General features: G+C 45.5%; 113 protein-coding genes (1 of these 113 running past the window's edge). 62 read left to right on the top strand and 51 right to left on the bottom strand.

All coding sequences use genetic code 11. From position 1 onward, the window contains the following. Positions 1-128, top strand: the end of a protein-coding gene (locus B4F66_RS11335) for a hypothetical protein (RefSeq protein ID WP_292738266.1). Its footprint begins 445 nt before the window's first position; the window shows 128 of its 573 coding nt (coding positions 446-573); its start codon lies off the left edge, out of view; it ends in the stop codon at positions 126-128. Between the two features lie 69 nt (positions 129-197). Here B4F66_RS11335 and B4F66_RS11330 read toward each other — a convergent pair whose 3' ends face one another. Beyond that, positions 198-1,097 (bottom strand): mechanosensitive ion channel family protein, encoded by a 900-nt coding sequence (locus tag B4F66_RS11330; RefSeq protein ID WP_292353858.1) that lies wholly within the window; start codon positions 1,095-1,097, stop codon positions 198-200. A gap of 207 nt (positions 1,098-1,304) precedes the next feature. On the opposite strand from B4F66_RS11330, the gene B4F66_RS11325 reads away from it, so the two are divergent. Continuing rightward, the gene (locus tag B4F66_RS11325) at positions 1,305-1,709 is read left to right on the top strand and encodes a phosphate-starvation-inducible PsiE family protein (protein ID WP_292353860.1); all 405 of its coding nucleotides are present in this window, start codon (positions 1,305-1,307) and stop codon (positions 1,707-1,709) included. 14 nt (positions 1,710-1,723) lie between these two features. Here the strand turns inward: B4F66_RS11325 and B4F66_RS11320 are convergent, their stop codons facing one another. Genes B4F66_RS11320 through B4F66_RS11310 form a run of 3 tightly spaced genes read right to left on the bottom strand, consistent with a single transcriptional unit; the run spans position 1,724 to position 4,061 of the window. Then, positions 1,724-2,059 carry a DUF3325 domain-containing protein gene (locus tag B4F66_RS11320; protein WP_292353862.1) on the bottom strand — a complete coding sequence of 112 codons (336 nt, stop codon included), beginning with the start codon at positions 2,057-2,059 and terminating at the stop codon, positions 1,724-1,726. Then, a complete protein-coding gene (locus B4F66_RS11315; RefSeq protein WP_292353864.1) occupies positions 2,052-3,752 on the bottom strand; it encodes a PepSY-associated TM helix domain-containing protein in 1,701 nt (566 codons plus the stop codon). Before B4F66_RS11315 ends, B4F66_RS11320 begins: the two co-directional genes overlap by 8 nt. A gap of 3 nt (positions 3,753-3,755) precedes the next feature. Then, positions 3,756-4,061, bottom strand: a complete 306-nt coding sequence (locus B4F66_RS11310) for an iron uptake protein (protein WP_292353866.1) — start codon at positions 4,059-4,061, stop codon at positions 3,756-3,758. A 266-nt stretch (positions 4,062-4,327) separates the two neighbouring features. Between B4F66_RS11310 and B4F66_RS11305 the strand changes: the two genes are divergently transcribed. The 5 genes from B4F66_RS11305 to B4F66_RS11285 all read left to right on the top strand — a co-directional run bounded on the left by B4F66_RS11305 (position 4,328) and on the right by B4F66_RS11285 (position 8,923). Next, positions 4,328-5,260 carry an aldo/keto reductase gene (locus B4F66_RS11305; protein ID WP_292353868.1) on the top strand — a complete coding sequence of 311 codons (933 nt, stop codon included), beginning with the start codon at positions 4,328-4,330 and terminating at the stop codon, positions 5,258-5,260. Next, positions 5,257-5,928, top strand: coding sequence for a DUF6064 family protein (locus tag B4F66_RS11300; protein WP_292353871.1), 672 nt, complete (start codon positions 5,257-5,259; stop codon positions 5,926-5,928). Before B4F66_RS11305 ends, B4F66_RS11300 begins: the two co-directional genes overlap by 4 nt. A 16-nt stretch (positions 5,929-5,944) precedes the next feature. Further along, positions 5,945-6,415: a GNAT family N-acetyltransferase gene (locus B4F66_RS11295; protein ID WP_292353873.1), complete on the top strand. Its 471-nt coding sequence runs from the start codon at positions 5,945-5,947 to the stop codon at positions 6,413-6,415. A 409-nt stretch (positions 6,416-6,824) separates the two neighbouring features. Then, a complete protein-coding gene (locus B4F66_RS11290) occupies positions 6,825-8,006 on the top strand; it encodes a hypothetical protein (protein WP_292353875.1) in 1,182 nt (393 codons plus the stop codon). Next, positions 7,997-8,923, top strand: a complete 927-nt coding sequence (locus B4F66_RS11285) for an EamA family transporter (RefSeq protein WP_292353877.1) — start codon at positions 7,997-7,999, stop codon at positions 8,921-8,923. The genes B4F66_RS11290 and B4F66_RS11285 overlap by 10 nt, the downstream gene beginning before the upstream one ends. A gap of 164 nt (positions 8,924-9,087) precedes the next feature. Here B4F66_RS11285 and B4F66_RS11280 read toward each other — a convergent pair whose 3' ends face one another. Continuing rightward, positions 9,088-10,035: a PRC-barrel domain-containing protein gene (locus B4F66_RS11280; RefSeq protein WP_292353879.1), complete on the bottom strand. Its 948-nt coding sequence runs from the start codon at positions 10,033-10,035 to the stop codon at positions 9,088-9,090. A gap of 352 nt (positions 10,036-10,387) precedes the next feature. Between B4F66_RS11280 and trhA the strand changes: the two genes are divergently transcribed. The 9 genes from trhA (at position 10,388) to B4F66_RS11235 (ending at position 20,516) form a co-directional block, all read left to right on the top strand. After that, the gene (gene trhA, locus B4F66_RS11275) at positions 10,388-11,044 is read left to right on the top strand and encodes a PAQR family membrane homeostasis protein TrhA (RefSeq protein WP_292353881.1); all 657 of its coding nucleotides are present in this window, start codon (positions 10,388-10,390) and stop codon (positions 11,042-11,044) included. Positions 11,045-11,269: 225 nt separating this feature from the next. Further along, entirely contained in the window at positions 11,270-13,000 is a 1,731-nt protein-coding gene (locus tag B4F66_RS11270) for a DUF4153 domain-containing protein (protein WP_292353883.1), read from the top strand. 248 nt (positions 13,001-13,248) lie between these two features. Continuing rightward, entirely contained in the window at positions 13,249-14,151 is a 903-nt protein-coding gene (locus tag B4F66_RS11265) for a lipid kinase (protein ID WP_292353885.1), read from the top strand. 1 nt (position 14,152) lies between these two features. After that, positions 14,153-14,587: a hypothetical protein gene (locus B4F66_RS11260; RefSeq protein ID WP_292353886.1), complete on the top strand. Its 435-nt coding sequence runs from the start codon at positions 14,153-14,155 to the stop codon at positions 14,585-14,587. A gap of 367 nt (positions 14,588-14,954) precedes the next feature. Then, positions 14,955-15,314: a DoxX family protein gene (locus B4F66_RS11255; protein ID WP_292353888.1), complete on the top strand. Its 360-nt coding sequence runs from the start codon at positions 14,955-14,957 to the stop codon at positions 15,312-15,314. Between the two features lie 102 nt (positions 15,315-15,416). Continuing rightward, the gene (locus B4F66_RS11250) at positions 15,417-16,187 is read left to right on the top strand and encodes a M90 family metallopeptidase (RefSeq protein WP_292353890.1); all 771 of its coding nucleotides are present in this window, start codon (positions 15,417-15,419) and stop codon (positions 16,185-16,187) included. A 396-nt stretch (positions 16,188-16,583) separates the two neighbouring features. Further along, positions 16,584-17,570 carry a GGDEF domain-containing protein gene (locus B4F66_RS11245; RefSeq protein ID WP_292353892.1) on the top strand — a complete coding sequence of 329 codons (987 nt, stop codon included), beginning with the start codon at positions 16,584-16,586 and terminating at the stop codon, positions 17,568-17,570. Positions 17,571-17,771: 201 nt separating this feature from the next. Then, on the top strand, positions 17,772-19,772 hold the full coding sequence (locus tag B4F66_RS11240) for a primary-amine oxidase (RefSeq protein WP_292353894.1): 2,001 nt from the start codon (positions 17,772-17,774) through the stop codon (positions 19,770-19,772). A 9-nt stretch (positions 19,773-19,781) separates the two neighbouring features. Continuing rightward, on the top strand, positions 19,782-20,516 hold the full coding sequence (locus B4F66_RS11235) for a cytochrome c oxidase assembly protein (protein WP_292353896.1): 735 nt from the start codon (positions 19,782-19,784) through the stop codon (positions 20,514-20,516). Here the strand turns inward: B4F66_RS11235 and B4F66_RS11230 are convergent. The 6 genes from B4F66_RS11230 to B4F66_RS11205 all read right to left on the bottom strand — a co-directional run bounded on the left by B4F66_RS11230 (position 20,472) and on the right by B4F66_RS11205 (position 26,740). Next, positions 20,472-21,428: a helix-turn-helix domain-containing protein gene (locus tag B4F66_RS11230; protein ID WP_292353898.1), complete on the bottom strand. Its 957-nt coding sequence runs from the start codon at positions 21,426-21,428 to the stop codon at positions 20,472-20,474. The genes B4F66_RS11235 and B4F66_RS11230 overlap by 45 nt on opposite strands. 299 nt (positions 21,429-21,727) lie before the next feature. Next, positions 21,728-22,456 carry a copper resistance protein B gene (locus tag B4F66_RS11225; protein ID WP_292353899.1) on the bottom strand — a complete coding sequence of 243 codons (729 nt, stop codon included), beginning with the start codon at positions 22,454-22,456 and terminating at the stop codon, positions 21,728-21,730. Next, complete coding sequence (locus tag B4F66_RS11220) at positions 22,443-22,862, bottom strand: multicopper oxidase domain-containing protein (protein WP_292353901.1); 420 nt, start codon at positions 22,860-22,862, stop codon at positions 22,443-22,445. The genes B4F66_RS11225 and B4F66_RS11220 overlap by 14 nt, the downstream gene beginning before the upstream one ends. Positions 22,863-22,919: 57 nt before the next feature. Further along, the gene (locus tag B4F66_RS11215) at positions 22,920-24,140 is read right to left on the bottom strand and encodes a copper resistance system multicopper oxidase (RefSeq protein ID WP_292353903.1); all 1,221 of its coding nucleotides are present in this window, start codon (positions 24,138-24,140) and stop codon (positions 22,920-22,922) included. Positions 24,141-24,200: 60 nt separating this feature from the next. Beyond that, positions 24,201-24,551: a hypothetical protein gene (locus tag B4F66_RS11210; RefSeq protein ID WP_292353905.1), complete on the bottom strand. Its 351-nt coding sequence runs from the start codon at positions 24,549-24,551 to the stop codon at positions 24,201-24,203. A 257-nt stretch (positions 24,552-24,808) separates the two neighbouring features. Continuing rightward, positions 24,809-26,740, bottom strand: a complete 1,932-nt coding sequence (locus B4F66_RS11205) for a TonB-dependent receptor (protein WP_292353907.1) — start codon at positions 26,738-26,740, stop codon at positions 24,809-24,811. A gap of 307 nt (positions 26,741-27,047) precedes the next feature. On the opposite strand from B4F66_RS11205, the gene B4F66_RS11200 reads away from it, so the two are divergent. From B4F66_RS11200 to B4F66_RS11160, 9 genes are all read left to right on the top strand, one after another. Next, positions 27,048-28,136 (top strand): peptidoglycan DD-metalloendopeptidase family protein, encoded by a 1,089-nt coding sequence (locus tag B4F66_RS11200; protein ID WP_292411241.1) that lies wholly within the window; start codon positions 27,048-27,050, stop codon positions 28,134-28,136. Positions 28,137-28,399: 263 nt separating this feature from the next. Further along, positions 28,400-29,578 carry an SIR2 family protein gene (locus tag B4F66_RS11195; RefSeq protein WP_292353911.1) on the top strand — a complete coding sequence of 393 codons (1,179 nt, stop codon included), beginning with the start codon at positions 28,400-28,402 and terminating at the stop codon, positions 29,576-29,578. Beyond that, positions 29,575-30,354: a helicase HerA domain-containing protein gene (locus B4F66_RS11190; protein WP_292353913.1), complete on the top strand. Its 780-nt coding sequence runs from the start codon at positions 29,575-29,577 to the stop codon at positions 30,352-30,354. The genes B4F66_RS11195 and B4F66_RS11190 overlap by 4 nt, the downstream gene beginning before the upstream one ends. Positions 30,355-30,552: 198 nt before the next feature. Further along, positions 30,553-31,425 (top strand): ATP-binding protein, encoded by an 873-nt coding sequence (locus B4F66_RS11185; protein WP_292411242.1) that lies wholly within the window; start codon positions 30,553-30,555, stop codon positions 31,423-31,425. A gap of 197 nt (positions 31,426-31,622) precedes the next feature. Continuing rightward, entirely contained in the window at positions 31,623-32,327 is a 705-nt protein-coding gene (locus B4F66_RS11180) for an NYN domain-containing protein (protein WP_292353917.1), read from the top strand. Between the two features lie 64 nt (positions 32,328-32,391). Next, complete coding sequence (locus B4F66_RS11175; RefSeq protein ID WP_292353919.1) at positions 32,392-32,781, top strand: antibiotic biosynthesis monooxygenase; 390 nt, start codon at positions 32,392-32,394, stop codon at positions 32,779-32,781. 6 nt (positions 32,782-32,787) lie between these two features. Beyond that, complete coding sequence (locus B4F66_RS11170) at positions 32,788-32,967, top strand: hypothetical protein (RefSeq protein WP_526022916.1); 180 nt, start codon at positions 32,788-32,790, stop codon at positions 32,965-32,967. Between the two features lie 86 nt (positions 32,968-33,053). Beyond that, complete coding sequence (locus B4F66_RS11165) at positions 33,054-33,563, top strand: DUF6653 family protein (RefSeq protein WP_292353923.1); 510 nt, start codon at positions 33,054-33,056, stop codon at positions 33,561-33,563. 657 nt (positions 33,564-34,220) lie between these two features. Beyond that, a complete protein-coding gene (locus B4F66_RS11160; protein ID WP_292353925.1) occupies positions 34,221-35,090 on the top strand; it encodes a phosphoribulokinase in 870 nt (289 codons plus the stop codon). 84 nt (positions 35,091-35,174) lie between these two features. Here B4F66_RS11160 and B4F66_RS11155 read toward each other — a convergent pair whose 3' ends face one another. From B4F66_RS11155 to B4F66_RS11145, 3 genes are read right to left on the bottom strand one after another with little or no spacing between them, the layout of a single operon-like run. Next, complete coding sequence (locus tag B4F66_RS11155) at positions 35,175-36,104, bottom strand: 5-oxoprolinase subunit C family protein (protein ID WP_292353927.1); 930 nt, start codon at positions 36,102-36,104, stop codon at positions 35,175-35,177. Then, complete coding sequence (gene pxpB, locus B4F66_RS11150; RefSeq protein WP_292353929.1) at positions 36,101-36,793, bottom strand: 5-oxoprolinase subunit PxpB; 693 nt, start codon at positions 36,791-36,793, stop codon at positions 36,101-36,103. Before pxpB ends, B4F66_RS11155 begins: the two co-directional genes overlap by 4 nt. Beyond that, positions 36,793-37,566, bottom strand: a complete 774-nt coding sequence (locus B4F66_RS11145) for a 5-oxoprolinase subunit PxpA (RefSeq protein WP_292353932.1) — start codon at positions 37,564-37,566, stop codon at positions 36,793-36,795. The genes pxpB and B4F66_RS11145 overlap by 1 nt, the downstream gene beginning before the upstream one ends. A gap of 363 nt (positions 37,567-37,929) precedes the next feature. Here B4F66_RS11145 and B4F66_RS11140 point away from each other — a divergent pair, with 363 nt between their 5' ends. Together B4F66_RS11140 and B4F66_RS11135 are read left to right on the top strand one after the other, a co-directional pair. Then, a complete protein-coding gene (locus B4F66_RS11140) occupies positions 37,930-38,502 on the top strand; it encodes a hypothetical protein (protein ID WP_292353934.1) in 573 nt (190 codons plus the stop codon). 29 nt (positions 38,503-38,531) lie between these two features. Further along, positions 38,532-39,074, top strand: a complete 543-nt coding sequence (locus tag B4F66_RS11135) for a cytochrome b (RefSeq protein ID WP_292353936.1) — start codon at positions 38,532-38,534, stop codon at positions 39,072-39,074. Between the two features lie 70 nt (positions 39,075-39,144). On the opposite strand, the gene B4F66_RS11130 is transcribed toward B4F66_RS11135, so the two are convergent. The 7 genes from B4F66_RS11130 to B4F66_RS11100 all read right to left on the bottom strand — a co-directional run bounded on the left by B4F66_RS11130 (position 39,145) and on the right by B4F66_RS11100 (position 46,808). Next, entirely contained in the window at positions 39,145-40,137 is a 993-nt protein-coding gene (locus tag B4F66_RS11130) for an alpha/beta fold hydrolase (RefSeq protein ID WP_292353938.1), read from the bottom strand. 71 nt (positions 40,138-40,208) lie between these two features. Beyond that, positions 40,209-40,667 (bottom strand): DUF4112 domain-containing protein, encoded by a 459-nt coding sequence (locus B4F66_RS11125; protein ID WP_292411245.1) that lies wholly within the window; start codon positions 40,665-40,667, stop codon positions 40,209-40,211. Positions 40,668-40,753: 86 nt separating this feature from the next. Continuing rightward, entirely contained in the window at positions 40,754-40,891 is a 138-nt protein-coding gene (locus tag B4F66_RS11120) for a hypothetical protein (protein ID WP_292353942.1), read from the bottom strand. Between the two features lie 160 nt (positions 40,892-41,051). After that, complete coding sequence (locus B4F66_RS11115) at positions 41,052-41,381, bottom strand: DUF3240 family protein (RefSeq protein ID WP_292353944.1); 330 nt, start codon at positions 41,379-41,381, stop codon at positions 41,052-41,054. Continuing rightward, on the bottom strand, positions 41,378-44,464 hold the full coding sequence (locus tag B4F66_RS11110; RefSeq protein WP_292353946.1) for an efflux RND transporter permease subunit: 3,087 nt from the start codon (positions 44,462-44,464) through the stop codon (positions 41,378-41,380). The genes B4F66_RS11115 and B4F66_RS11110 overlap by 4 nt, the downstream gene beginning before the upstream one ends. Next, positions 44,464-45,477 carry an efflux RND transporter periplasmic adaptor subunit gene (locus B4F66_RS11105; RefSeq protein ID WP_292353948.1) on the bottom strand — a complete coding sequence of 338 codons (1,014 nt, stop codon included), beginning with the start codon at positions 45,475-45,477 and terminating at the stop codon, positions 44,464-44,466. Before B4F66_RS11105 ends, B4F66_RS11110 begins: the two co-directional genes overlap by 1 nt. 74 nt (positions 45,478-45,551) lie before the next feature. Further along, a complete protein-coding gene (locus tag B4F66_RS11100; protein WP_292353950.1) occupies positions 45,552-46,808 on the bottom strand; it encodes a TolC family protein in 1,257 nt (418 codons plus the stop codon). A 156-nt stretch (positions 46,809-46,964) separates the two neighbouring features. Between B4F66_RS11100 and B4F66_RS11095 the strand changes: the two genes are divergently transcribed. Together B4F66_RS11095 and B4F66_RS11090 are read left to right on the top strand one after the other, a co-directional pair. After that, positions 46,965-47,648, top strand: a complete 684-nt coding sequence (locus B4F66_RS11095) for a response regulator transcription factor (RefSeq protein WP_292353953.1) — start codon at positions 46,965-46,967, stop codon at positions 47,646-47,648. Positions 47,649-47,734: 86 nt separating this feature from the next. Continuing rightward, a complete protein-coding gene (locus B4F66_RS11090) occupies positions 47,735-48,919 on the top strand; it encodes a sensor histidine kinase (protein ID WP_292353954.1) in 1,185 nt (394 codons plus the stop codon). Between the two features lie 58 nt (positions 48,920-48,977). On the opposite strand, the gene B4F66_RS11085 is transcribed toward B4F66_RS11090, so the two are convergent. Continuing rightward, the gene (locus B4F66_RS11085; RefSeq protein WP_292353956.1) at positions 48,978-49,664 is read right to left on the bottom strand and encodes a VIT1/CCC1 transporter family protein; all 687 of its coding nucleotides are present in this window, start codon (positions 49,662-49,664) and stop codon (positions 48,978-48,980) included. Positions 49,665-49,885: 221 nt separating this feature from the next. Here B4F66_RS11085 and B4F66_RS11080 point away from each other — a divergent pair, with 221 nt between their 5' ends. The 8 genes from B4F66_RS11080 (at position 49,886) to recD (ending at position 62,288) form a co-directional block, all read left to right on the top strand. After that, positions 49,886-50,584 carry a class I SAM-dependent methyltransferase gene (locus B4F66_RS11080; protein WP_292411558.1) on the top strand — a complete coding sequence of 233 codons (699 nt, stop codon included), beginning with the start codon at positions 49,886-49,888 and terminating at the stop codon, positions 50,582-50,584. Next, positions 50,578-51,363 carry a lipopolysaccharide kinase InaA family protein gene (locus B4F66_RS11075; protein WP_292353960.1) on the top strand — a complete coding sequence of 262 codons (786 nt, stop codon included), beginning with the start codon at positions 50,578-50,580 and terminating at the stop codon, positions 51,361-51,363. The genes B4F66_RS11080 and B4F66_RS11075 overlap by 7 nt, the downstream gene beginning before the upstream one ends. Positions 51,364-51,654: 291 nt before the next feature. Then, a complete protein-coding gene (gene blaOXA, locus B4F66_RS11070; RefSeq protein ID WP_292353962.1) occupies positions 51,655-52,455 on the top strand; it encodes a class D beta-lactamase in 801 nt (266 codons plus the stop codon). A 71-nt stretch (positions 52,456-52,526) separates the two neighbouring features. Beyond that, positions 52,527-53,129: an HD domain-containing protein gene (locus B4F66_RS11065; RefSeq protein WP_292411556.1), complete on the top strand. Its 603-nt coding sequence runs from the start codon at positions 52,527-52,529 to the stop codon at positions 53,127-53,129. A gap of 65 nt (positions 53,130-53,194) precedes the next feature. Then, on the top strand, positions 53,195-53,782 hold the full coding sequence (locus tag B4F66_RS11060; protein WP_526022915.1) for a DUF2238 domain-containing protein: 588 nt from the start codon (positions 53,195-53,197) through the stop codon (positions 53,780-53,782). A gap of 90 nt (positions 53,783-53,872) precedes the next feature. Then, positions 53,873-57,076 (top strand): exodeoxyribonuclease V subunit gamma, encoded by a 3,204-nt coding sequence (gene recC / locus B4F66_RS11055; protein WP_292353968.1) that lies wholly within the window; start codon positions 53,873-53,875, stop codon positions 57,074-57,076. Further along, positions 57,073-60,549, top strand: coding sequence for an exodeoxyribonuclease V subunit beta (gene recB, locus B4F66_RS11050; protein ID WP_292353970.1), 3,477 nt, complete (start codon positions 57,073-57,075; stop codon positions 60,547-60,549). The genes recC and recB overlap by 4 nt, the downstream gene beginning before the upstream one ends. Then, positions 60,546-62,288 (top strand): exodeoxyribonuclease V subunit alpha, encoded by a 1,743-nt coding sequence (gene recD, locus B4F66_RS11045; protein WP_292353972.1) that lies wholly within the window; start codon positions 60,546-60,548, stop codon positions 62,286-62,288. Before recB ends, recD begins: the two co-directional genes overlap by 4 nt. 8 nt (positions 62,289-62,296) lie before the next feature. Here the strand turns inward: recD and B4F66_RS11040 are convergent, their stop codons facing one another. Continuing rightward, positions 62,297-62,734, bottom strand: a complete 438-nt coding sequence (locus tag B4F66_RS11040) for a Z-ring associated ZapG family protein (RefSeq protein ID WP_292353974.1) — start codon at positions 62,732-62,734, stop codon at positions 62,297-62,299. A 198-nt stretch (positions 62,735-62,932) separates the two neighbouring features. Here B4F66_RS11040 and B4F66_RS11035 point away from each other — a divergent pair, with 198 nt between their 5' ends. Then, on the top strand, positions 62,933-64,393 hold the full coding sequence (locus B4F66_RS11035) for a helicase HerA-like C-terminal domain-containing protein (RefSeq protein ID WP_292353976.1): 1,461 nt from the start codon (positions 62,933-62,935) through the stop codon (positions 64,391-64,393). Between the two features lie 8 nt (positions 64,394-64,401). Here the strand turns inward: B4F66_RS11035 and B4F66_RS11030 are convergent, their stop codons facing one another. Further along, positions 64,402-65,160 carry a lipopolysaccharide kinase InaA family protein gene (locus tag B4F66_RS11030; RefSeq protein ID WP_292353978.1) on the bottom strand — a complete coding sequence of 253 codons (759 nt, stop codon included), beginning with the start codon at positions 65,158-65,160 and terminating at the stop codon, positions 64,402-64,404. 259 nt (positions 65,161-65,419) lie between these two features. Here B4F66_RS11030 and ubiK point away from each other — a divergent pair, with 259 nt between their 5' ends. The 8 genes from ubiK (at position 65,420) to B4F66_RS10990 (ending at position 71,425) form a co-directional block, all read left to right on the top strand. Beyond that, complete coding sequence (gene ubiK, locus B4F66_RS11025; protein ID WP_292353981.1) at positions 65,420-65,668, top strand: ubiquinone biosynthesis accessory factor UbiK; 249 nt, start codon at positions 65,420-65,422, stop codon at positions 65,666-65,668. A gap of 37 nt (positions 65,669-65,705) precedes the next feature. Next, positions 65,706-66,458 (top strand): hypothetical protein, encoded by a 753-nt coding sequence (locus B4F66_RS11020; RefSeq protein ID WP_292353983.1) that lies wholly within the window; start codon positions 65,706-65,708, stop codon positions 66,456-66,458. A 46-nt stretch (positions 66,459-66,504) separates the two neighbouring features. Further along, positions 66,505-66,819, top strand: a complete 315-nt coding sequence (gene ppnP, locus B4F66_RS11015) for a pyrimidine/purine nucleoside phosphorylase (protein ID WP_136552894.1) — start codon at positions 66,505-66,507, stop codon at positions 66,817-66,819. 183 nt (positions 66,820-67,002) lie between these two features. Then, entirely contained in the window at positions 67,003-67,851 is an 849-nt protein-coding gene (gene phnC, locus B4F66_RS11010) for a phosphonate ABC transporter ATP-binding protein (RefSeq protein ID WP_292353987.1), read from the top strand. Further along, positions 67,851-68,720, top strand: coding sequence for a phosphate/phosphite/phosphonate ABC transporter substrate-binding protein (gene phnD, locus B4F66_RS11005; RefSeq protein WP_292353989.1), 870 nt, complete (start codon positions 67,851-67,853; stop codon positions 68,718-68,720). The genes phnC and phnD overlap by 1 nt, the downstream gene beginning before the upstream one ends. Before the next feature lie 9 nt (positions 68,721-68,729). After that, entirely contained in the window at positions 68,730-69,536 is an 807-nt protein-coding gene (phnE, locus tag B4F66_RS11000; RefSeq protein WP_292353991.1) for a phosphonate ABC transporter, permease protein PhnE, read from the top strand. 9 nt (positions 69,537-69,545) lie between these two features. After that, positions 69,546-70,562, top strand: coding sequence for a phosphonate dehydrogenase (locus B4F66_RS10995; RefSeq protein ID WP_292353993.1), 1,017 nt, complete (start codon positions 69,546-69,548; stop codon positions 70,560-70,562). Beyond that, complete coding sequence (locus B4F66_RS10990) at positions 70,550-71,425, top strand: LysR family transcriptional regulator (protein WP_292353994.1); 876 nt, start codon at positions 70,550-70,552, stop codon at positions 71,423-71,425. Before B4F66_RS10995 ends, B4F66_RS10990 begins: the two co-directional genes overlap by 13 nt. Before the next feature lie 7 nt (positions 71,426-71,432). Here B4F66_RS10990 and B4F66_RS10985 read toward each other — a convergent pair whose 3' ends face one another. Beyond that, positions 71,433-72,596 (bottom strand): DUF481 domain-containing protein, encoded by a 1,164-nt coding sequence (locus B4F66_RS10985; RefSeq protein WP_292353996.1) that lies wholly within the window; start codon positions 72,594-72,596, stop codon positions 71,433-71,435. 363 nt (positions 72,597-72,959) lie between these two features. On the opposite strand from B4F66_RS10985, the gene B4F66_RS10980 reads away from it, so the two are divergent. From B4F66_RS10980 to B4F66_RS10960, 5 genes are all read left to right on the top strand, one after another. After that, a complete protein-coding gene (locus B4F66_RS10980) occupies positions 72,960-74,660 on the top strand; it encodes a methyl-accepting chemotaxis protein (protein ID WP_292353998.1) in 1,701 nt (566 codons plus the stop codon). A gap of 229 nt (positions 74,661-74,889) precedes the next feature. Continuing rightward, positions 74,890-77,016: a TonB-dependent siderophore receptor gene (locus tag B4F66_RS10975; RefSeq protein ID WP_292353999.1), complete on the top strand. Its 2,127-nt coding sequence runs from the start codon at positions 74,890-74,892 to the stop codon at positions 77,014-77,016. A gap of 163 nt (positions 77,017-77,179) precedes the next feature. Further along, complete coding sequence (locus B4F66_RS10970; RefSeq protein ID WP_292354001.1) at positions 77,180-78,682, top strand: YifB family Mg chelatase-like AAA ATPase; 1,503 nt, start codon at positions 77,180-77,182, stop codon at positions 78,680-78,682. A 6-nt stretch (positions 78,683-78,688) separates the two neighbouring features. Next, positions 78,689-80,701 (top strand): DNA helicase Rep, encoded by a 2,013-nt coding sequence (gene rep / locus B4F66_RS10965; protein WP_292354003.1) that lies wholly within the window; start codon positions 78,689-78,691, stop codon positions 80,699-80,701. Between the two features lie 47 nt (positions 80,702-80,748). Next, entirely contained in the window at positions 80,749-81,486 is a 738-nt protein-coding gene (locus B4F66_RS10960; RefSeq protein WP_292354005.1) for a YcnI family copper-binding membrane protein, read from the top strand. Between the two features lie 62 nt (positions 81,487-81,548). Here the strand turns inward: B4F66_RS10960 and B4F66_RS10955 are convergent, their stop codons facing one another. Next, a complete protein-coding gene (locus B4F66_RS10955) occupies positions 81,549-81,767 on the bottom strand; it encodes a hypothetical protein (protein WP_292354007.1) in 219 nt (72 codons plus the stop codon). A 654-nt stretch (positions 81,768-82,421) separates the two neighbouring features. On the opposite strand from B4F66_RS10955, the gene B4F66_RS10950 reads away from it, so the two are divergent. The 4 genes from B4F66_RS10950 (at position 82,422) to B4F66_RS10935 (ending at position 86,004) form a co-directional block, all read left to right on the top strand. Beyond that, positions 82,422-83,783: an MBL fold metallo-hydrolase RNA specificity domain-containing protein gene (locus B4F66_RS10950; protein ID WP_292354009.1), complete on the top strand. Its 1,362-nt coding sequence runs from the start codon at positions 82,422-82,424 to the stop codon at positions 83,781-83,783. 445 nt (positions 83,784-84,228) lie between these two features. Continuing rightward, a complete protein-coding gene (locus tag B4F66_RS10945) occupies positions 84,229-84,825 on the top strand; it encodes a hypothetical protein (RefSeq protein ID WP_292354011.1) in 597 nt (198 codons plus the stop codon). A 99-nt stretch (positions 84,826-84,924) separates the two neighbouring features. Further along, positions 84,925-85,563, top strand: a complete 639-nt coding sequence (locus tag B4F66_RS10940; RefSeq protein ID WP_292354012.1) for a hypothetical protein — start codon at positions 84,925-84,927, stop codon at positions 85,561-85,563. 90 nt (positions 85,564-85,653) lie between these two features. Then, entirely contained in the window at positions 85,654-86,004 is a 351-nt protein-coding gene (locus B4F66_RS10935) for a DUF2200 domain-containing protein (RefSeq protein ID WP_292354014.1), read from the top strand. 29 nt (positions 86,005-86,033) lie between these two features. Here the strand turns inward: B4F66_RS10935 and B4F66_RS10930 are convergent, their stop codons facing one another. From B4F66_RS10930 to B4F66_RS10810, 25 genes are all read right to left on the bottom strand, one after another. Then, positions 86,034-87,308 (bottom strand): MFS transporter, encoded by a 1,275-nt coding sequence (locus B4F66_RS10930; protein ID WP_292354016.1) that lies wholly within the window; start codon positions 87,306-87,308, stop codon positions 86,034-86,036. 285 nt (positions 87,309-87,593) lie between these two features. Further along, the gene (locus B4F66_RS10925; RefSeq protein WP_292354018.1) at positions 87,594-90,005 is read right to left on the bottom strand and encodes a TonB-dependent siderophore receptor; all 2,412 of its coding nucleotides are present in this window, start codon (positions 90,003-90,005) and stop codon (positions 87,594-87,596) included. A gap of 118 nt (positions 90,006-90,123) precedes the next feature. Further along, positions 90,124-91,098, bottom strand: a complete 975-nt coding sequence (locus tag B4F66_RS10920) for a FecR family protein (RefSeq protein WP_292354020.1) — start codon at positions 91,096-91,098, stop codon at positions 90,124-90,126. 1 nt (position 91,099) lies between these two features. After that, complete coding sequence (locus tag B4F66_RS10915) at positions 91,100-91,654, bottom strand: sigma-70 family RNA polymerase sigma factor (protein ID WP_292354021.1); 555 nt, start codon at positions 91,652-91,654, stop codon at positions 91,100-91,102. A gap of 186 nt (positions 91,655-91,840) precedes the next feature. After that, the gene (locus B4F66_RS10910) at positions 91,841-92,107 is read right to left on the bottom strand and encodes a hypothetical protein (protein ID WP_292354023.1); all 267 of its coding nucleotides are present in this window, start codon (positions 92,105-92,107) and stop codon (positions 91,841-91,843) included. Between the two features lie 59 nt (positions 92,108-92,166). Further along, complete coding sequence (locus B4F66_RS10905) at positions 92,167-92,640, bottom strand: YaiI/YqxD family protein (RefSeq protein WP_292354025.1); 474 nt, start codon at positions 92,638-92,640, stop codon at positions 92,167-92,169. Position 92,641: 1 nt separating this feature from the next. Next, the gene (locus B4F66_RS10900) at positions 92,642-92,959 is read right to left on the bottom strand and encodes a Na+/H+ antiporter subunit G (protein ID WP_292354027.1); all 318 of its coding nucleotides are present in this window, start codon (positions 92,957-92,959) and stop codon (positions 92,642-92,644) included. 8 nt (positions 92,960-92,967) lie between these two features. Then, the gene (locus B4F66_RS10895) at positions 92,968-93,237 is read right to left on the bottom strand and encodes a K+/H+ antiporter subunit F (RefSeq protein ID WP_292354030.1); all 270 of its coding nucleotides are present in this window, start codon (positions 93,235-93,237) and stop codon (positions 92,968-92,970) included. Beyond that, a complete protein-coding gene (locus B4F66_RS10890; protein WP_292354032.1) occupies positions 93,231-93,728 on the bottom strand; it encodes a Na+/H+ antiporter subunit E in 498 nt (165 codons plus the stop codon). Before B4F66_RS10890 ends, B4F66_RS10895 begins: the two co-directional genes overlap by 7 nt. After that, positions 93,725-95,254 (bottom strand): monovalent cation/H+ antiporter subunit D, encoded by a 1,530-nt coding sequence (locus tag B4F66_RS10885; RefSeq protein ID WP_292354034.1) that lies wholly within the window; start codon positions 95,252-95,254, stop codon positions 93,725-93,727. Before B4F66_RS10885 ends, B4F66_RS10890 begins: the two co-directional genes overlap by 4 nt. After that, positions 95,251-95,643 (bottom strand): Na+/H+ antiporter subunit C, encoded by a 393-nt coding sequence (locus tag B4F66_RS10880; RefSeq protein ID WP_292354036.1) that lies wholly within the window; start codon positions 95,641-95,643, stop codon positions 95,251-95,253. Before B4F66_RS10880 ends, B4F66_RS10885 begins: the two co-directional genes overlap by 4 nt. Then, positions 95,643-98,462 carry a monovalent cation/H+ antiporter subunit A gene (locus B4F66_RS10875; RefSeq protein WP_292354038.1) on the bottom strand — a complete coding sequence of 940 codons (2,820 nt, stop codon included), beginning with the start codon at positions 98,460-98,462 and terminating at the stop codon, positions 95,643-95,645. The genes B4F66_RS10880 and B4F66_RS10875 overlap by 1 nt, the downstream gene beginning before the upstream one ends. A 142-nt stretch (positions 98,463-98,604) precedes the next feature. Beyond that, on the bottom strand, positions 98,605-99,096 hold the full coding sequence (locus tag B4F66_RS10870; RefSeq protein ID WP_292354040.1) for a c-type cytochrome: 492 nt from the start codon (positions 99,094-99,096) through the stop codon (positions 98,605-98,607). Positions 99,097-99,154: 58 nt separating this feature from the next. Beyond that, the gene (locus B4F66_RS10865; protein WP_292354042.1) at positions 99,155-100,159 is read right to left on the bottom strand and encodes a zinc-binding alcohol dehydrogenase family protein; all 1,005 of its coding nucleotides are present in this window, start codon (positions 100,157-100,159) and stop codon (positions 99,155-99,157) included. Between the two features lie 2 nt (positions 100,160-100,161). After that, positions 100,162-100,596, bottom strand: a complete 435-nt coding sequence (locus B4F66_RS10860; protein WP_292354044.1) for a DUF1841 family protein — start codon at positions 100,594-100,596, stop codon at positions 100,162-100,164. Further along, positions 100,596-101,246, bottom strand: coding sequence for an endonuclease III (gene nth / locus B4F66_RS10855; protein WP_292354045.1), 651 nt, complete (start codon positions 101,244-101,246; stop codon positions 100,596-100,598). The genes B4F66_RS10860 and nth overlap by 1 nt, the downstream gene beginning before the upstream one ends. Before the next feature lie 2 nt (positions 101,247-101,248). Continuing rightward, complete coding sequence (gene rsxE, locus B4F66_RS10850; protein ID WP_292354047.1) at positions 101,249-101,938, bottom strand: electron transport complex subunit E; 690 nt, start codon at positions 101,936-101,938, stop codon at positions 101,249-101,251. Continuing rightward, positions 101,935-102,573 (bottom strand): electron transport complex subunit RsxG, encoded by a 639-nt coding sequence (gene rsxG / locus B4F66_RS10845; RefSeq protein ID WP_292354049.1) that lies wholly within the window; start codon positions 102,571-102,573, stop codon positions 101,935-101,937. The genes rsxE and rsxG overlap by 4 nt, the downstream gene beginning before the upstream one ends. Further along, positions 102,570-103,601: an electron transport complex subunit RsxD gene (rsxD, locus tag B4F66_RS10840; protein ID WP_292354051.1), complete on the bottom strand. Its 1,032-nt coding sequence runs from the start codon at positions 103,599-103,601 to the stop codon at positions 102,570-102,572. The genes rsxG and rsxD overlap by 4 nt, the downstream gene beginning before the upstream one ends. Continuing rightward, entirely contained in the window at positions 103,601-105,130 is a 1,530-nt protein-coding gene (gene rsxC, locus B4F66_RS10835) for an electron transport complex subunit RsxC (RefSeq protein ID WP_292354053.1), read from the bottom strand. Before rsxC ends, rsxD begins: the two co-directional genes overlap by 1 nt. Then, the gene (rsxB, locus tag B4F66_RS10830; protein ID WP_292354055.1) at positions 105,127-105,687 is read right to left on the bottom strand and encodes an electron transport complex subunit RsxB; all 561 of its coding nucleotides are present in this window, start codon (positions 105,685-105,687) and stop codon (positions 105,127-105,129) included. Before rsxB ends, rsxC begins: the two co-directional genes overlap by 4 nt. A gap of 3 nt (positions 105,688-105,690) precedes the next feature. After that, positions 105,691-106,272, bottom strand: coding sequence for an electron transport complex subunit RsxA (rsxA, locus tag B4F66_RS10825; RefSeq protein ID WP_226072788.1), 582 nt, complete (start codon positions 106,270-106,272; stop codon positions 105,691-105,693). Positions 106,273-106,549: 277 nt separating this feature from the next. After that, positions 106,550-107,617, bottom strand: a complete 1,068-nt coding sequence (locus B4F66_RS10820) for a 3-deoxy-7-phosphoheptulonate synthase (protein ID WP_292354059.1) — start codon at positions 107,615-107,617, stop codon at positions 106,550-106,552. A 108-nt stretch (positions 107,618-107,725) separates the two neighbouring features. Then, positions 107,726-109,198 carry a sodium:proton antiporter NhaD gene (gene nhaD, locus B4F66_RS10815; RefSeq protein ID WP_292354061.1) on the bottom strand — a complete coding sequence of 491 codons (1,473 nt, stop codon included), beginning with the start codon at positions 109,196-109,198 and terminating at the stop codon, positions 107,726-107,728. Positions 109,199-109,265: 67 nt separating this feature from the next. Continuing rightward, positions 109,266-109,736 carry a low molecular weight protein-tyrosine-phosphatase gene (locus tag B4F66_RS10810; RefSeq protein ID WP_292354064.1) on the bottom strand — a complete coding sequence of 157 codons (471 nt, stop codon included), beginning with the start codon at positions 109,734-109,736 and terminating at the stop codon, positions 109,266-109,268. A 172-nt stretch (positions 109,737-109,908) separates the two neighbouring features. On the opposite strand from B4F66_RS10810, the gene B4F66_RS10805 reads away from it, so the two are divergent. From B4F66_RS10805 to B4F66_RS10775, 7 genes are all read left to right on the top strand, one after another. Then, positions 109,909-110,997: a tyrosine-type recombinase/integrase gene (locus B4F66_RS10805; RefSeq protein WP_292354066.1), complete on the top strand. Its 1,089-nt coding sequence runs from the start codon at positions 109,909-109,911 to the stop codon at positions 110,995-110,997. Beyond that, positions 110,985-111,782: a DUF6387 family protein gene (locus B4F66_RS10800; RefSeq protein WP_292354067.1), complete on the top strand. Its 798-nt coding sequence runs from the start codon at positions 110,985-110,987 to the stop codon at positions 111,780-111,782. The genes B4F66_RS10805 and B4F66_RS10800 overlap by 13 nt, the downstream gene beginning before the upstream one ends. 145 nt (positions 111,783-111,927) lie before the next feature. After that, the gene (locus B4F66_RS10795) at positions 111,928-112,131 is read left to right on the top strand and encodes a helix-turn-helix domain-containing protein (protein ID WP_292354070.1); all 204 of its coding nucleotides are present in this window, start codon (positions 111,928-111,930) and stop codon (positions 112,129-112,131) included. Next, entirely contained in the window at positions 112,131-112,886 is a 756-nt protein-coding gene (locus tag B4F66_RS10790) for a Rha family transcriptional regulator (RefSeq protein WP_292354072.1), read from the top strand. The genes B4F66_RS10795 and B4F66_RS10790 overlap by 1 nt, the downstream gene beginning before the upstream one ends. A gap of 16 nt (positions 112,887-112,902) precedes the next feature. Further along, positions 112,903-113,679, top strand: a complete 777-nt coding sequence (locus tag B4F66_RS10785; protein ID WP_292354074.1) for a YagK/YfjJ domain-containing protein — start codon at positions 112,903-112,905, stop codon at positions 113,677-113,679. A 452-nt stretch (positions 113,680-114,131) separates the two neighbouring features. Further along, entirely contained in the window at positions 114,132-114,479 is a 348-nt protein-coding gene (locus B4F66_RS10780) for a hypothetical protein (RefSeq protein WP_292354076.1), read from the top strand. A 166-nt stretch (positions 114,480-114,645) separates the two neighbouring features. Then, complete coding sequence (locus tag B4F66_RS10775; RefSeq protein ID WP_292354078.1) at positions 114,646-115,323, top strand: nuclease-related domain-containing protein; 678 nt, start codon at positions 114,646-114,648, stop codon at positions 115,321-115,323. The last annotated feature ends 20 nt before the right edge of the window (positions 115,324-115,343 follow it).

Raw genomic sequence — 115,343 nt, 5'->3', positions numbered from 1 at the left:
TTGTACCCTATCCTAAACCCTACAGTTTCTGGCATAACTCCAATCATATGCTTGGTCAGTGGCTTAGTGAGCTGGGCACTGATATTCATGGCTGGCCATTATTCTCAAACTGGCAGCTCCAACCCTGATTGAGAATTCGTATAACGTTGTTTCAAAGCCTTAGATGAAAAACTTTTGGTCGAGTGACCACTAAATGTTTATTTTTCGATGGTTACGGCCAGTTTTCCCGAGCGAATATGTAAATCACGTTGCGGGAATGGAATTTCGATATCTTTTGCCCGAAGCTGGGTTTCGATTTCCCATAAAAATAACGCTTTGGTACGAGCCGGTCGGCTCATTAACTCATTCCCAACCCATATCACTAATTCAAAATTCAGACTGCTATCGCCAAACTCAGTTAACCAAACCTCAGCAAGTTTGCCCGGATCACCCGTTATCGCCCCCGGAACATGAGAGGCGGCCTCAAGTGCTGCTTCACGAACCAGTTCTTTATCAACACCATAAGCGACACCAAATGGAACATGGATTCGGCGCAGTTTCTCGCTAAAACTCCAGTTGGTGACCTGTCCATTAATAAACTCCGAATTTGGCACCAGAATATCGATATTATCGCGCGTAGTGATGCGGGTATAACGCAGGCCAATTTCCTGAACAATGCCGGTAGTGGCGTTGGATATTTCGATAAAATCACCGACTTTCAGCGACTTTTCTAGGATCAGGATGATGCCTGAAATAAAGTTACTGACAATATTTTGCAGACCAAAACCAATACCGACGCCTATTGCACCACCGATAAAAGCCAGACCGGTCAGATTAAACCCAATATAAGATAGGCCAACTAATGTGGCACTGATCCAGATGAAGTAACGAAACAGTCTGCTGATGAGATAAAAAGTAGAATCATCGATATGCCGATAGGACTTCCCCAGCGTCATGCGTTGCAGGATTTTCTCGACTTTGGCTGATGCCCACCAGGCAACAAAGACAATCAATACAAATCCAAGCATATTCGAAATGGTGATACCGGAATCCGATCCCATTATGGGCGTTGTCATCCAACGAATAAAAATATCCCAGTAATAATCAAATTCATTCATAAAGCAATTTCTCAAGTGATGTAGCTTTCATTCTGTTTCAATCACTTTCGTATGTCGAGGCCAATGATTTCAGTTAGCTTTCCACAATGGTGAATTTTGACCCACAGTCCAGACACATTCGAAATTTTCGGAATAGCAGACAATAAGCTTTACAAATTTGGCTGCTAGGCTACTATCCGCTCTGAAAAATTTATTGAGATAGTCTACATGTCAGAAAAAATTAAAACGGTAGTGAATCAAGGATTGGCAATTGCCCAGGATATCGGGCTGATCATTGTGGCTATCGCCACCCTGGTCGCTGTGGGAATTGAAATCAATTTCATGGTTGAAAACGGTACAGTACTGCTGACAGATTTATTGTTGTTGTTTATCTATCTGGAAGTGTTGACCATGGTCGCGGTCTATTACAAATCAGGTGAGTTACCTATCAAGTTTCCGTTATACATCGCGATTGTCGCGCTGGCACGGTACCTGATTCTGGATATGAAAAACATTGATACCTGGCGGATTCTTGGGATAACCGTGGCAATTCTCTTGTTAGGCTTATCCATCATTGTGATTCATTACTGCAAAACAAATCTGTTTGAGAAAGACGCCAGAGATGAGAACTAACATTCACTACGTCTTTAGTTAAGTTCACTACGATTAAATAGCCAGAGTATCGGCTTAAGCCAATGCTGACGCCAGGTAAGGATGGTCGCAATGCCTTTTGCCGCTAAACTTAACAACATTACCCAGACTAAAACGGCCATCGTTGGATGATCGGCAGCAAGACACAAAAGCAATGCCACCACCAGACTGGAATAACCCAAAATACGCAGGCTAAGTTGTTCGGAACGTGAGGGGAGACTGGTTTCGATACCGGTAACCTGCCGCCAATGATTTGGCAGGCTGAGTGAAAGCGAGGCCATGCCCAACATAGTGGCAAAAATAGCAGCTATCCAACAAACGATCTCAACCACGGCTAGCCTCCAGGTTTTGTGCAGAAAATTCAATGGCCTTATGCACAGCAACATTTTCACGCCTTTTCAGAAATCTGGCGGCATAAATCGCAATCGCACTGCTGACCAGCAAGCTTAAATCCACCCCAGCTACCGGCCAATAATGAAATGCAGTTTTCAAAAGATGATCGCCAGTAGTAATCCAGTTAAGAATCACCGCAGCAACGGCAAGCACAGCAAATAAAATGCTCTGTTCACGCCAGGCAGGTGAAATACGCATATGACGAACGGCAGAGCTGCGCCAGAAAGCATGCAGTAACATCACGCCCCAGCTTCCCCAGAACACCACCTGTTCCCAGTAACCTTTGCCAACCATTTCGGCTGGTAGTAACCGGTTAGCCACTAACATACTTACCGTGGCCACTAACATGCCAGTCACGGTCGTTACCGCTAAAGCATCAACCACCTGACTACCAGAGCTACCCTGCAGCGTATGCTGGCGTTTACGTTTTTCAACGAAGAAGATAAAACCGGTAGCAATGCAGATGGCGCCAACCAGACCACCAAACACATACAGCCAACGCAGAAACCAATGTTCAAAATGCTGTAAATGCAAACCGGTTAGAAATTCTTCAGTTTCTGCAATAGCGGAGCGGGGAGGTTCTTCACGGATTAATTCGCCCGTAATGCCATTGAAATGCATGCCTTCACCAACCAGTGCCACCCGATCACTGCCAGCTCGATAAATGCTCACATAACTGTTGGCATCATCCACATGATTAATCTGCAAAAAGCCTACTTCACCTGGCATATCCTTTTCAGCCCAACGCTGTTTAGCCTTGGCAACCATCGCATCAATGGAAGCCATCTCTGTGGGAACGCCGGCACGATCATGCGGCAGACCGGTTTCATTGGCCTCAACCATTTCGTGATATTTATGTAACGGTTCGAGCTGGGTATGTGTTACCGGAAAGAAGAAGAAACTGGCAAAAATCAGCAAACCGGTAAAGGTGAAGAAGAAATGAAACGGCAACGCCACCATGCCGGTAAGGTTATGTAAATCCAGTACGCTGCGTTGGGTTTGTTTGGTGGGGCGGAAAGTGAAGAACTCACGAAACCGTTTACGGTGAATAATGACGCCACTAACCAGTGCCGCCATCATAATAAATGCGGCGATACCGACGATATAAATCCCAATTCGATTCCAGTTCCAGTTCAGGCTGAAATGCATTGGATAGAAAAATTTGCTACCTATTTTTAACTGATCATCAGGCAGGGCTTTACCGGTACGTGGATCAATGGTGATATTGCCATGAATATGATTGTGGCCTTCCGGATCCAAAGGTTGTGGCACCCGAAAACCAACACCCATAATTAATACCGGATCACGATGCGTGGTGTAGGCCCAGAACTCATCAGCAGGTAATTCGGTGCGAGGCGTCATTGGCCCCTGACTTGTATCATGCAACAGGGGCATGTTGGTGTTGTAGTCTTCTTCATTGGGTTCAACCGAACGCAGAATGGGCAACAACATCTCATCAAATGATGGCATTACCTGTGGTTCAAATCGGGTTTCCGGAATCGACCAGCGATCAATCTCGCGATCAAAAACCGACAGGCTTCCAAAAAAGAAGACCACCATCAGAATAAAGCCTAAGGTCAGGCCAAACCACGTATGCAGCCAAGCCATTGCCTGTCGAAAGCTACTGAACATGGATTAAATTCCTTGTAAAAATGACTGTTGCACAACACTGGCCAGTAGGGTCATAGCCACACCACCGCCAAACAGGATTAGCCACAACCAGATTAATTTATCGGTGGCCATGCCCCACAAAAACAAACTCAAATAGACCAGCAAACCCAGCATCAGCATGCCCATCTCAGCATCATGAAACTCCACACCAAGTGGAATTAACGCCGCGATAACGATGGCAATCAAACCCCAGGTGAACAGGTAGCCACCTACAAGACTGGCAAAAATCCGACTGGCAATTGGCCAGGCAGGAGATGAAAAATTTGGCATGAAAACGGACCTGTTTGAAAAACGAAAAAGCATAACCAAGAGTAAGCAAAACCAATGCTCGTAAACGCTAATGCTAAATGATAATAATTAACATTCACATTGTATAGCGTATAGGGGCGTATTTCAAAGTAGAAAATGCGTCTAAAAATGACAAACCCATTAAATTGTCAGTGAGCTATTTGTACTGGTATGGTTTGATTAAATATTGAGCAGCAACCATTACATGCTGGCAAAGTGCTGAAATGAAATCACAAGGAGCGCTGACCATGACCAATCGCTTCACCCGCAGACAAAGTCTCAAGTTGATCGGTGCCGGTCTTGCCATGACTATGCTGCCATCGATGTCGAGCTTTGCGGCAAGCAATGAACTGCTTCAGAAATCTTATTCTGGTAACAAAAAGCTACCGGTCATCGGTATGGGAACCTGGCGAACGTTCAATGTCGGCACCGATCCAAAGTTGCTTGATGCCCGAACCGAAGTGGTAAAAACATTTTTCGAGCTTGGTGGTGGCTTGATTGATTCCTCACCCATGTATGGTTCTGCCCCGGATGTCATGGGCTATGCATTGCAACAGTTGGGTATTCCAGACAGCCTTTTTTCAGCAGAAAAAGTCTGGAGTCCTGCGGGCGGTTCAGCGCGTGAGCAGGTTGCTGATCTGCAAGCACGTTGGACTGTCGAGCAATTTGATTTAGTGCAGATACACAACCTGACAGACTGGCGCGAGCATCTGGCAGCACTGCGGGAAATGAAAGCCGAAGGCAAAATCGGCCATATTGGTATTACCACCTCACACGGCCGTCGCCACCAGGAGTTCGAGCAGATCATGGCTAACGAGGATATCGACTTCATCCAGCTGACATACAATATTGCTCAGCGAGAAGCGGAAAACCGTCTGCTACCACTAGCAGAAGAAAAGGGTATTGCTGTTATCGCCAATCGACCCTTTGATGGCGGTAGTCTGATTAAAGGCATGAAACGTCGCGATGAACCACTGCCGGAATGGGCTGAGGCAGAATGCGGCTGCACGACCTGGGCAGATTTTCTGTTGAAATTTATCGTCAGTCATCCGGCGATTACCTGTGCCATTCCCGCGACCACAAAAGTCGAGCATCTGCGAGAAAATATGCATGCGGGTACGAGTCCTATGCCTTCGGCCAGCACCCGGCAAAAGATGGCAGATTATATCGAGTCGTTATGAACACCTGGTCCAGCTACACGCTGCAGGATTTTATTCCCTTTACTGCTGATATCTATTTCCGCCTTCTTGAACGCATGAGTGAAACCTTCTGGCCGTTGCATCTACTGACGTTGGCTTTAGGCGTTGCAGCAGTTTGGTTGGCACTCACCAACCGCGCTCGCCTTGCCAGTGCTCTTATCGCAACTGTTTGGGGCTTTGTCGGCTTTGCCTTCTTTATTCAACGTTATGCTGAACTCAACTGGGCTGGTGGTTATATTGGTTACTGCTTTCTTGGTCAAGCAACCCTGTTGTTATTGCTAGCGCTGATTGGAGTTGCTTTAGACAGCAATCCACGCAAAAGACCAGCTACTTTTATCGGTGTAGTCATCGCCCTTGTTGGATTAATTGGTTTGCCGTTTATCGCACCTTACACTGGCGGGTCCTGGTTCCAGGCAGAAGTATTTGGTATCCATGCCGATCCAACTGCCATAACAACGCTGGGGTTGGTATTGATTATGTTCAGATGTTGGGCCTTGTGGCTTATTGCTATTATTCCAGTACTCTGGTTGCTTGTCTCGGGCTTAACTTTATTGGTTCTAGACGCAACCGCGGCCATTGTTCTGTTTGCCTTATTGGCAATAGGACTAATCGGCCTGGTTTGGAAGAGTGTTGAGTACAGATCTGCTTAAACAGGAACAAAAAAATATGAAGCTCGAGTTTAAATGGTCTCGATTGGAGTTTTTTGCCGCGCTTGAGCTTTACCAGATCATCATGGCTCGCGAATCCGTTTTTGTTGTCGAACAACACTGTCCCTATCAGGAAACAGATGAGTTGGATCCTTATGCATGGCATCTATCTGCTTTGGTAAATGGTGAACTGGCAGCCTATGCCAGAGTGGTTGATCCGGGGATTAATAACAGCCAGCCTTCGATTGGCCGGGTAATGACCCTGAAAAAATTCAGGGGACAAAAGATTGGCCGTGCTCTGATGGAGGAAGCCATAAATTTCACTGAGCGAAAATATCCAGGCAATGACATCAAAATCTCAGCACAGGTTTATCTGCAAAAATTCTATGAGTCGCTTGGATTTCACTCTTCCGGGGAGCCTTATGATGAAGATGGCATACCGCATATTGAGATGATTAAGTCGAGCCAGACACTTTTCGTAAAGTCATAGACAGGAGTAAAGTCAGCCGTCTGGCCAGAAGGAAGTTTTATATCTTTATGTAGGGATCTGTCAGTGGCTGATCCTTGAAACCATGCCAAAGCAGATGTAACTCTGGTCAAGAAAGGTAGAGAACAACAAGTCTAAAATTTAGGATGTAACTGGTTTTCTTGAATTTAGACAAGCAAATAAAATGGGCTAATGCTCTTTTATAGATCTGTCGCAAAATATGGACAGATTTATCTTTGGAGATTTTTCAACTTGCCAAATGCTTTGAATATTTTCATGGATTCTCTATGGCTTTGATTTTGCCTGTCTGGTGGTGGGAGTCGCTCAGCCCTAAACCCTAATATTACTAGTAAAGAGTTTGGTAGTATCAGGTTTGTGTATTTTCCGCAAACATAGAACAGGAGGTTTGATAATGTCGGACGATGATTACCTGGCCTGGTACTACTTTAACGAAAATCGTTGGCATGGGCCCGTAAGTATTAACAAACTCAAATCATTATATTTTGGAAAAGAAATATTTGAGTCAACCAAGGTGGTTAAGCACTCTGATATCACTGATTTATCCAAGGATAAGGTAAAAGAAAGTGATTCGTTAGTCAGAGACCTTGAGCAATGTGAATTCTATCAGGACACAATTGCCAAATTGAATCTGCTTTACAATGAGGATGTTGCGGTCAGAGACTGGTCATCCAATAGTGCCATAGTCCCCATTCTGGGGTATGCCGTACTGGTTTTCTTTCTGATGTACGTTGTAATTACCACGCTGCCGGAGAGTTTCCTACATTTCGAACTGTCTGCCTCAAGAATTGTTTATTTACTGTCTTTGAGTGTGTACATTGGATTTTGGTTAGCTTATTTCTCATCCAGCAAAAAACTGAGATTCCTCAATGTCGCCACGCTCAGAAGAATACTGACGGCCTCCAGCCTGCAGTGGAAAGGCGAAGAGGGGAATGCAGGCGTTGTGGATGATCCCTTTTCTGTTAAGCACCAGCTTGAAGAATCCTATCGCGAGAAGGCGCGTGCTGCGATGACGGTAATCGCTATTATGATTGCTGGCAGTCTGATTCTTCTTGTACAGACTAACCAGTACCTGGTATCAAGAGCGGACTTCCTGACTTTACCTTTCATTTGGGAAAGCACCTTTTTGGCCTTGTCGGCCTTGTCATCATTTATCGCTTTCATTTCCTTTTTGTTATCAGTGGATGCACTGGACTCTATGTTCAACCGTTACCTGACAGATAGAATCGAACTGAAAATGGTTAGAAAATTCTATAGGTTCACTCTGAACCCTAAGTATATGGGGCTCATATTTCTAATATTAGGTATTACCTCTTTTGCAGCAATACATAATGGGTTGATTGCTTCTATTATGCTGTGGATTACTATGTCGATCGGCTATTATCACTGGTTCCCCTACCATGCCACTCTGGATGATCTTTCCTCAGAAGATTACGCTGAAAATAACCACGGCCTGGGAATGAGAATTCTGTATTCGGGTTTTGCCAGAGAGAGACTCAGGCTAATTATTAGAATTCCATTTTTTGGGGTGTTAACACCCTGCTTAATTTATGCGTACCTGGTTCTATGGAACTAACAGATATTTTTTCAAATTGGCCTAGTTATACTTTGCCCGTTATGAGCGCAGTTTTGTGGGCGTTGTCCGCACCAATTGTTAATCTAGGTTTAGATAAAATTCCCCCAAGGCTAGGCAGTCATGGCGTTCTGTTGGGCTTGTTTGTTGCCTTGAGTTCCGCTGCGTTGTGCCTTGCCATTTGGGCTTGGCTGAGCGGCGCAGTGATAAATTTAAATTGGCGTCTGGCAGCAGCTGGGGTGTTCACTTTTCCCGTGGCCACTGGCATGTACTACATTACGGCGGTTGCTTTTAAAGGCCAAGCTGAGGTAGCAGCCCAATTCGCAAAACTCAAACCACTGATCTCGATTATCTTTGCAGCGGTCTTTGTAGGTGAGGCGCTGAACGCCGAGATGGTGTTTCCGATTGTGCTGATAGCTGCGGGTATAAACATTTTTATTGTCACCGCAATACGCGGAAAAATTACCATGCAGGCGGTGTTTTTGGGAGCACTTACCGCGATGGCCTGGTCTGTAGGTGAAACCTTCATGATTCTGGGCCTGACCGGCGGTTCTCCTCTGACTGATAATTTCGTATCTTTAGTGTTTGGTGCCTTAGCTATAGTGCCGGTTATGCTGGTTTTTAGTAAAAAGTTGTATATTGAAAGACACTCCCTGGGGGGGGGATGGCTGTTGGCTTTTGCAGTGCATGGCATCATTAGTTTCTGTTTAGCTTATGCGTTATTTTTCGCGGCGCTGGAGTCGGTAGGAATGTTAAAGACAGTAGTTATTAATGCCTTTTGGCCAGTGCTGGCACTGCTTTTTACCTATGTTATTAATCGGGTCCGAAGAGTGAAATACATGGTTCCCTACTATGCATGGTTAGCCGGAATTCTGCTTTGCAGTGGTAGCGCCGTGCAAATATGGAACATGGCAACTTAAAAGGCATACCTGATTAATATGCTCGAACCTGATAGTTCAGATCGGCCAGCTTGATTCCAGGTATCATCATGCCCCAAAAAAAAGCCCGATGAAACATGCGTTCCACCGGGCGAATTATGATCATCAGTTGGCTAAGAGGACAAAAAAGCCAATCAGATTATCAATTATTGACGTAATGCAGTGCTGATGGCTGCATCACCTTCCAGTTCAATATAGTCTTCTGAACCGTAATCATTCATCTCTTTAAGCTGAGACTGTGTTGCTTTAACGTGCAATTCATCATTTGTGCGAGTGAACTTTTCAAGCGGTATCAAAATGGTTTTGCCACCTACGCCGAGCAAACCACCAACTGTAACAACGGCATGAACGTTTTGGTTATCAGGGCTCATAACGATTTTTTCAATACCGCCGATATCTTCGCCATCACTGGTAATGACGTCCATGCCATTCAATTCATTGGCTGACATATCGTACAGTCCACCTCTGTTAGCTGGTGTGCCTGCACCGGTTGGGCCATGAGGTTGTTCATTCATTTCAACATCATTGTTTCTATCCATTTGGCCTTTCATCTCAACATCAGTGTCGGTTTCGATTTCTGTATTACCGATTTCTTCTTCCTCTTCTTCTTCCTCGGTTACATTACTTTGATGCTCGGATAATGGACGATCAGTTTTTGCTGGATCAGCTCTATTGCCTGCGCTAGGGCCTTCATCATCTAGAGTATGGTTAAATTCGGACTCATCGGCATTTTGACCATCAGATGATTTTTGCTTCTGCTGATCAGCTTTATTGCCCGCACTGGGACCTTCAGCATCGATGGTTTCGTTAAACTCTTCTTCATTGGCATTTGGGCTATCAGTAGATTGTTGCATCTCTTTATCAGCGCTATTACCTGCTCTGGGCACATCAGCATCAATGGTTTTATTAAACTCATCTTCGTGATTCGGCATTGCTGGATGCGTTGAAGATGATTCATTCTGTTGCATCTCGCCTTGTTTACTCGCATCCGATCCATCGATAGTTTTCGAGTAATCATCTGCTGCAATGGCCCCTGAGCTGAAAATCGCGGTAAGGGCGCTGGCTATTAATGTTTTACGAAAAATAGAATTCATAAAAAGTACTCCTATTCGTACTATGAGCGTTTTAAATCTTCGATCCAATCCGGCGGATTGATATCAGACTTGCCATAGTGTGAAGAGAGTATTGGCTACATTGAAAGCAGTGTCTGTGCGTTGTCGAACCAAGGGAAGTGAGTTGTAAAATGTAGATATGCCCCCGAAGATTGCCGCAAACAAAGCTTTGCTATACACCGATGAATTTGGACATGGCTCTTAGTCAGGATTTAACTCAGTCTTTGTTGAAATGTGTGGCATAAGCGCATGGGCTTAGAGTAATTATTTTGGTCATGTTCACAGCTCATAATTTACATAAAGTTGCTGATCAACATTCCCAGAGGAGGGGCGTATGCAAAAATCACATAGCAGATTCAAGCGGGAGCAATCTGGTGGGGAAGAGATTGCCAATGCGATCAGCCATGGATTCGGACTTGTGGCTGCACTGATTGGTACGCCTTTTTTAATCACACAAGCTGTTCGTCAAGCTGATACGGCCTTTGTAGTCGGAGTCAGTATATTTTGCGCGACGATGATAATTCTTTACCTGGGTTCTTCGCTGTATCACGCATTGCCTGCGGGGAAGGCGAAGCAGCTTTTCCGGCGTATTGAACATTCTGCAATTTATCTGTTGATCGCTGGGACGTATACACCTTTCACCTTTGGTGTGCTGTATGGCGCATGGGGCTGGACACTATTTGGCATTATCTGGGGGCTGGCAGGTATTGGTATTGTTCTTAAAATAGTTGAAAAACAACAACATCCGATCTTCTCTACCAGTCTTTATTTATTAATGGGATGGGTGATCTTGGTGGCTATCAAGCCTTTGCTGGAAAACTTACCCACTACTGGTTTTTTATGGTTAGTGGCAGGTGGTTTGTCTTATACCTTGGGGGTTGTGTTTTTTGCCACCGATTCAAAACTGAAATATGGTCACTTTATATGGCATTTATTTGTTCTGGGGGGGACCACATGCCATTTTTTTGCCGTGTTGTGGTATGCCGCTTAGCTGAATAAATAGGGTTAATGTTGGAGTTATATACCTGGTTTAGGTGTTAGGGGCAGTTTACTCCCAAGTAAAGATGATTAACCCACCATTAGGCTTGTTTAACTTTTAGGGTGAGAGCAACTCAGCTATTTTTTCTCAATTTGACTATCGTATTCCAGAAAATTTGGATTCTGTCGTGTTAAAACTATTCACTAAACCAAAACGAAACTAAGGACGGCTTTCCCCATGGAATTGAATCAACAGGATAAATCCACGCAATTACCATCAAAACTGATGATTCTGATATCACTATTGCAGGGGCTCGGTTTGCTGTACCTGCATCAAGCCATTGAACTTCATTACTGGCCACACGGCCAACCAGAATGGTTATTCGCTTTCTATAGCGTGATGTTTATTTGGCCGATTATGCTGTTGCTTGGGCTGGATCAGAACAATGGACGGGCAATGGTCAAAGTTACCTTGCCATTCGCGCTGGTCAGCGGTCTGCTGGGATATTACGTCGGCCATCAGGTCACGCCCATCGAACATATTCGTTTTAATGTACTGTTGTTCAGCTTTGTGCTGACGATGGTCATCGCAACTTTTAAAGCGTTAATGTACAGCCAGCAATGGGCCAGAGGGGAACGTGTTACTTATAGCGCGTTGTTTCTCTGGTCATGGCGTAATTTCCTGACTTTGTCTTTGGCAATGCTTTTTGCTGGCAGCTTCTGGCTGTTGCTGATGTTGTGGGCCGCGCTATTTAAAGCTATCAATATTGATTTCTTCAGTGACCTGTTTGAGCAACGCTGGTTTTATTACCCTGCTATTGCGCTTGCCAATGGCTTCGCCATTATCATTTTTCGCAAACTCACTCATATTATCGATACCATTACCCGTCTTCAGCAGGCGTTGATTAAATTTCTGCTTGTGCTGCTGTCGTTGGTCTCACTGCTATTTCTTGGCGCTTTACCCTTTACCGGTCTCGAACCATTGTGGGAGAGTGGGGGGAGCAGCCTTATTCTATGGATGCAGGCCCTGATTTTGTTTTTCGTCAATGCCGTGTATCAGGATGAGCCGGACAACTGGCCTTACTCGGTTTGGCTGCACCGCTTTATTTATATCTGTATCGCGATACTGCCTGTTTACAGTGTGATCAGCTTCTATGGTTTGAGCCTGCGTATTGATCAGTACGGTTGGAGTCTCAGTCGTTTTTGGGCTTACCTGATCTGGTTTTTACTGGCATTGTTCGCTATCGGCTACCTATGGGGTATTGCCAAATACCGGGATAGATGGACACATCAGCTCAGCCGGACGAATGTTGCCATTGGTCTGGTCGTATTGGTGGCGATGCTATCGGTTAACTCTCCACTGCTGGATTTCAGAAAAATGGTCGTGGCTGATCAATTGCAACGGCTGGCTGACAACAAAGTCACTGTTGAAGACTTCGACCTCAGCTATTTTCGTAACCACTTGGCACGGCCAGGCTATGAGGGATTACAAACCCTCAAAGCACAATACGGCGAAGCACATCCAGGTCTGTTGGTCAGAATCAACGCTCTGTATGCCAACGGTAACAATGAGCGTCCCAGCTCTACCCGAGACGAATTTATCGCTGCCATCACCCTGTTATCCGATAATCCACCTGAGACGTTACTGACGGCTATTTATAAACAGGAGACAAAAAATCACTGGAACCTGCGGCAGACACAGCAATATTTTTTACAGGCACTGGATCTGGATAAGGATGGAGACCAAGAATATCTTTGGATTGAAAAAAAACCTGAACAAACCGTAATAAAATTATTTTTCCAGCAGGATAAGCAATGGAAATCGTCTTATCTTGGAAGCTTTCGAAAAGAGAACAATGATATTGACCAGTTTTATCAGGCGTTATTAGCGGGTGAAATTAAGGTGGCGCCATCACGCTGGAATGATGTAATTATTGGTGACCAGCGATTCAGGGCGGGTCTGGAGTAGGGGAGCGCTGCCTTATCTTACAAAAAGCGCTCCTCGTGCCTTGATTGACGCTTTATCAAGTCATGACAGAGGCGGAAATAAATAAACACACCCTACAATCATGAGGCGGCAGCTATATTTTGCGACGACGTTTGGTGCATCGGGTATCTTGATTAGGGTTAACGCCCCGATCGTATTAAGTACTTATAGTCTTCTTGTAGCGTTTTTCATTTTCCTGACGAAAACTATTTTAACAAGGTAATAAACACTTGCAGCACGCGTTGTTAATTATTAATCCGCATAGCCGAAATGGGCAAAACGAAGCCTTGGAGGGAGCCGTGCGATTGCTTGAAGCTTCAGGTATCGAGGTATCCGTTTGTGAGTCTGAGAGTGAGTCCCATTTGGTGTCGCTTATTAAAGATTATGAACATGAAGACGGAATCGTCATTATAGGTGGTGGCGACGGAACCATTAGTTCAGCTTTGCAGCCCTTACATAGCTGTAAACGAACTTTGGCTATTTTCCCGATGGGAACGGCCAATGATCTTGCACGATCGCTTGGTGTTCCAGAGAATTTATTAGACGCTGCACAGGTCATCGTGGATGGAAGACGCGAAAAGATCAGTTTAGCTAAGGTCAATAATGAGCATTTTTTTATCAATGTGGCTCACATGGGGTTAGGTGTTGATGTGACACGTGAACTCACTTCAGATAGCAAAAAGTTCTTTGGTATTTTTGCCTATCTGGGCGCTTTTTTAAAAGCGATAAAGCGAAATAAAAGCTTTAAAGTACACATTAAAACTGATGACTGGCACATCTCCACCCGGGTGATTCATCTGGCGGTAGGTAATGGTCGGTTTTATGGGGGAGGCAATATCGTTGATCAACGATCAACGTTGCTGGATGGACAGCTGAATTTGTTTTTTATCAAGCCGCAACGATGGTGGCAACTGTTGTTGCTCGGGCCGAGTTTACGACAAGGCGCTTTGGATACGACAGACCGCATCGTCCGTAAAGCAGCTGAAAAATTCAGCATCCAGACTTCTAAACCAAAAGAATTGGAAGCCGATGGTGAATTTAAAACGACAACGCCTGTAGAATTTGAAGTCATCCCTAAAGCAATCGAAGCCATTGTTGGTGATATTCCAACATCAACCACAGGAAACGTTTGATATGTCGATACTACGCACCGATGACCAGGCAGATGCTCTGGAAATTTTAAAATTAATCATAGAAACAGCCGACTTTTACCGGGCAATGGGTGAGTTATTAACCGAGGATAATGTTGATCATCAGCTGTTTGAGATTGCCAGCGAAAGGGAAAGTTATATAGAGCCGTTTCGAGAGGTCGTTAAAGCGCTGCACGAACTTCCGTCGACACCTGATTCCGATAAAGAATTGGTCGAGCAGCTTGGTGGCAAAATGACCCAGTTGCTTTCTGCTGATTCAACAAATGCTATTTTGGATAAATGTCTCAAAAAAGATGAGGCGCTGGTAGAGCTTATTAGTAAGACGGCATTAGGTGAGCAATCGACGGAGTTCAAAAGATTACTTTATTCTCTGGATCAGCATCTCGCCAATACCAAAAAAATCCTGTTAAATAACTAACTGACGGGGTTCAGAAACAGACCATGGTCAGGCCATATAGCCATTGATATATCTCTAGAATAAAGAAGTTATGGAAAAAAAGCTGAAAGACAAATTGCAACGGATATACGTTTATATCATGGTAATAGCCGCCCTTTTTGTGATTGCCATGACGTTTTATCACGGGTTTTTAAAGTTCAAAGAGATCCTAAGCCTTTAATTCGATTCAAACCGCATTTTGCAACATTTTCTGGCGCGCTCATACGGCTGGTGTTGCCATCCTTTGATAGGCCGTTTTAATCACCTTCCGAGGGATTTAAGCCATGTTTTGTAACAGTCTTTGATTTCATTTGTCTTTGAGCTATAAACAGTCTGAGGGATGTTGATCATGAATGCTTTTTCAAAACATGCCAGTTTGCTTCTGGCCGCGATTTTTCTCCTCACGGGACTAGCAAAGCTCGCTGGCCTGGAGTTTGAGATTCAGGCTTTTGAACGTTGGGGATATCCACTTTGGTTTATGTATCTGGTCGGTTTTATTGAAGTGTCAGGTGCAGTGGCATTGCTGTTCAAACAGGTGCGAGCCCTAGCAGCAGCGGGTTTGGGTTTATTTATGATTGGGCCTGTGGTGACACACGTTTTACATGCAGAATGGGGCATGATGATGGTTGCCTTGGCCATCATGCTGTTTTCAGTTTGGATTGCCTGGCAATGGCGCAAAATGGTTTCACTGCCATTTTTAATTAAGTAAACCGCTTTTTATGTTTGAATGTTTCCCCTGACTCTCTGGATATCAGGTGATTGAGCTCTGATCCGTTCGAAGATTTTGCAGTAGTTAAGGGGTACCTGAAACATGTTTAAGCGATTGCATGACTGGCTCGAAGGTCGTCGGATTAAAAAAATGGGGTTTACCGCCGACCAATGGGAGTCGGCGATTGCCGATTGGCCGGTCATGGAGCGTTATCAAGGAACTGAGCGTGACGACCTACGCGAGATGACCTTTCGTTTGCTGGCTCGGAAAAACGTGCTTTCTGGAGCGGAGTTTCAATTCACAGATGCGATGTGCCTGAAACTCGCCACTATGGCTTGTGTGCCTATTCTGCATCTTGGCCTACATTGGTATGACCATTGGAAGACCATCATTCTCTATGAGGGAGATTTTCTGCCCAACCGGCCTTATCGCACGGATGATGGTGTAGTTCACCCGAGAAGTCCGGGCCTGAGTGGTGAAGCCTGGGCGCGTGGACCGGTGATTTTATCCTGGCAGGCGATTACTGAAAGCGGCGGCACTACTCGTCACGGCAAGGCCAGTAATGTGGTCATTCACGAATTGGCACATAAGATCGATATGCTCCGTGATGGCGCCAATGGGGCACCTCCGATGCATCCTGATATGCGACCTGGTGAGTGGCACGATATTTTTACTGCTGCATGGGATCGCTTGGAAAATGACAGGCAACACCATCGCTCATTGCCACTTGATGAGTATGCGTTAAACAGCCCGGCAGAATTCTTTGCTGTCTGCAGTGAGGCTTTTTTTGAGTCACCGGAAACCATGAAGGAAAAAATGCCCAAGGTTTATGGTTTGTTGTGCCAGTTTTATCGTCAACAACCCATACGTTAGCGATTTCTGGCAACTAAGCTCATTCTTACAGAGATATAAAATATTTAGGAGTGGCAATCACACGTTCACCACGCGGAGCATGGGATCGAGCTCAAAATTCTATTGAGGTTATGGCCGCTTTAACGGTGACTTGGCTATTACCTCAATCAAATGCGATATGTGCCTGCACGGTTGTTTTGGCAAGGCGACATGTTGGTCACAGAATATGGCATATTCTGTAACAATTACTCGATTCATTACTTTTTTTTACTTCGAATGTTTCAGTTTGTAACAGAACAGGGCATTCCAACACGTTTATCAGTAGAATTAGAAACGACATGATGCGGAGTAAACGTAATGTGGACAACAAATATTTTGTTGGTAGCAAGGCATTCTAAATATGCCGAGTTACGTTAAGTGACAGCATATTCAAAGACCTTGATACAGGAATCACCGGTTCGGGTGAAGACCATTGTTGGGGTTGCATTTGTGGTCTTTGTAGTTCTCATGCCTTTTTCACTCTATAACTTTTTCATGGAACGCTATGTTCTGGGCGTGGGCTCGTTATCCGTAGTTTCGATCATGGCGCTTAATGCCTGGAACTGTTGGCATGGACGCTATTATCCTTTTTTGATATTGGTTGGCTTGACACCAATAGTTGTTATTTTCCTAGGCTTCACTATTTATCAGCAGGGCCTGATTGGTTTGTTATGGTGTTACCCGGCAGTGATTTCCTTTTATTTCATGCTGCCGGAACGCTACGCCTGGGGAGCAAATATTGTTTTACTGGCGATGTCATTGCCAATGTCATGGCTGTTTTTAGATGCCGAACTGGCATCAAGGGCTACCGCCACCTTGCTGTGTGTCAGTGCATTTGCCGTGATTTTTGTTCGGGTGATCAGTATTCAGCAACATGAATTACACGAGCTGGCCATGACTGACTCGTTAACGGGGCTGTCAAACCGCGTGCAGTTACACGACTCGCTGGAACAAGCTGTGCAAATGTTTGAGCGTCATGCGGTGCCAATGACGCTGATTTCATTGGATCTGGATAATTTCAAGAAGATTAATGACACCTTGGGGCATGATGCCGGTGATGACGTTCTGCGTGGTATTGGCAAACTACTGCAAAAGCGTATTCGGCGCTCTGACAAAGTATTTCGTCTGGGCGGGGAGGAGTTTCTGATCTTGCTTTATGAGACTGATTCAGCACAGGGTTTGCTGGTTGCTGAGGAGTTGCGCAAGAAGATTGAATCCATGCGTTTATTACCGGATCGAAGCGTAACAACCAGTGTTGGTATCGCCACATTGCAGCCAAAAGAAGATTGGCGGGATTGGATGAAACGTAGTGATGACAATCTATATCGAGCCAAAAAGGAAGGCCGCAACCGCGTGCTAGCCTGATAATGGCTGTTTTATAAACGGGTCGATCTGCTTCAAAAAGTTGTGACCAGAGTTGAGTTCCCTCAGTGCATGGGAAAAGTCATTAAATAATGCGTGTTAGTTTTTTCATAATTAACACAATCGACTTTTGCCAGTTTGTGATATTGCGCATTGTTGAAGTGACTAGTATGGAGTGAGAAATGTTATTCCATCGAGGTCACCATGAATACGCCAATCCACACTGCTTACAAACCAGAAACCACACCCGGCATTAAACCTACCCATCCGTTAGATCCATTGACCCTTGAAGAATTGGCCGAAGCCACTTTGCTGCTCAGAAAAGAGAAACAGCTCAGTCCCTCATGCCGTTTTCCCTATTTGCAACTGGATGAACCTGCCAAAGATGAAGTACTGGCCTTTGAGGCGGGTAACCCCATTTCTCGTAAAGCCTTTGCGGTGGTGCTGGATAAATCGACGGGATTGATTCACGAAGCCAAAATCGATCTGATTGCTGAGCAGATTATCGAGTGGAAACAACTGGACCCGGAAGTCAGCGGTCAGCCGCCGATAATGATTGAAGAGTTCTTCAGCTGTGTGGATATTGTGCAAGCCGATGAAGGCTTCAGGGCTGCGGTGAAGCGTCGTGGTTTAACCGACAAAGACATTGAAAATATTCAAATCGATCCCTGGTCATTTGGTTATTACGGTGATGATGAAAAATATCGTGGTCGCCGTTTGATGCGTGGGGTTGCGTTTGTACGGGATGAGATCGTCGATAACGGCTATGCCCGTCCGATTGAAGGCCTGATGGCGATTATTGATCTCAATGAAGAGAAGGTTATTGAGATCATTGATGACGGTATGAATACACCGGTCCCCAAAACCAAACGCAATTACGATACACCGTCATTAGGCAAACCCCGTGAAGGCCTGAAACCGTTACATATCGTGCAACCGGAAGGAGTCAGCTTTACTGTGGATGGCTGGAGGGTGGATTGGCAGAACTGGTCATTCCGAGTGGGCTATACCCCACGTGAGGGACTGGTGCTGAATCAAATCAGCTATAAAGATGGCGAGCGGGTTCGTCCTATCATCTATCGGGCGAGTATCAATGATATGGCGGTGCCGTATTCTGATACCGCGCTCAATCATTACTGGAAATGTGCTTTTGACGGTGGAGAATACGGGCTGGGTCGTATGGCCAATCAACTGGAACTCGGTTGTGATTGTCTGGGTTCTATTCGTTATTTTGATATACCTGCCGTCGATGATCAGGGGCTGCCGTTTCTGATGAAAAATGCCGTGTGTATGCATGAAGAAGACTACGGCACCTTATGGAAGCATTACGAGTTTCGTAGTGAAACCTATGAAATGCGTCGTTCACGTCGCCTGGTCATCAGCTTTTTCTGCACCGTCGGTAACTATGATTATGGTTTTTACTGGTATCTGTATCAGGACGGTACCATCCAGCAGGAAACCAAACTGACCGGCATTATCCAGACCAGCGGTATGGTGCCAGGCGATAAACCTAAATTCGGAGGCATTGTCACGCCGGAAATTTACGGCCCTACACACCAGCATTTCTTTAATGCCAGGCTGCATATGATGTTGGATGGCGAAAATAACTCCGTAGTGGAAACCAACTTTTCACCGGCCGATCAGAATGCGGAAACCAACCCGTGGGGCAATGTATTCAAAACCGAAACCACCTTATTCAAAACCGAACTCGAAGCCACCCGTGAAGCCAATGGCGCGACAGGACGTTTCTGGAAGATCATTAATCCTAATCTGAAAAATTCGGTCGGTAATCCACCAAGTTATAAATTGGTGGCAGAGCATAATCCGCTGATGCTGGCGGGCCCCAATAGTTACATTGGAAAACGCGCCGGTTTTGCCAGCAAGTATTTATGGGTGACGCCGTATGATCCCAATGAAATGTATTGCTCAGGCATGTATCCCAATCAGAATAAGGGTGATGGTCTGCAATACTATGTGGAGAAAAATCGACCGATTGAAAACACCGATATTGTGGTCTGGCATACCTATGGTCATACGCATGTCTGCAAACCGGAAGATTTTCCAATTATGCCGGTGGAGTACGTTGGCTTTTCGTTAAAACCCAATAACTTCTTTGACGGCAATCCGGCAATGGATCTGCCGAAAGAGGTGGATGGCTATAGTGTTGATACCGCATCTGCTTCTGGCAGTTGCTGCTCCAAATAAGTCAATACGATGCTGCTCACCACGGTGGATCTGTTATGCAGTGTGATCTTTGTGATCACGCTGCATCAATGGACTGTTGCCAATCAACTAATCAACCGACCATTGTTATTTATTATCGGGAATGTGGTGTTTTTGACCGGTATGCTACCGTGGTTTGATGCCTTGGCGCGCTATTCAATCTGGTTGCACAGCGCTCAGAGTGTGATGGTGCATCATCTTGCACCGTTATTATGGATCAGTGCGTTGCAGCATCATTCAACTCGTCCGATAGCGAATAGTGTTGTTGAATCACATTGGCCGTTTACATTATTAATGAGTGGCTTTGCCGTATTAACCTGGGTGTGGATGTTACCGGAATTGCATCCGTTATTTATGCAAAGTGCACTGTTATACAGCGTGATGAAATGGCTGATGGCCTTAAGCGGAATAGTCTTGTGTTTGATGATGATACAAAAACATCAGCAGACAAGTTATTGGCAGAATCTAACCCTGATAACGGTGATCATGCCGTTGGTCATGTGGGGAATGTTGATGCTGGTGTTCCCAAATATGTACAGCGATACTCATTCAGAACCTCACCATCACCATATGATGATGAAAAACTTACCGGACTGGCTGCAGCTTTCTTCGGTCGCTGATCAATATTTGGGTGGGCTGATATTTATAATAGCTGGATTAGCCTATTGGCAAACCGGAACATCAGGCATAAAGCTTACGCGTCATGCTCGGCGTTTCGCCAAATAAACGGCGATATTCCTGCGAAAAATACCCCATATGAAAGAAGCCGTAATTGGCGGCGATATCCGTTATCGAAAAAGCAGTCTGCAATAACTCACGCCGTGCGGCATTCAGTTTAACAGCCCGCAAATATTGCATCGGCGAGGTGCCGGTGGCTTTATGAAAACTGTAATTCAATGTGCGATGCGGGATATGTAATGACTCACAAATATCCACCACACTGGCACAGCTGCCTTCGCTTGACGTCACATAATCATGGCAGCGTTGCACAATAGAATTATGTTGATTGCCCAATCTTTTTGGATGACTGATGCCGGTTTCCTTAGCGTCATATATGACCAACACCATTAATATAATCTGGTCTTCAATGGCTTTTAGCTGTTGCTGGATTTGGCTCTCTGATAATGCCGGGTCTTCGGGAATAGACGTTAACTGCTGCAGCATTGCGGCAAGATGATGACGAAGCCGGGTTAACGTGGCAGAGTCCGTTTTCACACCATGACTTTTGTTAAACCCGATAAGACGTGAATAGGTTTCAGGACTGAGCAATTGACTTAGGCGTTGCTGATCAACGGCTATGACGCTGTAATCCAATTCTGCGGGACCTACAAACGCGAAATCACTTTCGTAAGGGAGCAGAGTCACCCCATCGGCCATGATCTGCCGGGCCTGGTCAGAAGTATCACTGGCATCCATATGATGAGGAATCATTAAACTGATTTTGCCAGTGGGTGTATGGGTGTTCTGCACTACGCTTTGTTTCATTCGTTCACGAAAAACCCGCACGGAATCCAGCTGGATATCTTCAAGGAAACCTTCAAATTTGCCCGAGCTTAGTTGAGCATATTCCTGCGGCCAGTTCTGCAAAGAATGGGCATGTTGATTCACATCATCAAATACGGCAGATTGACTGAACATAATGCTGACACCTGTTAAGCCTAATAATCTGATGTATAAGCAAAAAATGCACCGTGTTAGTTTGAGAGTGGCTTTACAAGTTGTCTGAAAAACTTAACCAAGCAAAACCAATAGCTTTAAGAGGAAAACGAGAATTTTTGTCATTAAAACGGTATTGAGAGAATTCGATAATTTTGCCCAAATTTAGAGCAAATTTATTAATCAGGCTTCAATTTAGGTCAATCAGTGAGTAATGGTGTGCTGAGTAATGGAGTTCCCACGCAGCGCGTGGGAACCAGTTTTCTGACTTAATACCCAAATTAAAAAAGCAGTTTGATACCTATGGAAGCAATCCAGTCTTCTTCGCTCTCATCGGCATTTCTGGCGATAGACGCCGTTCGGCCAAATTTGCGTTCGTATTTCAGATCCAGATAAGGCACGACTTTACGGGTGATTTCATAAAACAGTTTGAAGCCGATTTCACCCTCGCTTAAGCCCCGGCCTAATTCCTGACGTTCAACATTCTGGGCAGTAAAGTCCAGTTGATAGTAGGGTTCGAAGCCAAACCGCTGGGTGAACAGCAGATGGTTTTTCTGTTTCAGCCGGGCACTGACATCACCATAATCACTGATGAACAGATGCGCCTGAGTTTCAAACAGATAGGGTGCCAGACCATTAAAGCCCAACGTTAGATAGCGGGTCGATTCTGGTTGGGTATCCACACGCAGACCCAGTTGGGCATCCCAGAAGTCGTGCACATTTCGGCTGTACAACGCCCAGACTTCGCTTTGTTCCAGCTTGCCTTTGTGGCCTTCCAGTTCACCTTTGAGCCAGAGCTTGTGATAGTCCCCGCCGATCCAGCCATCCCATTCAATATGCGATTTATCACCTTCACTGCCACCGCCATGTTGGGCTTCAAACCATAAGGCATGAAAGATTTGCGATTCATGCTCGTGTCCATGCCCATCATAATTTTCATCGGCATGGCTGCTGGAGATAAACAGACTCAACACGATGGTCAAAAATAGATTGGATTTAGTGATGCTCATGATGACCTCCCATCTCTTGTTGTGCTGGTGGAGCAGCTGGTAAATCATCTTCGTCATACTCAGCAGCCACTACGGAAGACATCATGCCAGCAGACATGTGATAGAGCAGGTGACAGTGAAATGCCCATTCACCGGGTTCATCCGCTGTCAGTAATACCGAATACTCTGTGCCAGGTGCGACATTTACCGTGTGTTTGTTGGGTAGTTTTTCACCGGGTTGACCGTTTTCCAGCTGCACAAACATGCCATGTAAATGCATTGGATGCGCCATCATGGTTTCGTTTTTAAAAATCAGCCTGACCCGTTCACCATAGCTAAGTTTGATCGGTTCAAAGCCCGGATCGCCATATTTATGGCCATTTAACGTCCAGATAAAGCGTTCCATGGTGCCGCCTAATTTGACCACAATTTCCCTTTCGGCAGGACGCAGATCATCTTGAGTGCCCAGTGCTCTTAAATCACTTTATTGCAACGCTTTGTGACCTTCTGGTGTACTGGCATCGGCCCAGCCACTTTGCATTTCAGCGGGTTCATCTTCCTGCATCGCCTGATGATCATCGCCATGCATATCGTGTCCACTATGATCCATCGAATCAGTCTGGCTCATCTGATGATCGCCGTGATCCATATCGTGGCCCATATCAGCCATGGTTAATAATGAACGGGGTCGGTGTGCTGGCACCATTCCATTCATGCCTGCTCGTGGGGCGAGCGTACCTAAAGCAAATCCGGTACGGTCTATAGATTCCGCTGCAATGGTGTAAGCCTGATCCGCCTCCGGCGTCACAATCACATCATAGGTTTCGGCCACGGCAAAACGGAATTCATCTACGGTGACCGGCTCGATGTACTGTCCATCAGCTTGAATCACGGTCATTTGCAAACCCGGAATCCTTACGTCATACATCGACATGGCCGAAGCATTGATAAAGCGCAATCGCACACGTTCACCGGGTTTGAAAAGTCCCGTCCAGTTTTGTTCGTTGGTTTGACCATTGACCAGAAACGCATCGTAACGCACATCGGCCAGATCGGTGGGTGACATCCGCATCTCTCCCCAAGGGCGAACATCCTGCCAGGCGGAAGCTAAACCCTGCTTGCGAACTTCACTGAAAAAGTCGCCGACAGTACGTTGTGAATAATTGTAGTAGTGCGGGCTTTTTTTCAGGTTGTTGAAAATCTGCTGACCGATTTCATTGCTGAAATCCGACAATAGCACCACATAATCTCGATCAGCTTGAACCACCGGTTCATCTTTGGGGTAAATCACCAACGCCCCGTAATGCCCATCCTGTTCCTGCGTACCGCTATGAGCGTGATACCAGTAAGTGCCGTTTTGACGCAGGGTAAAACGATAGGTAAACGTTTCACCGGCTTTGATGGCTTCATAACCACCCAGGCCCGGTACACCATCCATTTCGGGGGGGAGCAATAAGCCATGCCAATGCACAGAGGTCGGCTCATCCAGTTTATTGATGACATGGATAACCGCTTCATCACCTTCGGTGAATTCCAGTATCGGGCCGGGAATACCACCGTTAATAGTGATGCGTTCTACGGTTTTGCCCGTAATATTGATCGGTTCACGATCAATGACCAAGGTATATTCGGTCACATCCGCTATGGCGGAGAAGGGTAATAATACGGCTGAAATAGCGATCAGCCAGCGTGTAAATTGTTTCATGAGATCTATCCTCAACGTGTTTCGATTGGGTATCGGACGATACCCGCTACAACGGGAGGATTAGCTGCGGGGAGGGCGTTCTAGTTTGGTAGGAGATTGACGAACAAGCTGCTCAGCAGCAATGGCCAAGCGACTTTGTGAATAGAGTGAAGCAGTAAAAACAGATTGAAAACCTAAAACACCGGATGCATGACAATTGGCTGCTGCACAATGACAATGATCACTGGCGCAATGCGAATTGGCATCGTGTTTTGCTTGAGGTTCAGCATCGGAATCACAATCATGCTGTTGTTGACTCATTTCATGGTGCACAGCCATATCATTACTTTCTGCATGCGCAGCAGGCATAAGCATCGACAGCATAAAGAAGCCGATAAGCAAATAATGAAAAAGAGACTGTGGTTTAGCCATTAATTAATTACCAATAGATTATGTATGGTTAGACGCAGGATAAGCCAAAAGTTTTTACAGTGCCAAAATTCTGGAGATAAGACACTATAAACCTGAGTATGAGATTCATGGAGTACTTCGGAAAAAAAGGGGACAGATTTATTTTTTAATATAAAAACTGTCCACTTTTTTGGTTGCCATTAAAAAGCTCTCGGCTTTTGCCTAATTTCGCATGGCTTTATAGCCCGTCGAAATATAGCGTGCTGACTTATTCCAGCTTAAAATTCATAGCCATAGCTCACCATGTATTCAGCTGGTGCTCCATAACCGATTTGGTTACGTCCTGACGCTCCACCTGTTGCCCCGAGGAAGTACTCTTCATCAAAGATATTGTAGGCATTGAACTGAACGCTATGCTTTCCCACCCGATAAGCGGCCATTAAATCCACTAAAGTATAACTATCTAACTTAACCGCTTCGTTATTTCCAGCATATCGTTCACCCACATATTTGATGTTGCCACCCACTCGCCAGTGACTATCGATTTGATATGTGGAACCTAATGAGAATAATTGATCAGATACATCATTTGGTTTTTTACCTGTATCTTTATCTTCAGCATCTAAATAAGTATAGCTGGCTGTAGCACTCCACTGTTCTGTTAACTGCCCGCGTAGCTCTAATTCAAAGCCGTTATGACGTGAGGTATCTCGATCTGTAACATCGCCCGTTATTGTATCCGTTACAGGGCGCTCTTGTTCAATTTGAAATATGGCAGCATTAAACATCAACGCATCATCTAATGTATAAGCTTTAAAGCCAATTTCTTTTAGATCAGCCGAGTAAAACTCAGCCGCACCATTGCTAACAAAAATGCCGGCATTAGGCAGTTGCCATGAGCGTGAAAACGTCGCATAGGTCGATAAATCCTCAGTCAGACGATAACTGGCGCCAACACGATAACTCCATTTGTCGTCATCCAGATTTTCTTTCGGGTTACCCACACGCTGTTGTTCCAGCTCCATTTTGTCGTGACGAACATTACCAGTCAGTGTCAGATCACCGATGGTGTACATATCCTGCAAATACAAGCCATAGGTTTTGGTGTCATTTTTTCTAAATGGCTCGAAACCACCATTAACCACATGTTCAGTGACCGGATCATAGATCGATTGGTTTGCTTTCGTTACTCGACCAAAATCTAAATCAATCTTGGTTTGTGTATATTCACCACCGAACAATAATTCATGTGCGCCGACAGACCATTTTAATTCTGATTGCAGTGCATTAAAACGACGAGGGTCATAACCAAAATTACTGACTGTTTGTGTGACCGTGTCGCCAGTCACATTGCCTTGTCTCGTGCCTTGCTGTTCCAATTCAACACGGCTAATCACCACACGGTTATTCCAGATTAAATTCGGGGTGAATTTGAATTCATCGTTCAGAGAGAAACGTACACTTTTTGATTCTTGGTAATCATTGCTGCTACCAAAGTAGGTACTACGTGAAACATTCACTGGTTTACCATCTACTGAAGGCACACCACGATAAGGCACCAGGTCTTGCTTTGATATTTCCAAATCCACATCTAAAGTGTGATTATCACTCGGGGTAAACCGCAGTGTTGGCGCAATGAAATAATCTTTTGAATCGACATGATCGACAAATGAATCTGCTTTGCGGACCTCTACATTGATACGGCCATTGACAGTATTTGAGAATGATGTCGAGCTATCTACACGGCCTACCATTTTTCCATGACTACCAATACTTGCATTCAAACGTGTGAAATCATCACCATTAGCACGTTTAGTAATCAGGTTAATCAGCCCGCCTGTCGAACCACGTCCATACAAAGCACCCGCGGGGCCTTTAACTACTTCGATTTGCTCAATATTCGCTAAGCTACGATAAGACTGCAAGCCAGTATCATCACGCATGCCGTCACGATAGACATCATTCAAGGCATCAAATCCGCGAATAACAAATTGATCGCGGCTGCCTTCTCCAAGCGTATTGTTGACACCGGCCACACCATTTAAGGCGTCAACTAAACGAACCGCCCCACGATCCGTAATTTCAGTATCCGTTACTACAGAAACAGACTGGGGAACATCAAGCCATTCCGCATCTGTCTTACTTCCTGATGTTGGTGAAAACTGTGCATAGCCTTTGTATGCCTGACCAGTTACTACTAAAGGATTCATAGTCTTTGCTGAGCTGGTAGTGTCATCTGCTAGTAAGGGAAGCGAATAAATTGAACAGCATGTCACTAAAGTAGAAATGAGTCGTTTTTTTGTGTTCACCATGTGTGTCCTAATTTTATTAAAAAAAGGACGCAAATGATATTGATAATAATTAACATTTGCAAATGCGAAGTAAGATCTCATTCTGGTTATCACAAAATACTGGCAACTAAACATTGAGCTAATGGTTTAAAAAAGTAAAAAGGGGAGAGATAAACAGACCCTGGAAGTTGTCGCATCAATAATCTAAGAAGAGATGAACGTTGGTATGAGTGACCCGACCAAAGCAACTGATAGCGATCAAGTGTCTGAGCCTGACAATGTTCAGACAGGGCATGACACTGTTGATCAGTCGCCAATAAATCCAAAGAAACGAATCATACGATCGTGGTTATTTTTTGGTCTGTTAGCTTTATTAGTTGTTGTTCTGATTGCGCGTGATGACTTAAGACAAAACGCAGTAGAAAGCAGCGAAAATGCACTCCATTACATTGCCTTTGATGTATTGGGCTGGTCTCCAAGAGATCTGTTTATCTGGCGTTTACGAATGGCGGGATTATTGGATAGCCCAATGGGGCAGCGTTGGATAGAGGCTGTAGATCTGGCGGGTGAGCAGCCAGTGCAAGCAGCCGGTCAATACCGCACAACCGAATCCTTTGCGAGCGATGAAGTTGAGGCTCATGTTTATCAGGTGTCACTTGAACGAGGCGAAAAGCTGATATGGCAATTTTCTCGTTTGGATACTGCTGAAAGTAGGCTTTACGCCAGCCTTGAGCGGCGTGAAAAAAACGATCAAGAATGGTCAACCATCACAGAACTTAACGCAGATGACACAACCAATAGTGAGGTTGTCTCCAAAGCGGGTGCCTACCGCATCGTTCTGCAACCAGAGTTATTTGCCAATGCAGAATATTCACTGGCAATGGCCAATGGCGGTTCATTACCATTCCCTGTAGAGGGAGCAGGCCAACGGGATATTGGTAGTACTTTCGGTGTTGATCGTGATGGCGGTGTCCGGAAGCATCACGGCGTGGATATCTTTGCAGAAAGGGGAACACCAGTTACAGCGGTTATTGATGGTTATGTCCGAACCGGAACAGGCGCTAGAGGTGGTGAACATGTCTGGCTATCGGGCAGCATGATTGGGTTCGGCAGTGCTCGTTATTATTATGCCCATCTGGACTCATTCGCCGTTGAATCCGGCGAAAAGGTTAAAAAAGGCGACATACTCGGCTATGTCGGTAACACCGGCAATGCTATCACCACGCCACCACATCTTCACTTTGGCATTTACTCAGGCGGTCCGGTTGATCCAGCACCGTTTTTGAAACCTGAGCCCAATTTGTCTGATAGTTAAGCATCTTGATAACCAGCTAAATCTGATTAATCAGCTCCCAATAAGTTACTGAGTTTGCAAGTAATTGAAATCTGTGAAATATTCAACCCACTACATCCGCAATGGATTTGAGAAATGGAAATGTTATGGAAAACACACCTTCCCAAACAGCAGAAAATCAAAATCAAGTTGGCTGACCCCTTGATAGTATTAATAATTATTACAATGCATAAATCCTTATTGATGCATTGTTCGTTTACATCACTAAGAGGAATTTCTGTTTAATGGACACGAATACAAAAGACCTTTTAGATCAGCTTGATAATCTTTTGGCAGCAAGCAATCAGTCATGGTTGTTTGGTGCGGGAATCAGTCTTGATGCAGGCATTCCACTGATGTGGCCATTAACTGAGCGAGTTTTCGCGAAGGCAAAAACCGAAGGGGAGCCAAACGACTTCTCTATTCTGGAGCTCATTAAGAATCAGCTTTCTGATAACTCTCATATAGAACACATTTTGAGTCAACTGGGTGATCACCGTGCGATTGCTGACCGATCCAAGGACAAAAACGTTACTTTTGGTTCCATCAAGCTCTCGGTAGAAGATTTAGATAAGCTTCATCAAAGAATTCTGACGTGGATTGCTGAAACAATTCGATGGGGATATACACCAGCCAAACCAGATGGTACGTCGGAGATAATCGGAACACATGAGAAACGGATTGTCGTTATTGACCAGCATGCTGCGTTCGTTTCAGCTCTATTTAATCGAAGCCAAGCGGGAATCGCGGAGCGCCGAAGAGCAGTCCGGCTATTCACTACCAACTATGACACTCTCCTAGAAGATTCACTAGCCCTTTGTGGTTTTTCTTACTGGGACGGTTTTTCTGGCGGAGCTGTCGCGTATCGAAGCCATAGGTATGGTGATGAGGAACCGAATTTAAGAGACCGTGCACATGTAATTAAGCTTCATGGATCTATTGATTGGCACTTGGGAGAAGATGATCGTGTATGGCGAGTCCGTGATGGTGATCTATATCCGAAGAAAATTTCTCGAGTTCTCATTTACCCGCAATCGACAAAATATCTAGCAACTCAGCGCGACCCCTTCGCTGCTCAGTTTGAGCTTCTACGTCGCACTCTTTGTGCTCCAGAGGAGAACGTACTTGCAACCTGCGGTTACAGTTTCGGGGATGAACATATTAACCAAGAGATAGAGCTAGCGCTTCAGCGCCCAGAGAATAAAACAACTCTACTTGCCTTTGCTTCAAAACTTAATCCTATTCTTGAAAAGTGGAGAGCGAGTTCATGGGGCAAGCGAGTTTATGTGATTACCGAAGATGGATTATATGTTGGGCCAGGTGGTCCACATGTACCCCAGATTGACCCAGCGAAGCTAGATTGGTGGACGTTTTCTGGAGTCACTAAAATACTCAATAGTGGAGCAGAGGCATTCACGGTATGAATACATTTGATCTAATTCCAGATTTGAAGGTTGGGCATATCGTCGAAGTCTCTGGAACTTCGATTCGGGTTGAGTTATCAGGGGATGTCACTGAGCTCACTAGAACTTTCGAAGGTCGAGTGTATCCGATTGGACAAATCGGCAGCATCGTTAAAGTCCATTTCGGAAGACGTCTTGTGTTCGGATTTGTAACACTATTGCGCATGCGCTCTGAAGAATTACTGGAAATCACTAAGCCTATACCTCCTGATGCGGACCAAAGACTAATGGAGGTCGAACTTTTTGCTGAGGGGGTCTGGAACGCGACGGAACAGAAATTGCGGTTCATCCGGGGTGTAACTACTTACCCGTTACCCCGGCAGAGTGTGCATTTGCTTACTCGCGAGGAGACTGGTCAGATTTATTCGGCTGCGGAAGGGCAACAAAATGACGGTGCCTATAGCCCACTTGTTCCATTTGCTCACTATGTTGGAGCAGATAATGCCGTCTGTAGAGCAAATGTGGATAAAATGCTTGGAATGCATTGCGCCGTACTCGGCTCTACTGGGTCAGGAAAGTCTGGTGCGGTAGCCGCTTTACTTCATAGCATGCTGGAGCACACCCCAGAGCCAAACGCAATATGTCATCCGAGGATCATTGTTATTGATCCCCATGGAGAATATGGACACGCATTCAAAGAACGAGCGATCGTGTATCGGGCATACGATCCACTTGGAAACGAAGAGACAGTTGGCTCTCCGATAAGCCTGCCCTATTGGCTGATGTCTGCGGATTAATTCAGAACTTTAGTAATTGGGAAAACTGAACAAGAAGCAACTTCTCAGAACAACATTGTCTACAAAGCCATTACCTACGCACGCATGGTTGCTGCCGACCTAGTTGACCCTTCCCCAACTGCCCATGGTGGCGTAGCCCCGACCGATGGCTTGGACCACGACGCGCCAAGACCAAAGGAAGGAGTTACATTCGAAAAGTTGGTTGAGTTTGACCACGATAAGCCAAGGCCCTTTAGCCTTCAAGAGTTCTACAACCACATTTTCTACTTGCAAGCAGCGCGCGTGCAGGGCTCGGAACTTCAAAGCGTTACAGCCTCAGATTTCGCCACGAGGTTTAAATCTATTTTGGATAAGCTCTCAGTATTGAGGCGTGACCCAAGAATTCGTTTTATGATGCGGGAGTGGAATAATGAGAGCCCAAAACTTGAGCGTATCATTGCCCAATTGGTTGGTCAGATCCAAGGTGAAGGGGCTGTCGATAAGGACATTCGTATTTTGGACATTTCTGGTCTTCCAAATGAAGTGGCAGGACCGCTTGCAGCAATGCTTGCTCGTCTTTTGTTTCAGTACAAAGTTTACCAAACAACTGAAGAAAGAAAGCGAGATCCAGTGGTACTAGTTTGCGAAGAAGCTCACAGATATGTTCCCGATAGGGGAGAGGCTGAGTATGTAGCGGCTCAAACTGCTATCCGCCGAATCGCTCGCGAAGGACGAAAGTATGGGATCGGGCTAATGCTCGTTAGCCAGAGGCCTGCAGACGTTGAAAGTACTGTGATTTCTCAGTGTGGTACATGGCTTGTGCTGAGACTTACGAATGCTGCAGACCAACAACATGTTTCTCGTTTCCTTCCAGATGGTCTCTCGGGAATGACGAAGGCTTTGCCTAATCTTGCTCAGCAAGAAGCGATATTTGTAGGTGAGGGTGCTGCAATGCCCGCGCGTGTCCGAATTAGAGACCTTGATGAGAGTCAACTGCCCAAATCAGAAACAGCAAAGTTTGCAAAAGGCTGGATACTTGATCGTCTCACAGAAGAAGAAATTGCTGCGGTTGCTAATCGGATGGCCGGTTAAATCGTGGTCATTTTCGTTGAGGAATAGGGTGGTGATTCTTTGTCGGAATTAGATATGTGTTCTGTAAAAATTAATAAGATCGAAAGGGTCAGAGTCAATTGAAGTCCATCCAGCCATCAGTGATAAGGTCGTCATAAAAATTTAGTATCAATAGATAGCTAACCATCTACAAATCTATATTCGCATGAGGTGCAACCATGGATGAACTAAAACAGAAAATCGCATTATTTATTGATGCTGATAATGCGCCCGCGAGTAAGTTTGAAGATGTGCTGAGCGAGGTCGCAAACTATGGTGTGGTCACTATCCGTAAAGCATATGGCAATTGGAAGTCGCCTACGCTAAAGGCATGGGAAGATCTGTTGCATGAATATGCCATTCAACCCATCCAGCAATATGATTTAACCAAGGGGAAAAATGCGTCAGATATCGCATTGGTTATTGATGCGATGGATGTGATGTATACCAAGCAGATTGATGTGATGTGTTTTGTGTCATCGGATTGTGATTTTACGCCGATGGTGACCAGAGCATTAGCGGAAGGGAAGGTTGTGTTGGGGTTTGGTGAACGGAAAACACCGTCGGCATTTGTGAATGCGTGCTCCAAATTTCTGTTTCTGGATCAGGAAAAAGAAGTCACCAAAACAGCGGTTAAACCCAAGAACATTAAATCCGATACCAAACTGATTCATTTGCTGCGGCAGGCCATTGAGGCAACCGAAGATGAAGATGGCTGGGCGGCGCTTGGCCCTGTTGGATCAAATATTTCTAACAAGACCTCGTTTGATACCCGGAATTATGGCTTTAAGAATCTCAGTAGCCTGTTTAAAGCCATTGATTTATTTGAATTAAAACGTGGCACCGGTAATTCTTTTTTAGTGCGGAATGTACGCAATAAGTAAGACTAATGAAATCAAAGGGGAGGGTAGCTTTCCCTTGATGTACTAGATGTTTAGGAAGTGAACAATGCAACAAAATCGTCTGGACCCTATAACCGAAGGCGCGACGGCAGTTATCACCCATCAGGTGGATAAGGATAAACATGCCGAATATGAAGAATGGTTAAATGAAATTTCCCCACATTGTAAAAGCTCGCCGGGGCATCTGGATTTGAATGTCATCCGGCCCATTGCCGGTTTGACTGAAACATATACGATTATTATTCGCTTTGATACACAGTCACATTTACGTGGCTGGATGGAGTCCGCCAAACGCAATGAGTTGATCGCCAAGGTGTCGCCATTGTTGGTGAAAGGCGACGATTTTTATATTAATAGCGGGCTGGATTTCTGGTTTACTCCGGAGCAAGCAAATACTAAAACGCCGGTTCGTTGGAAACAGGCTTTGGTCACCTAGTCAGCTATCTATCCGCTGGTGTTGCTATTGCCGTTTTTGCTGCCACCACTTCACAAGCTGGGACTGCCTGATAATCATTATCTGGATACCTTGATCATCACCGGTATTGCGGTTTTGCTGATGGTCTATGTGGTGATGCCGCGCTATACCAAGCTCATTCATGCATGGCTGTTTCGGGGTTGTTAGGTTTAGAAAAGAGACTTTGAGATCAAGAGGCTTCAAATGCTGGCTATTTTACTCGAACCGGGTGATTAACCTATCGGTAATGTGAAATGACATTAGAACGCAAGATTGCAGGGCTTTTTAAGCTTGATGATGACAACTGGATGAGGCACGCGAATCCAATCAGTGTCTGGACCCGATATTCTGTGCTTCCTGTTATCGTTCTCGCGTTCTGGAGTAGAGAGTGGATTGGCTGGTGGTGTTTGGTGCCAGGACTGGCATCGCTTCTGTGGTTATTTTTCAATCCAATTCTTTTCAAAAAACCGAAATCTACCAAAAACTGGGCATCAAAGGCTGTTCTGGGAGAGCGTGTTTTTTTAAACCGGGATATTGTTCCGATACCGGGTAACCATAACACTCCGCTACACGCGATTCTTAATGGAATATCGTTTGTAGGTGTGTTGTTATCGATCTGGGCGACTGTGTATTTCTTGGTATGGGGCGCTGTGCTAGGTGTTGCATTGGCTTATCTTGGCAAGAGCTGGTACTTGGACCGAATGGTCTGGCTTTACGAAGATATAAAGGAAAAGAACGAGCTTTATCGTAGCTGGGAGTATTAGGGCTTGAATCAAGTCACGAGGAACACATTTTAGCTCCCTGATAAATTCTATTATGAGGATTATCATTAACGCCAAAAACAGAATAAAACGAAATCTGTACTCCAAAAAACCGATAGAGATATCGCTTTTTTTCCTCAGCTCCATCTCACCGAATATTATTAAATCTCACTTTGGCTAATCTAATAAAAAAGCCATCCAACACAAACTGGCTACCTAGCTGACCACTCCATCCTGTGCTGTCATGAAATGGTCGTTAAGACTTAAGTCATAAATTTTATTTATACCGAACATAAATATTTATGCCTTTTATTTATTGCCTCCCTGGTCTAGATTAAAAAAACCAGAAATGACTGGTCATCAGTGACACGCTTTTCCGCCTATGGAATTGCAAATCGAAAGGATGAATATTTTGGCATTACTAGATCTGGCAACAGCATGTAAACACATTTCTTTTACGGTTGGTCGAGGCGTCATTACTGGCATGTTGGACGCCTCGAACTCAACCAATGTAAAGAGTAAACCTCAACATCAGCCCTATATCATTACCAATGACATCCTGGTCGATGCCTTCTCGTGGACCGGCTACCCAGCCCGGAAATTGTACTCGTAAGAAGTCAAATCCGCCTCCCAACGACCACCACCAAGGAGAAGGTTTAAATGTCTGTTTCCCATCCGATTATTGCCGTTACTGGTTCTTCAGGAGCCGGTACCTCAACCGTAAAACATGCTTTTGAAGATATTTTTCGCCGGGCTAATATCAAACCCGTTGTTATTGAGGGCGATAGCTTTCACAGATACACCCGTGAAGAAATGCGTGCTGAAGTCATCAATGCTGAAGCAGAAGGCCGTTCGCTAACCCACTTCGGGCCAGAAGCAAACTGTCTGGATAAATTGGAAAAACTATTCCAAACCTACTCTGAAACGGGTCGTGGCGAAAAGCGTCACTACATTCATGATCAGTGTGAAGCCACCAGATATAATCAACCTCCCGGCACTTTTACCAAGTGGAAAGAAATCGATAATGACAGTGATTTACTGTTCTATGAGGGGTTGCATGGCGGTGTGGTGACCGATGAAGTCAATATTGCCCAGTATGCCGATCTGTTGATTGGTGTGGTGCCGGTTATCAATATCGAATGGATTCAAAAAATCAAACGTGACTGCGCCAATCGTGGCTATTCGCAGGATGCCGTAGTGGACGTCATCCTCAAACGGATGCCAGATTATATTCACCATATAACACCACAATTTTCCCGTACCCATATCAACTTCCAGCGGGTGCCACTCATCGATACGTCCAACCCTTTTGTGATGCGTGAAATACCGACCGCGGATGAAAGTCTGTGTGTGATCCGTTTCAAGAACCCGCAAGTGGCGGATTTTCCCTATTACCTGTCGATGCTGAAAGACTCGTTCATGTCACGTCCCAACAATATCGTGGTGCCTGGCGTCAAGATGGGCCTGGCGATGGAAATCATTCTGACACCGTTCGTCGAAAGGATAATGGAGAAACGCAAGCGAGGTTAAAGATGTTGTAACGGTCATTGAGAGAACGTTTCAGATGGGAATGTTCTGATTATGAAACGATATGAATTTTTATCGACTGGATACTTACACACCAAAAAACCGATAGAAATAACGCAGTTTTTCCTGAGCTTCTTCCAGCGAAATCTGGGTAAATCTCACTTCGGTATGGGCTTGTTGCTGGGCCAGTAAAAACGCATCAAGTACAAACAAGGTGCCAACTTTGGGATAGCCGCCCATGGTCTGACGATCTTTCAGCAAGATGATTGGCTGACCATCAGGGGGCAGTTGAATGGTGCCGTAGGGGATGCCTTCGGAAATAATGCCTTGTACATTAGGCATTATCGGCTCGCCTTCCAGTCTTATCCCCATGCGATCGCTTTGCGTCGAAATCCGATAGGTCCAGTGATAAAGCTTTTCCAGTTCGGCTTCGTCAAATTGATCAGTTTGTTCGTTGGGAATGACGCTGAGAATTAAAGAGCGCTGGTAATCGGGGATAAATAAGGGTGGTACATGCGTTGTCAGTTTTGGTTTGTGTTGACTGCATGGCAAAAAGTCATCGGCTTTTAACGGATTGCCGTAACCGTCAATGCCGCCGATTTTTTCTCGCATGACCGTCGCGACAGAGCCAAAGCTGGGTTGTAACTCAAAACCATCCTGTATTGCTAGGTAGCTGCGTATTCCTGAAGAGGCATGGGCAAAACTCAGTTTATCGCCCAGCTTGAGGGTATGCGTCTGCCAGTTTTCAATGGGTTGGTTATTGAGAGTGGCGTTCATCTCGGCGCCGGTTATGGCGATATTGGTATTAGCTAATACTTCAAGTTGTAAACCACCAAAACATATCTCCAACGCAGGAGTATTAGAGCGGTTATTAAGTAAGCGGTTTGCCCATAAAAAAGCATGTTCATCGGCAGCACCGCCGGGGGAGAGTCCGATATGTTGATAGGCAAAGCGTCCCAAATCCTGCACCAGCGTTAAAATGCCGGGTTTGAGCACTTTTAAACCCGGCTGCGTCATTCGAGCTGGCCTCCTGCCAACAGAAATTCTGCTTTACTGACAGAGACAAATTTCACTCTGTCGCCGGGGCGCACCGGGCATAATTTCGGGCTGTGACGATCAAACATTTTCATCGTCGTACGTCCCAGAATATTCCAGCCACCAGGTGTACTGATCGGATAAACCGCTGTTTGTTGATCGGCAATGGCAACTGAACCAGCTGCAACATGAGGCCGTGGTGTTGTCAGTCTTGGTGTGGCAAGTTGGTCCGATACATTGCCCATATAAGCAAAGCCAGGTGCAAAGCCAATGGCAAAGATTTGATAAATGGTTTCACTATGCCGGTGAATAACGTCATCAATGCTGATTTGATGATAGTCGGCAACATGTTGTAAATCAGGCCCCACATCGGGGTGATACCACACCGGAATCTCAACCAGATTACCCATTTCGTTAGGGCTGATATTCAAGTTAGCAAGATGCTGCTGAATTTTATCCTGAATACTGGGGAAGTCATTTTTTCGTGGATCATAACAAAGCATCAGGGTGGTATAGCTTGGCACCAAGCCACGAATTTCTTCCTGAAATTCTTTTTGCAGCCGTTTAGTGGCAGCACGAATGATGGGGACCAGATCCGTATTGATCTGATCACCAAACCGGATTAACACGGCATCCGGTCCAGCATGTTCAATATGAAACTCGAGTTTCATCAGCAGCGATATAGTTTGTTGAAGGAGTTGCGGATATGTCGAACAGCCTTAACCGATTCAGCGTTATCGCCATGTACACATAAAGTGTCAGCATCGAGCTTTAATCGCTGACCATTTCGGCTGATGACGCTACCTTCGGTGGCCAGCAATAACGCCTGTTCAAGGATTTGCTGTTCTGAATGATAAACAGCGCCTTCCTGAGTGCGGGCGCGCAGCTGGCCGTTATTCTCATAGGCACGATCAGCATAGGCTTCGAATAGTAATTTGATACCAAACTCTGCAGCAATCGATTCAGTTTTACGATTATCAGTGGAGGCCAGCACCATCAAGGGCAAGTTGCTATCGTAAGAGGTAATGGCCTCAAGTACTGCACGCAGAATATCGGGATCTCGCATCATATCGTTGTAGAGCGCGCCATGTGGTTTGACATATTCAACACGAGAATCATGTGCCCGGCAGATGCCATCCAAAGCGCCAATCTGATATTGCACCATGGAAATAATTTCCAGTGGTGTGCATTGCATGCTGCGACGGCCAAAGCCAATCAAATCGGGATAACTTGGATGGGCGCCAATTTGTGTTTTGGCTTGTTTCGCCAACAGGACGGTTCGGGTCATGGTGACGGGATCAGAAGCATGAAAGCCACAGGCGATATTGGCCATATCCACCAGGGGCATAATCTGTTCATCCATCCCCATAGACCACGGCCCGAGACTCTCGCCCATATCACAGTTCAATAGCAGTTTTTTGATTGGGAGTTGGCGTTGGTTCATGGTTCAGTTGGTTCAGTAAATGAAACGGTAGGTAAAGGATACACCCTATTTTTAACGACAGTAATTTGTCTTGGTTAGCAGTAAGCTTCAATAGCAGTTATGCTTATTTAAGGGAATGGTTCCTGTGATAAGAACTTATAAAAACCTTACATGTCACAGGTTTTATTCGTTTGGCGGCAGCTCTCACATAATAAGACTAAACCAGCGTGAGTGAGTAATGCGTGTATGTTAGCCAAACGTTTGCAGACCCTAAGCAGTGAAATAGCAAAGGGTTATATAAATGGAGAGAGTAGTAGACGTCCACCAGACGGAACTGTTTTCTGTTCGAAATAATTAATCAATAATAATTGAGGGCAGGTGCTTATGGTATCCAATGATCTTAATAATAGCTCTACGCCTAACTGGGCCAGTATTCTTGGCGTAGTGGCGATCATGCTTGGTGTGTTTCTGACAGCCATGCATGGTACCGAGATAATGAAACAATATGTTATGACATCAAATATGCCGGTATCGGGCGAAATGCCAGAAGCCGATTGTCCTTTGGAAGAACTTGAAGAAGAAGGTATCAGTGTTGCTGAATGTGAATACCTTGTTGCTCATGTTCAGGGAGTCGCTTTATCTACACCAGACTGGTTCCCATCAACGATGATGACGTTGGCAGCGGCTGGTACATTACTGGCTTTTGCCTCAGTCATAATTGGTGGCGCTTTGGTGAATTACACCCCTTGGTCTTCTGCTGCCGCGGTGGTGGTGTTTATCGGACTGGCAGTGGTTGACTTGTTGCAATTTTCTGCTGTCGTGAGTACCGGACCTATCTTGCGGGATATGTACCTATGGAGCATTTTGCTGTGGTTTATTCTGCACTTGATGTTGCTGGTCGGTGCTATCGCAGGAAGACATACGGAAGCGGCGCGCGTTAATCGCGAAGTTGCCTGATTCTTAAAATAATTTAGTTGGAAGACATTATGCAAAGACAAGGTTTTAACAGAGCGGTCGTTGTTATTCATTGGCTACTGGCCGTTTCGATATTTTTTCTCTTTATTTCCAGCTGGTGGATGATGGGGCTGCCATTACCATCGCAAGAGTTACAATTCCGGGCTTTTCCATTCCAATTACATAAAAATATTGGTCTGACGCTGGTGGTATTGCTAATTATTATGCTGTACGTGCGATTTAAATATCCGCCTGCACCGCCCTCGGCCCAAGATATGACGCCGTGGATGCATAAGTCAGCGATTCTGGCGCACATTGCCATGTACGGTCTGATCTTTTTTGTCTGTATCAGTGGTTATCTCTCTTCGGCGCATACCAAGTGGGATACCGAAGTGTGGTGGTTATTTACCTTGCCACGCATTGCTGAAGCCAACGAAGATATGAATGAATTCTGGGGTGAGTTACACACTTACTCAGCATGGATTCTGTTGGCATTAGTTGCTGTGCATGTCAGTGGGGCGATTTACCATTCGTACCGAAATGACGGCATTATCAGACGCATGATGCGTTGGTAAGAATTGCTGTAATGCAAAAAATTGAAGGGCCGCTTTGCGGCCCTTTTTTTGTAACCGTCAACAGGGATTTTCAGTATCGGCGTAAGTTTTCAAGCAATGTCTGGTGAAATTTATCAGGCGTCTGAATTTGTGGTGAATGCCCCAACTCTTTAAAAGTGATCAAAGTGGCATCCGGTATTTGATCAGCCACTTGCTGGCTGATTTTTGGGTAGTTACCCAGCTCAGATTGTTTGTCTTTTGGTGCCAGGTTTTTACCAACCGCTGTATTATCCTGTTCGCCTATCAGCAATAAAGTTGGCACTTGCAGATTTTTAAATTCATACACTACTGGCTGAGTCAGAATCATGTCGTAGGTCAGCGCTGAGTTCCAGGCGACAATTTCCTTTCCCGGGCCACGGAACATGCCGGCCTGCATCTCCACCCACTGATCGTATTCAGGCTGCCAGGTTCCTGCGTAATAGGTATTTTTTTGATAATTACGAATGCTCTCTGCATTGGTTTTCAGGGCATTTTGAAACCAGCCATCAATTTCACGATAGGGCACCCCTTTAGCCAGCCAGTCCTCAAGGCCTATGGGATTTACCATCACTAACTGCTGAACCTTGTCAGGGTTTAACAAAGCATGACGAGTGGCCAGCATACCGCCCATTGAATGGCCCATAACCGAATAACGCTCAACAGCTAAATGATCGAGTAAAGCGCTGGTGTTGGCGGATAATTGATGAAAGCTGAATTGATAATGCTCAGGTTTACTCGATTTACAGAAGCCGACTTGATCCGGCGCGATAACACGATAGCCATTCTCTGTCAGGAATTGAATAGTGCCTTCCCAAGTGGCTGCGCAGAAGTTTTTGCCATGCAGCAGTACCATTGTCTGACCATTGGGTGTTTCAGGCTGAATATCCAGAAAGGCCATCTCAAGTGACTGACCTTGTGAATCAAACTGGAAATAGTCAACGGTAAATGGATACTCAAAACCTTCCAGTCTGGGGCCGTAATGATTTTCCGTGGCCAGAACCGGCAAAGTGAACATCATCAAAGCGATGCAAAGCAGGCGAGACATAAACATTTTCTCCATAAACAGGATCGAGATCGATAATGGGTATCGATGCGAATACCCTCAGTTTTTTGACTCTAGCTATTTATAGCTGCTGCGATCAAACCAATTATCCAGCCAATCAATGCGATCATCAGCACCAGGATGCCCAGTAACACGGCTAGAAAGACAATATTCTCCAGCAGCGATTTTCGATAAACCTTTTCAGGCTGTTGTTGATAATCGTTCAGTAATGTCGCATTGCGTTTATTAGCTTTCCAGACAAAATCAAACACGTCGCCGGCAAGCGGTATCGCACCCAGAACCGTATCTATCATCATATTGATGATCATCCTGCCCAGAATCATTCGTGGCACGCCTATTTGGTGAGCTTTGTAGATAATGACGCTGGATAATAGTCCCCCTATAAAATCACCTATGCCAGGAATCAGTCCTATAAAACCGTCCAGTCCAATTTTATAGCCCCCCGGAAGGGTAATGCTCTCATCAAGAAACCAACTTAAACGCTCTACAAAACGACTTTTTGTTTTCATCATTCGATATCCTTTCTCTTAGGGGCTTATTGATGATACGCATATTTTAATGAGGATTTAAGCTTGACCAGTTCACCAGCAACTTTTGCTTATTCAATAATGGTGACATGTTTCCATACAGGCGGTTTGATGTCCCGTATCATCGCCTGAATGGCAATTTTTAATGTGGCTAACTGGTTAGCATACGGTAATAAAATTGCCAGTGTGACATCTTCTGTAATCACCACAGTCTAAGAGAGTCCAATTGAGTTTGGACACCCACACAGCAATCATCCTATCTGCACCAACATGGTATTTATTGAGAAACCAGGCAATAAATGATGACGGTTAGCTTTCACCAATTAAGGTTTGAGGAATGTGTTTTTGATCAAGCATCAATAAATTTTATTAGCCTTCGATCCTGCCGAAATTACTCACAGCTTGTTGCCAATAGGTGATGTCACGGCCCACTGCCTCGGCCAGTCCAGCGAGAATGAGAGGGATAAACGACTCATTGACAATCAATTCGTATTGAGAACGCTTGCGCCTACCCGAAACCTGCTCAGCCACGCTGAGTCCTTGATGCTGGCCATGACCGTAAACTGTATAGGAGGTGAAACCGACTATCTGCTCAATGGAAAGCAGGTAATCAACCAGATCTTCCTCTAGTTCCGGCGCAACATTGAGCATCAGTATGCAGATTTCCTCGTTATCTTTTTCAATAGTTGATGTGTTCATACACTGTCTCCCGAGCTGTTGAGGGGACGATGAAATGCCTTATAAATAATTGGCAGCATGAAAAGTGTCAGCAGAGTAGAGCTAATCAGTCCGCTGATCACTACAATCGCGAGAGGGCGCTGAATCTCTGATCCAGGACCGGTGGCCAGCAGCAATGGCACCAGCCCGAAAGCACAGATCGTGGCCGTCATCATCACTGGACGCAGTCGACGGAGAGCCCCCTCGGTTACGACCGTAGCAATATCCAGACCTTTGGCTCGTAACTGATTGAAGTAAGTCATCATTACCACGCCGTTCAATACTGCAATACCCAGCAGGGCGATGAATCCCACCGATGCTGGCACAGAAAGAAACTCACCCGTCACCCACAAACCGATCAGCCCGCCTGTCAGGGCAAAAGGAATGTTAGACAGAATGATTAGCGTCTGTTTAATGGAATGGAACGTCAAAAATAGCAACAGTGCGATCAATGCAAGTGCAAGTGGCACCACGAGCATTAGACGTGCGGCCGCGCGCTGTTGATTTTCGAACTCACCGCCCCATTCCAAACGGTATCCATCGGGCATCTCGACATTATCTGCTATCAGCTTCTGTGCCTCTTCTACAAAGCCCACCAGATCACGTTCTGCCACATCGGTGCGGATAACGCTGAAACGCTGACCGGATTCTCGGGAGATAATAATTGGGCCTTCGACACGGGCAACAGTGGCTATCTCTGACAGCGGAATCTTGCCACCATCAGGCAAGTCAATAAAGCTGTCGCTAAGACGCGTCAGCCCGTCACCTTCAATAGCTTCGTAGCGCAACATCAGGGGAACACGAGCGCTGCCCTCAATTACATTGCCCACATTGACACCTTCAATCTCCGCACGCAGACGGGTCTGCAGTGCATCAGCATCCAGTCCCAGCCGCCCGGCCATGATGCGATCGATACTCACTTGCAGATATTGAGCGCCTTCGTTCAGTGTTGCAAAGGTATCAATAGCACCGGGAATAGCCTCCACTTGCGTGGCGATCTGCTGTGCGAGGGTGTTGAGGGTATCCAGATCCGGGCCGAACAGTTTGATGGCGACATCACCACGCGAGCCGGTGAGCATCTCCGATACACGCATGTCGATTGGTTGCGTAAATCCATAGTTGAGCCCAACGAAACGATCCATGACCTCGCGAAGGTGTTGTTCAAGTTCTGTCTTGGTAGCGACGCGCCATTCCTCGACCGGACGCAGCTGCAGGAAAATATCAGTCTCGTTCAGTCCCATCGGATCCATGCCCATTTCATCCGAACCGATGCGAGAGACGATGCGTGCTACTTCCGGAACCTCATCAAGAATCGCACGTTCGATCTGAAGCACGATACGAGTGTTTGCCTCAAGACTGATCGAAGGAATTGTTTCCAGCTGGATGAGAATGTCACCCTCATCCATAGTTGGCATGAAGGTCTTGCCAACCAGTGGAAACACCACAAAGCTGGCGGCCAGTAATACTCCTGCAGCCCCTAAAACCAGGGCAGGGTGAAGTAATGCCTTGCGCAGCATAGGTTCATAAGTTTTTGCCAGGGTCCTGCTCAGCCATGGCTCGGCATGAGCATCAGAGCGGACAAGGAATGACGCAATGACAGGAATCAATGTCAGGGATAGCAGCAGCGATCCCAGCAGCGCAAAGACGATAGTTAAGGTTACCGGGCCGAACAGCTTCCCTTCAAGCCCTTCCAGTGTCAGTAGCGGCAGGAACACGATGACGATGATAATGATGCCGGAGGTCACAGGTGCTGCCACATCACGCACTGCACGGTAGATAATATGCAGGTGTGGCAGTCGGCGTGTGCCGCGCTGATGCGCGAGGGATGACACAATGTTTTCGACGATCACGATGGATGAGTCGACCAGCATGCCGATGGCGATAACCAGCCCCCCCAGGCTCATCAAATTGGCTGACATTCCCATCTTTCCCATCATGAGAAAAGTGAACAAGGCGGATAAGGGAAGGATGATAGCCACAGTGAGAGCGGCACGCACATTGCCAAGGAACAAACCAAGCAGAATGATAACCAAAACTACAGCTTCCAGAAGGGCAGAGGATACCGTACCTACGGCACTTTCGATCAGTACCGTACGATCATAAAAAACTCTGATCTGTGTGCCTTCTGGTAAGGTGTCTTGCAACGTCTGAAGCCTGGATTTAACGCCTTGCACAACTTCACGGGAATTGGCACCACGCAGCCCGATAACCAGACCCTGTACGGCTTCTGCTCCACCATCCGCCGTAACTGCGCCATAGCGCTCCATACTCCCAGTGGAGATACGTGCCACTTCGGCTAGCGGAATGCGATCACCCTCAGCGTTGACGACGAATGTATTGCTGATGTCTTCAAAGCCGTTAATCGCCCCTTCTACACGAACCAGAATGACTTCCTCTCCCTGGTCGATCCGTCCGGCACCATCATTTTTGTTGTTGGCGCTGAGTGCGTCGGCGATATCCTGCAAGTTAACACCCATTGCTCTCATGGCTTCACGAATAGGTTTGACTTCATAGGTGCGCACAAAGCCGCCGAGCGAGTTCACATCAGCAACTCCGGGCACGTTACGCAGCGCCGGACGAATGGTCCAGTCGAGCAGGAAGCGCTTTTCCTCCAGTGTCATGGAGGGATTGTCGATGGTAAACATAAACATGTCGCCCAGTGGTGTGCTCATCGGTGCCAGTCCACCGCTGATGCCTCCGGGGAGATTGTCCCAGACATTGCTGAGCCGTTCGCTAACCTGCTGGCGCGCCCAGTAAATATCGGTACCGTCCTCAAAATCCAGTGTGATTGAGGTGAGTGCATACTTGGATATAGAACGCAGCATGGTTTGGTATGGAATACCCAGTAATTCTACTTCCACAGGTTGTGTGATAAGCGACTCAACTTCCTCCGGAGTCATACCCGGCGCCTTGATGATGATCTTGACTTGTGTTGGCGAAATATCGGGGAAGGCATCAATAGGTATATTGAGCAGTGCGCGACCACCAAAACCAATCAACAATATTGACAGCAATAAGACCAGCAGACGCTGACTGAGGGACCATTGAATAAGTGAAGACAGCATTATTCAGCTCCACCCAAACCGAGTTGAATCCCCTTGAGAACGGCGGTGCCCTGAATGGCGATCTCCTCGCCAACCGCAATGCCTTCGGAAGCCAGATAGTTAGCGCCGATGGATTGTAGTTCCAGAGTACGTGCTTCAATCCCTGCAGCCGTTCGTACATAAACTATGGTTTCACCGCCAGTATGCACGACCGCACGGTCAGGAATGAGCACACCATTGTCGACCGGTGGCAGCACAATAGATAAGACCTGCCCCGTGGTGAAAGAAGTATTGGCGTTAAACTCCGCCAGCAATTTAATCGTCTGATTACTGCTGTCGATGACCAGATCCTTCTGGCGCAACGTCAGCGTCTCGCCACTATTGGCAATACTCAGCTGATGGCCAATCTCCAATGCTTCTGCTGCTTTGGCAGGAATATGAGTACTGACCCAACGGCGAGTGCCTGCATTCAGCATAGCAATGATTTGTCCAGCCTCTACATAGCTGCCGACGTTATACATGCGCTGTGAAAGGACGCCATCTTCCTGCGCCACCAAATAGAATTCTCCCAGTCCCGAACCCTGCTTGCGCAGCGCCTCAAGTTTTGCGCTATCGAAACCGCCTTGTGCCAGATGTGATCGTGCAGTACGTTCAGCGAAAGCGGCTTGTTGCTTTAGCAGGCGGGTTTTTGTCAAACGCTGTTTCGAGATAATTCCATCTGTGTATAGAGACTCGTCTTTGCGCAGTTCGAAGTCAGCTCCTTTCAGAGCGGAGACGGCATCTATCCAGGTATTTTGCAGGGGCAAGATGGAAGGGCTACTGAAGGTGGCGAGAATAGTGCCAGCAGTTGCACTCTGCCCGGGTATGAGGTTCCATGAAACCAGTGTACCGGCCCAAGGAGTTGTCAGGCTTGCTGCACTGTCCGGTGAGTTGACGACTGTCGCGGCATATCGTGCGCCGGAGCTCGTGTCCACTGGTATGGCTGGAGCAAAGACAATCCCCATCCTGGTTACATCTTCACTGTTGATAGGCACGATCTCCTGAGCACTCAGAGATGCGGAAAAAATTGCCAAAACAACCACAATGAATTTCTTGCGGAAAAAAAAGCTCATGGCAGGACTCCAACGATTTGGTTAAATTCAGTAATCAGGCGGGCGTGTCGCAGAGTAATCACTTCAAGCTCACGGGCACTCCGGCGCGACTGCTGTAAGGCGATGACTACCTGACTTATATCGGTCTCGCCGGTAACGAAAGCGGTTTTTGCCATTTCCCACTGCTGACGTGCCAGCTGGGCCTGCTCCTTGCTGAGTGGCAGAGATTCATTCAATGTGAAAAGCTCGTGGGCAACTTCGTGAAGTTGCAGGTTCAATTCACGGTAAGTATTGAGGTAGCGCACATCAGCTTCGACCTTGTTGCGACGTGCCGAACTTGTAGAAGCATTGACATGTGCGCGACCGCCGAAGGGGATTGTCACTGAGAGTGCCAAGGCATCTTGATAATCGTTCTGGTTACCGGCTCTTTGACGCCGTGACCCGATGCTGAGAGTGGGGCTGCCTAGTGCATCCAATTCTGTCTTGTCGATTTCGGCTGCTGCCAGATCAATATCGCTTCTTAACAGCCGCAACAAAGGATGTTCTGGGCTGACTTCTTCAGCTGTTAGGAGGGATTCGGTATGCGGCTTTGCTGGTCGCCTATTCAGACCAGTCAGCATCTGGTATTTACGTTCAGCATCAACACGAGCAGCTTCTGCTGCCAGTTCATTTCGTTGCTGGGCCAGCAGCAATGTTTGAGCCTGTAAAACATCACGCCGTGCGGTTTCGCCTGAAGCATGTAAGGACTCAGCGATTGACAATAGTTGCCGAGCATCTGCTGTAGCCTGTTTTTCTGTGGCCAACAGAGTATCTGCATCCTGCATGTCTGCCAGTACCTGGCGTAGTTTTCCTGCCATAGTCAAAGTAAAAGCTTCTTGCCACGCTGCTACCTGGGCATTGTATTGTTGTCCCCGGGCCTGCATGGCATTTCTCTCTCCCGATCGCCACAGCGGTAGAGCTATGCCATAAGTGAGCTCGCGTTCACCGAGGTTACTGAGCATTTGATCATCGATATAGTCCAGTTGCGCGCTTGGCCGGCCAGCAATCCAGCTTTCACCAACATCTACCATGGCCTGCGCCTGCTCTGTACGTACTTCGGTTTCCAAAGCTTCAGGGGCGTTGGCTAACGTCTGTTCCAGCAGGGTAGTAAAATTTAAATCTTGAGCCTTGATAAGTGGCGCATGATCGAGTTCCTGAGCGTGCAGATTTGGCGTGGTCATGAGCGCAACTAAAATGGTTAATGCTCTAAGGCGTTGTATGTGTGTTTTTTTCACTTTGTCATGTTTCCCTTGTCAGTTGGGATAGGGTGAAAGCTTTTACGTCAGCCTAAGTCAGAAGTTGTAAATAAATTGTCAACCCGTTGAGTTGACTTTTTTTTGACATGGGCCGATAGACACTGACAAAGTTATTGATTGGTGTAGGGGGTGGCAGTGAAAGTGCTGGTAATCGAAGACAATCGCGACATTGCAGCAAACATTGCTGACTATTTAGAACCTAAGGGGCATGTGCTCGATTTTGCTGCGACTGGACCACATGGTTTGAAGCTCGCGCTGAGCGAGCGTTATGACGTGATTGTCCTTGATATTATGTTGCCAGGACTTAATGGCATGGAGGTATGCAGGCGTCTGCGGAATGAAGGCAGCAACGATGTGCCGGTGCTGATGCTGACAGCGCGTGATCAGCTTGACGATAAATTAGAGGGATTTCAGGCGGGGGCCGATGATTATCTTGTGAAACCCTTTTCCGTGAAGGAGCTCGAGGTGCGGCTGCAGGCACTGATAAAATGTGGCAGCTCTCACACACCACGAACATTGATAGTGGGCGATTTACACTACGATCCCCAGACACTTGCTGCGACAAGAGCTGGTCAGCTGTTGGAACTCAATCCAGTGCAACGCAAAGTGCTGGAGCTATTGATGAGAAATACTCATCGTGTTGTCACCCGTGAAGAACTGGAGCAGCACATTTGGGGAGATATGCTGCCCGATAATGATGTGTTGCGTATGCACATCTACAGCCTGCGCAATGTGGTTGATAAACCGTTCGACACCAAACTGATTCACACTATTCATGGAGCGGGCTACCGACTGGTTGCCGAGCCATCACTTCCATGAAATCTAAAGCATCCCTTAAATTTCGAATACTCACTGCACTTGTACTTATCGTCAGCATCACTAGTTTTTTGTTTGCAGGAGGGGTGTTGCTCATCAAATCACAACTGGAGGCAAGAGTTTTCGGTGACATGGTTGCTGAGCAGTTGCGGGTGCTAACGGCGCAACTGGATGATGGCAGTTATCATGAAAATGCATTATTCACCGGCTGGGAATTTCTTATTGGTGATAAAAACACCAATATTGCCCCAGAGTTCGCTGAGTTGGAGCCAGGCTCTCATCACACGGTCTCAATGGGGGATTCGGTTTATCAGGTTGAAGTGGGCGAATGGAATGGGAGCCCTGTTTATTTGACCTACGATATTACCGAGTGGGAAGCACAGGAACATGCTGTATTACGTATGCTTCTCTATGGACTCTTTCTGGTATTGATCATGGCGATTGTCATGGGTTTGAGTGCTACACGGGCAATATTAGCACCGGTGCAGAATCTGTCGCGACGACTCATAGGTATTGAGCCGGGACAAACCGGTTTACGTATTGCTGATGATTATGTCGGCACGGAGATCGGTCAGATTGCTTCCTCGTTTGACAAATATCAGGAACGTTTAGAGAAATTTGTCGAAAGGGAGCGATCTTTTACTGCAGCGGCAAGTCACGAGCTACGCACGCCGCTGACCGTGATGATGGGCGCACTGGATGTACTCTCGGCCGATACGCATAGCCCTGCGTCGCAGCGAGCATTGGAACGTATAAACCGAGCCTGTACAGAAATGCTTGCCTTCATCGAAGCGACGCTTCTTTTATCGCGCGAAGAAAGCAGCCAGATCAATCAGGACAGCTCCATCGACCTCGCGGCCCTGGTAGAGCAATGTGTGGAAGATTATGCCGACCAGATCGCTGAAAATTCATTGCTGATAGAACGTGATTACGTTGGCACGCCGCAATTATTTCTACCCGTTAATCTGGTGCAGATAACCGTTAGCAATCTGCTGCGAAATGCTATTGAGCATACTCAGGGAGGAATCATACGGATTCAGATTAGCGACAATGAATTTTCGATCAGCGACACGGGTGAAGGTATCCCAGCCGACAAGCTAAATCAGGTGTTTGAACGGAGTTACAGTACCAAGGTTGGTGGGACAGGACTGGGATTGAATCTTGTTAGAAGAATTTGTGATCGACTGCACTGGACGATGACATTAGATAGCACGCTCGGTCACGGAACAATAGTTAAAGTGATTTTCCAGCAAAAAGATAAGCAAAACCCCTAATCCTTTTTAAGGAGATTATCGGCAAGCTAGTGCAGAAAAACCCCCATAAGAGAGGGGCTTACACTCCGAATAAACGACCAACCAAAGCCGTCAGTCCCATTGCCAACGCCCCCCAAAACACTACACGTGATACGGCTTTTGCAACGGATGCTCCACCAATCAACGCTGATATTGCACCTAGGACCGCTAATGCTATTAGAGCGCAGATGGAAACACTTACTGTCAATTGATTATTTGAAACTAAAAGCACCACTACCAATGGCAACAAAGCTCCAACCGTAAAGGTGGCAGCAGATGATAATGCGGCTTGTACTGGACGAGCGGTAAATTCCTTAGAAATTCCCAGTTCATCTCGGGCATGAGCAGCCAAAGCATCCTTATCCATCAGCTGTTTTGCTACTTGTTGGGCTAAAGACCTATCCAGACCGCGTTGAATGTAAATTGCAGTCAATTCTTCATGCTCATGAAGTGGATCAGTTGCTAACTCCATGCGTTCACGCTCAATATCGGCTTTTTCGGTATCAGCCTGAGAACTAACAGAGACATACTCTCCTGCGGCCATAGACATGGCACCGGCAACCAGGCCTGCTACGCCAGTCATAAAGATGATCTCCGTTGAAGCACCTGCCGCCGCCACACCAACAATAAGGCTTGCTGTAGAAACAATGCCATCATTTGCCCCCATTACTGCGGCACGAAGCCAACCAACATGTTGCGTTTTATGAGATTCAGTATGTTTTATCATTAAGGATCTTCCGATGTTGATTGTTTATATGCATCTGTTTGAAAAGCAGATATATGCGGCAGACTTTTACTGTTTTATAAACATAAACTTATTTTTAATAAGGTGCATGGAAAACACTTTCATAGTATTCATGATTTTGATCCGATAGTCGTCCAATAAACTTAAGTTTCCCTTAAGCATGAAGACCGACAATGCCACTTCCTTTCCTTATCAGAGTGAGCATGTCATATATGTCAAACCTGGATACCACTCAACTTGAATTTTCAGAAAAATATAACGAACTTCATGCCAAAGCCTACTTTTATAAGCATGCAGATGGTTTAGCAAGAAAATTGTCAAACTGGCGAGATCAACAGATCGCCAGAAAAGCCTTAAAAATTGCGGGTGATCCGCTGAGTGTGCTTGATGTCCCTTGTGGCACTGGACGCTTTTGGAAGGTACTGACTGAAAACCCTGAAAGAATAGTCTACGCCAGCGACAATAGTCAGAAGATGATTGATATTGGGTTGCAATATCGTGAAAAACATCTCTCAAAGAAAATACATACATTTAAAGCGTCTGCTTTTTCGTTACCAGTTAGTGACGGTTATGTAGATAATATTTTCTGCATCCGTTTGTTACATCATATTGGTCAATCTGAAGACCGTCTTAAGCTGTTAAAAGAATTTCACCGCGTCACCAAATCAACAGTGATTGTCTCGTTGTGGGTGGATGGCAATGTGAAAGCCTGGAAACGTAAAAAACTCGAATCCAACAGAACTAAACGACCATATCAAAACCGCTTTGTCATTCCCCAGCATATTATTGAAAAAGAATTTCAGGAAGCTGGTTTTCGTATAAAAAACCATCTGGATTTCCTGCCGAAATATGCGATGTGGCGGACTTATATTCTCGAAAAAGATGAGAATATGTCATGCTGAAAAGCATCAATCAAAGCAGTTTATTAGGCTCTGCTGCAAACAATAGCAGCGATACTTTCGATGTGCTTTGGCGTAACAATGCACCATGGTTTGAAGCTCCCAATATTCGTCGCGGAGGCTGGAGTGGCGTTGTGAAATGTGTAGTTGATAGCTTGGGTAAACCCGAAAAAGTCTTTATCAAGCGCCAAGAAAACCACATGACAAGAACACTGAAGCATCCAATTAAAGGTATTCCAACCTTTCTGCGCGAATACCATAATATTCAATCACTGCATGCCAAAAGAATCCCAACGCTGGATGTTTTATATTTTGGTGTCAGGTCGTCCAAAGCTATTTTGGTTACAAAAGCTTTAGAAGGATACGCAAGCCTTGATGAAATTGACTTTCAGACGCTTAATGGACGGGAGAGGAAAGCGCTAATTATTCGTATTGCCGAATTGATTCATCATCTACACCGATTTCATTACCAACATAATTGTCTCTATCCAAAACATATTATGGTTAGGTATCAAGACAATGAATGGGATGTAAAACTTATCGATCTTGAGAAGTTAAAATATCGATTATTTAAAAAAAATGCGGTCATTCATGATCTGACAACCTTTATCCGACATCTAAATGGGCTTTGGACGGCTAGAGATATCGTGGTTTTTTTTCAAGCTTATTTCGGTCAACAAAAAATTTCGTTAACGTCTAAAAAAATAATTCATCAGATGTGCAAAAAAATTCAACAGAAAGCGAATTCCAGGAAACAGTTTCAATCAGTATTTATGCCTTGATTCAGTTACAAAAGCAGATCTAGCCAGGCTAATGAATTAAGGCCATTAGATTAAGATATCTCGATATAAGAAAGGCTCTAGCTAAGAACAATTTATCCAGATAAAAAGGGTCATGAAGCAGGTTAAAGCTGATGACATCAATCAGAATCTTGTCTAGGATATGGCCATGTTTGCCTCTCAGGTATATCTGTCCCCCCCTGGCGAAATGGCAACGCTTAATTATCAAATTACATTACTTTAATACAAGGCGCTTTGGCGCCTTTTTTATATTGAAACGTCAACGGAGTGTTTATGAAGATCCCTGTGGTTAGCTTGCTTGGTTTTATTCTTCTAGGGTGTAGCAATGCATTTGCTCAATTGAATAGTGAAGAGCGACCTGACTGGCAGACAATTTTTGATAACTATGCTGCGCAAGGCACAATTGTGGTGCTGGATGAGCGTAAAGACAACGCCAAATTGATGGTATTTAATGAACCGAGATCCAAGCAACGTCTGCCACCTGCATCAACCTTCAAGGTACCGCATGCGTTGTTTGCTCTGGATGCTGGCGTGGTAAAGGATGAGTTTCAGGTGTTTCCATGGGATGGGGTTGAACGTAGTTTCGCAATACATAATCAGGATCAGGACTTGCGTTCTTCCATGCGTAATTCTGCCGTGTGGGTATACGAACTGTTTGGTCAACAAATCGGTGAGGAGAGAGCACGGCAATATTTGAACAAAATTGACTATGGCAATGCCGATCCATCAGGAGACACCAGTACCTACTGGATAGATGGTAATTTGCGAATTACCGCTCAGGAGCAGGTTCAGTTTCTGAAAAAACTCTATTTAAATGAGTTGCCGTTTGACGAAGCGGATCAGCGTTTAGTCAAAGATATTATGATTGTCAAAGCCGGAAAAGAGTGGATACTCCGGGCCAAAAGCGGATGGGAAGGACAAATCGGCTGGTGGGTAGGCTGGGTTGAATGGTCGAATGGACCAGTATTTTTTGCGTTGAACATTGATACCCCAAACCGGCTTGAAGACTTGCATAAACGCGAAGCGATCACTCGCCAGGTACTGCAGTCAATCAATGCATTACCCAAAAATTAACTGCAGCGATAGTGATGAATGAGTCTTTTAATGAACAATGATTGCTCTTGTGAGAGCGGCCCGGAAACATAATGTTGTCTGAGAATAAAACCACTGCAAACCTCAATTCCATCACCGATTTTTTCCTTGAATTGGATGCCCTGAAGCATGTTCAGCGACAGAGTTATATCAGCGTTGGGGAACGACGTGAAAACTCTGCGGAGCATTCATGGCATTTGGCGATGGCTTGTTGGTCCATCGCTAATCATTTCAAGCTTCAACTCAATATGGAAACATTATTAAAGTTGGCGCTCGTCCATGATTTGGGTGAAATTGATGCGGGCGATACGTTTCTATATGCCAAGGATCGTAGTGCAGCTCACCATGCTGAACGCTCTTGTCTGCAACGGTTAAGCGATCATCCGGGAAACAGTATTAACGATCTTAGCGATTTATGGGAAGAGCAGGAGTTGGGTGACAGCAGGGAGGCGATGTTACTTAAGGTTGTTGACCGATTACTGCCATTTTTATTGAATATCAATAATGATGGCAGACCGTGGAAAGAGCACAGTGTGAGAAAGTCGCAGGTCGCAGGAGCACATGCTTTCATTGAAGAGTTGTTTCCGGAGATTCATCAGTGGATAACCGACAATATCGAACGGGCAGTGGCAAAAGGCTGGTTAGTGAATGACTGAGCAAGCATAATGCCGTTGAGTTGGTTGATATTAAACGGATAACGATATGGTGAGAGGACTGACCTATTAAAATACTTTGGATAGTAGTGTTTGTGAGCACACTGGTTTGGTCAGGTATTGAGCCAAAAGACCAGTTAACGTGGTTTCTTGAGGTATTGCCAGCGCTAATCGGTGGTGCCGTTTTGTTATTCACGTATCAGCAATTTCGATTAACGCCGTTGCTATACCTGCTCATATTGCTACATTGCATCGTGTTGATGGTTGGTGGCCACTATACCTACGCCGAAGTCCCCTTATTTGATAATTTGCTGGGCTTTGAGCGAAATAATTATGACAAGGTTGGCCACTTCTTTCAGGGCTTTGTGCCGGCATTACTGGCAAGAGAAATATTAAAGCGAAAACATGTCGTCAATGGCGAAGTTTGGCTGGTAGTGTTTATTTTATCGATTTGTCTGGCTTTCAGCGCTTTTTATGAACTTATTGAGTGGTGGGTTGCTTTACTAAGCAATGAAGCAGCCGAAGCATTTTTAGGGACACAAGGCTATATATGGGACACCCAGTCAGATATGGCAATGGCTCTCATTGGTGCCATCGTGGCGCTGGTATTCCTTTCAGGTATGCATAATCGCCAATTGAGCAAATTACCATCCTGATTAAACTGGACCCGAAAGGATGCAGTGTAATGAATATTCGAGCATTAAAAATGATGATGGACATACCAGCTTGGTCAGGAAAAAACTAATATGCTGAAAGTGATCTACAGCAATTCGATGTCGCAGCTGGCTGCACATCTGGCGGAAACCCAGCAACAGAATCCTTTGCCACCTCTGCAGGCTGAAACTGTGATGGTGCAGAGTAATGAGCTGGCGCGCTGGCTTAATTTATTCCTGGCCTCAAACCAATCGATTGCTGCACATATTGAATTTCCGTTTCCATCTGCCTGGTTGTGGAAGTTATTTCGCCAGGTCTGGCCGGATATTCCCCGCGAATCGCCGTATTCAACCGATGCGATGAGCCTGAAAATCTTCGAATTGCTGCCAACGATCAAAAACCAGCCGGAATTTGAGGCGATCAGTCGTTATCTTGGCGAAGCAGATGATGCTCGAAAAATGCTGGATTTGTCACAACGCATTGCTGACAGTTTTGACCAGTATCTGATGTATCGTCCTGACTGGATTGCCAATTGGGAAGCGGGTAAAACAACTAACTGGCAAGGTGCTTTATGGCAGTTGTTAACCAGGGATGATCCTGAGCCGATGCACCGGGCGCGTTTACTGCAGAAGATGCAACAGGCGCTTAAAAGCAGACAGTTTCCAACTTCAATATTACCAACGCGTATTGCCATTTTCGGGCTGACAGCGATGCCACCCATCTATCTGGATTTGCTGGCAGAAATTGCTCAACTCACCGAGGTTTCAATTTACTTTCTGTCTCCCAGTGAAGGTTATTGGGGTGATCTGCTGAATCAGAAGTCACAGGCTAAACAACGACTTTTGTTTGATGATGAAGATGACTTCACCGATAACGGCCATCCTTTACTGGCCAGTCTGGGCAAACTTGGCCAGACATTTTTTGAGCAGCTACAGGCGATTCCTCATGAAGCGGAGATGCTGTACCTGCAACCCCAGGCTACTGACATCCTGAGCCAGCTTAAGCAGGATATCTATCAGCTGGATAATGCAGATGAGCTGGTGGCCGTGGCCAGTGATGACGATTCCGTCCAGATCCATAGTTGCCACAGCGCCATGCGTGAAGCCGAAGTATTACATGATCAATTATTAAACTTGTTTGAAAAACACCCCGATTTATCGCCCACCGATGTGGTGGTGATGACACCGGATATCGAAGTGTATGCTCCGGCGATAGAAGCCGTTTTCAGTAGCCAGCCTGCTGAACGGTTCATTCCCTTCAGTATCGCTAATAGGGGGGATGCACAACAGCAGACCATTATTGAGACATTTACCGATTTACTCGGGCTGCCCCAATCCCGGTTTGATGCTGAGACCATTATGCGGCTTTTGGAATGTACGGCCATCCAGCGTCAGTTCAGACTGGACCATACAGATCTGGATACCATTCGTGGCTGGTTACGCCAAACCCAGATCCGCTGGGGACTGGATGGCAAGGACAAGCAGGCATTGGGTTTACCTGCGTTGGATGCCAATACCTGGCGAGCTGGATTGGACAGATTATTGCTGGGATATGCCTTACCACCGGCGGAACGCGATCAATGGCAGTTATTTAATGCGCAGTTACCAGTCGGTGGTATATCCGGTGATCGTGCCCAATTAATGGCGCAACTCCATGCGTTTATTGATCAACTCAGCCAATTACGTAATGAATTAAAGCGGCCGAGAACGCCGTCTGACTGGCAAATATTGCTTATGGACTGGCTGCGTAAATTGTTTTCGGTGCGAGAAGAAAACGAGCAACTGCAACTGGATGCGATTTTGAAAGCGATAGATTCGCTGACCGAAGCGGCAGTGCTAGTTGGTTTTGAACAAAAAATATCGATTGAGCTGTTGCGCGACTGGCTGGACCTGCATATTGAACTGCCCAGTGCCGAGCATCAGTTTATGGGCCGCGGCCTGACTTTCTGCGATATGGTGCCGATGCGTAGCATTCCCTTTGATGTGGTCTGCCTGATAGGCATGAATGACAACAGCTATCCGCGTCGCCAGCCCAAACCCGGATTTGACTTGCTTTCCAGCGATTATCGGCGGGGTGACCGCTCACGTCGGGATGATGATCGTTATCTATTTCTGGAAGCAATTCTCTCAGCGAATCGGCATCTTTATATCAGCTATGTGGGGGCCAGTATTCATGATAACTCGCCGATCCCACCGTCGGTGCTGGTCAGTGATTTTGCCGATGTGCTTAACAGGCGCTTTCAGACCGTTGACGGCACTGATATCTGGGAGCAGTTACTTACACGACATCCCTTACAGGCGTTTAGTCCACGCTATTTTTCGGGGCAGGGTGAAACATTATTCAGTTTTAATACTGAAGCCTGTCCACCAGTACAAAAACTGTCTGAAGCAACAAACTGGTTTGCCGGACCACTGCCTGAAGCTGATGAAAGCTGGCGCTTTGTCAGTCTGCATCAACTGATCAGCTTTTTCAGTCATCCGGCAAGATTTCTGGCCCAGCAGCGACTGGGTATCAACTTTGAAAATGATGATGCGACGCTGGAAATTCGTGAACCATTTGTTTTAAATGGACTGGAAGCCTGGTCTGTCCGGCAACAAATGCTGGAGGGCAGATTAAACGCACTGGATAAAGCGCAGATCCAACCAGTGATACAGGCGACAGGGGTATTACCACAAGGACATTTTGCCGATTTGTTATTTGATCAGCAGATGGAAACGGTCGATGCCTTTACTGATAAATTACAACCGTTAACCAGCTCTCAGCCAATGCAACCATTGGCCTTTGAATTTGATCTTGGTGACTTCACCTTGACCGGCCAGCTTGAGGGACTTTCAACATCCGGGCTGTTGCATTACCGGCTGGCAAAAATGAAAGCCAAGGATCTGTTAGGTTTGTGGTGTTCGCATTTGGTGTTGAATTGTGTCAGCCCTGAAGGTGTGGCCTTACAAAGCCAATTACAATGTGAAGACAACTATCTGCAACTGAACCCTGTGAACGAGCCGGAACAATTGCTGGCCGATTTATTAGCGATTTACTGGCAAGGTTTACATCAACCGATTTCACTATTGCCACAAACCAGCATGGCTTATGCTTTAGCAGAATTGAATGCCGGAAAAGCCGATCCGGAGAAAGAAGCGTATAAAGCCTGGCAATCCTCAAGATTTCACCAGGGTGAAGAGTCTGATCCCTATCATCAATTACTGTTCAACGAATTACCGTTGAATGATCAATTCCGCGACCTGGCGCTGCGAGTGTATGAGCCTTTATGGGATGCGCTGCAGGGAGACAAGCTATGAAACAGTTTGATCTGCTGCAAACACCACTTCACGATGTCAATCTGATTGAGGCCAGTGCCGGCACCGGCAAAACCTTTACTCTGGCCGGCTTGTATCTGCGTTTGATTCTCGAACATCAGCTCAATGTCGATCAGATTCTGGTGGTCACCTATACCCGAGCTGCAACACAGGAGTTGCGGGATCGTCTGCGGAAAAAACTCAGTGATGAACGCAAGCTGATTCTGAATGAACAGCCACACCGCAACGAAGATTTGAAACGACTGGATCTGGCGATTCAGAGTTTTGACGAAGCGGCGATTTACACCATTCACAGTTTCTGTCAGCAGGTGCTGAAAGACTTTGCCTTTGAGTCTGGCAGCCCGTTTGAAATGGATTTGATTGGTGATGACCGTGAGTTATTACTCTCCGTCACCGATGACTTCTGGCGACAAAATGTGGTGCAGGCGGATAGCGATTTCAGTGCCTATTTACTGGCCAGAAAACAAACTCCGGAAAGCCTGCTGCAATCGATCCGTAATCTGGTGGCGAAACCCTATCTGCAGATTCAGTCGTTACCGGAAGTTGACGCAGAGGCGATCACCGAAGCATTGAATAATGCCTTCTCACATGCCAGCCAATGCTGGCAAAAAGAGTCTGAACAGATTACTGCCTTTCTGCACAGTGGTGGTCTGAGCAAAACCAGTTACAAACCTGAGAAAGTTGAAAGACTGCTGGTTCTGCTACAACTTGTTTTCAATGAACAATCCTGTCCGTTAGCCTGGGATGAACTGCTGGAGTTGGCCACGCTGGAAAAAGCCGAGGCCAGTTTGAAAAAAGGCACGGCGTTACCAGAGCTGAGATTCTGGTCAGCCATGGATACGTTAAAACAGCGTTATCAGGATTTGCACAATGTTCGAGCATTGCAATTACAGCAATTACGCCTGCAATTGCTGAGCTATATCCGGGAACAACTGCCACAACAGAAAATCCAGCAGCAGGTGCAGTCCTACGATGATCTGCTAATCAATCTTGCTCAGGCACTGCAAGGTCCGCAAGGTGAGTGGCTCATTACACGATTGCGTGAACAGTTCAGGGCTGCCTTGATTGATGAGTTTCAGGATACCGATCCGGTGCAGTACGATAACTTCCGGCGGGTTTTTGCTGACAGTGGCCTGCCGGTGTTTTTTGTCGGCGATCCCAAACAGGCGATCTACAGTTTCCGTGGCGCCGATATTTTCACCTACCTCAAAGCGAAACAGGATGCAGATGAAACCTATACCTTAGGTAAAAACTGGCGCTCACATATTTCATTGGTCGGCGCAGTTAATCGCCTGTTTATGCAAACCGCTACGCCGTTTATTTATGAGCAAATCCCGTTTGTTGAAGTGGATGCTTCGCGTGATCAAAAGCCGGCTTTGCAAGTCGATGAAGGTGAACAGGCGGCCTTGCAGTTCTGTTTTGTGGAAAGCGACAAACCGTTAAACATTGACCCGATGAAAAGCACGGCAGTCGAAGTGACTACTAACGAAATTGCCCGCTTACTGAATCTCGCTGCCGACAATAAAGCTCGATTGCTGGATGAAGACAGTCAACAGACAAGACCGCTTACAGGTGGCGATATTGCCGTATTAGTGCCCAGCCATGCTCAGGCCGAATTGATTCAGCAGGCATTACGGCGTCGAGGCATTAACAGTGTGCAGCAGGGTAGGGAAAATGTGTTTGCTTCCCGGCAGGCTGCCGATCTGTCCTGCTTAATGCTGGCATTGGCACAGCCCGATCATCATCAACGACTCAGCACAGTATTGGCAGGTCCATTATTTCAGTACTCTGCGGAAGATCTGTATGCGATTCAGCAGGATGAATTACGTTGGAATGCATTAATGGATCAGCTGCAATTGTTACAGCAACGCTGGCAGCAATCGGGTTTTATGGCGATGTTCCGGTCATTGTTGCAGCTGGATAATGGTCTGCAACGGTTACTTGAACAGGCGGATGGCGAACGGCAGTTAACCAACTTTCTGCATCTTGCCGAATTAATCCAGGCTGAATCCGCCCGGCAGAATAATCATATTGAAGCAGTGAATCAGTGGTTTGCCAGACAGCAGGAAGCCAGTGCGACAGAAGACGAAACAGCACAGTTGCGACTGGAAAGTGATGCGGCGCTAGTCAAAATCATGACCATTCATTCGAGTAAAGGGCTGGAATATCCGATTGTATTCTGTCCATTTAACTGGACGGCAAAATTCAATCGAACCAAGACGGATATCGTTGAATTTCATGATCCACAAAATCAGCATCAACCCAGTGTTGCATTGGCCGAACCGCTTTTATCCAAAGCGCAGTTAGTGGCAGAACAGGAGCAACAGGCTGAATCATTACGTCTGTTGTATGTAGCGTTAACCCGTGCCAGAGAACGCTGTGTAATTGTCTGGGGCAATGTCAGAGATGTGCAGAAATCCGCTCTCTACCAACTTTTGCATGGTGAAAGTTCAGAAGACATGCATGAAGATTTACAACGTCTGGCATCCAGCAGTGCTGGCAGTATTGCTGTGATCCAGTATCAGCCCCAGCCAGCCGTTATATATCAGTCTGCTCAATCAGACACGGCAATTTATCAGGCTCGTCGCTTTAAAGGCGAAATCCATAAACCTTGGCGGATTGGCAGTTTTTCGTTGTTAAGTCGAGGCCATGTCTCAGAACAACCCGATTACGACGCTGAACCGGTGACGGTAGAAACCGAGATGGTCTTACAACGGAGCAGCAAAGATCGATTTGGCTTTGAACGGGGGCGTCAGGCCGGTAATTTCCTGCACAAATGTCTGGAAAATATTGAATTTGATTCAGCTGATAACAGCCAAATCAGCCAAACGGTATCGCGTTTACGGCCACAGTTTGGTCTGGATTTAAACTGGACTGAAGTGGTTACTGACTGGTTGCAGGCGGTGTTGCAGACACCATTGAATGCTGACAATGGTGTGCGATTATCTGATTTACCGGCAAGTCAGCGGATTAATGAAATGGCGTTTTATTTTCCGGTGGCCGGTTTGAATGTGGCCGGCTTAAAAAATGCGTTGCAGCAGACGGCCAAAGATTCTATCTGGCAGAAACTGGCAGCCGATCTGCACTTTCACGAACTCACCGGCTTTATGAAAGGCTTTATCGATCTGGTATTTGAATATGAGGGCCGTTTTTATGTGGCCGACTATAAATCCAATCACTTGGGGTCAGAACAGTCACAGTATCAAGGTGAAGCCTTGCAGAATGCGATGCTCAGTCATGGGTATCCGTTGCAATATCTGATTTACAGTCTGGCGTTACATCGACATCTGCAACAACGTTTACCGGATTATAATCCGGAACAGCATTTTGGTGGCGTTTACTACCTGTTTTTACGTGGCATGCAGCCGGAGTGGTCACAAACCGGTGTGTTTTTTGATCGGCTGGACAGGACATTACTGGAAGCAGTGGATCAGCTTATGGCAGGTGTTCAATGAATGCCTTAAAACTACTGCGAGAAGCGGGATTTTCCGAGCTGGCTTATCAGTTTGCAGCCTATATTAGCCGTCAGCAACAGAATGAAGAGCCAATCGTTACCCTGACGGCTGGACTACTAAGCGAAACCATTAGTGAAGGGCATGTGTGCCTGAATCTGAATGACTTCCAATCACTTAATCCGGTTATTCAGAGCGCGATTCCTGAAGCCTCACTGTGGTTGGAGCTTCTGCAAAACAGTGAGGTTATCGGTGCTCCTGGCGAATTTAAACCTTTAGTACTGACATCCGATGGCTTGTTATATCTATATCGCTACTGGCAGTCAGAACAACAGGTAGCAATTGCCATACAAAGGCGATTGAAGGACGGGGACACCCTGCCAGCAGCAGAAAATCTGTCGACATTTATGGTGGAGTGGCAAAATAATCTGCCCGATACCGACTGGCAGAAAGTTGCGGTATTAAGTGCGTTACGCCGACAGTTGTGTGTGATTTCAGGTGGTCCAGGCACCGGGAAAACCACGGTGGTGTTAAAAATTCTGCAATGTCTGCAATTAAACGACGATAAACCACGGGTAGCTTTGGCGGCCCCGACAGGAAAAGCTGCGGCTAGACTGCAACAAGCAATCAGTCAGCATACTGGTGAGCAATATGTTGCTAAAACGCTGCATCGCTTACTGGGCATCAGTGCACGTTTTGATCAGGGGCGCTATTCAGCAGAGCGTCCATTGCCGGTTGATATGCTGATTGTTGATGAAGCGTCGATGATTGATATCAATCTGATGGCAATTACACTGAAAGCCTTACCATTGCACGCAAGGTTGATTTTATTGGGCGACAGTGATCAATTAGCCTCAGTGGAATCCGGCGCAGTACTCGCTAACTTATGTGCCGACACACCGGATTTTTCGGCTGATTTCCGATCCTGGGTGAAACAGATCAGCGAAATAGAGCTACCGGTTTCGAGAGATGACAATCCCTTGCAGGATTCGCTGGTCAAATTAAAGCACAGCTATCGTTTTGCAGCGGGAGGGCAGGTCGGTCAACTGGCTCAGGCAGTCAATAGAGGAGATGCTGAACAGGTAACGGATTTATTGGTAAATCAATCCTTATCCGCCTTAACTGTGCCCTCAACAGAGAATATCCAGGCCCAGTTACTCAACGGATATCAGCATTTTATTGAGACTATCGAAAAACGGGCAGATGCGGTGAGTTGTATTCAGGCATTTGAAGCGTATCGGATGCTTTGTGCGGTGAAAAATGGAGCGCAATCGGTGTATTCGGTGAATCAACTGATGAGCCAGCTTCTGGCAAAACGTGGCTGGAGAACAGCGCAGCCATATTATCCGGGGCGGCCAGTGATGATTACGCAGAATCATTATCGGCAGAATCTGTTTAATGGTGATATTGGTTTGGTTTTGCCGACTGCCGAAGGGGAACTGCAGGCCTGTTTTCTATTCGGTGAGGAGTTACGCTGGTTGCCATTAAGCCGTTTACCGGCCCATGAAACAGTGTTTGCGATGACGGTACATAAAAGCCAGGGATCAGAGTTTGACCACGTCTCACTGTTATTACCCCAGGAAGATTCGGTCGTGTTAAGTCGGGAGCTGGTTTATACCGCGCTTACCAGAGCAAGGCAAAACGTGAATATCCTGTCGACACAGCCTGTTTTGCAGCAGGCAGTATTACGTCGACATCAAAGGGAAAGCGGATTGGCGCGGTTACTCGCCAATATCCGCTAGACGATTTGTTAATAATCCTTTTGTACAGCCGTCGGGTTTACCTTGCTGTAATCGGGGTTAGGTTTTAAATCTTCTGTCAGCTCGGGTGGGATATGTTTATTGGCATCCGGACCATCCAGTAATGCACCGGCACGATCGGGTAATACTTTGCGTTCGGTGAAATTACCAAGCTTGTCATAACCTTCAGTCAGATGATCAAACATTTCTTTGTAAGGTGCTGCAATTGATACAAACAGATTGGCTGTTTTTTCGTGATAGGCATGCACTTCTTCTCGATAGGCATCCAGTTCGGCTTGCGTCTGCGCTAATTGACGTTCATGCGCCTGGGTCAGTTGTTTCATCTGTTCCGGGCTGCCAACGGGTTGCCGCCGACCCAACAGAAACCCCAAAATACCTGTAATTACTGCTGCAACAATGCCGATGGCCCATATTTCGATTGATGTCATGACAAATCCCTAATGAAATCTTTACTAAAAAGCTTATTATTTAACGTTACGATGTGGCAGAAAGTCTGCTGTGACTGACTACAGCATAGCTTGCATCAGAATAGTCCGCAAACCGATAAGCTGATATACGAGACATTTAAAGTGTTTAATATCCCATCAGGATTTCGAGACCGAATTGGCACAGATTAAGGAGAGCATATGGCACAACCCATGTTTGTAGGACAGGCTGAGCTACCGGTTTTTTTGTTACCCCAAATGGCCAACCGTCACGGTCTGGTGGCTGGAGCTACTGGCACCGGGAAGACCGTGACCCTTCAGGGACTTGCTGAAGCTTTCAGTAATATTGGTGTACCCGTGTTTGCTGCGGATATTAAAGGCGATTTATCTGGTATTAGTCAGCCTGGTAAACCGCATCCTAAAATCAGTGAACGTGTCACCTTAATGCAGCTGGAGGACTTTCAGTTTTCGGGATTTCCAACCACCTTTTGGGATGTGTTCGGTGAACAGGGGCATCCTGTTCGTACCACCATTTCCGATATGGGCCCATTACTGTTATCCCGGTTGATGAATCTCAACGATACGCAGCAAGGTGTGTTAACACTGATATTCCGGGTAGCGGATGATAATGGCTGGCTGGTGCTGGATCTGAAGGATTTACGTGCCATGCTGCAGTTCGTCGCTGAAAATGCAGGCGAATTCAGGACGTTATATGGCAATATTTCTGCGGCCAGTGTGGGGGCAATTCAACGCCGGTTACTGGTATTGGAAGAGCAGGGGGCGGACAAGCTGTTTGCGGAACCGGTATTAAATCTCGATGATTTGCTGCAAACCGATGTGCATGGCAAAGGCGTTATTAATTTGCTGACAGCCGATAAATTGATGCAGTCACCGCAGTTATACAGCACCTTTTTATTATGGCTGCTGGCCGAATTGTTTGATCAGTTGCCGGAAATCGGTGATCCGGAAAAACCCAAATTGGTGTTATTTTTTGATGAAGCGCATCTGATATTTGATGATGCACCCAAAGCACTGCTGGACAAGATTGAACAGGTGGTGCGATTAATTCGATCCAAAGGTGTTGGCGTCTATTTTGTGACGCAGAATCCGACTGATATTCCCGATAGTGTATTAGGTCAGCTGGGTAATCGTATTCAACATGCACTGCGTGCCTATACTGCCAAAGATCAAAAAGCAGTGAAAGCAGCGGCAGAAACCTTTCGTGATAATCCGGCGTTTTCCACCACGGAAGTGATTACTGATTTGGGCGTTGGAGAGGCGCTGGTATCAATGCTGGATGAAAAGGGGCGTCCGCAGATTGTGCAACGCACCATGATCAAGCCTCCTCAAAGTCAGATTGGACCCATTACGCCTCAGCAACGTCAGCAGTTATTGCGAAGCTCTCTGCTAGCCGGAGTGTATGACAAGATTTTGGATCGTGAGTCTGCCCATGAAGTGCTAGCTGAACGCGCTGAAAAAATGCAGCAGGCAGCTTTGGCAGAAAAGAATGAAGCAATGAAGGTAACGGTGAAACCATCGCGTGCGAGTAATCGTCAATCAATATTTGAAGCCTTTGCCAAAAGCGCGATGCGCTCGATTGGAAGCCAGATTGGTCGACGCTTAGTGCGTGGAATATTAGGTTCTCTGTTGAGAGGAAAATGATTTTTTAGTTATGTCGCTGACAATTCAGTAAAAATCATTTTACTTTTTGTGGCATTTTTCATTTGTAACTTTCGCCATAATTTTTTGGAACGGTTTGAAAGTTTTGCTTCCTGCTGATAAGCGCGGAAAAAAAACAGACGATCTTTTTCGGACCAGTTACCACCAGAGTGGCGATAAAGCGTAATCAAATCGCGATGAATGGCATTTTTTTTAAAAAGTTGCCATTTGAGCTTTTCCAGATCAATAAACCGGACTCGCCATGCACCATTCACATATTTAACAAAGATATGTTTTGGATACAGACAGTTGTGCTGGTAGTGATGCTGATGCATTAATCTCAGGTTTTTGGCAACTTCAGTGAGTAATGCACGTTTTTGCGGACGATCCAGTTTCAGTGAAGCGATATCCAGCGGTTGATAATCAGTAAGTGCCTTGGTCACCAGGATGGCTTTCATGCCACGCTGCCCAAAGAACAGCGCATTCAGGGTGGGGATATTTTTTTTGGTTAAACGCCTGATATTGCGGTATTCCTTGTAGAAGGTAGCTTGACCTTTAAAAGGATGTAATAGCGTTTTACTGGAGTGATTTTCCTGGCGTTTGATAAAAACCTCGACGGCTCCCGAATCAACCTGAATAGGTTGTTTTATAACGCCACTCCAGCCACCTCGACGTACGTTGGGTTCTTCAAACCAGTTGGTATAAAGGTGCCACAGTGAGTCAAAGTTAAGACTGCTTTTTTGGGAAGCTGAGTCGTCTGTAAGAAGCAATTTAGATACCGTCCTAGCGCCACTAATATAAACCAGTATCTGAGGATATTGCATAACCAAGTGAATATTCAAGTCATTTGTAATAGTTCTGTAATAAATAGTGTTATTTTTTTTTAGGATTACCGTTATAAACTCAGATTATTTTTGCGCTTTACGCTTTCAAGAGCAGATTTTTATTAGTCAAAACTGTCACCAAAATGTCAGTCTATTCTGCTTTACAGTAGAATAAGCTTGAGTAACCAAACTTAAAGGAAGCCTCATGATAGATCCGAAAAAATTCGATGAAATCGCCGACACTATTACCCGTGCCTTGCCACCAGGCTTACTGCAGATGCGTGAAGACGCTGAAAAGAATATTCGTGCTGCAATGAGCTCTACGTTTAACAAGCTGGATTTAGTGACCAGAGAAGAGTTTGAAGTGCAGTCGCAGGTGTTGCTACGTACCCGTGAAAAGCTGGAAGCTCTGGAAAAACGTGTAGAAGAACTGGAACAGCTCAATACAAAATAAACGTTTTACCATCACTAAAAAGGACGTTAGTAGAGAAATGAAAAAATCAGTGATTTTGATCCCATCAGCGCTGCTGGTGTTGATCATGCCAATGATGGCAGGTGTTCAGGCAGATACGTCTACACAATCTGCTGCTACGATCAGTCAAAACCATAAGCAAAGCCTTGAAGGACATTGGGTGGATACCTCAGGACGTGGGGTTTTAACCTTTGATAATGGCATCGCATTTTTATCACCAGCCGGTGAAGCTGATCCACAGAATACCTATCAGGTTGAATTATCAGCTGATGATCAGTTGACGATGATACCTGCAGAGGGCAGCAAAAAAACCAATAAAACCATTACCACCGAAGTGGACTGGCAGAAACAAAGCTTCAGTTTCAAAAATGGACTTTATAACTTTGTGCGTCCACCGCAGATAAGTGCACAGGAATTGGATAGCTATTGGCATGAAGAAGCTGATATGCAGGGCGCAAAGCATATCCGAGCCATGGAATATAAAGATAATGCCACACGCTACGATTACTATTGGTGGCGGGTTACCCAGGCATTGGGCACCTTTCAGAAAGGAGTTGATAGGGACGTACCGTTAAAAATGCAGCATGGTTTTGTGTTTACCGACCCTAAATCAAGCAGTCCCTATGTACATTATGCAATCAAAAAAGAGGGTGACACCATTCATTACGTAGATCGTAATGGTGCTACCTGGTCAGAAACCAAAACCGATACGCTTTACGTCTATGAAGTGCCAAAAGGCTTTAAAGAGATGAAAGACTGGATGACACCTTGATAACTCCGGCGTATATTTCTCCACATTTTTATCATTAGAGAATCCTATGTCTACATTTGAAAATGTCACGGTAACCCGTGAAGCCAATATCTATTTCGATGGCAAAGTCACCAGCCGCAAAGTCACCTTTGAGGATGGCAGCTATAAAACGCTTGGCATTATGATGCCGGGTGAATATAAATTTGGCACCGAGAAAGCCGAGTTAATGGAAATTCTCGCCGGCCAGCTGCGCTACCGTCTCGATGGCGACACCGAGTGGACACCGATTACCTACGGTCAGTCATTCAATGTACCGGCTAATTCATCATTTGATATCGAAATCACCGAATTAGTCGATTATTGCTGCAGTTATCTTGATTAAATTGTATTGAAAATGATTTTGCTAAACCGCCGTATGTTGCAGTACGGCGGTTTTTTTATGTCTTTTACCACACCTTCTGTCATTAAATCGTCATTTAACCTTCATTTATCGGTCATATACAAACCTTAGCATTCGATTGTGAACCGCAATACTGCGGTGCTAAATATTGCGAAAGGTGATGATATGACTGCAACCAAGACATCTCAATCGATTCTCTCAATTGATAATCTTGGTATTACCTATCCAGGTGGTATTGAAGCATTACGAACAACTTCAATCGACTTTCAAGCTGGCAAATTCAATGTACTGCTTGGATTATCAGGAGCCGGAAAATCGTCGTTATTAAGGGCACTGAATCATCTAGTCAAACCGACTTCAGGTAAAGTGATTTCAGCCGAATTCGGGGTATTGAACAATCAACGTACCCTGCGCCGACATCGCCGTAAAACCGCTATGGTTTTTCAGCACCATCAATTGATCCTGCGTCACACCGCTTTACAAAATGTGCTGATGGGTCGGCTGGGTTATCACTCATTCTGGCGTAGCCTTATGCCGATGCCTAAAAGCGATTTGGAGCTGGCATTACATTGTCTGGATAGGGTCGGGTTGGCGGATAAAGCCATGACGCGTGTTGATCAGTTATCTGGGGGGCAGCAGCAACGAGTCGGTATTGCTAGAGCCTTGGCTCAGCAGCCCACCATCATTCTGGCGGATGAACCCGTTGCCAGTCTGGATCCTGCTACTTCCGAAAAAGTCCTGTCTCAGCTGAAAAAAATCTGTGCTGAAGACGGTATCACCAGCATTGTGTCTTTGCATCAGCTTGAATACGCCAAACGTTTTGCCGATCGCATTATTGGTCTGGCCAATGCACAAGTGGTGTTTGATGCTGCCCCTGAACAGCTTGATGACAAACAACTGGCGTTGATTTACCAGCAACCTGCTGAAAAAAATAAGTCCACCCAAGATAGCCAACCCAAATCCTCCCCTGAACGTTTACCTACTAAAACTGCAACACAACTGGAGATTGCCTGATGAAACTGTTTAAACAATTACTGTTAGCGACATCCTTATTGGTCACTGCCGTTGCCCCAAGCATGGCGGCTGATGCTGACCCAGATCCGGATACGTTAAAAGTTGCCTTACTTCCCGATGAAAATGCGTCAGAGCTCATCAAGCGGAATCAACCGTTAAAAGACTATCTCGAATCCACGCTGAATAAAAAAGTAGAGTTGATTGTCACCACCGATTATTCCTCGATGATTGAGGCGATGCGATTTGGCCGTATTGATTTAGCCTATTTTGGACCACTTTCTTATGTGATGGCGAAATCGAAAAGTGAGATTGAACCGTTTGCTGCCATGGTGATAGATGGGGTGCCGACTTATCGTTCTATTCTGATTGCCAACGTCGATTCCGGTGTGGATTCATATGCGGATATCAAAGGTAAAAAAATGGCCTACGGTGACCGGGCTTCTACCTCCAGCCATCTCATCCCTAAAACGGTGCTGTTGGAAGAAGGTGGGATCGAAGCAGAAACTGATTATGAACAGCATTTTGTGGGAAGCCATGATGCCGTTGCAGTGAATGTGGCCAATGGAAATGCCGATGCCGGTGGCTTGTCTGAAGTGATTTTCAAGTATGTCGTAGAACGCGAACTGATTGATCCGGCGAAGGTAAAAGTGCTGGGTTACAGTAAGCCGTTTCCTCAATACCCTTGGGCCATGCGTTCAAACCTGAATGATGAACTGAAAGTACAAATCAAAGACGCCTTTATCAGTCTGGATGATGAAGAAGTGTTGAAGAACTTTAAAGCCGAGGGTTTTGCACCGATTACCGATGCAGACTATGACGTGATTCGTGATATGGGCAAATTACTGAATCTTGATTTTTCCAAGATGTAAGGTTGATTTATGACTACCCATGTCCTTGAACAATCAGAGGCACTGAAACGTTACAGCCAGCGCTGGAAAAAACAAACTCTGCAAGTGATGGCCTTATTGGCCATCATTCTGCTGGCAGCCTGGTATGTTGATGTCCTTAATTTTGAATTACTGGCGAATGGTTTGCCCGCTATTGGCACATTGGCCAGTGAATCATTTCCACCCGACTTTACCCATCTTCGTGACTGGTTTTCACCCTTATTGGATACCCTGGCGATGAGTATTGCCGGCACAGCAATCGCGGTGATGTTTTCAGTCCCGATGGCGTTTCTGGCTGCACGAAATACCTCACCACATGGTGTGGTGTTTCAACTGGCCCGGGTGGTATTAAATGCGTTGCGGTCGGTCCCAGAACTAATCATGGGGATTATTTTTGTTGCCGCTGTGGGATTTGGGGCATTACCCGGTGTCCTGGCTTTGGCACTGCATTCCATCGGTATGGTGGGCAAGTTCTTTGCTGAAGCGATAGAACATGTGGATGAAGCGCCCGTTGAAGCAGCCCGAGCAGCCGGCGCTTCGCCAATGCAGGTGTTATATCACGCCATTCTGCCACAAGTAATGCCTCAGTTTGCCGATGTGGCCATTTATCGCTGGGAATATAACTTCCGTGCTTCCACGGTCATGGGCATGGTCGGAGCCGGCGGCATCGGTTTTGAGCTGATGGGGTCGCTACGCATTATGCAGTATCAGGAAGTATTTGCGATTCTGCTGGTGATTCTGTTGATGGTTACGCTGGTTGACGCATTAAGCGGCGTGTTACGCAAAAAATTCAAGTAAAGGATGACAATGAAACCAAAACTGGTGATTACCCATAAAGTACATGATGAAGTGCTGGAAATGCTCGCACCGCATTGTGATGTGATAACCAATCAGACAACTTGCAGTCTTTCACGGCATGACACCATTCAGCTGGCAGCGGATGCGGATGCGTTAATGGTGTTTATGCCGGATCGGGTTGATGCTGATTTCCTAAAGGCCTGCCCGAAATTGAAAGTAATCGGTGCTGCATTAAAAGGTTACGACAATTTTGATGTGGAAGCCTGCACGGCGAACAATGTCTGGCTGACCTTTGTGCCGGATTTACTGACCGTTCCCACGGCTGAATTGACCATTGGTCTGATGGTCGGGCTGATCCGCCATATTCGGGCGTCCGATGAACATGTGCGAAGCGGTTATTTTAAAGGCTGGCGACCACAATTTTATGGGCTTGGCGTTGAAGGCTCTACCATTGCCATTATCGGCATGGGAGCGATTGGTCAGGCGATTGCTCAAAGGCTATCTGGCTGGGATGCAAAATTAATTTATACCGATCAGCAGCCTTTGTCTGCTAAAAAACAGGCGGCATTAAACCTGGAGTTTGTGTCACTGGATGAAGCGCTTGCACAGGCAGATATTGTGATTATGGCCTTGCCTTTAAACGCGCAAACGCAGCATTTAGTGAATGAACCGCGTTTAAAGCAGATGCAGTCCGGTGCGTTTTTGGTTAATCCTTGTCGCGGTTCAGTTGTCGATGAAGCTGCCGTTTTACGCATGCTGAGTAAGGGCCATCTGGCTGGGTATGCCAGTGACGTATTTGAAATGGAGGATTGGGCAAGAGCGGATCGACCAGGTGAAATCGATCAGGAGCTGTTGACGCATCCCAAAACACTATTCACCTCACATATCGGTTCAGCTGTAAGCAAGGTACGACTGGCCATTGAACAACGTGCCGCTGAAAACATTCTCAGCGTATTACGAGGTGAACAGCCACTTGATCCAGCAAATCAGTTATCTGACAAAAAGGAAATGTCATGCTCAACCTGATCTGGCTGAAAAGCCTGATAACCGTGATCGAGCAGCACAGTTTTCAGGCGGCGGCCAGTCAATTGGGTTTGGCTCAACCTACCATCACACAGCATATTCAAAAGCTGGAAGAAATGCTGAAGGTGTCACTGATTCAGCGAGGACGTAGTGGCTGCCAGCCGACAGAACATGCGTTAAGGTTGTTGCCTTATGCTGAGAGCATGTTACGTCTACAGGACAGAGCGTTACTGGCAATTAAGTCACCCAAGCTTAAAGTGGGCGCCAGTTCCAATATCGGTATTTATCTATTGCAGCCTTATTTACATGATTTCCTTCGCCATCAATCACAGGAGGAAGACAAGCTGGACTTACTGATTGATAACAATCCTACAGTTGCTGACAAACTGGAAAACGCTGAAATCGATATTGCCCTGATGGAATGGTGGTCATCTAAAGCCGGGTTTGAATCGCAAACCTGGAAAATAGAACCTTTGGTGTTGATTACACCCACGGATCATCCGCTGGCAAAGCTGCCATCAATAAGTAAATCAATTTTAGCCGGACTGGATTTGATAGGCGGTGAATCGGGGAGTGGAACAGGTCGATTGCTGAAAACGTATTTACAGGATTTTCAGCAGATGCCCAAAGTCACAATGCAACTAGGAAGCACAGAGGCTGTGAAACAGGCAGTTCGGGCGGGGCTGGGTATCTCACTGGTATTTGCCTCTGCCGTTGCCGATGAGGTAAGGCATGGAAGTTTATGCGCCATTCCGATTGAAGATAATGCTTTAAGAAAGTCCATCCAACTTGTCTGGCGACAACACCCGGCCGCTCAACAGAAACGGCCGGAGTTTGTCGATTATCTGCTACAGGATAATCCCTAGGGTCTGTTTACTCCCAATCGTAAACCAGATTCAGCCGATAATTGGTATCAGTCGTTTCAGCATCGCCGGCTGGTTGACTGTTGTACTGACTTCTCAGGCTGGCGCGTAGCTTCCAGGCTTCATCGTTGGTAATTGGCAATTCAGCGCCAAAATTAGTGACCAGCAGATAATTTTGTCCGGGGCTGCTAAACGAAGGGTAGTAAGTTAAATCGTGAAACAGATTCATTCGGCTATTGAGGTTGTAATTGGTTTCATAACCTAAAACGCCCGTTGGATCTTTTTCAGTGGTGCCATCAGAGTAACTTTCAAATCGATAACCGACACCGGCAAAGCCTTTAAAGACTAAATCCGGTTCCTGAATAAAAAATCGACCCAGACTGGCGGTGGCTATTGCCCGTAAATCCAGTTCTTCAAAATCATCAATCTCAAAATCGGCGCTGCCACGGGCAAAATAGTTTTCACTGATATCACGTTCTAATTTGATACCCGCCAGTTTCTCGTTCTCGGTTTGTTCGTCATCTTCCTTGGCATAATTGACTTCCAGGTACATGCCTAAACGTTCATTCACAGTTTCTCGGAAAAGCTCACCCCGACCGGTGACGGACATTCGATCAGTATTACCACTGGCTCCCTGAATACCAAATGCCAGATTACCGCTCCATGGATCCAGTAGTGCTTCGCGTTCCGCTCGGAGCTGTTGCACTTCGGCTGTATACGTTTCTTCCAATGCGGCTTTTTCCTGTGCCTGAGCTGTTTTGATTTGCTCAATTTCCTGCTGATATTGCTGTTCCAGTTGAGCATTCTGGGGTTGCACAGCATCTTTTTCCCACAGCGTATTAATCCGTTTTGGATCGATATCCACTGTACCAAATGCTGTACCAGTTAACTGGTGTTGCCCCTTATCATTAACAGTCAGCTGGCCCAGAACCCGATCACTACTATCAAGTTCAATAAGATGCTTCTGATCTGTACTGATTTGTGTCACTCGATTGAAATCAACGGTAACTTCATCGGCAAAAGCAGTATCCATAACCACTTTGCCTTCAGAAATCTGTTTAATAGAACCTTTAAGAATACTGCCATCATCGAGCAATATCTGATCCGCTGCGAGGCTGGTGGAAGTGAAAAGAAGAACGGTGGATATAGCGGTGCTCAATCGACGTTGAAGCATGATTTCTCCGTATTTGATTAAGGTCTTCCGTGAATCTACGACGATTATTTGATGGATTACCTTTGGTTCAAAAATGCTTTGCCAAGGATGCGAAACCGAAGCTTTATAAATTGACTGAAACGTTATTTTTAAAACAATTTATTCGCGGTCTGGAAAAACGACTCCCACAGACCCTAAAAAATAAAACGTGAAAATACTGTGAAAAAGAATATTCATTTTCTTCAAATGACGTTTGGCTGTTGTCTCTTTTGATAATTTTCACTTGGGAAAATTTCCTAGGTTTGCTGAAGCTGTGCCGTTATAATCTTTTGTTATATGGCATAACGCTTTAAGCCATCACCGAGCCCCTTATCAGGATAAACAATGAAGTTCATAAATAACCTGCCGATTGGCAAGAAAATTTTCACCGTGGTCATTGTTCTTGGGTTGACCCAACTATTGATAGCGGCTTTTGCAATTTTAAAAATGCAAGAAATCTCAGAAGAATTTTCGGTGATGAATGAGATGGTTATTCCACTTGAAAGACGCGTCGCCAAGACCAGCGAACTTCAGTACAAAAAAGCCGCTACCTTGCAGTCACTTTTGCTGGATGCCCGCTCTGGTGCGCCCAGAAGTATCATCAAGACCCATTTCGCAGAAATAGAAAATATAACCACAGAGAGTCAGCTTACCTTGGCTGAAACCGTCGGTATTCTTGAACAAGCCAAAAGCACAAACCTGCAAGCTGAAATGCTGGTGGATGTGACAAGCATGTCGGAAAATATTGAAACAATCGTTCAACAGCAACAGAACTATCAGGCTTATGTAGATGCAGCGATCAATGTCATCAAACGGGGGGGCAGCATGTCCGGCGGTGGTTATTTGTCTGAAGAGGAACAACGAGAACTAAAAACGATTGAAGCTGAATTATTCGTCACTCTGGCTGCGATGAAGGCGAGTATTGATAACATTTCACAACGTGCGGTCAGTAACGTTGAGCAGAAACAAAAAACCAGCATCCTTAGCCTGATAGCCATCGCTGCAGCATCATTATTACTTGGTGTCTTCATTTCAAAAATTATTATTAATAATATTGTCCGGCCCATCAAAGAGGTTATGAGTACCCTCAGCGCGATGGCACAGGATAACGATCTCACCAGAAGAATGACCTTCACCAGCAAAGATGAAGTCGGGGCGATGGGCAGTGTGTTTAATTCGTTCGTTGAAAAGCTTCAGGAGCTGGTGGTGGGGATTACATCTGCATCAGAGCAGTTATCGACCGCCGCGGAAGAAACCTCGGCAGTCAGCGAAACAACCAATACCAATATTGCCAAACAGAAAAATGAAACGGCGCAGGTTGCTACTGCTATCAATCAAATGACGGCAACGGTAGAAGAAGTGGCGGCCAATGCTGAGAAAGCATCAAATGCCGCCCGCAAAGGTGAAGCTGACTCTGAAGCAGGCAGAAATGTCGTTGAGCAAATCATGACATCAATTAATGCATTAGCCTCTGAAATCAATGATTCCTCCGGCGTGATTACCAAAGTGAAGACGGATAGCGAAAACATCGGTCTTATTCTGGATGTCATCAAAAACATCGCCGAACAAACAAACCTGTTGGCACTGAATGCTGCTATTGAAGCCGCCAGGGCAGGGGATCAGGGACGAGGTTTTGCAGTCGTGGCAGATGAAGTTCGTACACTCGCTCAACGCACTCAACAATCTACACAGGAAATCGAATCGCTTATTTCAACATTACAGGCCGGTTCAGATAATGCGGTTCAATCCATGGAGCAAAATCAGTCGAGTATTACACAACTAGTCGCCAAGGGCACTGAAGCCACAAGTTCGTTGCTGGCAATCACACAGTCAGTCCGTGCCATCACCGAGATGAATCTATCGATTACCACAGCAGCAGAAGAACAAAGCCATGTGGTAAACGATATCAACCGAAATATTCATACCATTCAACACGTGTCTGAAAGCACCGCAGAAGGCTCAGAACAAGTCTCCAAAGCCAGCCAGGAAATTGCCAAGTTAAGTGAAAAACTCACGGCGATGGTCAGGCAGTTTAACGTTTCATAAAACAATCGCGTAAACGTTTTCTTTAAATATAACCAGGGATTTGTTGATCTTCATAGTCACATTTGAATGATCAACAGACCCTTGAGGTCACAAACTTTATTTATTTGTAGATAATAATGAATATTATTTAGATTATTATTGACAGTAATTTTTGACTAGCTGATAATTTATCAATTCATCGTTGCTATACATGCGGCGATTCCTCTCCTCGTTAGTAAGTTGAAGATAAATGTCTCGCATTGATAATAAAAAAATCCCGTTAAAAGCTTTAAACACTAAGTCCCAACGTCATACTGCTGCTCTTCTCCTATGTACTCCATTAGTTGCTGTGTCTCTTAACGTGAATGCACAGGAAGAAAGCGATAAAGAAGTCTATCGGTTTGCCCCAATCATCGTTAATACTCAAGCCATGGCTGACGATGATGCAAATTCAATCGTCGCTCAGGAAATTTCGGTGGGTGGAAAAGTAGCGACCAGTATTCTGGATACACCTGCTTCTGTCTCAGTGATTACCGAAAAAGAAATTGAGCAACGCCATGCGAGCACTACAGAAGAAGTGTTGCAATACACGCCTGGCATTATCACGGATTATTACGGTACGGATGATCGTAATGATTATTTCCAGATCCGCGGCTTTTCAGCGACAACATATCGCGATGGTCTGACCTTAGGATCAATGCGAGGTGTGCGTGAAGATGCCTATGCCTTTGAGCGTGTTGAAGTGTTGCGTGGTGCTAACTCAACTTTGTTTGGGGCTGCTGATCCGGGTGGATCGGTCAATTTTGTCAGCAAAACGCCAAAATTTGAGCAGTTTGGCAGCGGTTATGCCCGTTATGGTTCATTTGACCACAAAGAGGTCGGTCTTGATGTCGGTGACACCTTAAACGAAGACAAAACGCTCGCTTACCGCTTTACCGGTAAATTTCAGGACAGTGAACGCGAATACGATTATTCCAAAGACGATAATGAGTTCTTTATGGGCGGCATTACCTGGGAGCCAACTGATTTCACCTCTGCGACATTATTATTGGATTACCTGAATCGCGATAGTACGCCTAACAGTGGTGGTTATCCTAAAGACAGGGAGTATGACCGCGATGAGTTTTATGGAGAACCCGATTTCAATTCTCAGGAAGTAGAACGCACCAGCATAACCGGCATGTTCAGCCATGACTTTGATAACGGTTTTATTGTTCGCGCTAATTTACGCTATAGCGATTTAACTGATGATTTTGGTTATGCTTATTTGACAGGCACTTCAAGCGCCGCAGGTGCAAACAGAGCTTATTTTGGGACAGACAGCCAAGCTCAGGAGCTAATAGGTAACGCAATTGTGCAATATGATGCTCGCTTTGAGCACTTTGATACAAGTACGCTTATTGGTGTTGAGTATCGTGATGCATCTACCGAAGATAGTAGTATTTATGACCCGAATGTAGTCGCACCTATTAATATTGCCAATCCAGTTTATAGCGGTATATCGAGTCTTCCAGCACCATATAGTGCAAATGATCAGGATTACACAACGGAGTCTATTTTCCTACAACAAAACCTGTCATTTGCTGAGCGTTTTATTGTTACGGCTGGAGTTCGTACTGATCACATGGATCTTTCAAGTACGGATATTACCGGATTCGAAAAGTCGGATAATTTAACTGAAACATCATTGCGTGGCGCGCTAACCTATAAAGTTACAGACGAGGTTTCCACTTATATCAGTATGGTTGAATCGGTTGCTCCTCCATCAATTGGTGTAAAACCAGAGCGTGGTAAGCAATATGAAGTGGGTCTGAAATTTGCTCCTGCTGGTTCTAACGCGCTTTACTCAATGGCTATCTATGATCTTACTAAAGACGATGTCACTATCGCTGTTGTTCAAGAAAATGGATCGATTGAACGGGAGACTATTGGTGAATCAAGAGTAAAAGGGCTGGATTTAGAGGCCAAAGTAGAATTAAGCGATAGTTTCAGCTTAACCGGTGCTTATTCTTACATGGAGACAGAAGTAGTAAGCGGCACCTTACGTGATGGCTCTTCTATTAAAGGCAATGAGTTTACATCTGCACCAAAACAAATGGCATCGGTTTGGGGGCATTACACATTTCCTGCTCGGGATATGAGTTTGGGCCTTGGCGTTCGTTATACCGGCTCGTACTACTTCGATGCAGTGAATTCAGCAAAGAGCGATTCAGCTACATTGGTTGATTCTTCATTCAGTTACGAGTTTTACCAAAATACCGATTTAACGGTTTATGTACGTAACCTGTTTGATGAGCAACACGTAGTGGGATCCGGTACGGCCAATTATTACAATCCAGGCCGTGAAGTCCTGGCTACAGTTAACTATAACTGGTAAATCCATCAGCTAATCAAGAGGTCAGACATTTAACAATGTCTGGCCTCTTTTTTATTGTTGATATAGGAAACTGATAACCAGGTTTGATTAAGCCGGGATTGGTCTTCATTACATAGCGCTAATCGTCTAGAATCGATTTACACTAATTTTCCAGGGAAGGAATATGAGTATTGCCACGGTTTACAGTCGTGCTTTGACCGGTATTTATGCTCAGGCAGTGACGGTTGAAGTACATCTTTCCAATGGTCTGCCCAGTTTGTCGATTGTGGGTATGGCGGAAACAGCGGTTAAGGAAAGCAAGGATCGCGTTCGATCGGCATTGATTAATTCTCAGTTCAATTTTCCTCAGCAACGTATCACTATTAATCTGGCTCCTGCAGATTTGCCCAAAGAGGGTGGACGGTTTGATTTACCGATTGCGTTGGGCATTCTGGCGGCTTCAAATCAAATTCCGGTGCAATCGTTAAGTGGTATGGAGTTTATCGGTGAACTCGGTCTTACCGGTGAACTGCGTGGTGTTCGCGGTGTATTACCAACTGCATTAGCCACATCTGAGGCTAACCGACAATTAATGGTGCCGTTTGAGAATGCTGAAGAGGCGGCGCTGACTGAACAGGGTGAGAGTTTTGCTGCTAAGAGCTTGTTGGAAGTCTGTGCACATTTGCATGACCAATTGCGTTTATCGACCAATATAAATCAACAGAAACATAGTCAAAATAATTATGCCGATTTAGCAGATGTGCGTGGCCAGGCATCTGCCAGACGGGCATTGGAAATCGCAGCTGCTGGATCACATAGTCTACTTTTTGCTGGTCCGCCCGGAACCGGAAAAACTATGCTGGCTAGTCGGCTTCCAGGAATCCTGCCGCCGATGACTGAGCAGGAAGCGATTGAAACGGCGACTATTCATTCAATATCGTCTGCCGGATTTGAGGTAGAAAACTGGATGCAGCGTCCTTTTCGGGCGCCACATCACACCGCTTCTGCTGTGGCCTTAGTCGGTGGAGGCAGCCAGCCTAAACCGGGCGAGATTTCGCTGGCTCATCAAGGTGTGCTGTTCCTTGACGAGTTACCGGAGTTTGATCGTAAAGTATTAGAAGTTTTACGTGAGCCAATTGAATCTGGGAAAATAACTATTTCCCGCGCCGCTAATCAAGCGGAATTTCCCTCTAAATTTCAATTGGTTGCCGCAATGAACCCCTGTCCTTGTGGTTATCTGGGGCAGGCAAGATGTCATTGCACAGAAGAGCAAGTCAGGCGCTACCGTGGTAAGATCTCCGGCCCGTTATTGGATCGCATTGATATGTTGATGGAGGTGCCGGCAGTGGATAAAAAACTGTTGCGACCTCAGCCTGATGATGTCCCGCCGGAATCCAGTGAAGTGGTTCGTCAGCGAGTGATTCAGGCACGACAGATTCAACTGGAGCGTGCCAATAAAGCCAATGCGTCCCTGCAACATAAAGAACTAGAGGTTTTTTGCACCTTGTCAGATCAGGATTTTCAATTAGTAGAAAAAGCCATCAGCCGTTTTGGTCTGTCGGCCCGTGCCTATCATCGTATTTTAAAAGTGGCCCGCACCATTGCTGATTTGGCCGGTTCACCCGACATTCAAACAGTCCATTTAACAGAAGCCATCGGCTATCGACGCCTCGACACAGCGAATTAATATTTAGTGAAAGATCTCAATCCGGAACAGCGGGAAGCTGTGCGTTACATCGATGGACCGTTGTTAGTGTTAGCTGGTGCCGGCAGTGGCAAGACGCGGGTTATTACCCGCAAGATTGCCTATCTGATCGAGCAGTGCGGCATCAAAGCCAGCAATATCGCCGCCGTTACCTTTACCAACAAAGCCGCTCGTGAGATGAAGGAGCGGGTTGCGGAGCTGATGTCTACCCGACAAGCCTCAGCACGTGGTTTGATGGTCTCCACATTCCATACGCTTGGATTGAATATCCTGCGTCGTGATGGCAAATCATTAGGCTATCGTCCGGGTTTTTCCATTTTTGATGCGCAGGATTCACTGGCAGTTTTCCGCGATCTGATGGGACGCGATTTTGCGGCTGACAGCGATCATGCCCAGGAAGTACAAAATCTGATTTCAAACTGGAAAAACCAGCTGATTCTGCCCGAACAAGCCGCCCAGATTGCTGATGGGGCTCAAGAGGAATTTGCTGCCAGGGTTTACCCACGTTACGTGCAGGCATTGCAGGCCTATAACGCTGTGGATTTTGATGACCTGATTTTAAAGCCAGTGATTCTGTTTCGTGAACACCGTGATGTGTTGCAGAAATGGCAGGCGAAAATTCATTATCTGCTGGTGGATGAATATCAGGATACCAACGGCTGCCAGTACGAGCTGGTCAAACAATTGGTTGGCATTCGTGAAAAGCTCACCGTGGTAGGGGACGATGATCAATCAGTTTATTCCTGGCGTGGCGCACGCCCTGAAAATCTGGTGCAGCTGCAAACGGACTTTCCCAGATTAAATCTGATTAAACTGGAACAGAACTATCGTTCGATGGGCCGTATCCTGCGAGTTGCCAATAAACTTATCAGTCATAACCCCCATGTGTTTGAAAAGCGCTTATGGAGCGCTATGGGTGAGGGCGATGCCATTCGGATCATTGGTTGTCGTGATGACGAGCATGAATCGGAAAAAGTCATTTCCGAACTGCTATATCACAAGCTCAAACACCAGGCGAGTTTCAAGGATTATGCGATTTTGTATCGCAGTAATCATCAGTCCCGTTCGCTGGAAAAAGTGTTACGCGAACATAATGTGCCGTATTTTTTGACCGGTGGCACCTCGTTTTTCTCGCGAGTCGAAGTCAAAGACATCATGGCCTATCTGCGACTGCTGGCCAATCAGGATGACGATAATGCGTTTTTACGGGTCATTAATACCCCACGTCGTGGTATCGGTTCATCCACCTTGCAGGCGCTTGGTGAATACGCCGCCAAACGTAACACCAGTATGTTCGGAGCCTGTTTTGAAATGGGATTGGCGGAAAGCCTGCCAGCTAAATCAGTGCAGAATCTGGAAGTCTTTACCCGCTGGCTGATTGATATTGCTGATCGCGCTGCTCGTGGCAATCTGCTGGACGCGATCAAAGATATGATCGAGGAAATCAATTACCGCGGCTGGCTGGAAGAAGTCAGCGGCGATCCAAATAAAGCCAATCGTCGTATGGAAAATGTCGATGAACTGGTTAGTTGGATCGAACGAATGATTGATCAGGACACCGAAGAAAAATCGATAGGTGATATTGCTGCACGTTTAACGTTGATGGATATCATGGACCGTCAGGCGGATGAAAATCAGTCCGATGCAGTGCATCTGATGACGTTACATGCTGCTAAAGGGCTGGAATTTCCACATGTATTCATTGTCGGTATGGAAGAAGAAATCCTGCCACATCGAACCAGTATTGAAGAGGATTCCATCGAAGAAGAACGGCGTCTGGCGTATGTTGGCATCACCCGGGCACAACGCAGCCTGGTAATGACGCTGGCAAACACCCGCAAACGTTATGGCGAAAAGGTGGATTGTGAAGAGAGTCGTTTTCTTCGCGAATTACCACCAGAAGACTTGATTTGGATGACCGAAAAAACACAGGTCGATCCAGAAGAGCGAAAAGAGCGTGGCAAAGCCCATTTATCCAATATTCGCGATATGCTTAAGTAGCACATAGGTTGTATAACCTATTAGCGGATACGACTAAGGCGGTAAATATGAAAACAAAACTTCTGTACCTGGCGATGATGATTCCTGGCCTGGCAAATGCTCAAGTGTTTCTGGAACAGACTCAGGCCGAAAGTGGCAGCTATTACAAAGGTATACTCACCGTAACAGCAGGCTGTGATGGTTCGTCCACTACCTCCATTACCGTCGATATTCCCGAAGGTCTGCAATTTGTACAACCCATGCCCAAAGCAGGCTGGCAGCTGGAAATTGTTAAAAAACCTGTTGAACGACCCTTCTTTAAGGATGGGATTGAGATAACCGAAGCAGTAAGACAGATCACCTGGTCGGGTAATTCATTACACGATATTCATTTTGATGAGTTTATTTTCCGGGGCCGTGTCGGCGTTGGAGCTACCAGCGTGTTGTATTTCCCAGTTATTCAGAAATGTGAAGCAGGTGAACTGTATTGGGATCAAATTGCTGAGGTGGAACCGGTCAAAAAAACCATGCCCGAAACTGGTCCCCAATCCGTGATTGATCTGATGGAAGAAATGGAAGGGCTGGATAAAGAGCATCAAAATGATCAAGCGAAAAAATCAGAAATTTCAAGCGACGATGATCAGGTAAAAGCCGATCAACATCACCATGGTCATCAGATGGATATGACGGATACAGCCGATAAAATGGATCATTCAGCCCATTCTGGACATGGACAAACCACACTGCAACACCCCGCCCCGTTTGTCAAAGTGGTGGATGGCACCGGTGACCATCATCACCATTAATTCTCTCTGACTGAATAAAAAGGGCCCAGTTTTTAATTTAAATTGGGCCCTTTTTTTATGCATTATGGAGGAGTAGGCGGCTGCGGCATAGGCGGTGCGTCTTCAGCCTCTTTTTGTTTATCCTCATCCGGATCATCAGCCGGCTGATAGGTTCCTTTCGAAGGGTTTGGAACCTGAGGTGATTTTTCATCTTCTTTGTCCTCATATTCAGACTTTTTAGAAGCGGCGATAATAGTGGAGATACTCACTGAGCTTTCTCCATGGTTTTGTTGTAGTGTCATTAGGTTATTTCCTTAAGGTAGTTAAAGAAGATATCTTGCAGCAATTGCAAGACTGGAATGACTAACGCGATAATTTGCAGGGGGTAACCATTCAATGTGGCTAACAGTATCTCAAGGTGAAAAATGAATTCGCCTTACGCATAACCTGCTTAGAGATTTACAGAATTGAAATGCTTTAGTGTTTTCTACAGTAACGTATATAAACAAAAATACAAGAACATGAGTTAAGACGATCCTGAATTATGTTCATTCAAATCTGCCCATGACTATTGCCAACCTTAATTTCAATTAATTCTGACTTTTTGATTTTAAATAAACAGGGCATTTTTGTCCGGTATTTAATAACGCATTAACTTTTAGAAATTAACTACAGAGACCCAAAGGGCGCAGAGAAAATAAGCTTTACTATCGATACATCCCTACTACATTAAAGAGATCTAAATATTCCAGTCTTTACCGAACCTTTTAATTTAGATGGTCAATGTAGGGTGGTCTTCCAACTTAAAGGCAGTCCTCTGATAAGTTGCGTCTCTGGTAAGATTGGTAAAGCAGAAGTCACCAAAGATTTGACCCATATCAACTGTTTGAATGTCTAACCCCAGTAAACTTGTTCTCTAGCTAAAACAGCATTTGCCAGACAAGGATCACACGCATATGAAACTTCGCTTTCTCGGTGGTACCAGCACAGTAACCGGCTCCCGCTATCTACTTTCTGATGATAACCACCGGTTACTGGTGGATTGTGGTTTGTATCAAGGAGTGAAAACACTGCGACGGCGTAACTGGGCGCCATTTCCGATAGATCCTTCAACTATCAATGCCGTGGTACTCACTCATGCTCATATCGATCATTCCGGCTATCTGCCGGCACTGGTGAAGAACGGCTTCAAAGGCAAAATCTACTGCACCAAGGCCACCCACGAACTGTGTAATGTGTTGTTACCAGATGCTGGTTATCTCCAAGAGGAAGATGCCAAATATGCGGCTCGCAAGAAGTTCTCAAAACACCAGAGCCCTGAACCGTTATTTACCGAAAAAGACGCCAGAGAAGCATTAAAACACTTCGAATCCCTGCATTACCACGAGACATTTGAGCCAGTAAAAGGCTTTGAAGTCAGCTTTACCCCCGCGGGGCATATTCTGGGTTCATCCTGTGTGCATGTTCATCACAAAGCTTCAGACCGCACAGTGGTATTTTCGGGCGATGTAGGGCGACAAAACGACATTATCATGCGGCCGCCGGAACCACTCCAGCAAGCAGATGTACTGGTATGCGAATCCACCTACGGTGATCGCCTTCATGGTGAATCAGATCCCGAAGCGGTACTTGCAGAAATCATTACCAAAACCGCAGCACGAGGTGGTATCACGCTGATGCCTGCTTTTGCTGTTGGCCGAGCACAAATGCTGCTGTATGTGGTGCATAAACTGATGGGAGAAGGCAAAATCCCCGAAATGCCGGTCTACCTGAACAGTCCGATGGCTATCAAAGCCACGGAGACTTTCATCAAGCACCACAAAGAACATAAGCTGGACCAAAGCCAGTGCGCGCTGATTGATGCTCAAACTCAGTACATCCGCACAGTAGAGGAAGCTATTGAACTGGATACCATGCGCTACCCGTGTGTGATTGTTTCCGCAAGCGGTATGGCCTCTGGCGGTCGGGTTTTGCATCACCTTAAAACTTTGTTACCCAATCCCCGTAACAGTATTGTATTTGCGGGTTTCCAAGCCCCAGGCACCCGTGGTGATGCGTTGGTGAATGGGGCTCAATCCGTCAAAATCCACGGAGCGTACTGGCCGGTAAAAGCCGAAATTCATAATATGGATTCCATGTCTGCTCATGGTGACTACAATGAAATCCTGACATGGTTAGAGCAGGGTAACCTCAAGCCAGATAAAGTTTACGTCACCCACGGCGAAGTCGTCGCCAGTGACACCATGCGTAAACACATCACCGAAAAGTTCGGCTGGGATACCGAAGTGCCAGAGCTGTTTGAGGAAGTTGATATTTGATAGCTCGTGAGCTTTTAAAAATAACCACAGAGACACAGAGGGCACAGAGAAGAATTTTGAAATGCAGACTCTCTTTTAATGGCAGCTAATGAATTCGTCTGAATCAAATTCAAATCTTCGATTCATCTTTATATTTCAAATAAATCAAAGGTTTGTTTTAATTTCAAAAACCATATAAATTGTGATCTATCTCACATTTTGAGGCCGATATGGATATTCAGCTCACATCAACTCAATCCCAAGCCTGTTCAGGCAGAAAATTATTCGTTAATCATTCACGATTAATTCATACAGCAAAATCCTACCTGAAAAAAAACAAATATTTCAATGCCTTATTTGGCGCGAGATTATTGCGCCACATCTATAATCCATTCCCGTTAAGAATTATTATTGAGTCACAGGACTCATTCCCATGTTAAATGTATATCCAACATAGGGTTAGCAGATGAAAGTTTTAGACATTCGTGCAGTCGTAATAGCGTTAGTATGTGTGGCCCTATCTGCTTGCGCATCAATTGAAAAAAGCAGGTTGGCGGAACAGCCCACCAATCAGCCGCTTTTAGCTGGCAAAGGCGACATCGTGCTGAGAGTTAACAAGAAACGTGATCTAGAAAACGCATTTGGTAATGCTGATATTTTCGGGCGTAAAACAAACGAAGGTTTCAGTGAACTTCGGTTCGTTGGGATTGAAAAATCAGGAGCGGTAGTTTTTTACCGAAACGATGTTCAAATAATAACCAATGAGACGACTATGAGTCGCAGTGGAGCTTCGACAACTTACGGTTCTGCAAACACGACAGCTTCCGGAAGTTACTATGGGAATGAAAATTACGGAACTGTCGGCGGGAGAGCCTCCACCAATTACTCGTCAACTACTTTGTCGCCAACAAGCGATTTTCACGCCATTATTCCACAGGGCGCCACACCAATAATATTAAAACCAGGCGATACCTCAATTGTGATGGAAGGTTATGTTGTGGAGGTTCTTGATGTGAGCAGCAGTGCTCTGAAATACCAAATTTTCGAACCATCAGATCTTTGAACCAGTTATTAATTTTCAATTGACTCTGACACTTTTGATTCATTCCCTCGTTACTTAATATCCATCATTATTTACCTGAAGACAAACTAAGGAAAAAAAATGAATAAAATAGTAATTGCCGTAACATCAACTACTCTCGGTTTCATTGTCCTGGCACTTGTCATTTCATGGCTAAGTGATAACGAACAAGTCGGCAAATTGGCACCATCTGTTATTGATTGTCAGATTTACGAAGCCGGCGAGGCTTGTAATGACCTTTTAGAGCTTGGAGTATCACCAGAGCAATCTAAGAGTAATAAGTTTTCCCAATTGGAGAGTTCTGAAATAGCTGAAAGCCATGATCCAGAAGAAATGGAGAACCAGATTGATTTAACCTATCAGCACTTAGCTGAGAACAGCCACACTCTGCCAGAAACATTTACTCAAAGATGGTCCTACACAAAGGTATCCCAAAAACAAATAAACACCAAACAACTGCAATTGATAGCAGCTAAATGTATCATAACAAGGAACCAGAATGGCCGCGAATGTCTTGAGTTATTCGAATTAGGCATTGCTCCTGGATTGTATTTGAATAATCAAACGTATCTTGAAAAGACATTCAAAAGAATCGCTAGTGCAGCAGAAAAATCAGACCCTAGTTTATTAAAAGATCTGGATGTGTATACGCATGAATTTGCTTCAGAGAATGGCATATCATTGCCCGAAAGTTATACTTCTCGCTGGCCTAAACCATAATTAAGTCAAAACCATTTTTGGATGTGAAATGACAGGAATATCAAGGGGTCAGCAAACTTGATATGAGACCAACGCTATTTGGGGATAAAAATGGCTAAACATCCTATCTTCACCATGCCATTTTCCAAGGTTTATCCGCTTTATATTCAAAAGGCTGAACGCAAAAATCGAACGAAAGCGGAAGTGGATCAAGTCATCTGTTGGCTGACCGGTTATGACCAAGCTGACTTAAAACTACAAATCGAACTGGAAAATGATTTTGAAACCTTTTTTGCTCAAGCTCCAGCCATTCATCCAAATAGCTCACTGATCAAAGGTGTGGTTTGTGGCGTTCGGGTTGAAGAAGTCGACGACCCATTAATGCAGAAAATTCGTTATCTGGACAAGCTTGTTGATGAGCTGGCTAAAGGCAAGTCGATGGAGAAGATTCTCCGGTACTAAAACCAGCTATCAACAGACTAGATACTTGATTAATTATGCGCGTGCTCCGGATGAGGACGATGATCTTCTACCCATTGATCGTCCATGCGTGGATCCATTTCAGCAAGAACGCTGCCGGATGCTGCCGGAACGGCAACATAGACATTCATATGGTCTTCTGAAACTCGCTCGCTTTGTAATGAGTAATAGCCTAATACCAAGGCAAACAACGCCAGCACGATAAAAAAGGCGATTGCTGAAAATCCCAGTACAAAACCCAAAACTAACGGTGCAATAAATGACCCGAAGCCATACGAAAACAATAAGGTTCGGCTAATCTCAACCAGGTCGGTGTTTTCATCAAATACATCATTGGCCCGGGCAACACTCAAGGGATAAATGCTGAACAAACTGACACCCAATAAAAATCCCACTGTATAAAGCAACGCCACACTATCACGCCAAATCAAAGGCAAAATCAGCATCAGCAGCAAAACACCAACACTGAAAAATCCAGACCAGGCCAGCATTTTCCGACGGCCTAAACGATCCGATAACATGCCCACAGGCAATTGCGCCATCAGCCCGCCCAGAATGGTAATCGTCATAAACAATGAGACCACCTTAGGCTGATCAAATAGATTTAAGACGTACAGCGGTAGCATGGTGTAAAACGCGCCAACAAACACTCCACCAATAAAGCTCCCCACCAATGCCAAAGGGGCTATAGATAATAATTTTGGCATGCTGTAACGTTCAAAGGGCTTTAATACAGGTTGCGTGACACGTGTCACCGCGACCAATACCAGCGACCAGAGCACCAGAATGGAACCCAGAATGAAAATCGTATTGGATGACATCTCCAGTATTAATAGCAATTGACCTAATGCCAATGCCAGGAAGAATACGATGGTGTATATTGCGAGGATTTTGCCGCGGTCTTCAGAGGAGCTTTTTTCATTGAGCCAACTTTCTAATACGATCAGCATGGCGTAAAAGGCAAAACCGGATACCAAACGTAATGTGGCCCAAAACCAGGGATCAAACCATAAGGCGTGCCCTAAAAATGCCATGACCATAATCGCAGAAAAAGCCGAAAAACTACGTGCGTGACCTACGGTAACGATGAGTTTTTGACTGAAAATTGCGGCTAACATCGCGCCCAGGAAAAAAGCGGAATTGATTAAGCCGATGGCGCCCTCATTGAGACCTTCCTGTTTAAGAAATATGCCAATGAATGTCATCAATAAACCGTAACCCGTTGCTAACAGCGAGATCGAGAAGAACAACGATGAAATCGGTAATAGGGCTCTTTTGAAAAACATGGGGGTTCCTGAACGAAAACAGCTTGCTGCGTGTAAACACAACAAGCCACTATTTTGATTATTTTTTACACAAATTCAAGGCAGGATACAGCAAACTTGATTAGGATGAATGATGTTCAGCCGGGAACCGTGAGAAAACTCAAGCTTTTGCTAAAACCATTTATCAGTTAAATACCAAACGCTTGTCGGTCATGTTTAAAAAAAGCAAAGCAGGATAGATTTATGCTTTTTTCATTTTATGCAGAAAGTCCCGGCAGTGAATTACTGCCGGGCTATTTGTAAATATTAAAAGTCTAGTTGGGCTCCCAATTTGATGGTACGAGGTGCACCTTGAGCAATACTGGAGCTGCCTGCAGAGGTTAGCCAATAGGCTTTATCTGTCAGGTTCTCAACGTTCAGCCGCAGTGTCAGTAGTTGTTTGTTGAGCTCAATTTCATAGCGAGCGCCCAAATCAAACAACGTCACTGACCCGACATGCCATTGGTTTGCCGTATCCAGCGGTCGTTGGCTGGTATATTGCGCGCCGCCGGTGAAGGTCAGCTGTTTATTGGGCACCTGATATTCACTGTATAAACGAAATTGTTTATCAGCGACACCATGAACGGGGTTTCCTTCCAGACTTTTATCAGTAGTTTTTCGGTTGGTGGCATCCAGCCACATTGCACTGGCACCAACTAGCCATTGTTGATTGATTTTGGCTTGTGTGGAGAGTTCAAGTCCTTCGTAATGCGCTTCACCGTCCTGACTGAAGACATCATTCTCATCCTCATGTGTGAGCCCTTTTTGCAGTTTGAATATCGCAAGATTGGCTGACCAGTTATCGTAATCTACCTTGATGCCGGTCTCGTATTGTTTACTGACCAACGGGTCAAAGACTTCACCAGCATTGGGCGCGGTATTCGGCGCTGTCGCCCCTTGTTCAAGGGCTTCAACATAACTTGCGTAAAGTGATATCCATTCGACGGGCCGATAAATAGCTGCGATGGAAGGTGTGATTTCATTTTCTTTGTAATCGCCATATTTATCTTCAATACTGCCGTAACGTGCTCCCAGAATAAAGTCCCAACTGTCACCGACATTCAAGGTATCGGAAAGAAATACCTCTTTACGTGTAACTCTGGAATAATAATTAAACGTGGCATCTTCCTTATCAAGATGTCCGACCGGACGTTCAAATTCGACAGGTGAAGACAAATTACCTGAACCCAACGGAATCCGAAACTGGCCGATACCGGTGCTATTACCTGAAACGGTGCGGGTATGTGATAAGCCTGCAACTACGTTATGGGTAACGGAGCCGGTTTCAATGACACCACTTAGTACATTTTGTGTATGGTAGCTTTTAAATAAATTGTTGTAATTGAAGAGCGTAGCGGAATAGTTGCCATCGCCATCCACGTACAAAATGGGCATCAGCGGGTTGCGGTAGCTGGTGGAGTAACGATAGGAGAGCTTGTTGTTCCAGTTATCGTTCAGCTGCCAGATTAAATCAGTGCCAGTGGTCATGTGTTCTGATTCGTAACGGGTCCAGTCTGGTGTAAGACGTTTATCACCATCAATTGGATCTATAACACTGCCGACTGTGTCAGTAGGACTAATTGAAAAATAACCACCATAGCTTTTACGCTCAGATATCAGTGCATCTGCCTGCCAGGTCAGATCCGGCGTAATACGTAAATCGACGGCAACAGAGGCTGATTTACGGTAGGACTCACCGTCATCGACATAGGTGTCACCAGCCTCACTGACCACATTAACGCGGTAACCAAATATACCATCTGGACCGACACGACCGCCGACATCACCGTGTGCCATTAGCAATCCGCTATCCATTATTTGCGTGGAAACACTGGCTTCGAATTCTTCAGTGGGCCGTTTAAGCACATAATTGATGATGCCGCCCGGAGCTCCAAATCCATAGAGGAAACCGCCCGCACCTTTCAGAATCTCTACGCGTTCAAGGTGTTCCAGAGGGAGGTCTTTGGCACGGCTGCGGAAATTCATTCCATCGAGTTTCTGTCCGGTATCGAAATCCGGGTTGATGCCGCGAATCGAAAATGCGTTATTTTCCGTGATCAAATTATTCGATGAGAGGCTGATAGCGGCATCAAATTTGGTTAACTCACCCAGCGAACGTGCCTGCAGATTAGCAATGTAATCTTCAGAGTAAGTTTCAATGGTAAATGGCGTATTTTGCTTTGACAGGTTTCCCAGTGCTCCAGCGAAAACATCACCCACCCGATAGGCATTGGCGGCAGAGCCATTCATACCCAGACCTTGTACCTGCAAGGTCGATAAAGTGACGCTTTGATCATCCTGATTGGCTTTATGCAAAGCGTAACTTTTGTCACCCTGAGCCACCGCGACCAGACCACTGCCGTTGAGAATATGGCTTAGTGCATTTTCAACGGTATAGCTGCCTTGCAATCCATCACTGCTCTTGCCGCTGGCTAATTCCGAAGCACCCACAAGATAGATTCCTGCCTGAGCAGATAAGCGGGCCAGTACCTGGCTTAGTGATCCGGCGGGGATATTAAATTGTTGCGTGGCTTGAGCCACTGACTGAGTTGTTTCTGCCTGTGCAGCAGGTAGTGTCAGCAACGTCCCCATGCTGGCAGCAGCAATAAGATGGATCGAAAGTGCCAGTGGCTTAAATCGGTTTTTACCCGGTTGTGTGTGGCGTTGTGGTTTCACCATTGTTTTACCTCATCGAGTTTAGTGTTGATACAGATATAAACGGATGAGGCGTGTAGACCCGGAACCATAATTTGAAATAAAACGAAAACAATCTGTAGGTATTTGATTAAATTGAAATTTAACTCTGGATTGGTTCCAGAATGATCCACCCTGGAAACACCTGACGTGCCTGTATGGGCAAAACGCTGGTGAGCATTGCCAAAACACGTTCAGTATCCGCTAGCGGGAAACTGCCATACACTTTCAGCTGAGCAACCTCATCAGAGATATTGATATAGCCATATTGATAACGGTTAAGCTCGGCAATTAGCTCCTGCAGTGTCATATCTTCTGCGACTAACAATCCCTGCCTCCAGGCCTGTCGGGCAGTTACAGCATTTTGTTTTGGCATTATCTGGCTTTCATTAAAACGGCTGGTTTCACCTGCTTGAAGTTCAACATAGTGGTCGTTATTGGTATGAACAGACACTGAACCGTCATAGACGGTAAGCTCGATATCCTGTTGCTGATTCATCACGTTAAACTGTGTTCCGAGCGCCGTTAATCTTCCATGCACCGTATCTACAACGAATGATCTTCTGACATCTTTTGCTGTCTCGATAAAGATCTCACCATGGAGTAACTCAATGCGTCTTTGTTGGGTCGTGTAATCAACATTGATGGCACTCGCTGTGTTTAACCATACCTGCGTGCCATCTGGCAGGTTGATATCAGTTTGTTGTCCGACACTGGTGTGGTAGTCAGCAGCCAATGCCATCACACTGTCAGGCAGCCATTTTCTATTCCAGCTGAAATGACCTGCTAAACCAATCACAGCAATACTGGCCATGCCACTGAGAAGTCGGCGGCGTTGACGTAATCGTTGATTGGCATTGTATAGATTGTCAGCTGTGCTATGCGGGTCGGGTGTTTGCTGTAAGGGCTGGAAACCCTGGCTGATTTTTTCCACGTAAAGCCAGGCGGTTTTATTCTCAGGTTTGGCATCAAGCCATTTACGCCAGCCGGACTTGTGGTCATTACTGGCTTGACCATCACGAAGAATGGCAAACCATTCGGCGGCTTCTTCCAACGTCTTATGAGAAGGTTCAACCATTTTATGATTGTGGTTCAGAAATGAGTTCGCGAGTTGTTTGCGAGGCTTGTAGTTTCAGGCAGGCCAACATGGCCTTAGCCACATATTTACGCACCATGCGATCCGATACACCCAGTTGAACGGCTGTTTCGGCATCTGTCATCTGGCACACTACAGCTAAAAGAAATGCTTTGGCGGCTTTGGCTGGAAGCTCACTCAACATCAGATTAATTTCTTCCAGGGCTTCCAGCACGGCCACCTGCCTTTCTGCTGAGGGCGCGGTTTCTTCCGGATAGCTGGAAAGTGTATCGTGCCAGGCTTTTTCAATTTCCTTTCGACGCCAGAGGTCGATACAGAGGTTTTTGGCGGTAGCTCGTAAATAACTGCGCGCCTGATCGCTGCTGGAAAAGTGGCGCGATGAGGGCAAACCAAGGAGACGGAGAAACGTATCCTGAGTCAGATCAGCGGCTTCAGTGCTATTGCCCAATCGCTGGGATAACCAGCCTTTCAGCCAGTTATGATGTTCGCTATACAGCACCTGTACATGATGGTGGATGACAGATTGGGCACTGCTCACGAAAAGCTCCTGAATGCTATTTGGTAATGAGAATCAATATCATTCTATTGATTAAAATAAAACATCGCAAGTGAGCTGTAAGTCAGGAAGCACAATGAATGGTATTGCTACTCAGGATGCTGAGTAAATGATTGATGTAAGGCCAGTGAAAAAGTGTGGAGTGGAGAAAAAATGTTCGATCAGTACTTACTTATCATGATCGTTGCGTGTCACTAAAAATTCCAGACCGGCACCTACATCTTCTTCGCCACAGGCAGCCATATCATCAGGGCTGGCGGCCTGCGCATCTTCATGATTCAGTATCAAATCACGTTCGTTTCTCGGTTTATCTTTTTTAGTTTTTGCTTTGTCACTGACTTCAACTGAGCTTTTTGGCGAAATGGTGCTGTCGTCCACAGCATTTTCCGGGCCGTTAGGACTTTTCGCCTGAGTAGATTTAGATTTATTGCTCATGTTGTTTACCTCTAGTGACATCAAAAGTAAGACTATTTGATAGCAGGGAGAATTCCGACTTAACGCTTTGCCTTTTGTAACCACTTATCCAGTTGATTACCAAACGCTTGTCGATCACGTTGATTAAAAGCCGCTGGGCCGCCCATCTGTTCGCCGCTGCTACGCATGGTTTCCATAAAATTACGCATGGTCAGTCGGGCGCTGATAGTGTCTGTAGTATACAGTTCACCTCTTGGGTTTAAAGCCAATGCGCCTTTTTCAATCGCTTCGGCGGCAAGCGGGATATCGGCGGTGATGACTAAATCACCTTTCATCAGACGTTCGACAATTTCATTGTCCGCGACATCAAAACCGGATTGCACCTGCTGGAATTTGAGAAAAGGTGAGGGCGGTAATCTTAAGCTATGATTGGCAATAAAAGTGGTTTGGGTTTCTGTTCGGGTAGCAGCACGATAGAGGATTTCTTTTATTACCACCGGGCAGGCATCGGCATCAACCCAGATTTGGGGCTTACGTGGTTCAACTTCGGTCAATTTATTTTTCCAACTGGCGGGTACGTTCCACCTGTTTAACTTTGATATGAATGGCAGCTTTTGCCATCAGATGTGCGCTTACCGGTGCAGTAATAAAGAGAAAAAGCGTCACCAGGATTTCATGCAAGCTGACACCATCTGTTTTAAAACTGAAATGAATTGCCGAGGCAATCAGAATAGCTCCCACGCCAAGTGTGCTGGCCTTGGTCGGGCCATGCAAGCGCATATAAAAATCGGATAGTTTGTACAGGCCGATTGAACCCACCAGCGTGAAAAACGCACCTATTAAAATCAAGATAGCTAAGACCCATTCAAGCATAATTGCCTCTATTCCATGATATCGCCGCGCAGCAGATATTTGCTTAGCGCGAGCGTACCCATAAAACCCATTACGGCGATTAATAAAGCCGCTTCAAAATACAGAGCACTTTGCAGGTTTATACCCAGCAGAATCAGCAATGCAATGGAGTTGATGTATAAGGTATCCAAAGCCAGGATTCGGTCTGGTGTATTCGGACCAATAATCAGCCGGATAAAGCTTAGCAAAATCGCTAAACCGACCATGATGAATGCGAGTGATAAGGCCAGATTTAGCATGTGACAAATATCTCCAGCAATGGCTTCTCGAATTTTCGATGAATATCAGTTTTGATCGCTTCAACGTCATCAATATGTAGCGCATGAATCAATAAATAGCGGCGATCTTTTGAGAGATCACAACTGACAGTTCCTGGTGTTAAAGAAATGGTATTGGCTAACAGCCCGATGCCGACAGAACTGGTTAATTTCAGTTCATAATGCAGGAAGCCCGGTTTTAAATTCTTTTGAGGCCCCAGGATCAATTTGGCTACGACGGCGTTGGCTACCAGAATTTCATACAATACTCTAAGCACATAGAGCAATAACATCCATGGGTGCCGAATACTGATTTTTTCAGGCCAGTAACTGGAGGTCAGCCACGGAATTAAAATTGCCAACACTGCGCCCAGCACGATATGACCAGGGCTGATGGTGTTATTCAATAATAACCAGATACCCCACAAAATCAGCGTGAGGAATGGATGGGGAAATAGTCGCTGAAGAATCATTTGCTGTTATCTCCTCCATATGGAACTGTACTTAATACAGCATCAATATATGCCTGACCGTTGAATAACTGTCCAGCAATCTGAGTGGTCATATCAGTTAAAGGTTTAGCAAACATTACCATTAATGGACTGACCAGCATCAGCAGGAAAACAGCCACGAAAGCCGACTTATTTAAAGGACTGGTTTTTTGACCTTCTTCCTTTTGCACACTGTAAAACAATAATGAACCCGAACGGACTACCGCTATGATCATCACTAAACCGGCAGTTAATATCACGCTCAAAATGGCTGCAAACCAAGGATGGTTAAGAGCAGAATGTAAAATCATCACCTTACCGAAAAAACCCGATAACGGTGGCATACCGGTTAAGGCGATACCTAACAGCATAAACACTGAACCGACGATTATTGGCCGATCAATCGGAATGGCTTTGGTAAACGAATCGGAATAAATGCCACGGCCTTTCATAATCACATCGGCTATCAGGAACATTGCTGCACCAAGCATGGTGGAATGGATTAAGTAATACAAAGCGGCAGCAAGGGCGGCTTCATTATTGATACCGATGGCAACCATTAAGGTAGCGACTGACGCTAGTATCAAATAGGCGACCTGACGACGTAATGCACGTGCGGCCAGCACACCCAAAGCGGCCAGAGCCAATGTTATTAAACCGAGTAGCAATACCCATTCAATATGCACAAACGCTAAATCACCGGCTTCTTCGCCGAAGATCGTGCCATGGACCCGGATAATGGCGTAAAGACCAACCTTGGTCATAATCGCAAATAATGCTGCGACTGGAGCAGAGGTATAGGCATAAGCGCCGGGTAACCACAGATATAGCGGAAACATGGCAGCTTTAATACCAAAGACCACCAGTAACAAGACGGCCGCGGTGGCAACGATGCCTTGATCCGCCTCTGATACGTTTCGCACGGCGATGGCCATATCAGCAATATTCAAAGTCCCCAGAATGCCGTAAAGCGTGCCAACAGCGAACAGGAATAAAGTTGAACCTACCAGATTGATCACCACGTAATGCAGACCTGCACGGGTTCTTAAACGCCCCCCGCCATGGAGTAATAAGCCATAAGAGGCGATCAGTAGCACTTCAAAAAATACAAACAGGTTAAATACGTCGCCCGTCATAAATGCACCGTTCAGGCCGAACAGTTGCAACTGGAATAACACATGAAAATGCTGACCCTGTTTATCGGTATCGTTACGAATCGCATACCATAACGCGCCCAACGCCAGAAGGGAGGTCAGCAACAACATCAGTGCCGATAGGCGATCCAGCACAATGACAATGCCAAAAGGCGCTTGCCAGTTGCCAAGCAGCACGACTTGATAAATCTCGCTGTTGGCCAGTTGGAAGCTGACAAGGCTCACACCCACCAACAGAGTAGTTAAAATCAGACTTAAAATACGTTGTGTATCAATGCCTATGGGACGAGCCATCAGCATCAGGATGCCGCCAATTAACGGCAATAAAACCGGCAAAATAGTAAACGGACTCATGATTGGCTCCGTTCAGTTTCTGTCTTTGTAGTGTTATGTTTAGTGGCTTTCAGTTCATCATCTGAGCGATGCAAGCCATCAACATGATCATTACCCAGCTCGCTACGGGCTTTTAGGGCCAGTACGATGAGGAAAGCCGTCATACCAAATGCAATTACGATAGCTGTTAATACCAAAGCTTGAGGCAGGGGATCGGTGTAAGCTGCAGCGGCAGGATCAATAACGGCCGGGATGCCGATTTGCAAACGCCCCATGCTAAATAGAAAGACGTTTACTGCATAGGCAAGCAGAGTCAATCCCAGTACTACCGGAAAGGTTCTTGCTCTAAGTGTGAGATACACTCCGCAACCTGTCATCACGGAAATGACACTGGCAATTAGCCACTCCATTACTTGATATCCTCAACATTGATGAAATGTGCAGCATGACTCAGTTTGCCAAGCTCAACCAGAATCATAACGGTGGCGCCAACCACCACCAGAAATACCCCTAAGTCAAAGGCTATGGCACTGGCCACTTCAAATTTACCCACTACGGGCCAGTTCAGATAGGTAAACGCAGATGTCAGGAATGGATAGCTCAGTAACATGGAAACGACACCTGTACCGGTAGCGATCAATAGACCCAGCCACATTACCCGATGCATATCGGTCCGCAACCGCTCATTGGTCCAGTCGATACCGTTAGCAAGATATTGTGAAATCAATGCAACCGAAGCAATCAGGCCGGCGATAAATCCTCCGCCAGGCAGGTTGTGACCACGAAGGAATATATACACTGCAACCATCAGCATTAATGGGAACAGCAGCCGGGTCAGAGTCTGCATAATCGGTGGGTGTGGGTCATGACTCCATTCCAGTCCTTCAACATCTTTTGCTGGTGCAGCAAGCTTGAGTCCTTCCAGCATGGCAAAGACCCCGAGACCGGCCAATGCCAGCACGACTATTTCACCTAAGGTATCAAAACCACGGAAATCAACCAGAATCACATTGACCACATTGGTACCACCACCACCCGGTTTGGCATTCTCTATAAAGAAATTGGCAATGGAGGTATATTCACGACTCAATACAGCCATGGTCAACAGGAATACCGCAACAGCGGCAGAAATGGAAATAATCCCATCACGGCTTAAACGGATATAGCTACGTTCCTGAGGGGTGTGCTGTGGCAAAAAGAATAACGCTAACAGCAGCAACACGATGGTCACCACCTCAACAGAAAGTTGGGTCAGAGCCAAATCCGGGGCTGAGAATTTCACAAATCCTAACGCTACCACCAGACCGACCACGCCGATACTAATCAGAGAAGTCAGGCGCTGATGATGCAAAACGACTGTTAACAGGCTGGCCACAATCAACGTCAATGCCATCAGAATGGTGATGACATCGGCTTCCATTAAAGTTCTGTCACCGAATAATGGTGAGTTAAACTGGAAGAACGTCAGGATGCTGAGCACCAATGCACCGCCAATCACCCAGCTCACGGAAGGTTGTAAGGTAGTTTGATCAAAATAATCGGTTACTTTTTTGGCAAACCGGATGGTTTTCCACTGCAGCCAGTCAAACACGGCTTTACCTTCAATCCCGTGTAAACATCTGTCATGCCAGGCAAACAGACGATGTCGTACGGTATAAACCGCCACCCCTAACACCAGGGCAATAAAGCTCATCATCAATGGCAAGTTAAAGCCATGCCAGATGGCCAGACTGAATTCCGGAGCCGGGGCCTGCAGACTAGCGGCAACCGCTACAGACAGAATCGGCCCAATCAATAACATGGGGGCTACCCCAACAATGAGACATAACACCACCAGAATATCGACGGGTATTTTCATAAAACGCGGTGGTTCATGAGGTGTTTTAGGCAAATCAATTGGTTCACCATTAAAGAACACATCGTGGATAAAGCGCAGTGAATAAGCGACCGAGAAGATAGCGGCCAGGGTGACTAATGCCGGAATGGTCCAAGCTGCCAGTGTGGTATCTGACGCGCTGATCGCCTGTTCAAAAAACATCTCTTTACTTAAAAAACCATTTAATAATGGGACACCGGCCATGGCGGCGGCGGCGATCATGGCCAGCATTGCCGTATGCGGCATCATTTTGAACAGACCGTTCAGTTTACGCATATCACGGCTACCGGATTCGTGGTCGATAATACCGGCGACCATAAACAGTGAGCCTTTAAAGGTTGCATGATTAATGATATGAAAAATCGCTGCCACCAGTGCCATTTGGCTGCCAAAGCCAAATAACAGGGTAATAAGTCCCAGATGACTTAAGGTTGAATAGGCCAAAAGGCCTTTCAGGTCATGCTTGAATAAAGCGACATAGGCACCGATCAACAAGGTCAGCATACCGGCCGTACCGACCAGCCAGCTCCATTCCGGGGTACCCGATAAAGCCGGGAAAAAACGCGCCAGTAAAAAGATACCGGCTTTCACCATAGTGGCAGAATGCAGATAAGCTGAGACCGGGGTAGGGGCAGCCATCGCATGCGGCAGCCAGAAATGGAATGGAAACTGCGCTGATTTGGTGAATACCCCCAGCAAAATCAGTAGCAATGTCGGCAGATATAAATCATGACCTCTGATTAAATCGCCCGACGCCAGCACTTGAGTCAGTTCATAACTGCCAACAATATGGCCCAGTAATAACACGCCACCCAATAAGGCCAAACCACCTGCGCCGGTGATCGCTAAGGCCATTCTCGCACCTTGACGGGCATCCTGACGATGCTGCCAATAACTGATCAGCAGGAATGACGTTATTGAGGTGAGTTCCCAGAATACGACCAGTTGCAACAGGTTTTCAGATAATACGATGCCCAGCATAGAGCCCATAAACATCAGCATATAGGCGTAAAACCGCCCCATAGAATCTTTGGCTGACAGGTAGTAGCGAGCATAAAAAATAACAAGCAGACCGATCAGCAGAATCAGCAAGGCAAATAACAGCGCTAAGCCATCAAGCCTGAAGGCAATGTTAAAACCAATAGCTGGTAGCCATGACCATTGTTGAATGAGGGTTTCGCCAGCAAATACAGCTTGCATGGACGGGAATAGAATCGCCAAGGTTAACAATGTTGTCAGTCCAGCTACCCAGGCAGAAGCCAATCGATTGTATCGGGTAGACCATGCAGCAAGTGGAGCGGCTGCAAATGGGAGGAGTGCGGCTAAGGGAAGATTAAAACTGAGTAAGCTCATGGCGGCTAATGTGATCCCTGTCGATGCTAGACGATAATCGTTTCAGCATGTGGCTTAGAATGATTAAATTTTACTCGCTGAGTTTTCAGTTATCCGTGAGCACCGAATATGTTCGGTGCTCACGGACTAATATTTTTATCGGTTATTCAGCCGATGAGGTCATGTAGTCGACGGCAGCCTTAACTTCATCATCACTCAGTTTTGGATTGCCACCACGTGCCGGCATCATATTAAAACCGTTGATAGCATGAGTATAGAGAGTATCCATGCCTTTTTCGATACGGGGAGCCCAATCATTTGCATTACCAATTTTGGGCGAATTCATCATACCGGTTGAATGGCAGACCGCACAAACCTGAGTCACAACTTGTTTACCGACGCTAGCATCGGCAGCATCATCTGCAGCCTCAGTTTCCTCAGCTGTGGGAGCCTCTGCAACCTGTTCTTCACCAATGTTTACTTTGGCTACTGGTTTTAATCGCTCTGCAATTGCTTCAGCATCCATGGGCTCAGGTTCGACTACATTGTCGGCAATAGACAGCATATTCGACAAAATTAAATTAGCGATTAAAAACAATACCCCGACAACAATTAAACTGCCGATCAGGTACTTTGGTGTATTAGAAGATTGCATGGTTTACCTCTGACTCCATAATAGTGGCATTAATTATACGGGCATATGTTCAGCCGCGCTATGTATCAGATAGCGCTCCAAGCGTGATTTTTCCGATTGTTTGACCCAGGCTTAATAAATGATGAGCCTGATCAAGTGTTTGTGGCGTTAACTGATCAAAATGCTGCTGCGAAACAGGTTGTAACTGGTTTAAATCAGCCATCTCTGCAATACGTTGCAGAATATAGCCCTGTTGCTGAATATCAGCTGTTTTCATATTAGGACGGGTAAACATAAACTCCCATACCAGACCGGCGCTTTTGTTTTTTAACAGGTTCAAATCCACTGGTTGCTGGAAGCTGACCACGAGGGCGATTAACCCTTGAGGTGCAATCAGTTCAACCATTTGCGGGTAGTAATAATCACTGTCATTCAGACACAGAATATAATCTGCAGCTGGCAAATTTGCTGCCTGATAATTATCTTTCAACTCACCTTTGTGACTAATCACCACATCCGCACCTAATTTTTTACACCATTTTTGTGTTTCTGGCCGTGATGCCGTGGCAACCACCTTGAGGCTGGTGAGTTGTTTTGCCAGCTGAATCGCCATCGATCCGACACCACCGGCAGCGCCAATAATTAATAAGGTTTTATCGCTATCTTTTTCTGCATCAATTTTCAGTCGATCAAACAGCGACTCCCAAGCTGTCAAAGCTGTGAGTGGTAACGCAGCTGCCTGATGGGGCTGCAATGATTTTGGCGCTTTGGCAATAATCCGTGAATCCACCAGTTGATGAGTTGCGTAACAGCCATCACGGCCAATATCACCGGCATAGAAGACTTTATCCCCCACCTGAAAGTTCTGACATTGTTCGCCAACGTCAGTGATGATTCCAGCAGCATCCCAACCGATGGTTTTGCCATTGGAGGCATCCTGAATAGTTGATTTCACTTTCAGATCCACCGGATTAACCGCGACAGCTTCTACTGAGACCACAACATCGTAACCCGTGGCTTTGGGCATTTCTTTTTGAACACGTTGGGCGGGGCCGGTTGCATGGTGAAATTGTAATGCTTGCATAACTATTTCTCCGTTAAACGTTGAAGTGCATTGAGATAAGCGGTTTCGGATGGCGGTTGTTGGTTTTGCTGGGCCAACCACAACTGTTCTGCCAGACAGTCAACCATCATATGCTGTGCTTTATGCTCATCAGCCGTTTGGGCGATTAGCCGCTGATAGGCCTGTACGATTCCGGCTGGACGATCAGTGGAAAGCTGTTCAAGCACCGCAATATGCAGGCCCATATGCAGATAGGGGTTGGTCTGCCCATTTTCCACAAAATACTCCTGACCGGGTTGAATCGGGGAGGAGAGCAGGTTGTGATATTCCGGATGTAACACAATCACATCGGCAATCATTTGTTCGAGCGCGGTAAGTATTTGTCCGGATTGCATTTTTTGCCATACATCATGGTATTGCTGGCGTAACGCATCACGATCCTGACTGAAAATGGCCATCAGGCTGTTTTCCGCTGGCGTTGAGTACGCCGGTATTCATCACATAAATCGGTAACGATGCATTGATCACAATGCGGTTTTCTGGCGGTACAAACATAGCGGCCATGCAGGATCAGCCAGTGATGGGCATCAAGTTTGAATTCGTCCGGGATCACCTTCATCAATCGATCTTCAACTTCACGGACATTTTTGCCTTTCGCCAGACCGGTTCGGTTCGACAGTCGAAAGATATGCGTATCCACGGCCATGACCGGATGTTTAAAAACGGTGTTGAGAATAACATTGGCGGTTTTACGGCCGACGCCGGGTAGTGCTTCCAGCGCTTCGCGATCATCTGGTACTTCACCACCATGTTTGTCGATTAACTGCTGGCAGGTTTTGATGACGTTTTCCGCTTTGCTGTTAAACAGTCCGATGGTTTTGATATAGCTTTTCAAACCATCCAGACCCAAGTCCAGAATGGCCTGGGGTGTGTTGGCCACCGGGTAGAGTTTATCGGTAGCTTTATTGACGCCGACATCGGTTGCCTGCGCGGACAGGATCACGGCGATCAATAATTCAAACGGCGTCTTGTAGTTCAGCTCGGTAGTGGGCGATGGGTTGTGATCGCGCAGTCTGCTGAAAAATTGTTGCCGCTGCGTTTGATTCATCGTTAGCCTGTGGTGGTTTGCGGAGTCAGTACTTCAGCTTTCACTTTCTCGGTCCGATTCGCCACACGGGCATCAATTGCATTTTTCAATGCCACGATAAGTCCCAGACCAATAAAGGCGCCAGGTGGCAAAATCGCAATAAGAAATCCACGATAATCATCGATGACGGTAATGGTTAAACCACGTGCAGCCTCACCAAACATTAAATGTGCCTGACTGAATAAGGTGCCCTGGCCAAGCAGTTCTCGCATACCACCCAGCAGTACCAGCACGGCGGTAAAACCGATACCCATCATCAAACCGTCAAGTAATGACGGGGTAACAGGATTACGTGCAGCAAAGGCTTCTGCCCGGGCAATAATCGAACAATTGGTGACAATTAACGGAATGAAAATACCCAGGATCAGGTAAAGCTCATGGAACCAGGCGTTCATTGATAATTCAATGGCCGTTACAATTGACGCAATGATTAAGACAAACACCGGTAATCGTGCTTCATCGGGAATCTGGTGGCGCAGCATGGAAATAATACCGTTAGAAGCCACTAATGTCAGGATGGTGGCAAGTCCCAGCCCCAGGCCATTGATGACGGTGTTGGTCACTGCAAGCAATGGACATAAACCCAATAATTGCACTAAAGCCGGATTATTTTTCCACAGACCTTCTTTAATAATCTGATTGTAGATTGTCATGTGTTTTCCTCTGCCGGGATAAACAACTTACCCTTATTTGCTTCAAAAAATTCCAGTGTACGCTTAATGGCATTGACTACGGCACGTGCAGTAATCGTCGCACCGGTAAATTGATCAAACTCACCGCCATCTTTTTTAACTTTCCAACGTGATTCATCCGGTGATTCCAGTGATAGTCCGGCAAATTGCAGGATCCAGTCATCACGTTGCACATCAATTTTATCGCCGAGACCAGGTGTTTCCTTATGGCTGATAACCCGAACTCCCGCCAGCGTGCCATCCGTGTATATGGCAATCAGAATTTTGATACTGCCACTGTAACCATCAGGAGCCACAGCGGTTAATACTGCTGCCACGGGATGACCGTTTTTTCTGGCTCGGTAAACAACGGTTGGCTCCTCGGTACCTAATTGCGGCGTCGGCGGTAACACGAGAGTGTCACTCAGGATATTATTGTCATATTCTTGTTTAGGCACCAGCACATTTATCGCTTCGAGTAGGGCCTGACGTTCATTTTCTCTGATCTGTTCGCGAGTACTTTCTTCAGTAAAAGCAACCAGAGTGGTGGCCACAATAGCAAACACACCCAGCATCAGCCCAACTCGAAATGCCGGTTGATTCCATAATGCTTTCATCGTGTTGCTCCACCATATACACGTGGTTGAGTGTAATAGTCGATTAACGGTACCAGCATATTCATCAAAATAACGGCAAAGGCAACGCCATCCGGATAGCCGCCCCAGATACGAATCACATAGGTCAGAATGCCAACGCCGGCACCAAATACAATACGACCTTTCAAGGTGGTAGAACCCGAGACCGGATCGGTCGCAATAAAGAATGCCCCCAGCATGGTGCCACCACTGAGTAAATGAAATAATGGTGACCCTGACACAGTGGGGTCAATTAACGTGGTAATACTGCTGATGATCAGCAAAGCCAGAATCATGGCGACAGGAACATGCCAGCTAATGACTTTGCGGTAAATTAACCAGATACCACCCAAAGCGAACCAGATATTAATCCATTCCCAGCCCAGCCCACCGACCATGCCGAACAATTCCTGACTACTGATAAATTCAGGATGTCGATCCAATACAATCTGCGTTTTCATTGCATCAAGTGGGGTTGCACCTGAATAAGCATCAATGCCCAAACCATTAAACTGACCGGTAAAAATTAATTGCAGGGCACTTAACCATCCCATTGGTTGCTCAGCAATCGACTGCACGGGTAACCAGGTGGTCATTTCCAGCGGAAAAGAAATCAAAAGCAAAACATAACCAACCATCGCCGGATTAAACGGGTTATAACCCAGACCACCATAAAGGTGTTTAGCGAAGATAATGGCAAAGGTCACACCAATTACCGTCATCCACCATGGCGAAAGTGGCGGGATAGCTAATGCCAGTAAAATAGCAGTTACCGCAGCGCTGCCGTCACTCAGGAAAGGCTTTAATGGCCGATGACGAAGTTTAAGCATCACCGCTTCGCTGATCAGGGCAACCACCACAGCAAGGGTGACATTAATCAGCACACCGGGACCGAAATAATATGTCATAGCGATTACTGCTGGTACCAGTGCGACAAGCACTTGCAGCATTTGTAAGGTGACGCGGTTAGCTCCAGCTAAAAACGGTGGGCTCAGCCGAAAAATGGGCATCAGGCTTTTTCCTCAGTAACCGAATCTGCTGATTCTGCGTTTGTGGTGGATTCTTCTTCTTTGGCTTTGGCTGCTTTGGAAGCCGCCAACGCAGCTTTACGCTGCCGCTGCCGCTCTTCTTTTTCCTGCTTTTCGCGTTCCAGTCTGGCCAAACGGCTTTCATGACGCTCACGAGCCAGATCAGCTTTTTGCTGTTCACGTTGCTGATTCATGATTTCGGTTTTGGAAAACCGGAAGTAGGAGACCAGCGGAATTTTGCTTGGACAAACATAATCACAGCAACCGCATTCAATACAATCAAATAAATTGTAATTACGGGTTTGTTCAAAATCTTTGGCGCGTGAATACCAGTAAAGCTGTTGTGGTAACAAACTGGCAGGGCAGACGTCTGCACAATCACCACAACGAATACACGGTAACGGCTGAGCAGGTGGGGCAACATCATCCACCCCGACCAGAATACAGTTGGCGGTTTTGGTGATAGGTAAATCATCACCAGCCAAGCTGTAACCCATCATCGGCCCACCCTGAATAAAGGGCTCATCGGGTTGACGTTTGGTTTCACAAAAATCCAGTAAATCTTTGATCGGTGTGCCAAACAATGTTTCAAAATTACCGGCGTGAGGGACATCAGTACCGGTAACCGTCACGACTCTTGAAATCAGCGGTTCACCATGCAGAATCGCACGACCCACAGCATAGGCAGTCCCCGGGTTATGACAGACGATCCCAATATCAATCGGTAATTTATTGGTAGGAACCTGTTTGCCGGTGACCACCTGAATCAACTGCTTTTCACCACCGGTTGGATAACGGGTCGGCACAATAACAATTTCGGTTTGCGATAAATGTGGTCTGCCGGTCAGGGCATAGCGTATTGCCGCAATCGCCTCAGGTTTATTATCTTCAATCGCCAGAATGCAGCGGGAAGCTCGCAGCGCAAATAACATGATCTCGACACCATCAAGAATGCCATCGGCACGTTCACGCATCAGCATGTCATCACAGGTGATGTAGGGTTCGCACTCAGCACCATTTATCAATAAGGTTTCGACAGTATGGTGTACACCCGGATTGAGTTTTATAAAGCTGGGGAAACCTGCTCCACCTAAACCGACAATGCCTGCATCACGAATAATTTGCCGTAACTCATGTGCGGAGTGTTGACGGAAATCGGCTATTTGCTCGCGTTCAATCCACCGATCTTCACCATCGGTTTCGATGGTAATACAAGGTGCTGAAAGCCCGGAAGGATGCGGAATAGCATGTTCTCCAATGGCGCTGACCACACCAGAGGTGGGAGCATGCAGACACACTGAAACATGTCCTTCCGCTCTGGCGATACGCTGGCCTTTTAATACGTTATCGCCAACTTCGACAATGGGCACGGCCGCTGCACCGATATGCTGTTGCAGGGGCAATACCAATTGTTTGCTCAATGGTGTTTTGCGAATCGGTTGCTGCGTAGAACGTTTTTTATGTCCTGGCAGTTTCAGTCCACCGGGGAAATTGCTTAACGGTGCACTCATGAGCCGGTCCTCCGTTGCAAATCAACATGGGAAGGATCCGGCCAGCGCCAGGTATGTGGATTTGGTTGGGTTTCGACCATATCAATACAATCTACCGGACAAGGTTCAACACATAATTCACAGCCGGTGCATTCATCAGCGATAACGGTATGCATATGTTTGGCTGCACCCAGAATGGCATCTACCGGGCAGGCCTGGATACACAGCGTACAACCAATGCAACGATCTTCATCTATTACGGCCAGTGTCTTGGGTTTTTCCACACCACATTCTTCATCCAGTGGTTTGGGTTCTACATCCAGCAGATCGGCCAGCGCCTGAATAGTGGTTTCACCGCCCGGGGGACAACGATTGATATCAACTTCACCGGCAGCAATCGCTTCAGCATACGGGCGACACCCGGCAAAACTGCATTGTCCGCATTGTGTCTGTGGCAGGATTTTATCGATTTGATCAACAATTGGATCACCCTCGACTTTGAAGCGGATTGAAGCAAATCCGAGTACAAGTCCAAGGACCAACGCGAGCAGCGTGATGGCAATGATGGCTGTCAGCATACGTTAGACCTTCACCAATCCGGCAAAGCCCATAAAGGCCATCGACATCAGTCCGGCTGTGATCAGCCCGATTGCGGCACCCTGAAAAGGAACAGGCACATCAGCGGCGGCCAAACGTTCACGCATTGCTGCGAAAATGATTAAGACCATTGAAAAGCCGACAGCAGCTCCGAAGCCATACAAAGCAGACTCAAGGAAGCCATGTTTTTCCTGAACATTAAGCAGTGCAACACCTAATACGGCACAGTTAGTGGTAATCAACGGGAGAAAAATACCCAGTACCTGATATAACAGAGGGCTGGTTTTATGCACCACCATTTCAGTGAACTGTACGACAACTGCAATGACAAAAATAAAGCTGATGGTGCGCAGGAATTCAAGGCCCAGCGGAGACAAAAGATATTCATTAATCAGATAGCTGCTGATAGAAGATAAGGTCAACACAAAGGTGGTTGCCAGTGCCATGCCCATCGCTGTTTCCAGCTTACGGGAAACACCCATGAACGGACACAGGCCGAGGAATTTCACCAGCACAATGTTGTTCACCAGAATGGTGCTTATCAAAATTAGGGCATAGTCAGCCATTTAATAACCTACTGATTTTCTCAGGAATTCACTTGGATTCACGCTTAATCCTGATTCAAATATAAATTACGAACCGAATAGTATAGCTTAATAACGCTTTTTATGTAGCGTTGCGATAGAGGTTAAGGCTTGATGTTGAAGGACTTAGGACCGTTGCAACGAGTTTGCAATCTGACTATGAAACGCAGCAAAGATTCCATTGTTTGATCTTTCATCTCCGCCTTGTCGGTCACAAAAATAGCCGCCAGCAGTGGTGGATATGAAAGATCAACAAGCCCTAGGCAGCAGCGGAATTCTTGCGACGCTGTCTGACTGCAGCTGCTAATTCACGTAACAGTGGCTCACTGTTCTCCCAAGCCATACAGGCATCCGTAATACTTTGGCCGTAAACCAGTTCTTTATCCGCTTCGACATTCTGTCTACCTGCCACCAGATTGCTTTCCAGCATCAAACCAATAATACGATTATCTCCAGAGGCAATTTGTTCGGCCAGCAATCGACCAACAACTTCCTGCTGCAGGTGATCCTTACCACTATTGGCATGACTGCAATCAACCATCATGCGAACCGGCTGACCGCTACGGCCAATGACTTCGGCTGCCTCATCAATACTGGTTTGATCATAATTAGGTTTTTTCCCGCCGCGGAGAATGACATGGCAGTCGGGGTTTCCCGTGGTAGAGAATATAGCGGAATGTCCGTCTTTGGTCAGAGACATAAAGTGATGGGGTTTTGATGCTGACAGACAGGCATCTACTGCGATTTGCAATCCCCCGTCAGTAGCATTTTTAAATCCGACCGGGCAGGATAAACCCGATGCAAGTTCTCGATGAGCCTGACTTTCAGTAGTGCGTGCGCCGATAGCACCCCATGAAACCAAATCTGCAATGTATTGTGGACTGATCAGATCCAGATATTCGGTTGCCGCCGGCACTCCCATTTCTGCCAAATCCAGTAATAGTTTTCGCGCGATGTGCAGACCATCATTGATTTGGAAACTGCCATCAAGGTAGGGATCGTTAATCAGACCCTTCCAACCGACAACGGAACGTGGCTTTTCAAAATAAACGCGCATGATGATATGCAGATCATCAGCCAGTTCATGAATCAACGGCTGTAAACGGCTGGCATAGTCACGTGCCGCATTGGGATCGTGAATAGAGCAGGGACCAATAATAACAATCAGACGATCATCACGGTGATGCAGAATGTTCTGACAGGCTGTGCGTGCGTTAAACACAGTTTCAGATGCCGCATCCGAGATCGGTAATTGTTCATGCAATTGCGCTGGCGGTAATACTTCCTGTATTCCAACGATGCGTAAGTCATCTGTGTTGTAACGCATTTTCAACCTGATTTGTGTTCAAAAAAATAATCGGCAATTGTAATACTTCGGGGCCTTTTTCGCTATTTCAAGTTGTTACGGTCGCTTGATTTTTCTCAATAGCGGACCTTATGGCAATACCACCGTAAATAAATCTGCATTCAACCAAAGATGAACCCAGATGCTGGCGATGTAGCCCAGTGCGATTGCCCAAATCCATTTCAGGTGAGACATAAAAGTATAAATACCGCGGGCTTGACCCATCACAGCAACCCCTGCTGCAGAACCAATGGATAGCAATGAACCACCGACACCAGCGGTTAACGTTGCCAATAACCACTGACCTTGACTCATCTCCGGCATCATCGATAACACAGCAAACATCACTGGAATATTGTCGACAACTGCGGAAATCAGACCCACCATAATGTTGGCGGTGGTGGCGCCTAGCTGACCATATAAAAACTCAGAGCCCACGCTCAGGTAGCCGATTGTTCCCAAACCTCCGACGCATAAAATAATGCCATAGAAAAACATCAGCGTGTCCCATTCGGCGCGTTGCAATTGTTCGAAAATATTAAAAGGTGCTTTTTGCTGTGTTTCATCCTGAATATTAAATGCAGCTTGCCCGTCAATCTCTTTCTTATTTAAAAGACGTTTATCATTCATTTTAAGGACATAACCATGCAACTTGAGAAACCCGAGTCCTGTCATCATGCCCAGTACGGGGGGCAGGTGAAGAAAGTGATGACTGCTGGCGGCCATGGCAATGGTGAGAATAAATAATCCAACCACGATCATCGCACCAGATTTAAGCGGTGCATATTCATGTACAGCGATAGCGGCAACATTTTTAATCGCCAGAGACAATAAGGCTGCCGGGATTAACCAATTGACTAATGATGGGACAAATAAAGCAAAGAATTCATGGAAAGCCAAAACACCTTTCTGCCACACCATCAGGGTGGTAATGTCACCAAAAGGACTGAAGGCACCACCGGCATTGGCTGCCACAACGATATTGATACAAGCGACCGCAATAAATTTGTGATTATTGCCAGCAACCGCCATCACCACCGTTGCCATCAATAGAGCCGTGGTTAAGTTATCAGCGACTGGCGAGATGAAAAACGCCATTAAACCCGTCAACCAGAAAATAGTTCTTAATGAAAATCCCTTATTCACCAGCCAGGCACGAATAGCATCAAATACACCACGTTCGCCCATGGTGTTGATATAGGTCATTGCTGCCAGCAGGAATAAAAATAACTCAGCATATTCAAGCAGATTATGCCGAATCATAATGCCAGCTGTTTCATGAAAAACCGGATCAGTCTGCTGTGAATAAATCAGGGCAATCAATCCCCAAATCAGACCGGCCGCCACAATGACCGGTTTGGATTTACGCATATGGATATGCTCTTCAGCGATTACCAACGCATAAGCAATGAAAAATATCGCTAAGGCGGCAAATCCGACCCAGTGTCCGGTTAAATCAAGTAATGCGACATTTTCTACTGCCCATGTTGAGGGGGAGAAAAGCATGGCCAATAAAAATAATGACCAACCGGTAAAAGACTTGAAAAGGCCTGAGACGGGCATAATGACTTCCTGAAAATGGGGGAGCAAAAGCGCTAAATGATACCCCTCATCACTGGAATGACAACTGTTATTTTAGAACTGTGCGATAGAAACCTTCTGCCGCATCTGTGACCAAATCAAATACATGGTTGAACCCATTCTGACCACCATAATACGGGTCGGGAACATCGGTCTCATCACGTCCTTCAGCGAAATCGAGGAACAGCTTGACCTTATGCTGGTGTTCGCTCGGACAGGCTTGCTGAAGAATCTCCAGATTGTCCTTATCCATTGCCAGAATATAATCAAAATGCTCAAAGTCCTCATAGCGAAACTTGCGGGCTCTGATAAAAGACAAATCAATACCACGCTGTTTGGCCGTTTGTTGGGCCCGGGCATCAGGTGGTTCGCCCACATGGTAGGCATGGGTACCGGCCGAGTCGATTAGAAATTTGTCACTGGTACCTTTAGCTTTCAGCAAACTGACAAAAACGCCTTCGGCGGTGGGAGAACGACAGATATTGCCCATGCACACGAAAAGTACTTTTATCTGTTTCATATAGTCCCTAGACGATTGATTTATAAAGAACTGGTAATTAACAAGTCCTATATGATTTTATTTAGTCCCAACCTGATTGGTACACAGGTTGGTACACAAGGTATAGTTAGATATTATCAATGGGCATAGATTAACGATGCCCAAGCAAACAGAGTTTACCAAGGAAACCTTTATGCCTGAACGTAGTATACCAGTGAGTTATAACGACCATTTTATAAGAAATATAAAATGGGAAGGTAAAGATAAACGACTGCTTATTGGGGATTGTTTAATACTTCAAGTTCGAAGGTCTTCCAAAACATGGTTAGTTCGGCGTCGAATAGATGGAAAAGCTAGCATCACCACAATAGGTAAATATCCTGCAATTAGCCTTAAAAAAGCTCGTGTAGAAGCCACAAAAATAACAATGGCTGTAAATGTCTCAGTATTTACAGTTGCTCAGTTAGTTGAAAAGTATATGAATGAGGTCGCGAATAAGAAACATAAGCGACCTGAGCTCGTCCAGGGATATATGGATAGGGCTGTTATACCTAAGATTGGCGCCCAAAAAGTTCGTGATGTTACACGAGTACAGTTAGTAGGAATGATTCAGGACTACTCTAGTCGCGGAGCAAGAACGGCTGACCAGCTCAGGAGCAATCTAAAAAAAATATTCTCCTTTGCAGTCGAGTTAGGTCATCGGGACGATAATCCAATGTTGGAAGTCAGTAGTCGAGTTACTGGCTATGAACCTAATCCTAGAGAACGAATTTTATCCGATCAGGAAATTGTTGATATGTGGAGCTGGAAGAATAGCTCACATAGTTGGCAACGGACAGAGGATAACGTTCGAATGCTTCGCTTTCTTCTTTTAACTGGTCTGAGAATAAGTGAAGCAAGAAATGGGTATAAAGATGGAGATAAATGGATAGTAAACAAAGAAATATCTAAGAATGGCAAATCTCACTGGGTTTATCTAACAGAAACTGCAAAACAGCAACTACCATTACCCAAGACTACTGCGACAAATATACAAGCATGGTTAAGGAGGCGATTAGGTTTTGAGAACAATAATCGATATACCCCTCATGATTTGAGACGTACTTGTGCTACCAAAATGGCTGACAATGGAATTGAACCGTTTATAGTTGAACGTGTTCTTAATCACAAATTAGAGGGTGTAATGGCAGTCTATAATCGCGCTGAATATGAACGAGAAAGGATCAATGCTAGTCTTCTTATAGAAAAAGTGATTTTGGAATTAGTGAAATGCAAAGGTTAGATATTGAGTGGTTCTCACTAGCAAAATATGAGTCATTGAGAAATATGTCACTCTTAGAGATTTATGGTCAATTGTATATAAGAAAAGAATTGTATCAGATGATTTTTCACAGTCGTACTGGCAATAAATCTGCCAAAGAAAGTGTGATGGAGCAGAATTTTACAGGTTGGATTGATCAAATAAGGAACAAATCCATTATTGATACTTGTATTCAAGGCTCAGAAAATAGTAAGCAAGTGAATGAAGAAGATTTAGCTTTAGATACAGTAACAGATCTTACTGCTCTAGATGTTCAAGGTTTAATCTCGGCTGCAAGAGTTACTATTGATGACGATGATGAAGAGCTATCCCTCGAAGAATTAGATGTTTGTTTAGATGAATTGACTCATCAAAATCATCCAAATGAAGAGCTGGGCTATCGCCATTTAAAAATTGATATTTTTGCTTCAGATGAATTAATTTTGAGACATTTTAGAAATTGGCTCTCGGAAATAAGAACAAAATATCCTAAATATACAATCGAAAAGTCGTTTTCCGAACAAGATAAAGCAAAATGGGTTCATGATCGTCTCATTCCATATATTGACCTGAGGCTAATAACTGCTTATGACAATATAAAACTTACAGATTATGAAATTGGAAATTTAGTTTTATACGACTATACAGTATCCAGTCCTGAAGCACGTGTGAGGAGAACCCTCAAGAAAAAAGCTGAGTATCTTATGAAAGATGAAACTATCAATACATTAGCTTTGCAATTGGGTATTCCACCATCAGTAGGTTAGACAAGCAATATATGAAAATTAATGCCGTCATAAATTCTAGTGAAATTTATGCCGGCAATGAATATCTAAAATTATATGGCTTTAGTTTATATTTTTGATCCATAGAATGCATAACACTTCTTAAAACTAAATAAGAGTGTTATCAATGAAAAAACAAACTTCTCAACTTGAAAAAATCTCTCATTCAATCAATGGCGCTATAGAATTTACCGACTTCAGTCGCTCATATATTTTTGATGCAATTCGTAAAAATCAGATTAAAACCTTTAAGCGAGGTAATCGTCGTTTCATCTTACATGAAGATTTAGTTGAGTTTATTCACTCACTAGCTGAAGAAGGTGGAGTGTGATGAAAATCGAGAAGCTTTATTTAAAGATAGAATTATTAAAATATAGAATTGCATCAATTGACCTGAATCATGAAAATGTCTCAATCATCAGGCTAATTACTGGCCAATATTTCAACATACCAGCATCACAAAGTAGTCTCAGAATTTCAACATTGAACATAATAGGACTATGTAAATTTGCAACCTCTTATTATCTCTACCAGCAAGGTAAACATCAGATATATTTCAATTTGAATCATGATCAATTATTAATTGTGGTGATGGCGTTTACGTATGATAAAGCAAACCATTTTAAAGCAGACTTTATCCAACTATTCAATCAACGGGAAAATGAGCTATTACATTGGCGTGAAAAAGCACTATTAACCTCAGATAGCACCAAGCAGGCGAAGGATCAAGTTCATCGGTTACAAGGGTCTCTGAGGATGGTTATACCCACATTTAAACGCAGCACCTTGCAATTTATTCACCTACAACAGGCCATTACTCTAGCGGCAACGGGTTCAACTAAAACTAAACGCCACTCCATGATCAGCAGCAAGCTTATTCTTGTTGAAGTGCTTGAAGCGTTATTACAGACAGAAATTAAAAGATTGATGGATCAAGGTATAGCGCCTGAACAAGGGGGTGATTATGTTTTAGCAGTTATAAAAAAAGAAGACCTGACCAGCAGCGTCGAAACTTTAAGAAAGGGCTTTTTAAACAACACAATAGATCATAATCGTACTCGTGGTATAAGGCAAATCTTCACCTGAAAACTAGGGTGAAAATATGTCTAAAATTATTCCAAAATTTGTACACGGTTTTGACACAGCGGTTTTGACACAGAAAAGTGAAGCTAACCCCACTACGGGCGAGGCTTCACGTTTTTCCGAAACGCCCCATAAAGGCGGGTTATTTCTAATATCTATAGATGATGATGAAATCACCCAAGAAAAGGGTAAGGGAAAACAGCGAGCGGCTCGTCTCAAGACGCGTAATCGTAAGACGGTTATGTATGAGGATATTTTTGAATATCGAGGAAAAATCTACCGTGTTAATTCGTCTAAGTCTGGTCTCTATGTTGAAATTCTAGAACCAATGATTGGCCAGTTTGAAATAGCGGCTCAAAAATGGGGGCGAGTATTTGTACTTAGATTTGATTTACACCAACATTTTTACAGTGGGGATAACAGACGCATTACCGCCTTTAGGAAAAGGTTATTTAATAGGCTAAAGCGTATTTATGGCTTTAAAGATATTGGTTTTTGCTGGGTACGCGAAAAAGAGCGAGCCAAGTCACAGCATTATCACTTTGTTCTATTCTTGGAAGGAAGGTTAATCAAGCACTCAAGCCGTATTAACGAGCTAATAACTGAAGCTTGGGAAGAGCCGACAGGCTCTTACCATGTACCAATCATTAAACGACCCTTCTACTTTGGGACAGGCGAAGAAATTGCCGATGATGCTATTCACAGAGCTTCTTATTTAGCCAAAGCCAGAGGAAAGGGCTATAGAGACACACAGGCAAAAGATTTTCAATGTTCACGTATGAAGCCAAATAACTAATAAGTCTTTCGATAAAGAATCGCTTTGACCACCTTAAATCATTTTTTTGGATTAAAGCTCTCAATCCAGCGTCTGCTGCGGCAAGGTAATTTTCAAGCTCAAAGCTAGCTATATCGTCAACCGTTGTTTTACTCCGTTATACCAAAACGATAATAGGACTGATCCCAGACCTAGTTTATTAACATGAGGGTAAGGTATGTATAGGCGTTTTTTTAATGCTATAACTATGGTTATTTCGTGCTTGGATAGTATTTACAATGCTTCCAAGAAATTCCCGGAAACTCCCGGAAATTTTGGGAATGAGAGTTCCACGCGTCATCTACGCGTGAGCAAACTTGCTGTAGAGCCAAAGTTCAATAATGCCAATTTGTTTAGGTGCACTGCTAACGTGAAATTAATATGCTGAGATAAAAATAAGTTTTTAGCTTAGTATCCTCATGGAGATAAATTCAATGAATGCCAGTAAGAAACCTCGATCCTATTCAGTACAAGAGCAAATTAAAACCTTGGATCGGATATTTTTAGAGGAAGTTGAGAATGCAAATAGACTGGATGTTGATGAGCCTAAATTGAAATGGGAGGCAACTGTTTTTTCAAATGATGGTGAAATTAGTGTTAAATCTTCAACAGATGTTTCTAGCGATACAAAAGCATTAACAAATCCTCCAGAGGAGTATTTACCACTGCCTCATTATATTTGTCATCGACATAAAACTATGGTGACACTATCAGATAAGCCAGCTCGAAAGACTCTAAGACTAAAAAATATTTTCCGTCACATAAGCACTCTGTTCCGTTAGTCGTTTTCATTTCCAAATAGTGCCATTAAAAGTAAGCTCTGTGCTTGAGAAAAGTTATTTGATTTGAGAACTAGTAAGAGTTGCCTTAATAAACAACCTGCTATATTGAATTAGATTACAAATGATTAAATAGAATCATCTTCTTCAATTATGTGAGTCATGGACAATGAAGTCACCATTAAAAGATATTCCGCTTCGTAACCCCGGCGAAACGCTTGATCGACAAATAAATGACTTGATTATCGATAAAGGTTTGACCTATACCATATATATGGTTTTCATCGGGACGCTCACTTTCATGGAGTGGTTAAAGTGGTGGCAAGATATACCTCCGGCGCCTTTTATTTACAGCCTGATTTTGGCTATTACTTGTTTATATTACGTACCCAAAGTAATTGCGGTACGTAAGCAACTTAAAAGGCTTAGGCAAGGGCGTGATGGTGAAAAAGCAGTTGGTCAATACTTAGATAGCATTAAAGAACTCGATGCTAGAGTATTCCATGACGTGCCCGCCGAAAATTTTAATTTGGATCACGTTGTTATATCTTCAACTGGTATCTATGTAATAGAAACAAAAACTTACAGTAAACCGCCAAGCGGTAGACCAACCATCATCTTTGATGGCATTACCGTGCAAATCAATCACAAACCTAAATCTGACAAACCTGTCATTCAGGCGAAAGCCGCTGCTAACTGGTTAAAATTACTCCTTCATGATAGTACGGGAAAGAATTATGAGATTAAACCCGTCGTTGTATTTCCTGGTTGGTTTGTTGAACCAACCAGTGAGGCAAAGAATAGTGATGTCTGGGTATTGAACCCCAGGGCACTGCCTACGTTCTGAATCGCCACTAATTTACTAGA

It is taken from the genome of Methylophaga sp. UBA3603 (genome assembly GCF_002375335.1).
Lineage (GTDB): Bacteria > Pseudomonadota > Gammaproteobacteria > Nitrosococcales > Methylophagaceae > Methylophaga.
This window is presented reverse-complemented; position numbering and strand designations above follow the sequence as displayed.

Excerpts from the sequence above, each read along its gene's own strand:
- B4F66_RS11145 (WP_292353932.1), bottom strand. The coding sequence starts at position 37,566 with ATGAACCAACGCCAACTCCCAATCAAAAAACTGCTATTGAACTGTGAT.
- B4F66_RS10805 (WP_292354066.1), top strand. The coding sequence starts at position 109,909 with ATGCCTGAACGTAGTATACCAGTGAGTTATAACGACCATTTTATAAGA.
- B4F66_RS10870 (WP_292354040.1), bottom strand. The coding sequence starts at position 99,096 with ATGCAATCTTCTAATACACCAAAGTACCTGATCGGCAGTTTAATTGTT.
- nhaD (WP_292354061.1), bottom strand. The coding sequence starts at position 109,198 with ATGCCCGTCTCAGGCCTTTTCAAGTCTTTTACCGGTTGGTCATTATTT.
- nth (WP_292354045.1), bottom strand. The coding sequence starts at position 101,246 with ATGAATCAAACGCAGCGGCAACAATTTTTCAGCAGACTGCGCGATCAC.
- B4F66_RS11240 (WP_292353894.1), top strand. The coding sequence starts at position 17,772 with ATGAATACGCCAATCCACACTGCTTACAAACCAGAAACCACACCCGGC.
- B4F66_RS10820 (WP_292354059.1), bottom strand. The coding sequence starts at position 107,617 with ATGCGTTACAACACAGATGACTTACGCATCGTTGGAATACAGGAAGTA.
- B4F66_RS10935 (WP_292354014.1), top strand. The coding sequence starts at position 85,654 with ATGGCTAAACATCCTATCTTCACCATGCCATTTTCCAAGGTTTATCCG.
- B4F66_RS11325 (WP_292353860.1), top strand. The coding sequence starts at position 1,305 with ATGTCAGAAAAAATTAAAACGGTAGTGAATCAAGGATTGGCAATTGCC.
- B4F66_RS11295 (WP_292353873.1), top strand. The coding sequence starts at position 5,945 with ATGAAGCTCGAGTTTAAATGGTCTCGATTGGAGTTTTTTGCCGCGCTT.
- B4F66_RS11330 (WP_292353858.1), bottom strand. The coding sequence starts at position 1,097 with ATGAATGAATTTGATTATTACTGGGATATTTTTATTCGTTGGATGACA.
- B4F66_RS11085 (WP_292353956.1), bottom strand. The coding sequence starts at position 49,664 with ATGATAAAACATACTGAATCTCATAAAACGCAACATGTTGGTTGGCTT.
- rsxG (WP_292354049.1), bottom strand. The coding sequence starts at position 102,573 with ATGAAAGCATTATGGAATCAACCGGCATTTCGAGTTGGGCTGATGCTG.
- B4F66_RS11190 (WP_292353913.1), top strand. The coding sequence starts at position 29,575 with ATGAATACATTTGATCTAATTCCAGATTTGAAGGTTGGGCATATCGTC.
- B4F66_RS10875 (WP_292354038.1), bottom strand. The coding sequence starts at position 98,462 with ATGAGCTTACTCAGTTTTAATCTTCCCTTAGCCGCACTCCTCCCATTT.
- B4F66_RS10925 (WP_292354018.1), bottom strand. The coding sequence starts at position 90,005 with ATGGTGAAACCACAACGCCACACACAACCGGGTAAAAACCGATTTAAG.
- B4F66_RS11195 (WP_292353911.1), top strand. The coding sequence starts at position 28,400 with ATGGACACGAATACAAAAGACCTTTTAGATCAGCTTGATAATCTTTTG.
- blaOXA (WP_292353962.1), top strand. The coding sequence starts at position 51,655 with ATGAAGATCCCTGTGGTTAGCTTGCTTGGTTTTATTCTTCTAGGGTGT.
- rsxD (WP_292354051.1), bottom strand. The coding sequence starts at position 103,601 with ATGCCCATTTTTCGGCTGAGCCCACCGTTTTTAGCTGGAGCTAACCGC.
- B4F66_RS10910 (WP_292354023.1), bottom strand. The coding sequence starts at position 92,107 with ATGAGCAATAAATCTAAATCTACTCAGGCGAAAAGTCCTAACGGCCCG.
- B4F66_RS10890 (WP_292354032.1), bottom strand. The coding sequence starts at position 93,728 with ATGATTCTTCAGCGACTATTTCCCCATCCATTCCTCACGCTGATTTTG.
- B4F66_RS11250 (WP_292353890.1), top strand. The coding sequence starts at position 15,417 with ATGTTTAAGCGATTGCATGACTGGCTCGAAGGTCGTCGGATTAAAAAA.
- trhA (WP_292353881.1), top strand. The coding sequence starts at position 10,388 with ATGCAAAAATCACATAGCAGATTCAAGCGGGAGCAATCTGGTGGGGAA.
- B4F66_RS11205 (WP_292353907.1), bottom strand. The coding sequence starts at position 26,740 with ATGAATCCTTTAGTAGTAACTGGTCAGGCATACAAAGGCTATGCACAG.
- ubiK (WP_292353981.1), top strand. The coding sequence starts at position 65,420 with ATGATAGATCCGAAAAAATTCGATGAAATCGCCGACACTATTACCCGT.
- B4F66_RS10775 (WP_292354078.1), top strand. The coding sequence starts at position 114,646 with ATGAAGTCACCATTAAAAGATATTCCGCTTCGTAACCCCGGCGAAACG.
- B4F66_RS11110 (WP_292353946.1), bottom strand. The coding sequence starts at position 44,464 with ATGCTGTCTTCACTTATTCAATGGTCCCTCAGTCAGCGTCTGCTGGTC.
- recC (WP_292353968.1), top strand. The coding sequence starts at position 53,873 with ATGCTGAAAGTGATCTACAGCAATTCGATGTCGCAGCTGGCTGCACAT.
- B4F66_RS11235 (WP_292353896.1), top strand. The coding sequence starts at position 19,782 with ATGCTGCTCACCACGGTGGATCTGTTATGCAGTGTGATCTTTGTGATC.
- B4F66_RS11300 (WP_292353871.1), top strand. The coding sequence starts at position 5,257 with ATGAACACCTGGTCCAGCTACACGCTGCAGGATTTTATTCCCTTTACT.
- rsxB (WP_292354055.1), bottom strand. The coding sequence starts at position 105,687 with ATGCTGACAGCCATCATTGCCATCACGCTGCTCGCGTTGGTCCTTGGA.
- B4F66_RS11290 (WP_292353875.1), top strand. The coding sequence starts at position 6,825 with ATGTCGGACGATGATTACCTGGCCTGGTACTACTTTAACGAAAATCGT.
- recD (WP_292353972.1), top strand. The coding sequence starts at position 60,546 with ATGAATGCCTTAAAACTACTGCGAGAAGCGGGATTTTCCGAGCTGGCT.
- B4F66_RS10970 (WP_292354001.1), top strand. The coding sequence starts at position 77,180 with ATGAGTATTGCCACGGTTTACAGTCGTGCTTTGACCGGTATTTATGCT.
- B4F66_RS10885 (WP_292354034.1), bottom strand. The coding sequence starts at position 95,254 with ATGAGTCCGTTTACTATTTTGCCGGTTTTATTGCCGTTAATTGGCGGC.
- ppnP (WP_136552894.1), top strand. The coding sequence starts at position 66,505 with ATGTCTACATTTGAAAATGTCACGGTAACCCGTGAAGCCAATATCTAT.
- B4F66_RS11175 (WP_292353919.1), top strand. The coding sequence starts at position 32,392 with ATGCAACAAAATCGTCTGGACCCTATAACCGAAGGCGCGACGGCAGTT.
- B4F66_RS11285 (WP_292353877.1), top strand. The coding sequence starts at position 7,997 with ATGGAACTAACAGATATTTTTTCAAATTGGCCTAGTTATACTTTGCCC.
- B4F66_RS10950 (WP_292354009.1), top strand. The coding sequence starts at position 82,422 with ATGAAACTTCGCTTTCTCGGTGGTACCAGCACAGTAACCGGCTCCCGC.
- B4F66_RS11125 (WP_292411245.1), bottom strand. The coding sequence starts at position 40,667 with ATGATGAAAACAAAAAGTCGTTTTGTAGAGCGTTTAAGTTGGTTTCTT.
- B4F66_RS10955 (WP_292354007.1), bottom strand. The coding sequence starts at position 81,767 with ATGACACTACAACAAAACCATGGAGAAAGCTCAGTGAGTATCTCCACT.
- B4F66_RS11165 (WP_292353923.1), top strand. The coding sequence starts at position 33,054 with ATGACATTAGAACGCAAGATTGCAGGGCTTTTTAAGCTTGATGATGAC.
- rsxA (WP_226072788.1), bottom strand. The coding sequence starts at position 106,272 with ATGGCTGACTATGCCCTAATTTTGATAAGCACCATTCTGGTGAACAAC.
- B4F66_RS10980 (WP_292353998.1), top strand. The coding sequence starts at position 72,960 with ATGAAGTTCATAAATAACCTGCCGATTGGCAAGAAAATTTTCACCGTG.
- B4F66_RS11065 (WP_292411556.1), top strand. The coding sequence starts at position 52,527 with ATGTTGTCTGAGAATAAAACCACTGCAAACCTCAATTCCATCACCGAT.
- B4F66_RS10975 (WP_292353999.1), top strand. The coding sequence starts at position 74,890 with ATGTCTCGCATTGATAATAAAAAAATCCCGTTAAAAGCTTTAAACACT.
- B4F66_RS10940 (WP_292354012.1), top strand. The coding sequence starts at position 84,925 with ATGAATAAAATAGTAATTGCCGTAACATCAACTACTCTCGGTTTCATT.
- B4F66_RS10960 (WP_292354005.1), top strand. The coding sequence starts at position 80,749 with ATGAAAACAAAACTTCTGTACCTGGCGATGATGATTCCTGGCCTGGCA.
- phnC (WP_292353987.1), top strand. The coding sequence starts at position 67,003 with ATGACTGCAACCAAGACATCTCAATCGATTCTCTCAATTGATAATCTT.
- B4F66_RS11255 (WP_292353888.1), top strand. The coding sequence starts at position 14,955 with ATGAATGCTTTTTCAAAACATGCCAGTTTGCTTCTGGCCGCGATTTTT.
- B4F66_RS11310 (WP_292353866.1), bottom strand. The coding sequence starts at position 4,061 with ATGCCAAATTTTTCATCTCCTGCCTGGCCAATTGCCAGTCGGATTTTT.
- B4F66_RS10785 (WP_292354074.1), top strand. The coding sequence starts at position 112,903 with ATGTCTAAAATTATTCCAAAATTTGTACACGGTTTTGACACAGCGGTT.
- B4F66_RS11135 (WP_292353936.1), top strand. The coding sequence starts at position 38,532 with ATGCAAAGACAAGGTTTTAACAGAGCGGTCGTTGTTATTCATTGGCTA.
- phnD (WP_292353989.1), top strand. The coding sequence starts at position 67,851 with ATGAAACTGTTTAAACAATTACTGTTAGCGACATCCTTATTGGTCACT.
- B4F66_RS11035 (WP_292353976.1), top strand. The coding sequence starts at position 62,933 with ATGGCACAACCCATGTTTGTAGGACAGGCTGAGCTACCGGTTTTTTTG.
- B4F66_RS10865 (WP_292354042.1), bottom strand. The coding sequence starts at position 100,159 with ATGCAAGCATTACAATTTCACCATGCAACCGGCCCCGCCCAACGTGTT.
- B4F66_RS11160 (WP_292353925.1), top strand. The coding sequence starts at position 34,221 with ATGTCTGTTTCCCATCCGATTATTGCCGTTACTGGTTCTTCAGGAGCC.
- B4F66_RS11115 (WP_292353944.1), bottom strand. The coding sequence starts at position 41,381 with ATGAACACATCAACTATTGAAAAAGATAACGAGGAAATCTGCATACTG.
- B4F66_RS11280 (WP_292353879.1), bottom strand. The coding sequence starts at position 10,035 with ATGAATTCTATTTTTCGTAAAACATTAATAGCCAGCGCCCTTACCGCG.
- B4F66_RS11155 (WP_292353927.1), bottom strand. The coding sequence starts at position 36,104 with ATGACGCAGCCGGGTTTAAAAGTGCTCAAACCCGGCATTTTAACGCTG.
- B4F66_RS10930 (WP_292354016.1), bottom strand. The coding sequence starts at position 87,308 with ATGTTTTTCAAAAGAGCCCTATTACCGATTTCATCGTTGTTCTTCTCG.
- B4F66_RS10945 (WP_292354011.1), top strand. The coding sequence starts at position 84,229 with ATGAAAGTTTTAGACATTCGTGCAGTCGTAATAGCGTTAGTATGTGTG.
- B4F66_RS10995 (WP_292353993.1), top strand. The coding sequence starts at position 69,546 with ATGAAACCAAAACTGGTGATTACCCATAAAGTACATGATGAAGTGCTG.
- rsxC (WP_292354053.1), bottom strand. The coding sequence starts at position 105,130 with ATGAGTGCACCGTTAAGCAATTTCCCCGGTGGACTGAAACTGCCAGGA.
- B4F66_RS11270 (WP_292353883.1), top strand. The coding sequence starts at position 11,270 with ATGGAATTGAATCAACAGGATAAATCCACGCAATTACCATCAAAACTG.
- B4F66_RS11040 (WP_292353974.1), bottom strand. The coding sequence starts at position 62,734 with ATGACATCAATCGAAATATGGGCCATCGGCATTGTTGCAGCAGTAATT.
- B4F66_RS11075 (WP_292353960.1), top strand. The coding sequence starts at position 50,578 with ATGCTGAAAAGCATCAATCAAAGCAGTTTATTAGGCTCTGCTGCAAAC.
- B4F66_RS11315 (WP_292353864.1), bottom strand. The coding sequence starts at position 3,752 with ATGTTCAGTAGCTTTCGACAGGCAATGGCTTGGCTGCATACGTGGTTT.
- recB (WP_292353970.1), top strand. The coding sequence starts at position 57,073 with ATGAAACAGTTTGATCTGCTGCAAACACCACTTCACGATGTCAATCTG.
- B4F66_RS10880 (WP_292354036.1), bottom strand. The coding sequence starts at position 95,643 with ATGGAGTGGCTAATTGCCAGTGTCATTTCCGTGATGACAGGTTGCGGA.
- B4F66_RS11130 (WP_292353938.1), bottom strand. The coding sequence starts at position 40,137 with ATGTCTCGCCTGCTTTGCATCGCTTTGATGATGTTCACTTTGCCGGTT.
- B4F66_RS10780 (WP_292354076.1), top strand. The coding sequence starts at position 114,132 with ATGAATGCCAGTAAGAAACCTCGATCCTATTCAGTACAAGAGCAAATT.
- B4F66_RS10920 (WP_292354020.1), bottom strand. The coding sequence starts at position 91,098 with ATGGTTGAACCTTCTCATAAGACGTTGGAAGAAGCCGCCGAATGGTTT.
- phnE (WP_292353991.1), top strand. The coding sequence starts at position 68,730 with ATGACTACCCATGTCCTTGAACAATCAGAGGCACTGAAACGTTACAGC.
- B4F66_RS10800 (WP_292354067.1), top strand. The coding sequence starts at position 110,985 with ATGCAAAGGTTAGATATTGAGTGGTTCTCACTAGCAAAATATGAGTCA.
- B4F66_RS11020 (WP_292353983.1), top strand. The coding sequence starts at position 65,706 with ATGAAAAAATCAGTGATTTTGATCCCATCAGCGCTGCTGGTGTTGATC.
- pxpB (WP_292353929.1), bottom strand. The coding sequence starts at position 36,793 with ATGAAACTCGAGTTTCATATTGAACATGCTGGACCGGATGCCGTGTTA.
- B4F66_RS11180 (WP_292353917.1), top strand. The coding sequence starts at position 31,623 with ATGGATGAACTAAAACAGAAAATCGCATTATTTATTGATGCTGATAAT.
- B4F66_RS11305 (WP_292353868.1), top strand. The coding sequence starts at position 4,328 with ATGACCAATCGCTTCACCCGCAGACAAAGTCTCAAGTTGATCGGTGCC.
- B4F66_RS10985 (WP_292353996.1), bottom strand. The coding sequence starts at position 72,596 with ATGCTTCAACGTCGATTGAGCACCGCTATATCCACCGTTCTTCTTTTC.
- B4F66_RS11260 (WP_292353886.1), top strand. The coding sequence starts at position 14,153 with ATGTCGATACTACGCACCGATGACCAGGCAGATGCTCTGGAAATTTTA.
- B4F66_RS11210 (WP_292353905.1), bottom strand. The coding sequence starts at position 24,551 with ATGGCTAAACCACAGTCTCTTTTTCATTATTTGCTTATCGGCTTCTTT.
- B4F66_RS10790 (WP_292354072.1), top strand. The coding sequence starts at position 112,131 with ATGAAAATCGAGAAGCTTTATTTAAAGATAGAATTATTAAAATATAGA.
- B4F66_RS11080 (WP_292411558.1), top strand. The coding sequence starts at position 49,886 with ATGTCATATATGTCAAACCTGGATACCACTCAACTTGAATTTTCAGAA.
- B4F66_RS11225 (WP_292353899.1), bottom strand. The coding sequence starts at position 22,456 with ATGAGCATCACTAAATCCAATCTATTTTTGACCATCGTGTTGAGTCTG.
- B4F66_RS10990 (WP_292353994.1), top strand. The coding sequence starts at position 70,550 with ATGCTCAACCTGATCTGGCTGAAAAGCCTGATAACCGTGATCGAGCAG.
- B4F66_RS11215 (WP_292353903.1), bottom strand. The coding sequence starts at position 24,140 with ATGAAACAATTTACACGCTGGCTGATCGCTATTTCAGCCGTATTATTA.
- B4F66_RS10900 (WP_292354027.1), bottom strand. The coding sequence starts at position 92,959 with ATGCTTGAATGGGTCTTAGCTATCTTGATTTTAATAGGTGCGTTTTTC.
- rsxE (WP_292354047.1), bottom strand. The coding sequence starts at position 101,938 with ATGACAATCTACAATCAGATTATTAAAGAAGGTCTGTGGAAAAATAAT.
- B4F66_RS11140 (WP_292353934.1), top strand. The coding sequence starts at position 37,930 with ATGGTATCCAATGATCTTAATAATAGCTCTACGCCTAACTGGGCCAGT.
- B4F66_RS10860 (WP_292354044.1), bottom strand. The coding sequence starts at position 100,596 with ATGGCCATTTTCAGTCAGGATCGTGATGCGTTACGCCAGCAATACCAT.
- B4F66_RS11230 (WP_292353898.1), bottom strand. The coding sequence starts at position 21,428 with ATGTTCAGTCAATCTGCCGTATTTGATGATGTGAATCAACATGCCCAT.
- B4F66_RS10795 (WP_292354070.1), top strand. The coding sequence starts at position 111,928 with ATGAAAAAACAAACTTCTCAACTTGAAAAAATCTCTCATTCAATCAAT.
- B4F66_RS10895 (WP_292354030.1), bottom strand. The coding sequence starts at position 93,237 with ATGCTAAATCTGGCCTTATCACTCGCATTCATCATGGTCGGTTTAGCG.
- B4F66_RS10810 (WP_292354064.1), bottom strand. The coding sequence starts at position 109,736 with ATGAAACAGATAAAAGTACTTTTCGTGTGCATGGGCAATATCTGTCGT.
- B4F66_RS11200 (WP_292411241.1), top strand. The coding sequence starts at position 27,048 with ATGAGTGACCCGACCAAAGCAACTGATAGCGATCAAGTGTCTGAGCCT.